The sequence below is a fragment of the Enterobacter sp. Ap-1006 genome, from assembly GCF_011752835.1.
Classification (GTDB): domain Bacteria; phylum Pseudomonadota; class Gammaproteobacteria; order Enterobacterales; family Enterobacteriaceae; genus Cedecea.
This window is the reverse complement of sequence record NZ_VWWU01000001.1, coordinates 1-114,725: the sequence shown is the minus strand read 5'-3', so window position 1 is coordinate 114,725 and position 114,725 is coordinate 1. Positions and strand designations below refer to the sequence as shown.

The 114,725-nt window shown below is 55.3% G+C and carries 109 protein-coding genes and 2 rRNA genes (1 of these 111 running past the window's edge); 28 read left to right on the top strand and 83 right to left on the bottom strand.

Annotated elements, in window-relative coordinates; genetic code table 11:
* Positions 1–656, bottom strand: partial view of an MFS transporter gene (locus tag F3J28_RS00550; RefSeq protein ID WP_166871708.1) — the beginning only. Its footprint begins 700 nt before the window's first position; only the first 656 of its 1,356 coding nucleotides appear in the window; its start codon is at positions 654–656; its stop codon lies beyond the left edge, outside the window.
* 230 nt (positions 657–886) lie between these two features.
* Between F3J28_RS00550 and F3J28_RS00545 the strand changes: the two genes are divergently transcribed.
* Positions 887–1,813 (top strand): AraC family transcriptional regulator, encoded by a 927-nt coding sequence (locus tag F3J28_RS00545; RefSeq protein ID WP_205247056.1) that lies wholly within the window; start codon positions 887–889, stop codon positions 1,811–1,813.
* Between the two features lie 337 nt (positions 1,814–2,150).
* Here F3J28_RS00545 and F3J28_RS00540 read toward each other — a convergent pair whose 3' ends face one another.
* Positions 2,151–3,098: a GlxA family transcriptional regulator gene (locus F3J28_RS00540; RefSeq protein ID WP_166871703.1), complete on the bottom strand. Its 948-nt coding sequence runs from the start codon at positions 3,096–3,098 to the stop codon at positions 2,151–2,153.
* A 145-nt stretch (positions 3,099–3,243) separates the two neighbouring features.
* Between F3J28_RS00540 and F3J28_RS00535 the strand changes: the two genes are divergently transcribed.
* Positions 3,244–4,044 carry an SDR family NAD(P)-dependent oxidoreductase gene (locus tag F3J28_RS00535; RefSeq protein ID WP_205247055.1) on the top strand — a complete coding sequence of 267 codons (801 nt, stop codon included), beginning with the start codon at positions 3,244–3,246 and terminating at the stop codon, positions 4,042–4,044.
* 24 nt (positions 4,045–4,068) lie between these two features.
* Here the strand turns inward: F3J28_RS00535 and F3J28_RS00530 are convergent, their stop codons facing one another.
* The 3 genes from F3J28_RS00530 to guaB form a co-directional block, all read right to left on the bottom strand.
* A complete protein-coding gene (locus F3J28_RS00530) occupies positions 4,069–4,281 on the bottom strand; it encodes a hypothetical protein (protein WP_166871700.1) in 213 nt (70 codons plus the stop codon).
* Positions 4,282–4,697: 416 nt separating this feature from the next.
* A complete protein-coding gene (guaA, locus tag F3J28_RS00525) occupies positions 4,698–6,275 on the bottom strand; it encodes a glutamine-hydrolyzing GMP synthase (RefSeq protein WP_008459400.1) in 1,578 nt (525 codons plus the stop codon).
* 66 nt (positions 6,276–6,341) lie between these two features.
* The gene (guaB, locus tag F3J28_RS00520) at positions 6,342–7,808 is read right to left on the bottom strand and encodes an IMP dehydrogenase (protein WP_166871697.1); all 1,467 of its coding nucleotides are present in this window, start codon (positions 7,806–7,808) and stop codon (positions 6,342–6,344) included.
* A gap of 170 nt (positions 7,809–7,978) precedes the next feature.
* On the opposite strand from guaB, the gene xseA reads away from it, so the two are divergent.
* Complete coding sequence (gene xseA, locus F3J28_RS00515; RefSeq protein ID WP_166871694.1) at positions 7,979–9,364, top strand: exodeoxyribonuclease VII large subunit; 1,386 nt, start codon at positions 7,979–7,981, stop codon at positions 9,362–9,364.
* A 5-nt stretch (positions 9,365–9,369) separates the two neighbouring features.
* On the opposite strand, the gene F3J28_RS00510 is transcribed toward xseA, so the two are convergent.
* The 11 genes from F3J28_RS00510 to F3J28_RS00460 all read right to left on the bottom strand — a co-directional run bounded on the left by F3J28_RS00510 (position 9,370) and on the right by F3J28_RS00460 (position 26,327).
* Positions 9,370–9,591, bottom strand: coding sequence for a zinc ribbon domain-containing protein (locus F3J28_RS00510; protein WP_166871691.1), 222 nt, complete (start codon positions 9,589–9,591; stop codon positions 9,370–9,372).
* Between the two features lie 47 nt (positions 9,592–9,638).
* A complete protein-coding gene (gene der / locus F3J28_RS00505) occupies positions 9,639–11,144 on the bottom strand; it encodes a ribosome biogenesis GTPase Der (RefSeq protein ID WP_039305677.1) in 1,506 nt (501 codons plus the stop codon).
* Positions 11,145–11,267: 123 nt separating this feature from the next.
* Complete coding sequence (gene bamB / locus F3J28_RS00500) at positions 11,268–12,449, bottom strand: outer membrane protein assembly factor BamB (protein ID WP_166871687.1); 1,182 nt, start codon at positions 12,447–12,449, stop codon at positions 11,268–11,270.
* Positions 12,450–12,459: 10 nt separating this feature from the next.
* Positions 12,460–13,080, bottom strand: coding sequence for a YfgM family protein (locus tag F3J28_RS00495; RefSeq protein WP_166871684.1), 621 nt, complete (start codon positions 13,078–13,080; stop codon positions 12,460–12,462).
* 35 nt (positions 13,081–13,115) lie between these two features.
* Positions 13,116–14,390, bottom strand: a complete 1,275-nt coding sequence (gene hisS / locus F3J28_RS00490) for a histidine--tRNA ligase (RefSeq protein ID WP_008459407.1) — start codon at positions 14,388–14,390, stop codon at positions 13,116–13,118.
* Between the two features lie 115 nt (positions 14,391–14,505).
* Entirely contained in the window at positions 14,506–15,627 is a 1,122-nt protein-coding gene (gene ispG, locus F3J28_RS00485) for a flavodoxin-dependent (E)-4-hydroxy-3-methylbut-2-enyl-diphosphate synthase (protein ID WP_008459408.1), read from the bottom strand.
* Positions 15,628–15,665: 38 nt separating this feature from the next.
* Entirely contained in the window at positions 15,666–16,655 is a 990-nt protein-coding gene (gene rodZ / locus F3J28_RS00480) for a cytoskeleton protein RodZ (protein WP_166871681.1), read from the bottom strand.
* Between the two features lie 422 nt (positions 16,656–17,077).
* Positions 17,078–18,241, bottom strand: coding sequence for a dual-specificity RNA methyltransferase RlmN (rlmN, locus tag F3J28_RS00475; RefSeq protein WP_008459410.1), 1,164 nt, complete (start codon positions 18,239–18,241; stop codon positions 17,078–17,080).
* Positions 18,242–18,419: 178 nt separating this feature from the next.
* On the bottom strand, positions 18,420–18,851 hold the full coding sequence (gene ndk / locus F3J28_RS00470; RefSeq protein ID WP_039296136.1) for a nucleoside-diphosphate kinase: 432 nt from the start codon (positions 18,849–18,851) through the stop codon (positions 18,420–18,422).
* A gap of 169 nt (positions 18,852–19,020) precedes the next feature.
* On the bottom strand, positions 19,021–21,348 hold the full coding sequence (gene pbpC, locus F3J28_RS00465) for a peptidoglycan glycosyltransferase PbpC (RefSeq protein WP_166871678.1): 2,328 nt from the start codon (positions 21,346–21,348) through the stop codon (positions 19,021–19,023).
* An 11-nt stretch (positions 21,349–21,359) separates the two neighbouring features.
* On the bottom strand, positions 21,360–26,327 hold the full coding sequence (locus F3J28_RS00460; protein ID WP_166871675.1) for an alpha-2-macroglobulin family protein: 4,968 nt from the start codon (positions 26,325–26,327) through the stop codon (positions 21,360–21,362).
* 239 nt (positions 26,328–26,566) lie between these two features.
* On the opposite strand from F3J28_RS00460, the gene sseA reads away from it, so the two are divergent.
* Complete coding sequence (gene sseA, locus F3J28_RS00455) at positions 26,567–27,415, top strand: 3-mercaptopyruvate sulfurtransferase (protein ID WP_166871672.1); 849 nt, start codon at positions 26,567–26,569, stop codon at positions 27,413–27,415.
* Between the two features lie 50 nt (positions 27,416–27,465).
* On the opposite strand, the gene sseB is transcribed toward sseA, so the two are convergent.
* The 11 genes from sseB to trmJ form a co-directional block, all read right to left on the bottom strand.
* Positions 27,466–28,242: an enhanced serine sensitivity protein SseB gene (sseB, locus tag F3J28_RS00450; protein WP_039296146.1), complete on the bottom strand. Its 777-nt coding sequence runs from the start codon at positions 28,240–28,242 to the stop codon at positions 27,466–27,468.
* Positions 28,243–28,628: 386 nt separating this feature from the next.
* Positions 28,629–29,915 (bottom strand): aminopeptidase PepB, encoded by a 1,287-nt coding sequence (gene pepB / locus F3J28_RS00445; RefSeq protein ID WP_008459420.1) that lies wholly within the window; start codon positions 29,913–29,915, stop codon positions 28,629–28,631.
* Between the two features lie 66 nt (positions 29,916–29,981).
* A complete protein-coding gene (iscX, locus tag F3J28_RS00440) occupies positions 29,982–30,182 on the bottom strand; it encodes a Fe-S cluster assembly protein IscX (RefSeq protein ID WP_016537752.1) in 201 nt (66 codons plus the stop codon).
* Positions 30,183–30,193: 11 nt separating this feature from the next.
* Positions 30,194–30,529 carry an ISC system 2Fe-2S type ferredoxin gene (fdx, locus tag F3J28_RS00435; RefSeq protein ID WP_008459424.1) on the bottom strand — a complete coding sequence of 112 codons (336 nt, stop codon included), beginning with the start codon at positions 30,527–30,529 and terminating at the stop codon, positions 30,194–30,196.
* A 1-nt stretch (position 30,530) separates the two neighbouring features.
* Entirely contained in the window at positions 30,531–32,381 is a 1,851-nt protein-coding gene (gene hscA, locus F3J28_RS00430) for a Fe-S protein assembly chaperone HscA (protein WP_166871670.1), read from the bottom strand.
* A 35-nt stretch (positions 32,382–32,416) separates the two neighbouring features.
* Entirely contained in the window at positions 32,417–32,932 is a 516-nt protein-coding gene (gene hscB / locus F3J28_RS00425) for a co-chaperone HscB (RefSeq protein WP_166871667.1), read from the bottom strand.
* A gap of 84 nt (positions 32,933–33,016) precedes the next feature.
* Entirely contained in the window at positions 33,017–33,340 is a 324-nt protein-coding gene (iscA, locus tag F3J28_RS00420) for an iron-sulfur cluster assembly protein IscA (protein ID WP_008459427.1), read from the bottom strand.
* A gap of 75 nt (positions 33,341–33,415) precedes the next feature.
* Positions 33,416–33,802, bottom strand: coding sequence for a Fe-S cluster assembly scaffold IscU (gene iscU, locus F3J28_RS00415; protein WP_008459428.1), 387 nt, complete (start codon positions 33,800–33,802; stop codon positions 33,416–33,418).
* Positions 33,803–33,844: 42 nt separating this feature from the next.
* Complete coding sequence (iscS, locus tag F3J28_RS00410) at positions 33,845–35,059, bottom strand: cysteine desulfurase (protein ID WP_039296161.1); 1,215 nt, start codon at positions 35,057–35,059, stop codon at positions 33,845–33,847.
* 115 nt (positions 35,060–35,174) lie between these two features.
* The gene (iscR, locus tag F3J28_RS00405; protein ID WP_008459430.1) at positions 35,175–35,663 is read right to left on the bottom strand and encodes a Fe-S cluster assembly transcriptional regulator IscR; all 489 of its coding nucleotides are present in this window, start codon (positions 35,661–35,663) and stop codon (positions 35,175–35,177) included.
* A gap of 129 nt (positions 35,664–35,792) precedes the next feature.
* Entirely contained in the window at positions 35,793–36,530 is a 738-nt protein-coding gene (gene trmJ / locus F3J28_RS00400; RefSeq protein ID WP_166874340.1) for a tRNA (cytosine(32)/uridine(32)-2'-O)-methyltransferase TrmJ, read from the bottom strand.
* Between the two features lie 119 nt (positions 36,531–36,649).
* Here trmJ and suhB point away from each other — a divergent pair, with 119 nt between their 5' ends.
* Positions 36,650–37,456, top strand: a complete 807-nt coding sequence (gene suhB / locus F3J28_RS00395; protein ID WP_085938908.1) for an inositol-1-monophosphatase — start codon at positions 36,650–36,652, stop codon at positions 37,454–37,456.
* A gap of 98 nt (positions 37,457–37,554) precedes the next feature.
* Here the strand turns inward: suhB and F3J28_RS00390 are convergent, their stop codons facing one another.
* Both F3J28_RS00390 and F3J28_RS00385 read right to left on the bottom strand, forming a co-directional pair.
* Positions 37,555–38,535, bottom strand: a complete 981-nt coding sequence (locus F3J28_RS00390; RefSeq protein ID WP_166871665.1) for a nickel/cobalt transporter — start codon at positions 38,533–38,535, stop codon at positions 37,555–37,557.
* The gene (locus F3J28_RS00385) at positions 38,526–39,173 is read right to left on the bottom strand and encodes a DUF1007 family protein (protein WP_166871662.1); all 648 of its coding nucleotides are present in this window, start codon (positions 39,171–39,173) and stop codon (positions 38,526–38,528) included. Before F3J28_RS00385 ends, F3J28_RS00390 begins: the two co-directional genes overlap by 10 nt.
* A 124-nt stretch (positions 39,174–39,297) precedes the next feature.
* Here F3J28_RS00385 and csiE point away from each other — a divergent pair, with 124 nt between their 5' ends.
* Positions 39,298–40,578 (top strand): stationary phase inducible protein CsiE, encoded by a 1,281-nt coding sequence (csiE, locus tag F3J28_RS00380; protein WP_166871659.1) that lies wholly within the window; start codon positions 39,298–39,300, stop codon positions 40,576–40,578.
* On the opposite strand, the gene F3J28_RS00375 is transcribed toward csiE, so the two are convergent.
* The 4 genes from F3J28_RS00375 to F3J28_RS00360 all read right to left on the bottom strand — a co-directional run bounded on the left by F3J28_RS00375 (position 40,575) and on the right by F3J28_RS00360 (position 47,432).
* A complete protein-coding gene (locus F3J28_RS00375; protein ID WP_166871656.1) occupies positions 40,575–41,729 on the bottom strand; it encodes a 3-phenylpropionate MFS transporter in 1,155 nt (384 codons plus the stop codon). The two genes, csiE and F3J28_RS00375, sit on opposite strands and share 4 nt — an antisense overlap.
* Before the next feature lie 103 nt (positions 41,730–41,832).
* Complete coding sequence (locus F3J28_RS00370; RefSeq protein WP_166871653.1) at positions 41,833–42,654, bottom strand: aldose 1-epimerase; 822 nt, start codon at positions 42,652–42,654, stop codon at positions 41,833–41,835.
* Positions 42,654–44,093, bottom strand: a complete 1,440-nt coding sequence (locus F3J28_RS00365) for a sugar porter family MFS transporter (RefSeq protein WP_166871650.1) — start codon at positions 44,091–44,093, stop codon at positions 42,654–42,656. The genes F3J28_RS00370 and F3J28_RS00365 overlap by 1 nt, the downstream gene beginning before the upstream one ends.
* A 66-nt stretch (positions 44,094–44,159) precedes the next feature.
* Complete coding sequence (locus F3J28_RS00360) at positions 44,160–47,432, bottom strand: DUF5107 domain-containing protein (protein ID WP_166871647.1); 3,273 nt, start codon at positions 47,430–47,432, stop codon at positions 44,160–44,162.
* Positions 47,433–47,548: 116 nt separating this feature from the next.
* On the opposite strand from F3J28_RS00360, the gene F3J28_RS00355 reads away from it, so the two are divergent.
* Positions 47,549–48,742 (top strand): ROK family transcriptional regulator, encoded by a 1,194-nt coding sequence (locus F3J28_RS00355; RefSeq protein WP_166871645.1) that lies wholly within the window; start codon positions 47,549–47,551, stop codon positions 48,740–48,742.
* A gap of 60 nt (positions 48,743–48,802) precedes the next feature.
* Here F3J28_RS00355 and F3J28_RS00350 read toward each other — a convergent pair whose 3' ends face one another.
* A complete protein-coding gene (locus tag F3J28_RS00350; RefSeq protein ID WP_166871641.1) occupies positions 48,803–49,297 on the bottom strand; it encodes a DUF2569 family protein in 495 nt (164 codons plus the stop codon).
* Positions 49,298–49,474: 177 nt separating this feature from the next.
* Between F3J28_RS00350 and F3J28_RS00345 the strand changes: the two genes are divergently transcribed.
* The 7 genes from F3J28_RS00345 to F3J28_RS00315 all read left to right on the top strand — a co-directional run bounded on the left by F3J28_RS00345 (position 49,475) and on the right by F3J28_RS00315 (position 57,058).
* Positions 49,475–49,897, top strand: a complete 423-nt coding sequence (locus F3J28_RS00345; protein WP_008459445.1) for a DoxX family protein — start codon at positions 49,475–49,477, stop codon at positions 49,895–49,897.
* A 383-nt stretch (positions 49,898–50,280) separates the two neighbouring features.
* A complete protein-coding gene (locus tag F3J28_RS00340; protein ID WP_008459446.1) occupies positions 50,281–51,264 on the top strand; it encodes an autoinducer 2 ABC transporter substrate-binding protein in 984 nt (327 codons plus the stop codon).
* A 107-nt stretch (positions 51,265–51,371) separates the two neighbouring features.
* Positions 51,372–52,871 carry a sugar ABC transporter ATP-binding protein gene (locus tag F3J28_RS00335; RefSeq protein ID WP_166871638.1) on the top strand — a complete coding sequence of 500 codons (1,500 nt, stop codon included), beginning with the start codon at positions 51,372–51,374 and terminating at the stop codon, positions 52,869–52,871.
* On the top strand, positions 52,864–53,853 hold the full coding sequence (locus F3J28_RS00330; protein ID WP_039305740.1) for an ABC transporter permease: 990 nt from the start codon (positions 52,864–52,866) through the stop codon (positions 53,851–53,853). The genes F3J28_RS00335 and F3J28_RS00330 overlap by 8 nt, the downstream gene beginning before the upstream one ends.
* 1 nt (position 53,854) lies before the next feature.
* A complete protein-coding gene (locus F3J28_RS00325) occupies positions 53,855–54,808 on the top strand; it encodes an ABC transporter permease (RefSeq protein WP_166871635.1) in 954 nt (317 codons plus the stop codon).
* 16 nt (positions 54,809–54,824) lie between these two features.
* Entirely contained in the window at positions 54,825–56,462 is a 1,638-nt protein-coding gene (locus tag F3J28_RS00320; RefSeq protein WP_166871632.1) for an FGGY-family carbohydrate kinase, read from the top strand.
* Positions 56,459–57,058 carry a KpsF/GutQ family sugar-phosphate isomerase gene (locus F3J28_RS00315; RefSeq protein WP_166871629.1) on the top strand — a complete coding sequence of 200 codons (600 nt, stop codon included), beginning with the start codon at positions 56,459–56,461 and terminating at the stop codon, positions 57,056–57,058. Before F3J28_RS00320 ends, F3J28_RS00315 begins: the two co-directional genes overlap by 4 nt.
* Positions 57,059–57,103: 45 nt before the next feature.
* Here the strand turns inward: F3J28_RS00315 and glyA are convergent, their stop codons facing one another.
* Positions 57,104–58,357 (bottom strand): serine hydroxymethyltransferase, encoded by a 1,254-nt coding sequence (gene glyA / locus F3J28_RS00310; RefSeq protein ID WP_166871626.1) that lies wholly within the window; start codon positions 58,355–58,357, stop codon positions 57,104–57,106.
* Positions 58,358–58,685: 328 nt separating this feature from the next.
* Between glyA and hmpA the strand changes: the two genes are divergently transcribed.
* Positions 58,686–59,876, top strand: a complete 1,191-nt coding sequence (gene hmpA, locus F3J28_RS00305; RefSeq protein ID WP_166871623.1) for an NO-inducible flavohemoprotein — start codon at positions 58,686–58,688, stop codon at positions 59,874–59,876.
* A gap of 127 nt (positions 59,877–60,003) precedes the next feature.
* On the opposite strand, the gene glnB is transcribed toward hmpA, so the two are convergent.
* The 5 genes from glnB to purL form a co-directional block, all read right to left on the bottom strand.
* The gene (gene glnB, locus F3J28_RS00300; protein WP_002438074.1) at positions 60,004–60,342 is read right to left on the bottom strand and encodes a nitrogen regulatory protein P-II; all 339 of its coding nucleotides are present in this window, start codon (positions 60,340–60,342) and stop codon (positions 60,004–60,006) included.
* A gap of 66 nt (positions 60,343–60,408) precedes the next feature.
* Entirely contained in the window at positions 60,409–61,746 is a 1,338-nt protein-coding gene (gene glrR / locus F3J28_RS00295; protein ID WP_008459460.1) for a two-component system response regulator GlrR, read from the bottom strand.
* A complete protein-coding gene (gene qseG / locus F3J28_RS00290) occupies positions 61,743–62,504 on the bottom strand; it encodes a two-component system QseEF-associated lipoprotein QseG (RefSeq protein ID WP_166871621.1) in 762 nt (253 codons plus the stop codon). Before qseG ends, glrR begins: the two co-directional genes overlap by 4 nt.
* Positions 62,497–63,933 (bottom strand): sensor histidine kinase, encoded by a 1,437-nt coding sequence (locus F3J28_RS00285; protein ID WP_166871619.1) that lies wholly within the window; start codon positions 63,931–63,933, stop codon positions 62,497–62,499. The genes qseG and F3J28_RS00285 overlap by 8 nt, the downstream gene beginning before the upstream one ends.
* A 797-nt stretch (positions 63,934–64,730) precedes the next feature.
* Positions 64,731–68,618: a phosphoribosylformylglycinamidine synthase gene (gene purL / locus F3J28_RS00280; protein WP_166871617.1), complete on the bottom strand. Its 3,888-nt coding sequence runs from the start codon at positions 68,616–68,618 to the stop codon at positions 64,731–64,733.
* 248 nt (positions 68,619–68,866) lie between these two features.
* Between purL and mltF the strand changes: the two genes are divergently transcribed.
* On the top strand, positions 68,867–70,417 hold the full coding sequence (gene mltF, locus F3J28_RS00275) for a membrane-bound lytic murein transglycosylase MltF (protein WP_166871615.1): 1,551 nt from the start codon (positions 68,867–68,869) through the stop codon (positions 70,415–70,417).
* On the opposite strand, the gene tadA is transcribed toward mltF, so the two are convergent.
* The gene (gene tadA, locus F3J28_RS00270; protein ID WP_286175196.1) at positions 70,308–70,778 is read right to left on the bottom strand and encodes a tRNA adenosine(34) deaminase TadA; all 471 of its coding nucleotides are present in this window, start codon (positions 70,776–70,778) and stop codon (positions 70,308–70,310) included. The genes mltF and tadA overlap by 110 nt on opposite strands.
* Before the next feature lie 96 nt (positions 70,779–70,874).
* Entirely contained in the window at positions 70,875–71,513 is a 639-nt protein-coding gene (gene yfhb, locus F3J28_RS00265) for a phosphatidylglycerophosphatase C (RefSeq protein ID WP_166871613.1), read from the bottom strand.
* A 207-nt stretch (positions 71,514–71,720) separates the two neighbouring features.
* On the opposite strand from yfhb, the gene F3J28_RS00260 reads away from it, so the two are divergent.
* On the top strand, positions 71,721–72,569 hold the full coding sequence (locus F3J28_RS00260; protein ID WP_166871611.1) for a MurR/RpiR family transcriptional regulator: 849 nt from the start codon (positions 71,721–71,723) through the stop codon (positions 72,567–72,569).
* 4 nt (positions 72,570–72,573) lie between these two features.
* Here the strand turns inward: F3J28_RS00260 and F3J28_RS00255 are convergent, their stop codons facing one another.
* Positions 72,574–73,134 (bottom strand): recombinase family protein, encoded by a 561-nt coding sequence (locus F3J28_RS00255; protein WP_166871609.1) that lies wholly within the window; start codon positions 73,132–73,134, stop codon positions 72,574–72,576.
* A gap of 29 nt (positions 73,135–73,163) precedes the next feature.
* Between F3J28_RS00255 and F3J28_RS00250 the strand changes: the two genes are divergently transcribed.
* Together F3J28_RS00250 and F3J28_RS00245 are read left to right on the top strand one after the other, a co-directional pair.
* On the top strand, positions 73,164–73,517 hold the full coding sequence (locus F3J28_RS00250; protein WP_205247053.1) for a gp53-like domain-containing protein: 354 nt from the start codon (positions 73,164–73,166) through the stop codon (positions 73,515–73,517).
* Position 73,518: 1 nt separating this feature from the next.
* A complete protein-coding gene (locus tag F3J28_RS00245; RefSeq protein ID WP_166871606.1) occupies positions 73,519–73,959 on the top strand; it encodes a tail fiber assembly protein in 441 nt (146 codons plus the stop codon).
* On the opposite strand, the gene F3J28_RS00240 is transcribed toward F3J28_RS00245, so the two are convergent.
* The 21 genes from F3J28_RS00240 to F3J28_RS00145 all read right to left on the bottom strand — a co-directional run bounded on the left by F3J28_RS00240 (position 73,931) and on the right by F3J28_RS00145 (position 88,719).
* Positions 73,931–74,530, bottom strand: coding sequence for a tail fiber assembly protein (locus F3J28_RS00240; protein WP_166871604.1), 600 nt, complete (start codon positions 74,528–74,530; stop codon positions 73,931–73,933). The genes F3J28_RS00245 and F3J28_RS00240 overlap by 29 nt on opposite strands.
* Positions 74,530–75,369: a tail fiber protein gene (locus F3J28_RS00235; RefSeq protein WP_166871601.1), complete on the bottom strand. Its 840-nt coding sequence runs from the start codon at positions 75,367–75,369 to the stop codon at positions 74,530–74,532. Before F3J28_RS00235 ends, F3J28_RS00240 begins: the two co-directional genes overlap by 1 nt.
* A complete protein-coding gene (locus F3J28_RS00230) occupies positions 75,369–76,049 on the bottom strand; it encodes a DUF2612 domain-containing protein (protein ID WP_166871598.1) in 681 nt (226 codons plus the stop codon). Before F3J28_RS00230 ends, F3J28_RS00235 begins: the two co-directional genes overlap by 1 nt.
* Positions 76,046–77,245, bottom strand: a complete 1,200-nt coding sequence (locus F3J28_RS00225) for a baseplate J/gp47 family protein (RefSeq protein WP_166871595.1) — start codon at positions 77,243–77,245, stop codon at positions 76,046–76,048. Before F3J28_RS00225 ends, F3J28_RS00230 begins: the two co-directional genes overlap by 4 nt.
* The gene (locus tag F3J28_RS00220; RefSeq protein WP_085541543.1) at positions 77,246–77,596 is read right to left on the bottom strand and encodes a contractile injection system sheath initiator; all 351 of its coding nucleotides are present in this window, start codon (positions 77,594–77,596) and stop codon (positions 77,246–77,248) included.
* Positions 77,593–78,276 carry a Gp138 family membrane-puncturing spike protein gene (locus F3J28_RS00215; RefSeq protein WP_166871592.1) on the bottom strand — a complete coding sequence of 228 codons (684 nt, stop codon included), beginning with the start codon at positions 78,274–78,276 and terminating at the stop codon, positions 77,593–77,595. Before F3J28_RS00215 ends, F3J28_RS00220 begins: the two co-directional genes overlap by 4 nt.
* A 204-nt stretch (positions 78,277–78,480) precedes the next feature.
* Positions 78,481–79,482 (bottom strand): hypothetical protein, encoded by a 1,002-nt coding sequence (locus tag F3J28_RS00210; protein WP_166871589.1) that lies wholly within the window; start codon positions 79,480–79,482, stop codon positions 78,481–78,483.
* 10 nt (positions 79,483–79,492) lie between these two features.
* A complete protein-coding gene (locus tag F3J28_RS00205; protein WP_166871585.1) occupies positions 79,493–79,801 on the bottom strand; it encodes a phage baseplate plug family protein in 309 nt (102 codons plus the stop codon).
* A 9-nt stretch (positions 79,802–79,810) separates the two neighbouring features.
* Entirely contained in the window at positions 79,811–80,389 is a 579-nt protein-coding gene (locus F3J28_RS00200) for a phage baseplate protein (RefSeq protein WP_166871582.1), read from the bottom strand.
* A complete protein-coding gene (locus F3J28_RS00195; protein WP_166871579.1) occupies positions 80,389–82,140 on the bottom strand; it encodes a phage tail tape measure protein in 1,752 nt (583 codons plus the stop codon). The genes F3J28_RS00200 and F3J28_RS00195 overlap by 1 nt, the downstream gene beginning before the upstream one ends.
* The gene (locus F3J28_RS22570; RefSeq protein WP_441302654.1) at positions 82,130–82,204 is read right to left on the bottom strand and encodes a DUF6889 family protein; all 75 of its coding nucleotides are present in this window, start codon (positions 82,202–82,204) and stop codon (positions 82,130–82,132) included. Before F3J28_RS22570 ends, F3J28_RS00195 begins: the two co-directional genes overlap by 11 nt.
* A gap of 113 nt (positions 82,205–82,317) precedes the next feature.
* The gene (locus F3J28_RS00190; RefSeq protein ID WP_166871576.1) at positions 82,318–82,731 is read right to left on the bottom strand and encodes a phage tail assembly chaperone; all 414 of its coding nucleotides are present in this window, start codon (positions 82,729–82,731) and stop codon (positions 82,318–82,320) included.
* A 3-nt stretch (positions 82,732–82,734) separates the two neighbouring features.
* Positions 82,735–83,175 (bottom strand): phage structural protein, encoded by a 441-nt coding sequence (locus F3J28_RS00185; RefSeq protein WP_085541535.1) that lies wholly within the window; start codon positions 83,173–83,175, stop codon positions 82,735–82,737.
* A gap of 10 nt (positions 83,176–83,185) precedes the next feature.
* Positions 83,186–84,325 (bottom strand): DUF3383 domain-containing protein, encoded by a 1,140-nt coding sequence (locus F3J28_RS00180; protein WP_166871573.1) that lies wholly within the window; start codon positions 84,323–84,325, stop codon positions 83,186–83,188.
* Positions 84,326–84,328: 3 nt separating this feature from the next.
* Complete coding sequence (locus F3J28_RS00175; protein ID WP_166871570.1) at positions 84,329–84,868, bottom strand: phage neck terminator protein; 540 nt, start codon at positions 84,866–84,868, stop codon at positions 84,329–84,331.
* Positions 84,869–85,068: 200 nt separating this feature from the next.
* A complete protein-coding gene (locus tag F3J28_RS00170; protein ID WP_045783583.1) occupies positions 85,069–85,947 on the bottom strand; it encodes an esterase/lipase family protein in 879 nt (292 codons plus the stop codon).
* A gap of 50 nt (positions 85,948–85,997) precedes the next feature.
* Positions 85,998–86,450 (bottom strand): lysis protein, encoded by a 453-nt coding sequence (locus tag F3J28_RS00165; protein ID WP_166871567.1) that lies wholly within the window; start codon positions 86,448–86,450, stop codon positions 85,998–86,000.
* Positions 86,447–86,938, bottom strand: a complete 492-nt coding sequence (locus tag F3J28_RS00160; RefSeq protein ID WP_034809540.1) for a lysozyme — start codon at positions 86,936–86,938, stop codon at positions 86,447–86,449. The genes F3J28_RS00165 and F3J28_RS00160 overlap by 4 nt, the downstream gene beginning before the upstream one ends.
* On the bottom strand, positions 86,938–87,237 hold the full coding sequence (locus F3J28_RS00155; protein ID WP_008459490.1) for a hypothetical protein: 300 nt from the start codon (positions 87,235–87,237) through the stop codon (positions 86,938–86,940). The genes F3J28_RS00160 and F3J28_RS00155 overlap by 1 nt, the downstream gene beginning before the upstream one ends.
* Before the next feature lie 57 nt (positions 87,238–87,294).
* Positions 87,295–87,630, bottom strand: coding sequence for an antitermination protein N (locus F3J28_RS00150; RefSeq protein ID WP_166871564.1), 336 nt, complete (start codon positions 87,628–87,630; stop codon positions 87,295–87,297).
* 342 nt (positions 87,631–87,972) lie between these two features.
* The gene (locus F3J28_RS00145) at positions 87,973–88,719 is read right to left on the bottom strand and encodes a LexA family transcriptional regulator (protein WP_166871561.1); all 747 of its coding nucleotides are present in this window, start codon (positions 88,717–88,719) and stop codon (positions 87,973–87,975) included.
* A 261-nt stretch (positions 88,720–88,980) separates the two neighbouring features.
* On the opposite strand from F3J28_RS00145, the gene F3J28_RS00140 reads away from it, so the two are divergent.
* Positions 88,981–89,241 (top strand): YfhL family 4Fe-4S dicluster ferredoxin, encoded by a 261-nt coding sequence (locus F3J28_RS00140; RefSeq protein ID WP_008459497.1) that lies wholly within the window; start codon positions 88,981–88,983, stop codon positions 89,239–89,241.
* Here the strand turns inward: F3J28_RS00140 and acpS are convergent.
* The 12 genes from acpS to rseD form a co-directional block, all read right to left on the bottom strand.
* Positions 89,238–89,618, bottom strand: coding sequence for a holo-ACP synthase (gene acpS, locus F3J28_RS00135; RefSeq protein ID WP_166871559.1), 381 nt, complete (start codon positions 89,616–89,618; stop codon positions 89,238–89,240). The two genes, F3J28_RS00140 and acpS, sit on opposite strands and share 4 nt — an antisense overlap.
* A complete protein-coding gene (gene pdxJ, locus F3J28_RS00130) occupies positions 89,618–90,349 on the bottom strand; it encodes a pyridoxine 5'-phosphate synthase (protein ID WP_166871556.1) in 732 nt (243 codons plus the stop codon). The genes acpS and pdxJ overlap by 1 nt, the downstream gene beginning before the upstream one ends.
* A 74-nt stretch (positions 90,350–90,423) precedes the next feature.
* Positions 90,424–91,161: a DNA repair protein RecO gene (gene recO / locus F3J28_RS00125; protein WP_166871553.1), complete on the bottom strand. Its 738-nt coding sequence runs from the start codon at positions 91,159–91,161 to the stop codon at positions 90,424–90,426.
* A gap of 5 nt (positions 91,162–91,166) precedes the next feature.
* On the bottom strand, positions 91,167–92,075 hold the full coding sequence (gene era, locus F3J28_RS00120; protein ID WP_008459503.1) for a GTPase Era: 909 nt from the start codon (positions 92,073–92,075) through the stop codon (positions 91,167–91,169).
* Positions 92,072–92,752 carry a ribonuclease III gene (gene rnc, locus F3J28_RS00115; RefSeq protein WP_008459505.1) on the bottom strand — a complete coding sequence of 227 codons (681 nt, stop codon included), beginning with the start codon at positions 92,750–92,752 and terminating at the stop codon, positions 92,072–92,074. Before rnc ends, era begins: the two co-directional genes overlap by 4 nt.
* 172 nt (positions 92,753–92,924) lie before the next feature.
* Positions 92,925–93,899: a signal peptidase I gene (lepB, locus tag F3J28_RS00110; RefSeq protein WP_008459507.1), complete on the bottom strand. Its 975-nt coding sequence runs from the start codon at positions 93,897–93,899 to the stop codon at positions 92,925–92,927.
* Between the two features lie 14 nt (positions 93,900–93,913).
* Entirely contained in the window at positions 93,914–95,713 is a 1,800-nt protein-coding gene (gene lepA / locus F3J28_RS00105; protein WP_008459509.1) for a translation elongation factor 4, read from the bottom strand.
* Positions 95,714–95,907: 194 nt separating this feature from the next.
* Positions 95,908–96,390: a SoxR-reducing system protein RseC gene (gene rseC, locus F3J28_RS00100; protein ID WP_166871551.1), complete on the bottom strand. Its 483-nt coding sequence runs from the start codon at positions 96,388–96,390 to the stop codon at positions 95,908–95,910.
* On the bottom strand, positions 96,387–97,352 hold the full coding sequence (rseB, locus tag F3J28_RS00095; RefSeq protein ID WP_166871548.1) for a sigma-E factor regulatory protein RseB: 966 nt from the start codon (positions 97,350–97,352) through the stop codon (positions 96,387–96,389). Before rseB ends, rseC begins: the two co-directional genes overlap by 4 nt.
* The gene (gene rseA / locus F3J28_RS00090) at positions 97,352–97,999 is read right to left on the bottom strand and encodes an anti-sigma-E factor RseA (RefSeq protein ID WP_008459515.1); all 648 of its coding nucleotides are present in this window, start codon (positions 97,997–97,999) and stop codon (positions 97,352–97,354) included. Before rseA ends, rseB begins: the two co-directional genes overlap by 1 nt.
* A 31-nt stretch (positions 98,000–98,030) precedes the next feature.
* On the bottom strand, positions 98,031–98,606 hold the full coding sequence (gene rpoE, locus F3J28_RS00085) for an RNA polymerase sigma factor RpoE (RefSeq protein WP_008459517.1): 576 nt from the start codon (positions 98,604–98,606) through the stop codon (positions 98,031–98,033).
* Positions 98,603–98,740 (bottom strand): rpoE leader peptide RseD, encoded by a 138-nt coding sequence (rseD, locus tag F3J28_RS22530; RefSeq protein ID WP_166990376.1) that lies wholly within the window; start codon positions 98,738–98,740, stop codon positions 98,603–98,605. Before rseD ends, rpoE begins: the two co-directional genes overlap by 4 nt.
* Positions 98,741–99,037: 297 nt before the next feature.
* Here rseD and nadB point away from each other — a divergent pair, with 297 nt between their 5' ends.
* Positions 99,038–100,654 (top strand): L-aspartate oxidase, encoded by a 1,617-nt coding sequence (gene nadB, locus F3J28_RS00075; protein WP_166871542.1) that lies wholly within the window; start codon positions 99,038–99,040, stop codon positions 100,652–100,654.
* Here nadB and trmN read toward each other — a convergent pair.
* Complete coding sequence (trmN, locus tag F3J28_RS00070) at positions 100,639–101,376, bottom strand: tRNA(1)(Val) (adenine(37)-N(6))-methyltransferase TrmN (RefSeq protein ID WP_008459522.1); 738 nt, start codon at positions 101,374–101,376, stop codon at positions 100,639–100,641. The two genes, nadB and trmN, sit on opposite strands and share 16 nt — an antisense overlap.
* A gap of 121 nt (positions 101,377–101,497) precedes the next feature.
* On the opposite strand from trmN, the gene srmB reads away from it, so the two are divergent.
* Positions 101,498–102,835 (top strand): ATP-dependent RNA helicase SrmB, encoded by a 1,338-nt coding sequence (gene srmB, locus F3J28_RS00065; protein WP_008459524.1) that lies wholly within the window; start codon positions 101,498–101,500, stop codon positions 102,833–102,835.
* A 30-nt stretch (positions 102,836–102,865) separates the two neighbouring features.
* Here srmB and F3J28_RS00060 read toward each other — a convergent pair whose 3' ends face one another.
* A complete protein-coding gene (locus tag F3J28_RS00060; protein ID WP_166871539.1) occupies positions 102,866–103,750 on the bottom strand; it encodes a LysR family transcriptional regulator in 885 nt (294 codons plus the stop codon).
* 104 nt (positions 103,751–103,854) lie between these two features.
* Between F3J28_RS00060 and eamB the strand changes: the two genes are divergently transcribed.
* Positions 103,855–104,442 (top strand): cysteine/O-acetylserine transporter, encoded by a 588-nt coding sequence (gene eamB / locus F3J28_RS00055; protein WP_353620566.1) that lies wholly within the window; start codon positions 103,855–103,857, stop codon positions 104,440–104,442.
* 50 nt (positions 104,443–104,492) lie between these two features.
* Here eamB and grcA read toward each other — a convergent pair whose 3' ends face one another.
* Complete coding sequence (gene grcA, locus F3J28_RS00050; protein WP_008459527.1) at positions 104,493–104,876, bottom strand: autonomous glycyl radical cofactor GrcA; 384 nt, start codon at positions 104,874–104,876, stop codon at positions 104,493–104,495.
* Between the two features lie 319 nt (positions 104,877–105,195).
* On the opposite strand from grcA, the gene ung reads away from it, so the two are divergent.
* Positions 105,196–105,885 carry a uracil-DNA glycosylase gene (gene ung / locus F3J28_RS00045; protein WP_166871536.1) on the top strand — a complete coding sequence of 230 codons (690 nt, stop codon included), beginning with the start codon at positions 105,196–105,198 and terminating at the stop codon, positions 105,883–105,885.
* 56 nt (positions 105,886–105,941) lie between these two features.
* Here the strand turns inward: ung and F3J28_RS00040 are convergent, their stop codons facing one another.
* Positions 105,942–107,012 (bottom strand): tRNA/rRNA methyltransferase, encoded by a 1,071-nt coding sequence (locus F3J28_RS00040; RefSeq protein ID WP_166871533.1) that lies wholly within the window; start codon positions 107,010–107,012, stop codon positions 105,942–105,944.
* 206 nt (positions 107,013–107,218) lie between these two features.
* Between F3J28_RS00040 and trxC the strand changes: the two genes are divergently transcribed.
* From trxC to pssA, 4 genes are all read left to right on the top strand, one after another.
* Complete coding sequence (trxC, locus tag F3J28_RS00035) at positions 107,219–107,638, top strand: thioredoxin TrxC (RefSeq protein WP_166871530.1); 420 nt, start codon at positions 107,219–107,221, stop codon at positions 107,636–107,638.
* 76 nt (positions 107,639–107,714) lie between these two features.
* Entirely contained in the window at positions 107,715–108,416 is a 702-nt protein-coding gene (locus F3J28_RS00030; RefSeq protein ID WP_008459533.1) for a tRNA-uridine aminocarboxypropyltransferase, read from the top strand.
* Between the two features lie 32 nt (positions 108,417–108,448).
* Positions 108,449–111,109, top strand: coding sequence for a bifunctional acetate--CoA ligase family protein/GNAT family N-acetyltransferase (locus tag F3J28_RS00025; RefSeq protein WP_166871527.1), 2,661 nt, complete (start codon positions 108,449–108,451; stop codon positions 111,107–111,109).
* A gap of 114 nt (positions 111,110–111,223) precedes the next feature.
* A complete protein-coding gene (gene pssA / locus F3J28_RS00020; protein WP_166874334.1) occupies positions 111,224–112,579 on the top strand; it encodes a CDP-diacylglycerol--serine O-phosphatidyltransferase in 1,356 nt (451 codons plus the stop codon).
* Positions 112,580–112,613: 34 nt separating this feature from the next.
* Here pssA and F3J28_RS00015 read toward each other — a convergent pair whose 3' ends face one another.
* The 3 genes from F3J28_RS00015 to F3J28_RS00005 form a co-directional block, all read right to left on the bottom strand.
* Positions 112,614–113,912, bottom strand: coding sequence for an MFS transporter (locus tag F3J28_RS00015; protein ID WP_166871513.1), 1,299 nt, complete (start codon positions 113,910–113,912; stop codon positions 112,614–112,616).
* Positions 113,913–114,281: 369 nt separating this feature from the next.
* Positions 114,282–114,397, bottom strand: a 5S ribosomal RNA gene (gene rrf, locus F3J28_RS00010).
* A 95-nt stretch (positions 114,398–114,492) separates the two neighbouring features.
* Positions 114,493–114,725: ribosomal RNA gene (locus F3J28_RS00005) — 23S ribosomal RNA — on the bottom strand; the annotation flags it as partial.

Genomic DNA, 114,725 nt, shown 5'->3' with positions numbered 1-114,725 from the left:
GAAGTTGAGTTTTTGGGGATGAAAAGCGTAAAAATCGAAGCAACAACGCCCAGCAATCCCGTGAGTAAAAACACTTTCTGCCAGGGTTCAATATTCGGCATCAGCGAAAATACCGCGCCCCCTTCAGAGGCATAGGCAATAAAAAATCCTCCCAGCAGAAAAGAACTGGCGACACCGATTTGCGTCCCTGAAGCCAAAATGCCCAGTACCAGCGACAACCTGTGCGGGGGGAACATCTTGCTCAGAATACTCCAGCCAACCGGCTGCAGCGTCGCCTGGCCAATCGCCAGGCAGGCACGCGCCACCAGTAGCCCGGTAAAGCTGCTGACCAGGCCAAACGCCAGCGTGGCCGCAGACCAAATCACAATGCCCACAAAAAGAATAACGCGTTTCTGATAACGGTCAGCCAGCCACCCAATCGGCAGGCTGCCCAGCAAAAAGAAGGCGGCAAAAATCGGCCCCTGGAGCAAGCCGATCGCAATATCATCCAGCAGCAGCGTGCTTTTTATCGGATCGACAACTAACCCGGGCAAAAAGCGGGACATACTGGCCAGCGCGGACAAAATGACCAGAAATCCCAGTACTCCCCAGGCGCGAGCGTTTTTGCCTGACTTAGCCATGACAAAACGAAGACGTTCACCTATCCCACCACGCATCAGCTCTCCTTGTTTCCCCTAAAACCCGGCGGCAGAAAGAATGTTTTTTCTTTCCGGGGCCGGATGAAGAAAACGTTAAGAGAAAGGGGCGAGTTCTGGCATATGAGTTCGTTCGTAAAACAGTATCAAGCGTTCAAAAATTTGCGCCACAGGCAGATTGGGAAGTGATTTTTCAATGCAGGTGAGGATAATCAATTTCATGAAGATAACGCAGGCCCAAGAGGATGCCCGTGAACTCAGATCCGCTCTCTGATATTCTGTCTCTGACCAAAGTGATCCCCACCGTCGCCGGGGGCTTCACCGCCGGAGGTAGCTGGGCCATACGCTTCCCGGCCCCGTGCAAACTCAAGTTTTTCGCTTTGCTGAAGGGGAAATGCTGGCTGATTCTGGAGTCAGGCGAAGCCCCGATTTACGTACAGGAAGGCGATATCTTACTCCTGTCGCTCACTACGCCATTTACCCTGGCCGCCACGCTGGATGCGCAGCCCATAGATGCCAGAACACTTTTCGCAGGCAAAAAGACACAAACTATTGGCCACACCGAGGATTGCGTGCAGATTGGTGGGCATGTCCTGCTTGATGCCGCCACCGGGTATTTGCTCTCCAGCGTCCTGCCGACCCTGATACACATCCGCGCCTCTCAGCCGCAGGCGGAAAGCCTTAAATGGCTGCTCACGCAGTACGTTAAGGAGAGCGCCCGCCCCGAAGCTGCAGGTCAACAAATTGCCACCTCCCATCTGGTAAACCTTATGTTCGTGCAAATTTTGCGGATATTTATTGAGGATGGTGCCCCTATGTCAGCGGGCTGGTTACGCGGCATCGGGGATCGCCGTCTTGCCCCCGCTTTACGCCGTATTCACGGCGCCCCCGAATACGCATGGACGGTGGAAGAACTGGCTAAAACCTGCGCCATGTCTCGCACTTCCTTTGCCATCTACTTCCGTGACGTTGTCGGCAGTACACCACTCAACTACCTGACCCGCTGGCGCATGCAGTTGGCAGAAAAAGCCCTGCGGGATGACGATGTGCCGCTGAACGTGCTGGCAGAAAGACTGGGCTACGCCTCGGAAAATGCCTTCAGCACCGCCTTTCGGCGGGTAACGGGAAAAACCCCACGCAGCCTGCGCGAACCTACACTGCCGGGCGTGGCACAGTAGCTCAGTCGGAGGATGTCAGCCCGGAATCCCTGGATAACGCCTCCGGCGATGATAGCCGCCGGAGGCCAGTCCTGTGTTTTCATACGCCCTCCTCCGTGTTCGATATTTCAACACGGATAGCATCACCTTAGTTTACTGTGCATGCCACGAACCATGAGTCAGATGCGTTAGTTTTTGACGGTACTGGATAGGCTTAGGGGAAATCATTCCGTAGGGAATCTGGTATACGTGAAAAAAGAAAAACACCAAATAATAATTTGATTTTACAGTAAATACCATTCTGCCCATACCTGCTTTGCTCTCTGGCGATCTCGTTAGGTGATAACCTACCTTACCCCTATACACCAGGCTGCTTCCTGGCAGATGACCGCTGGATAGTTTGCGGTGGTTGGCCAAAGGCACGGATGAAGGATTGACGCATCCGCTCACGATCGCCAAATCCGGCCTCTCTCGCTACCACTTCCACCGGATGATTGGTCGTTTCCAGCATGATGCGCGCGGCCTCGACGCGAAGGCGCTCAATGGCCTTCGCCGGAGACTGTCCTGTCTCTACGCGAAACACCCGGCTGAATTGGCGCGCACTCATGCCTGCGACATCCGCCAGTGCTTCCACCGATAGATTGGCCCTCAGATTCGCACGCACGTATGTCAGCACCTTCTGGATGCGGTCGGACTTTGCGTTCATGTCCACAAGAGTGGAGAACTGAGACTGCCCGCCGCCGCGACGATGATAGAGGACCAGCTTTTTCGCGATGAGCTTTACGATTTCCGGTCCGAGATCCTTCTCCACAAGGGCGAGAGCGAGGTCGATCCCGGCACTCATCCCGGCGGAGGTCCAGATGTGCCCGTCAGTGATGAAAATACGATCCTCCTCGACTCTGGTCGTAGGGTAGGATCGCTTCATGCGCTCTGCATAATGCCAATGGGTCGTTGCGGCCTTGCCGTTGAGCAATCCTGCTTCTGCCAAAACAAACGCGCCCGTGCAGATGGATGCGATGCGCCTGACCCTGCCGGAGACGTCACGCAGGTAGGTTAGCAGGGTCGGGCCAGGCGGCGATATGTCGTTGTCGCCGACTATGATAAGTGTGTCGAATGGCCGCTCCCCAAGCGCGCATGTTTCCACGACGAACCCTTGCGACGAGCGCACAAGGCCACCGGCCTCCGAAGCCAGAACAACCTCGTAGGTCGGTCCATCACCGTAGAGGTTCGCGTATTCAAACACGGAGCCTACCGCCAACCCAAGCGCCTGAAAGCCGGGATAGACTACCAGCCCTATCGTCAACATGTTTCTTCCTCGACCGTCTTAAATAACGTGATATTACGCTTTTATGCCATCCTTGCTCAATGGCATAAATCTTGGCATCTATGTCATTGCAGACATTATATTGAGAAAGCTACGCTCTCTATCAGACAACATTCTATGGAGAAAAATGATGGCAAACGAAATCAAAGCTGGTCTGGCTGTAGTAACCGGAGCATCAGCGGGTATCGGTGCGCTCTATGCCGAGGGCCTTGCAGCGCGAGGATATGATTTACTGCTCGTTGCGCGCCGCGCCAACCGTCTGGAGCAACAGGCTGAGCGTATCCGCAAAGCTTCCGGCCGTAAGGTCGAGGCATTGGCGCTTGACCTTGCCCAACCGGGCGACCTCAAGGTGTTGGAAGATCGCATCGGCGGCGATGAAACGGTCAGCGTTCTGGTGAACAATGCTGGCGTCGGCGGCCTTGGTCTGCTGGCGCAGTCAGCAGCGGAGGATGCTGGAAACCTGCTCGCACTCAATATCGTCGCGCTAACCCGCCTGACCCACGCCGTACTGCCGGGGATGCTCAGCCGGGCGAATGGGGCTATCGTTAACGTCGCCTCCATTCAGGCTTGGTTGCCTCGGCCCAACAACGCGGCCTATGGCGGCAGCAAGGTCTACGTCCTGCAATTCACGGAAAGCCTGCAACAGGAGGTCGAGGGTCGCGGCGTTTTCGTTCAGGCGCTCATGCCGGGAGCAACGGCAACGGATTTCTGGTCGTCCACGGGGATCGACATCAAGACTCTGCCCACTCACGTGGTCATGTCAGGCGAGGATTTTGTCGGGGCGGCTCTGATCGGGTTCGACAAGCAAGAGCCTATCTGCATTCCAGGCCTGCCCGATCTGACTTCGTGGGAGGCTTTCACCACGGCGCGGCGTAACCTCGGGCAAGCTTGCCTGACCAACAGCCCTGCGCTCCGCTACTCCGCTTAATATTGGCCATTCCACTTAGCGTCCTTAGGCGGCAGCGACAAACCGCTGGCGACCCAAGGACCAGGTGAAGCCTGCTCGCTCGGCATCGGCGATCATTTGCGCACGCACCTCACCGGGATATCTCGGAGAGAATATATGCCCGATGAGGTTCCTCCGTATCAGCATATTGGTGGCAACAGGATCGTGGTTCAGAGGATAGAAGCGCGCATCCGGTTCGTTGTGACGATTGTCCATCATCAAAACTCGGGTGGGACTCAATGGGAATGTAACCATAGCATCTGGGTCTTCAGTCCTTGATGCCGCCCAGCATTACCACCCGCTAACACAGGATTGTCCGATGTAATGAGTGCGGGCTTTTCGCTGAAAAGGACCGCCCGGCGCATCTCAAAAAACATCTCGGCAATACCGGCGGATGGCCTCAACAGTCGTTCCATGCTTTCTTCATATCTTCTTCGGTGGCATGGCGACAGGCGAGCCACGATGAATGATCCAGCCCCATACGTTATCGGCTATCAGTGCCATGCCCTATGCCATAAAAAAGTGGTGCCTGCCGATGCCCCAAATTGCCAGACCAGGATGTGAAAAAGCCCGCATTTACGCGGGCTTAGAGATGTTTTACTGCTTATACGTGCAGGCTGTTGCCAGACGTTAAATCATTCCCACTCAATCGTCGCCGGTGGCTTACCAGAAATATCGTAAACCACGCGGGAGATGCCGTTCACTTCGTTGATGATGCGGTTGGACACGCGGCCAAGGAAATCGTACGGCAGGTGCGCCCAGTGCGCGGTCATGAAGTCGATGGTTTCTACCGCACGCAGGGAAACAACCCAGTCGTACTTACGGCCATCGCCCATTACGCCCACGGAACGGACCGGCAGGAACACGGTAAACGCCTGGCTCACTTTGTTGTACAGGTCGGCTTTGTGCAGCTCTTCGATGAAGATAGCGTCGGCGCGGCGCAGCAGGTCACAGTACTCTTTCTTCACTTCGCCCAGCACGCGAACGCCGAGGCCTGGGCCTGGGAACGGGTGGCGGTAAAGCATATCGTACGGCAGGCCCAGCTCGAGGCCGATTTTACGCACTTCATCTTTGAACAGCTCGCGCAGTGGCTCAACCAGGCCCATCTTCATCTCTTTCGGCAGGCCGCCCACGTTGTGGTGAGATTTGATGACGTGTGCTTTCCCGGTCGCGGAGGCCGCAGATTCGATAACGTCAGGGTAGATAGTGCCCTGCGCCAGCCATTTAACGTCTTCCAGCTTCAGCGCTTCTTCATCGAACACTTCCACGAACACGCGGCCGATGATCTTACGCTTGGCTTCCGGGTCGTTTTCGCCCGCCAGCGCGGTCAGGAAGCGGTTTTCGCCTTCAACGTGAACGATGTTCAGGCCGAAGTGATCGCCGAACATGTCCATTACCTGCTGAGCTTCGTTCAGGCGCAGCAGGCCGTTGTCCACGAACACGCAGGTCAGGTTTTTGCCGATGGCGCGGTGCAGCAGCATCGCGGTGACGGAAGAGTCAACGCCGCCGGACAGGCCGAGGATAACTTTGTCGTCACCGACCTGCTCGCGGATACGGACGATAGCATCTTCGATGATTTTTGCCGGGGTCCACAGCGCTTCACAGCCGCAGATTTCCAGTACAAAACGCTCCAGCAGACGCTGGCCCTGACGGGTGTGGGTCACTTCCGGGTGGAACTGCACGCCGTAGAAGCGTTTTTCTTCGTTGGCCATAATGGCAAACGGACAGGTTTCGGTGCTGGCAACGGTCACGAAGTCAGACGGGATAGCGGTGACTTTGTCGCCGTGGCTCATCCAGACGTCCAGCAGCGGTTGACCGGCTGCGCTCAGGGAGTCTTCGATACCGCGAACCAGCGCGCTGTCGGTTTTCACTTCAACCTGCGCGTAGCCGAATTCACGCTCGGTAGAGCTTTCAACGTGGCCGCCCAGCTGCATGGCCATGGTCTGCATGCCGTAGCAAACGCCGAACACCGGCACACCGGCTTCGAACACGTACTCAGGTGCACGCGGGCTGTTTGCTTCGGTGGTGCTTTCCGGGCCGCCGGAAAGGATGATGCCGCTTGGGTTGAACTCACGAATTTGAGCTTCGGTAACATCCCAGGCCCACAGTTCGCAGTAAACGCCCAGCTCACGGACGCGGCGCGCCACCAGCTGAGTGTACTGAGAGCCGAAGTCGAGGATCAGAATGCGATGTTTATGAATGTTTTCCGTCATTGACGTTAATTCCGAGGCAAGTGATACAAAACAAAAACACCCGGCATAAAGCCGGGTGCATAAAGATTAAGAACCCATACGGTAGTTCGGGGACTCTTTGGTGATCGTCACGTCGTGAACGTGGCTTTCCTGGATGCCCGCGCCGCTGATACGTACGAATTCTGCTTTGGTGCGCAGCAGGTCGATAGTACCACAGCCGGTCAGGCCCATGCAGGAACGCAGGCCGCCCATCTGCTGGTGAACGATCTCTTTCAGACGGCCTTTGTACGCTACGCGACCTTCGATACCTTCCGGCACCAGTTTGTCTGCAGCGTTGTCGGTCTGGAAGTAACGGTCAGAAGAGCCTTTGGACATCGCGCCCAGAGAACCCATGCCGCGGTAAGATTTGAACGCACGGCCCTGGTACAGTTCGATTTCGCCCGGAGACTCTTCGGTACCTGCCAGCATACCGCCAACCATTACGGCAGCTGCGCCAGCGGCGATGGCTTTCGCGATGTCGCCTGAGAAGCGGATGCCGCCGTCAGCGATAACCGGAATACCGGTGCCTTCCAGCGCTTCAACTGCGTCAGCCACGGCGGTGATCTGCGGTACACCTACGCCGGTAACAATACGAGTAGTACAGATGGAGCCAGGACCGATCCCGACCTTCACCGCGCTACAGCCAGCTTCGGCCAGGGCGCGAGCACCAGCGGCGGTTGCTACGTTACCGCCGATGATTTGCAGGTCAGGATATTTAGCACGGGTTTCACGAATACGTTGCAGAACGCCTTCGGAGTGGCCGTGAGAGGAGTCAATCAGCAGAATATCAACGCCAGCAGCGACCAGCGCGTCAACGCGCTCTTCGTTGCCTGCGCCTGCGCCAACCGCAGCCCCAACGCGCAGACGGCCCTGCTCATCTTTACAGGCGTTAGGTTTACGCTCTGCTTTCTGGAAGTCTTTCACGGTGATCATGCCGCGCAGGTGGAAGCCCGCGTCCACAACCAGCGCCTTTTCAACGCGTTTTTCGTGCATTTTAGACAGCACGACGTCGCGCGCTTCGCCTTCTTTCACGGTAACCAGACGCTCTTTCGGGGTCATGTACACGCTAACTGGCTGGGTCAGGTCGGTCACAAAGCGCACGTCACGACCGGTGATGATACCCACCAGCTCGTTATCTTCGGTGACGACCGGGTAGCCGGCAAAGCCGTTACGCTCGGTCAATTCTTTCACTTCACGCAGGGTGGTAGTTGGCAGCACGGTTTGCGGGTCAGTAACCACGCCACTTTCGTGTTTCTTCACGCGCTTAACTTCTTCAGCCTGGCGCTCAATGGACATGTTTTTGTGAATGAAACCAAGGCCACCTTCCTGCGCCAGAGCGATAGCCAGACGCGCTTCCGTCACGGTATCCATCGCTGCGGACAGCATAGGGATATTCAGACGAATAGTTTTGGTCAGCTGAGTGCTGAGGTCGGCCGTGTTCGGCAGAACGGTGGAATGAGCGGGAACGAGGAGAACGTCGTCAAACGTCAGTGCTTCTTTAGCGATACGTAGCATGGCAATATCTCAACCTGGGGGTGAATGAGAACAGATAAAATATTGCCGCGGCATTATACAGAGCGTAAGCGATTGCATCCACACTTTTTTCGCAAAACTCCTTGCTAATAGCGAAACGGAAGGTACTATCGACCTAATAACCTGCTGATTTAGAATTTGATCCAGCTCACATGTCGACACAAAATTCCCCCTCAATTTTTACCGTTTCTCGCCTGAATCAGACGGTGCGTTTGCTGCTTGAGCAGGAAATGGGGCAGGTCTGGATCAGCGGTGAAATCTCTAACTTCAGCCAGCCTTCATCGGGCCACTGGTACTTCACGCTAAAAGACGATACCGCCCAGGTGCGCTGCGCGATGTTCCGCAACAGCAACCGCCGCGTGACCTTCCGCCCGCAGCACGGGCAGCAAGTGTTAGTACGCGCTAACATCACGCTTTACGAACCGCGCGGCGACTACCAGATCATTGTCGAAAGCATGCAGCCCGCCGGTGAAGGGCTGTTGCAGCAGCAGTACGAGCAGTTGAAACAGAAGCTGAGCGCCGAAGGGCTTTTCGACCCGTTGCACAAGCAGCCCCTGCCCGCTCCGGCTCGCCAGGTCGGCGTGATTACCTCTAAAACCGGTGCGGCCCTGCATGACGTGCTGCATATATTACAGCGCCGCGATCCGTCGCTGCCGGTCATCATCTACCCGACCGCCGTTCAGGGCGCAGACGCTCCTCTGCAAATTGTGCGCGCCATCGAACTGGCCAACCTGCGCAACGAATGTGACGTGCTGATTGTCGGGCGCGGCGGCGGCTCGCTGGAAGACCTGTGGAGCTTTAACGATGAGCGGGTTGCGCGGGCAATTTTCGCAAGCAAGATCCCCGTAGTTAGCGCCGTAGGGCATGAAACTGACGTCACGATCGCCGATTTTGTCGCTGATTTACGTGCGCCGACGCCGTCCGCCGCAGCAGAAATCGTCAGCCGTAATCAGACGGAGTTACTGCGCCAAATCCAGTCCCAGCAGCAGCGTATGGAAATGGCGATGGACTATTACCTCGCCCAGCGCTCGCGGCGGTTTACCCATCTACATCACCGCCTGCAGCAGCAGCATCCTCAGCTACGTTTAGCCCGCCAGCAAACCACGCTTGAGCGACTGCGCCAACGTCTGGCCGTGGCAATGGACGGAAAAATGCGCCGGGCTAGTCAGCAGCAGCTGCGCCTTAGCCAGCGCCTGAACCAGCAGCAACCTCAGCCACGCATTCACCGCGCCCAGTCCCGCTTACAGCAGCTGGAATACCGCCTCTCGCAGTTAGTAAGCGCTCAGCTTAGCCAGACGAAACAACGCTTTGGCACCGCGCTGGCTCAGCTGGAAGCCGTTAGTCCTCTGGCGACGCTCGCCCGCGGCTACAGCGTGACCACCGCCGAAGACGGTAAAGTGCTGAAGAAAACCAAACAGGTGAAGTCCGGGGACACGCTAACCACGCGTCTGGATGATGGCTGGGTCGAGAGTCAGGTGACGGGCATTAAACCGGTGAAAGCACCGCGGAAGCGCAAGCCCGCGGCGAAAAATGAATAAGCCACTCAGAGCGCGGCGGGAATAAATTCCACGCGCTTTTTAGAAATCAGCCCATGGCCGTTCTGGCAGAAATAATCCACCGCCCCACACGCTTTCAATACCTGCAGCGGCTTATGGCAGTCCGGGCAAAGCGCTTCGAGGCGGAAGTCCTTCCCGCAGGCATCGCAGTGTGCCCCATCGTCCGTTTGTTTCAGTTCGTTTTTACACGCAGGGCAATTCAGTTCCATACGTTATCTCCATATAGTAAAACGGGAGCTTAATGCTCCCGTCCGAATTACTTACTTTTCTTGATGTGCTTGATGAGACGCTTACGCTTACGCATCTGGTTCGGCGTCAGGGTGTTACGTTTCCCGGCGAACGGGTTCTCCCCTTCCTTGAACTGAATGCGGATTGGCGTCCCCATAACGTCCAGCGATTTGCGGAAGTAGTTCATCAGATAACGCTTGTAGGAGTCCGGCAGATCTTTCACCTGGTTGCCGTGAATCACCACAATTGGCGGGTTATAGCCACCGGCGTGCGCGTATTTCAGCTTAACGCGACGACCACGCACCAGCGGTGGCTGATGGTCTTCTGCCGCCATGTTCATGATGCGGGTCAGCAGCGCGGTGCTTACGCGACGCGTGGAGCTGTCGTAGGCTTCACGCACGGATTCGAACAGGTTACCTACGCCGCTGCCGTGCAGAGCGGAGATGAAGTGCACGCGGGCGAAGTCGATAAAGCCCAGACGGTAGTCCAGCGTCTCTTTCACCTGCTCGCGAACTTCGTTGCTCAGACCATCCCACTTGTTAACCACGATAACCAGTGAGCGCCCACTATTCAGGATGAAGCCCAGAAGCGAGAGATCCTGATCGGAAATGCCTTCGCGGGCGTCAATAACCAGCAGCACAACGTTCGCATCTTCGATCGCCTGCAGGGTTTTGATTACCGAGAATTTTTCTACCGTGTCGGTAATTTTCCCGCGTTTACGCACGCCCGCGGTATCAATCAGCACGAATTCACGCTCGTCGCGCTCCATCGGGATATAGATACTGTCGCGGGTGGTGCCCGGCATGTCATAAACGACCACGCGTTCTTCGCCGAGGATACGGTTAGTTAGCGTGGACTTACCTACGTTAGGACGGCCAACGATAGCGAGCTTAATCGGCAGATCCTGAGGATTGAAGGCTTCTTCTTCCTCTTCTTCCTCAAACTCTTCGTCATCGGACACAATGCCGTTTTTGGCGTTAAACGCGGCCCAGTAGGCTTCGTCTTCGTCCATCTCTTCCGGCTGTTCGCGCGGGTCGATATCGTCCATCCACGGCACCAGAACGTGTTCCAGCAGGCTGGTCACGCCGCGGCCATGGGAAGCCGCAATCGGGTGGATTTCGCCGAGGCCCAGAGAATAGAAGTCAATCACCGCCTGGTCCGGGTCAAGACCGTCGGTCTTGTTCGCTACCAGGAAAGTTGGTTTCTGGCGGGAGCGCAGGTGCTGAGCGATGGCTTCATCGGCAGGCATCAGGCCCGCACGTGCATCCACCATGAACAGCACAACATCCGCCTCTTCAATCGCCAGCAGCGACTGCTCGGCCATGCGCGTTTCCACACCGTCTTCCGTGCCATCGATACCGCCGGTATCAATACAGATAAACTCGCGGCCTTCGACTTCCGCACGACCGTACTTGCGATCGCGAGTCAGCCCCGGAAAATCCGCAACCAGCGCATCGCGGGTACGCGTTAAGCGGTTAAACAGGGTCGATTTACCGACGTTAGGGCGCCCAACAAGCGCGACCACAGGTACCATTATAAAAGCCTCATTACTCAAAATTTATTAATAAAACAGCGTCAATTTTCGGCTGTTTTTAAAAAGCCAAAACGGCTCCCGAACTACGGGAACCGTTTCAAACGTGACGATTATCCGACAAGTTTAGCGTTTGATGGCGTACAGCGTGCCGTCTTTTGCCTGGATAAGCAGTTTGTCGCTGGCAACCACTGGCGTCGTCTGGAAGCCGGAGCTATCCACTTTCTGCTGGGCAACAAAGCGCCCATCATCGTTGTTGATCCAGTGCATGTAGCCTTCGCTGTCGCCAACGACCAGGTAGCCATTGTACAGCACTGGCGCGGTCAGGTTGCGGTGCAGCAGATCGCTTTGCGTCCACAGCGTTACGCCGCCGTCTACGTTCAGCGCAACAACGCGGTCATTCTGATCCACCAGGTAAATGCGGTTCCCGTCCACGATGAAGTCGTTCACCGAGCCCATCTCACGTTTCCACATGATCTGGCCGGAACGCAGATCCAGCGCCGTCAGGTTGCCGTTGTAAGCCAGAGCATAAACCACGCCATTCACGATAACCGGCGTGGTATCCACGTCGCTCAGGCGGTCAATTTCTGTCGCGCCGGTCGCCTGGGAGATACGCTGCTGCCAGATAAGCTGGCCCTGCTGCATCAGCACGGCGCTTACGCGGCCGTTATCTCCGCCGACAATAGCGGCACCAAAGGCGGTGGCCGGAGCCGATTCACCGCGCAGGGAGAGCGCAGGCATATCGAGGTTAACGCTCCATTTTACCGCGCCGTCAGCTTCGTTCAGCGCCTGCAGCATACCGTTGCTGGTATGAATCAGCACCACGCCGTCGCTCACAACCGGGCGAGACAGCGCTTCGCCAGCCACTTTTGCCTGCCAGGCGATGCTGCCGTCGGAGGTGTTCAGGGCGAAGACTTTCGCTTTTTCGGTGCCGACATAAACGTGGCCGCCGTCAACGGTCAGGCCGCCGGACAGCAGAGCAGGAATATTGCTGGAGAAGAAGCCGGTTTTCTCAGAGAGATCGACCTTCCACTCTTCTTTGCCGTCATCCGCATTCAGCGCTTTCACGGTACCGCGACGGTCAGCAGCATAAATGGTGCTGCCCTGCCACGCCGGATGCAGGTTAGAGTAGAAATCACCGATTCCATCACCCACGGACGTGCTCCACGCTTTTGCCGGAGTGAACTGATTTTCTACCGTTGGCAGCGGGGACATTTTAACCACATCTTCTTCGCCGCTGAACAGGGAGCAGCCGCTGAGCAGCGTCAAGGAGAGCAGCCCAGGCACAAATAGTTTACGCAATTGCATCGGGTCCCTCTTAGCTGGACAAATTATTGATTTTCATCTGCATCATTTCACGCAGGGCCGGAGAAGCATTGGTCTGTGAACCTTTGCTCCACGCATCACGAGCGCCCTGCTTATCCCCTTTACTGAGCAGCGCTTCGCCGCGCAGGTCGGCAACCATCGCTACCCAGCCTTCGCCTTTTACGCTATCCAGGGTTTTCAGCGCGGCATCAGCCTGTTTCTGCTGAATCTGAACGCGAGCCAGACGCAGATTGATCAGCGCCTGCATGTTCGCATCTTTGGTGCTGCTAAGGCCGTTTTGCAGCTGCGTTGCCGCTTTATCCAGCTCGTTTTTATCCACGAACTGCTGCGCCAGCTCTAACGCCGCCAGCGCGCCGTAGGTGTTTTTGTTGTTAGCGGCAAATTTCTCGACCGCTTCCAGCGTTTGCGGCTGGTCTGCTTTCACCGCGCTGGTCACATTCTGGTAAGCCAGGGAGGCTTCACGCATGGAGTCGTCCTGGTGGCCGTTCCAGTAACGCCAGCCCACCAGAGCGCCGATACCCAGCACAACCCCGACTACCAGCGCTTTGCCGTTTTCCGCAAAGAAGCGTTTAACCGCTTCCATCTGATCGTTTTCGTTCTCGTAAACTTCCACGCAGTCCTTCTCCTTAACGAATAATCACCGGGTAATTAACCCAGTAACGCCTGCAGATGGGCGGCAGCGTCGGCTTGCGCGACGTTTTGTTGCTCACCTGTGCGTAAATCCTTAACCACGACTTCGCCTTTAGCGACTTCATCTTCGCCCAGCACCAGTGCAACGCGAGCGCCCCACTTGTCGGCACGAACGAACTGCTTCTTGAAGTTACCGCCGCCGTAGTTAGTCATCAACTTCAGGGCCGGCACCTGGTCACGTAGCTTTTCAGCCAGCAGCATTGCCGCACCCTGCGTTCCCTGACCTGAAGATATCAGGTACATATCGACAACGGATTCTGCTTTAAATTCAGGATTAATCGCCTGAACCAGTAAAACAAGGCGTTCGAGGCCCATGGCAAAGCCAACCGCTGGCGCCGCGCGCCCGCCAAGCTGCTCCACCAGACCATCGTAGCGGCCACCGGCACACACGGTACCCTGAGAGCCCAGGCTATTGGTCACCCACTCAAACACGGTGCGGTTGTAGTAATCCAGGCCGCGAACCAGACGCTGGTTAACGGTGTAAGCAATGCCTGCCGCATCCAGGAACTGGCACAGACCGGCGAAATGCTCGCGGGACTCTTCATCCAGGTAATCGCCCAGCTGAGGCGCGTCGTTCAGCAGAGCCTGAACGTCCTGATTTTTGGAGTCCAGCACGCGCAGCGGGTTGCTGTACATGCGGCGTTTGCAGTCTTCGTCCAGCTTCTCTTTATGCTGTTCCAGGAAAGCTACCAGCGCATCACGGTAGTTAGCGCGCGCTTCCAGAGAACCGATGGAGTTCAGCTCCAGGCTGACGTGCTGGTCAATACCCAGCGCGCGCCACCAGCGAGCGGTCAGCATGATAAGCTCGGCGTCGATATCCGGACCGTTCAGGCCAAACACTTCCACACCCAGCTGATTAAACTGGCGGTAACGCCCTTTCTGAGGACGTTCGTGGCGGAACATCGGCCCGATGTACCACAAACGCTGTTCCTGATTGTACAGAAGACCATGTTCGATACCGGCACGCACGCAGCCCGCGGTGCCCTCAGGACGCAGGGTCAGGCTGTCGCCGTTGCGATCCTCAAAGGTATACATCTCTTTTTCAACCACGTCGGTGACTTCACCGATAGCGCGTTTGAATAACGGGGTCTGCTCTACAATCGGCAAACGGATTTCGCTGTAACCGTAGCTCGCGAGCACCTGCTTAAGAATGCCTTCAATACGCTGCCAGATGGCGGTTTCGCCCGGCAGATAATCGTTCATGCCGCGAATGGCTTGAATATTTTTTGCCACGTTTGTTCTCTGCTTTATATACAAAAAATGAACCCGAAATCAGGCCACTTACTCAGGTAAACGGCCGTGCGGGCTCAATCATACACGGGAAGCCCTGTGCTTCCCATGCTTCGCATTATTTTTCCAGCTGTTGGATATCAATACGCTGTTTTTCATCCAGCATGCTGGCTTTGGCACGAATACGCGCTTCAAGCTGCGCAATCATGTCGTCGTTGTCCATACGATCTCGCTGGCGGACGCCATCTTCGTAGAAACCACTTTTTTTATTGCCGCCGGTCACCCCAAGCGTGGAAACCAGCGCTTCACCCGGGCCATTCACCACGCAGCCGATAATGGAAACGTCCATCGGGGTGATAATGTCTTCCAGGCGCTGCTCCAGGGCATTTACCGTCCCGATAACGTCAAACTCCTGACGTGAGCAAGTTGGACAGGCGATAAAGTTGATCCCACGGGAGCGAATGCGCAGCGACTTAAGGATGTCGAAGCCCACTTTGATCTCTTCCACCGGATCTGCCGCCAGGGAAATGCGCAGCGTGTCACCGATCCCTTCAGAAAGCAGCAGCCCGAGGCCGATAGCGGATTTGACAGAACCCGCGCGCGCGCCGCCCGCTTCGGTGATCCCGAGGTGCAGCGGCTGATCGATCTGTTTTGCCAGCAGGCGATAAGACTCAACGGCCAGGAATACGTCTGACGCTTTTACGCTCACCTTAAACTGATCGAAGTTGAGACGATCCAGATGATCGACGTGGCGCATTGCGGATTCGAGCAGCGCCTGAGGTGTCGGCTCGCCGTATTTTTCCTGCAGATCTTTTTCCAGAGAACCGGCATTCACGCCGATACGGATAGGAATGTTTTTATCGCGTGCGCAGTCAACCACCGAGCGAATACGCTCTTCGTTGCCGATGTTGCCGGGGTTAATACGCAGGCAATCAACGCCGTACTCTGCGACTTTAAGCGCGATACGGTAATCGAAGTGGATATCGGCGACCAGCGGGACGCTGACCTGCTGCTTGATAAGCTTAAACGCCTCTGCGGCGTCCATTGTCGGCACGGATACGCGAACGATGTCGGCACCCACGCGTTCTAATGCTTTGATTTGATTAACCGTGGCTTCCACATCGGTGGTGCGCGTATTGGTCATCGACTGAACGGCGATAGGGGCACCATCGCCGATTGGCACATTACCGACGTAGATCCGCTTGGATTTGCGACGTTGGATGGGTGCGGCATTATGCATGGTAAATCTCCACAATTACGCGTCTGAACTGGCGCTGATTATTCAGCACCGACAGTGAGACGTGCAACCTGGTTAGTTCTGATAAAGCGACTCAGGTCCACAGGTTTGCCCTGATATTGAACCTGTACTGCTGACGGTGCGCCAATTTTCAGTTTATAAGGCGCTTTACCCGCTAAATCGAGCTTCGCATCTTTGCGCTGCAGGCCGCTAAACAGCTTTTTGCCGCTGGCGTCAGTCACTTCCAGCCAGCAGTCAGCGGTGAAGTGCATAGACAGCCCTTGAGAGGCGTCCGTCGTCTGATTCACGCCAGCCTGGTCGGTTGGCAGTTGGCCTGCGGTTGGCGCTGTCTGAGCGTTATCAACAGGTGCCTGGCTTGGCGCCACAACGGCAGATTGCTGAGCCGCATCTGCAGCAGCGGTTTGCTGAGCTGGCGCAGAAGAAGAAGCGGTGTTCTCCACTGGCGTAGGCAGTTCAACAGGTTGCGCAGGTGTTGATGTAGTAGATGTTGCATCGGCAGGCGTATCACTGCCGGTGTTCAGCGGCACAGACTGGCCGCCGCTGGTTGAAAGTTCGGTGGAAGATTGATCGGCCATGGTCGACAGCTCTTCCTGCTGCGCTTTGTGATTTTGCCACCACCATGCGCCGGTCAGGCCAATCACCACGAACAGAATCAGCCAGGTAAAGCTCATCAGCCAGCCGTCGCGCTTTTTACGACGCTTACCAAGAGAGAAGCTTTGCATCGGCTCAACTTTGGCTGCCTTAATCGGCGCCTGTTTCGCCATCATCGGCAACAGCTCTTCTTCAGGAATATGAACCAGTCGCGCATAAGAGCGGATATAGCCACGCAGGAAAGTCGACGCCAGCTCGGCAGGCGCCTTGTCGTCTTCGATATCCCTGACGGTGGAAACTTTCAGGCACAGGCGTTCAGCCACAGCCTGCTGGCTGAGCCCCATTTGCTCACGTGCATTACGTAAACGCTGGCCTGTGGTTTGTGCTGCATTTGATTCGTTAGTGGCTTCAGTATTCATTAGCTACAACTGCTGGTACTGTTCAAATTAAAGAATTTGGCACAAGTCCTGTACCGCAGCGTCTCCGCTACGTCAGATTGACTCGCACCGCGAAACAAATCTGATACCTGAAGGCTAGCCCTCAGTAAAAATTCCCGATTCCCGCCATGCTGTTAGCGCTAGCTGGCATTTTTACGGGCTACCGGACTCGCCGGTTAGTTAACCATAGTCAGCCTTTGGCAGGCTGTCCGTTAACTTTACGAAATGGGCACAACTAAACTGTTGTTGCGACGCTACATACTGCCTTAAAGCCGCCAGAAACGCACCGTAATTATTATGCTGAATGATGTATTAGGCCACGTTATTGACTGTTCATGCACTTTTGCCCGTTTTTTATACCGCGCCAGGCACCCTCGCCCAGCGCGGCAAATCGCCATTTACAATCAAACAGCTTTTACGGCAATAGGTTCGCCCTGCATACGTTTACGCATAGTGCGTTTGGTACGGTCGATCACTTCCCCCGCCAACTGACCACATGCCGCGTCGATATCGTCGCCGCGTGTCTTGCGAACAATGGTGGTGAAACCATAGCTCATCAGCACTTTTGAGAAACGATCGATACGGCTGTTGGAGCTGCGGCCGTATGGTGCGCCCGGGAACGGGTTCCATGGAATCAGGTTGATTTTGCATGGCGTATCTTTCAGGCATTCAGCCAGCTGATGCGCATGTTCGGTACCATCATTGACGTGATCCAGCAGAACGTATTCCACCGTGACGCGGCCCTGGTTGGCGTTGGATTTCTCCAGGTAACGACGAACTGCCGCCAGGAAGGTTTCGATGTTGTACTTCTTGTTGATCGGCATGATTTCATCGCGAATATCATCGGTCGGCGCGTGCAGCGAAATTGCCAGCGCGACATCAATCATATCCCCGAGCTTATCCAGTGCGGGTACCACACCAGAGGTAGAAAGCGTGACGCGACGTTTGGACAGGCCAAAACCAAAGTCGTCGAGCATGATTTCCATCGCCGGAACAACATTGTTCAGGTTCAGCAGCGGCTCGCCCATGCCCATCATCACCACGTTGGTGATAGGACGCACGCCCGTTTTCTTCTGGGCACCGATAATCTTCGCCGCGCGCCAGACCTGACCAATAATTTCAGACACACGCAGGTTACGGTTAAAGCCCTGCTGCGCGGTTGAACAGAATTTACATTCCAGCGCACAGCCAACCTGGGAAGAAACGCAGAGCGTGGCGCGGTCTTCTTCCGGGATATACACCGTTTCAACCAGCTGATCGGCAATCTTAATTGCCCACTTGATGGTGCCATCAGCAGAACGCTGCTCTTCAGCAACTTCAGGTGCACGAATCTCGGCGATCTCTTTCAGCTTATTGCGCAGCACCTTGTTGATGTCCGTCATTTCGTCGAAATCATCACTGCAGTAGTGATACATCCACTTCATGACCTGATCTGCACGGAAAGGTTTTTCACCCAGCTCGGCGAAAAACTCGCGCAGCTGCTGGCGATTGAGATCGAGCAGGTTAATTTTTTCGGCTTTATTGGAAACAACAACAGGTGTTGCTTCAGGCGTGTTCATTTCAGACATAATGTTTTCCGGCCTCGTTGTTACACGTTATGGCCCCTGGAGGGTTAGAAAAAGAAACGCCCCGGTGAGCAGGCTCTTCCGGGGGCGTTGCATTGTACAAATTCTATGGCATAGATGCCACGACTGAAAGCGAACAACTAAGATATTAAGTGTAAATTCGCTTACAGATTTAGAAATATCAACGTGTGCGTGGGCACACTTCGCCTTCGCCGAAGAAGTAGGCGATTTCACGGGCTGCGGATTCTACGGAGTCAGAACCATGGGTGCCGTTTTCGGTGAAGCTGTCCGCGTAGTCTGCACGCAGAGTACCAGCCAGTGCGTTAGCCGGGTTAGTTGCGCCCAGCAGGTCACGGTGACGCTGTACTGCGTTTTCGCTTTCCAGCACGGAAACAACGATTGGGCCAGAAGTCATGAACTCAACCAGACCGTCGAAGAACGGCTTACCGTCGTGCTCGGCGTAGAAACCACGAGCCTGCTCAACGGTCAGGTGCAGCATTTTTGCGCCAACGATTTTAAACCCTGCAGATTCAAAACGAGCATAAATGTTACCAATAACGTTTTTTGCCACCGCGTTTGGTTTGATGATGGAAAAAGTACGTTCAATAGCCATGATTACCTCTGTAGATGTTCTGTGTGTCCGGGGAAACCCGGTTATGAAATTGGCGCAGATTATAAAGAGCAAGTTTGTCGTTGCCTATGGATGGAGATAACATTTTTTTAAAATAAGATTAGTTTTGGCAACACTATTGCTGCAGCGGGTAGAATTTCACGTTTTGTCGTCACTGCAGGGTAAAGGTCGCGCTGGCAACCTGCCCGGACTCATCCATCACCACGACCTGATAGTCGCCCGGTTTATTGAGCATTAAGGCCAGCCCGTCGCCTTTACTCTCTTCGCTTTCTCCGTTAATGAACCACCACCGCTGGCCCTGCCCGCCCTGGCTGGAAAGCCGTAGCGGGAGCTGCATCTGCCCCGGTAAGCGTTTCAAAATAGTGCCGTCACGCACGCCAAGCAGCAGCAGCGGCGTTGCACTCTCTTTCTGTAGTGGTGGGCAACTGGCTGAAACAGCCGGCAAACGAGCAGCACGGCGTTCGGTCGGGGGTAGCCAGGGTTCAAGGGGCAATGGCCACAAAGCAACTGCCTGTTGAATAGCCCCAGGGCAATCGGCTGCCACTCGCTTACCCTGCGCATCCACCCAAATAAGCTGGCGCGTTCCCTGAGCGCCTTCTTGCCCCGGTGCAAGCAGCGTGGGCGGCTGAGCATCGTCCAGAAGCCATGTTGCCAGCCGTCGACGACAGTTCACATCCCCGGCAGGCAATGCCTGGCCGCCAGGCCAGCAGATCTCTGCGGCAGTAACGGAAGTGGGCCGGGGATCGGTCGGTAAATGGAGCTGCTGCACGCGCGAATTAGCCTGCAGCAAATTATTCACCTGATTAAGCAGCGGTACGGCACTCCCTAACCCAAACTGCCCCGCCACCGGCGTGCTATCAGGCCTGCCGGTCCAGATGCCAATCAGATAGCGCGAATTAATGCCTATGGCCCAGGCATCACGATACCCGTAACTGGTCCCGGTTTTCCACGCCAGAGGGACGACGGGAGGTAAAGAAGCATCCGGCTGAGGCTGGGCCTCCCCGGCAAGAATACGGCGAATCACCCACGCAGCTCCCGGCGACATCAGAGGGCGCTCTCGCAGGACATCACTTTCCAAAACCCGTAACTGAGCGGCCTTGCCATGACGGGCAAACGCGCTGTAGGCTGCCACTATCTGTTCCAGCCTGGCGCCACCGCCCCCAAGAATAAGCGACAGGTTGGGCTCACTGCCCTGAGGGAAGCGAAGGTTAAGCCCCACGTTACTCATCTGTCCGGCAAAACGCTTCGGCCCATAGGCCTCAAGCACCTGAACAGCAGGCAAATTCAACGAACGCACCAGGGCATCACTCATGCTTACCGGCCCGTGAAAACCGGTGTCGAAGTTCCCAGGGCGATAATCACCGAACCGACGCGGGACGTCCTGCAACAACGATGCCGGATGAATCAGCCCGTCATCCATTGCCATGCCGTAAACAAAAGGCTTTAACACGGACCCCGGCGAGCGAATCGCGGTGACCATATCGACATGCCCAAATCGGCTGTCATCGTTAATATCCGCCGATCCCACCCACGCGCGAACCTGCATTGTAGTGTGATCAACGACCAGCATGGCCAGCGAGGAACGAGGCGGCAGGCGCGATTTCCAGTTCAGCGCCAGCTCTTCCAGTTGGCGCTGTAAAGGAGCATTTATCGTGGTCGCAATCAACGTTGACTTGCTTTTCGATACCAGTGCCCGCGACAGCAGCGGAGCCAGCTGCGGCATCTGTCGCGGTGCCAGCCAGACAGGCTCCTGTAAAGCCTCATCAACCTGCTTTTGCGACCACACGCCCTGTTCCGCCATACGGCGTAAAACCTTATCCCGCGCCTGTTGCGCTCGTTCAGGCCAGCGATCGGGCCGCAGGCGGCTGGGAGCCTGAGGCAGCACGGCAAGCAAGGCCGCTTCTGAATAACTTAGCTGCTCAGGCGCTTTTCCAAGATACGCCCAGCTTGCCGCGCCGATCCCCTGTAGCGTGCCGCCAAAGGGGGCACGATTAAGGTAGAGCGTCAGGATCTCCGTTTTGGAAAGATGCCACTCGAGCTGAAAGGCCCGCCAGACCTGACGTATTTTGCCGCCAAGTGTACGAGGATGAGGATCCAATAAGCGGGCAACCTGCATTGTCAGCGTACTGCCACCAGAGATCACTTCCCCATAGCGCAGATCCTGCCAGGCCGCGCGCAAGATAGAGAACGGATTGACGCCAGGATGATCCCAAAACCAGCGATCCTCATAGCCGATTAGCGCTTCCAGGTAGCGGGGAGAAACCTGATTCAGTACGACGGGATAACGCCAGATCCCTTCGGCATCAGCAAAACGCCAAAGCGGCGTGCCGTCTGCCGCCACCACCACCCGGGCCGGATTGACCTCTTGCAGCGGCAACGGCCAAAGCTTATCCGCCAGCCAGATAAAAGTAGCAACCAGCAGCGGGACTATCAGCCAGAGATAGCCCCGCCGCCAGCGTAGCCTTGATCCGTTAAGCACCGACGTTCTGCTTACGGCACAACGGTCAACGTGCCGGTACTGCTACCGGTTCCCCGCCACTGCGGAACGTACATGGATTCCACCTGCGGTACGGGCACGGTGTAGCTTCCCGGCGTAACGGCTCGGGCCAGGTAAATAAGCGTCGCATGCTGGCCTTCATTAAGCGGCAATGCGGCCACAAAGCGGTCATCCCTGAACTCCATATGCTGTATGTCCTGCTGCTGCATTTGGTTCAACAATGCCTGCACTTCACTCGCGCTGTCGCTCAGGCTCGCACTGCTGTTCGCCAGATTCTGGTTTTCCAGTTCGAGCCCGGCCGGCAGTAAATCGACAACCAGCGCATCCGGCACGTTTTTGTCTGCCCAAACGTCCAGCCAGACCATCACCAGCTCACCGCTTTTCAGCGAAGACAGTGGCCGGGTGTTACCTTTCGCATCAAGGAAGTGACGTTCAATATGCAACACATTGCTATAGGCCGCCGGTGCCTGCTGCGGATATCCCGCGCTGTCGAGGCGCAAATAGAGGCTGCTCATCCCGGTGTTGGTCACCTGCAGATCAGAAAGCTGCTGCGCGCTCAGATTGCGCGTTACCGACTGACTGGATGCCAGTGGCTGTGCACCAAGCGATGTCTGCGCCTGCCAGTCGCCTTTCACGTTTTGCAGACCGTGACCGGCAATAAACAACGCATTGGTTTCCTGAGTGGATAACCAACGCTGGCTCCAGGCCATGTCAGACAGCTCAAGCAGCAGCTGATTCTGGGTGTCAGGAAGCAGCTTGTTCTCTTCCAGCAGGCTCAGCATCATCGCCTTATCCCGCAGCTCGCTGCCGTAATCCGCCATCCAGATCTGTTTATCGCTGCGCTGAGTTTTCAGCCCCAAAGCAATCGCCTGTTGGCTGCGAGGTTCATCCCCCATAAACTTCAGCGCGATGCCCAACTGCACGAGCGGCAGCCCGGCACGCGCCTGATCGTGGCGCTGCCAAAGCTCGCGCAATGCCCCAAGGGGCGCTTTTTGCTGACGAGCCAGCACCAACCCGGCATAAGCCTGTACCGCAAAGCGGCTGGCCGGAGCATCGTCGCTGTAGCGTAAGGCAATTAAACCAGGATCCTGCAGATAGCGCAGCAGGCGCTGATTGGCCTTGTTGAGTGCATCCCCATTGACGCTGTACCCCTGCTCACCGGCTCGCACCAGGAAGTCCGTGACATAGGCCGTCAGCCAGTATTCTTCCGGCCCTGCTTTATCCCACAGCCCAAAAGCGCCATTGTCACTTTGCATCTCAAGCAGGCGGGCAATCCCTACATCAATGGCAGTCCGGCGCTGCTGGTCGGTTATACCTTTAATACCCAACGCATTAAGTTCAGCTTCATTGGTATACAGAGACGGGAACAGACCGCTGGTCGTTTGCTCAAGGCAGCCATACGGATAGGCTTTTAGCTCACGAATGTAACGCGCCAGGTTCAGTGGCGGACGCCCACTCAGCAGCAGCTGCCCTTCCAGGGTAGATTCAGCAATGCCGGACAGATGCTTAGGCGGAAGCGTCCATGTCTCTCCCGGTTTAACCACGGCACCGCTGTTCACCGTCTGCGCAGGGAATGCAGGACGAACGCCGATTTTCCACTGTTTGATTGGGTCAGCCAGCGTTTCACCCGGCAGTGCGAGGCCGTTAATCACGGCTTTGATTTCACCGTCACCGAAACCTTCCAGCGCACGTACGGGAATGAACAGCGTGCCGCGAGCACCAGGCGCCAGCTTCACGTCCATCGTCGACGCGCCATTGAGCGCTAACAGCCCCTGAGCGCTCAGTACCACGCTAAGCTGCTGGGGCCTGTCCGTCAGGTTAGTGAGATCCAGCGCGAGGCGGCTGGTATCGCCACTCGTCATAAACCTCGGCGCGGCCAGTTCGCTCACCAGCGGCGCGGCAACCGTGACTTTTTCTTCGCTATTACCAAAGCGATCGTCGGTCCAGGCCTGCGCCATAACCCGCAACTCGCCGTTGAAATCACCAATCGGCAGCGTCACCGTTCCTTCGCCGTTTTCATCCAGCGCAACCGGTTGGGCTTGCTGAGCGATGATAGTGACATGATTCACCGGCTTTTTACCGCCGCGACTTAGCTCATCGCCTTCATCGCCGTCACCGCCGAAGCGCAAAGCAGCCAGTCGCCCTTCGCCTTCAATCACCTGACCGTAAATGTCATAGATATCTGCCCCATAGCGCTTGCGTCCAAAGAAGGCGTCCCACGGATCCGGCGTTTTGTAATCGGTGATATTAAGCACGCCGCTATCCACGGCGGACAGCAGCACGTTGATCTGCTTCGGCACTTCGCCATTTTTCACGCTGGCCTTCACCTTCACGGTCAGGTTTTGGTTAGGCCGCATTTTGGCTGGATTTTGCAACGTCAGATCGAGACGGCGGCTCTCGTCTCCTAGCGGCAGATGAAGGATCCCAACCGCGCGCTTAGGCGTGGCGGAACGCGCCTTGTCTCCGGGGCGAATAACAACGGTGCTTAAGTAAAGATCGTGCCGCTGCCAGCTCTTATCTACCGGAATGGCAAGATCCATGCCGCCTGCCGGAACATCTATTTCTTTCCACCACAGTGGGCCGTCACTGGATTCCACCAGCGCATAGCCTTTACCTGCGGCGGGCGCGGCAATATGCAGATTGATGGTATCGCCAGCTTTGTAAGACGGTTTATCTATTTTTAGCGTCACTCTGTCCGGACGCACTGCCCCCGTGCCATCGCTGTTATCCTGCCAGCTGTAACCGGCCCAGAAGCGCAGGCTACTGACAAGGTTGCTCTCTGGATCTCGAACTTCCAGGCGGTACGAGCCCCACTCTACCGGGAAGGCAACTTTGCCCGTTTCTCCGGCAGCCAGCGTCAACTTCTGCTCGGCTTCCACCAGATCTTTTTGATCGTACTGAGACCGCCAGCCTTCACTTTCTTCCCAGCTCCAGTAGTAGTCCCGGCGCTCACGAATCAGGCGCACGTCCAGATCGCTTACCGCCAGCTTTTCCCCCTGCGCATCGGCATACACAATGTCGAATCCTGCGCTGCTGTCTTCATCGACGATGGGCTGAGTGCGGGTAGTGTCGGTCCGGTAGTCATAAACCTCTTTGCTGGCAAATTGAGGGCGGATCCCAGGCATTGCCTGAGCTGGCCAGATAGCCTGTTCAACGCGTCGTGTCACCGGACGACCGCCGGACTCCAGCAGGCTTGCCTGCAAAATAAGGCGCAGAGGAGAATGCACGTCCCCCCACTGGCTTTCCGCGCTGACGGTCGTGTGCCCTTGTTCATCCAGCGTTAGCTCAACGGCATCCAGGCTACGGGAAAGGTTTTGCTCATTGATATCGCCGAACTGGAACCCAGGCAGCTTTGCAACGGCATCACGTAAAGGGCGCAGGAATAGCTGCCCCTGAAGGCTGTTACCCGCGGCTGGCGCACCGTAGAGATAGCGCCCGGTAACGTCGAAATTGACGGTATCTTCAGGCGCTATCGGCGCGCTCTGCGCCGTGAGATTCAGCGCCATACGCTCCGGCATGAAGTCTTCAACTTTAAATGTCCAGATACGCGGCTGGTTATCCCCGGTGTTGACCCGCATTTGCCAGTTACCGGTTGCCGCGCTTTCACTCAGAGGCCAGGTAAATTGATAAAGTCCGTTGGCAGACTGCCACACTTCGGTGCGGGTAACCTGGCCGTCCGGTTTTACGACCTCAAGCTTCACCGGCTGCGGCGGGAGCGGTTTGCCATCCCCATCCCTGAGCAGAGCATTCACGATGACAGACTCTCCGGGGCGATAGAGATCTCTTGGGCCAAACATGAAGAACTGTTTGCTGTAGCCTTGCTCACCGGCAATATCAAACTCTGCCAGATCCAGAGCCGGGCGGCTGAGATCGAGCAGCGTGGTTTGCTCACCATTGCGCGCCAGCAGCAGCGTGCCTTTGTTCAGCTTCTCAAGCGTGGCATGCCCGTCACTATCACTTTTCGTTTGCCCTACCGTTTGGCCTTTTTCGTTCAACAGCGCAATCTCCACACCCGACTGCGCGGCACCGTTCTCCAGGCTTTGAGTAAAGACGTCAATTCTGTCGTGGTAGCGATGCACCGAAACACCAACATCACTCAGCGTGAACAGGGTTGCAGCGTTGCTGTAGGCGTAATGCCCGGCCTGGCTCATGATGGCGAGATAGACGCCGGGCTGCTGGAGAGGTTTGATATCACCCAGCGGCAGCATTAGCTTCTCACGGGTATTTCGCGCAGGATTTAGGTCAAAACGCCCGGTGTAAACCAAGTCGGCCAGTTTCAGCAGGTTGTCAGATTCCCAGTTTGAAACCGAGTTACGGTACTGCCACTGGCTGACAAACGCGCTTAGGGAGCTGTCTTTAATGCGATAAAAGTTAACGTCAACGTTATCGACGTTAAGCGCCATCACCGGCAATCCCGCAATCACTTTAGTCGGCAGCAAGGAGCCCCGGCTGGCAAAGCCAACACTCGGCTGAATATCACGCGTGGCAATTTGCTTTTCAAAGCCATCTTCGAGCGTCGCTTTATTGAGCGCAAGCAGCCCGCTGTCTACGGTCACAATCAGCGTGCGTTTGGGCTCCAGATGCCGCAGACGAAGTTCTTTTAGGTCACTGGAAAGCTCCCAGGCACCGTCCACTTTGCCGCTGGTTTTATCCACCAGATGGGCAACTTTATTGAAGTCCTGATTGGGGTCGAGCGGAATCGAGAAGGTCAGCACTAACGTACTGGCACCGTCCAGCTGAACTTCAGAGGCATCGAGCAGCTTCAGCGGCTTCCCCGCAGACTGCTGAGCCAGTTTTTCCAGTTGAGCTGCATCCGGCTTAGTTTCAGCCTTACTGTTTTGTTCCGCTGCTGCAGAGGCGGTGGGCTGAACGGTTTGCTGATTGTTTTTATCGTCACAGCCGGAAAGCGCAAGCAGGCCGCAAACCAGTACGGCAAGGCTCGTCAAACGTAGTGCATTCATTCTTTCATCCCTGGCCAATAAGGGCCGCCAAACATTACGTAGAGCAAGTATTATGCGGATTAGCCAGAAAAGCGAAAGTCGGAATACTCTGCCTTGCGCGAAGCCACGCAGGCGGCAGTAAATTTGCGGGAGTATTCATTAAGTTTTACGAAGTATCTCGCGGTGTCGGGCAAGGCCGCTTGCCGGGTTATAGAAAAACACCGACAATCCATTTTTCTTTGATGAACCGGAGGCTCATTGTGTCCACCTCTTTCTTCGTCGCGAGCGACTGGCTCGCAGAACATATTAACGATGACGATATCCAGATTTTAGATACCCGCATGGCACCAGCAGGCCAGGAAGCACTTCGAGATATGCCTGCGGAGTACCGTGCCGGGCATCTGCCAGGTGCGGCCTATTTCGACATCGAAGCGCTCTCCGATCACACCAGCCCTCTTCCTCATATGATGCCACGTGCAGAAGCGTTTGCCGTGGCTATGCGCGAGCTTGGCGTTAGCAGTGACAAGCATCTGGTGGTTTACGACGAAGGCAACCTGTTCTCTGCGCCTCGCGCCTGGTGGATGCTGCGCACCTTCGGCGTCGAGAGAGTGTCCATTCTGGCCGGTGGGTTGGCGGAGTGGCAGCGTGAAGCATTGCCGCTGGAACAAGGGGACGTGGATCTACCGGAAGGTGAGTTCGAAGTTAACTTCGACCCACTGGTTATCAAGCGCCTGACGGACGTGCTGCTGGTCAGTCACGAAGGCACTGCGCAGATTGTGGATGCCCGCCCTGCTCCACGTTTCAACGCGTTGGCCGATGAACCGCGCCCGGGCCTGAAACGCGGCCATATTCCTGGGGCGCTTAACGTGCCGTGGGTGGACCTGGTAGAAAACGGTCAGCTGAAGACTACGGACAAACTGAGCGAGATCTTCGAACGCCAGGGCGTGAGCTTTGAGCGGCCAATTATTGCCAGCTGTGGTTCAGGGGTTACCGCCGCCGTTGTGGTGCTGGCGCTGACCACGCTGGGCGTGAACGGCGTGTCGCTTTACGATGGTTCGTGGAGTGAATGGGGTGCTCGCCCAGACCTGCCCGTTGAGCCTGCACAATAAATACAAAAAGGGAGGCACTGCGCCTCCCTTAGAATATGTATAACCGGCCGTTAAATAATGCGGTTTTGCTTGAAGTCGCGCAGGAAGCTGCCCCAGCGGCGTTCATAGAACGGCGTGATGTGGGCAATCATAAAGTGGCTGATACCCTTCTCGCCTTCAACAACCTGGCAGATATCAACCGGCTCATCGCCCGGCAACGTATCGGTGGCTACGCTTCCGGCCTGACGAATAATCGCCTCGATGTCGCCGTCGGCCTCAATGCCAATCAGCAGGTTTGGCTCTTCGTCCGCCTGTTCTTTGATAGAGCAGATAAACGCACGTTTGACCGTTTTCAGGTTTTTAAACAACGTGGTCAGAGAGTCAACCATCTGCGCTGGCGGTTCAGCGACTTCGGAAAGCAGCAGTGAAGTACCGCCCTCCAGCACTTCCTGCTGGCTCAGTGGATCGCTTTCCGCGCTGACCAGATGGCTGATTTCATTTGGCGTAAATTCTTTGCCTGTCGGCAGTTTGGCGTTGAGGAACAGCGCTTCACCCAGCGTCATTTCAAATAAAGTGCGCACGGGCATTACCACAAACGCCTGCTCGTGACTGACCGCTTCCTGCAAAGCTTCCAGGGAGGTGAAGAAAGGGATCACCGAAGTGCCGTCTTCTTTTTCCCAGTGCTGCAGTTCAACCGCGCTATCGGCGTCAATCGCTTCACCTTCTGCCGCATTGCCCGGCACCCAAACGGTGGATTCCAGCAGGGTGCGGAAAAATGCCGGGCGATGCGCCGGCTCGGTTGCCGCCTGCTCAAGCAGGGTTTCTAATTCGTTTTTTGTTTCTGACATTGTGATTCCGGGATAAAGCTTAAGAGGTTTACCCTCACCCTAACCCTCTCCCTGAAAGGGAGAGGGAACAGTTCAGAGTCTCTTTCCTGAAAGAGAGAGGAAACAGTTCTGAGTCTCTCTTCCTGACAGAGAAAGGCGACAGTTTCGAGTCTCTTTCCTGAAAGGGAGAGGAAACAGTTCAGAGTCTCTTTTCTGAAAGAGAGAGGAAACAGTTCTGAGTCTCTCTTCCTGGAAGGGAGAGGAAACAGTTCTGAGTCTCTCTTCCTGAAAGGGAGAGGAGAACCACTCAAAGTGTCTCCCCTTCCAGAGAGACTGTCGGTGTTAACTTCCCCCGAACATTTTTCTCCCTCTCCCCTATGGGGAGAGGGCCGGGGTGAGGGGCAATATTACTTCGCTAACAGCAGATTGGCGATCGCACGCACGCCGAGACCGGTCGCACCAGCAGACCACTGCTCAACGGCACCTTTACGGTAAGTCGCAGAACAGTCAACGTGCAGCCAGCCTTCGTGGTAGTTTTCCACAAAGTGAGACAGGAAACCTGCCGCCGTGCTCGCACCCGCAGGGTAAGAGGCGTTCGCGGTATTGTTCAGCTCGGCGAAGTTAGACGGCAGCTGGCTGCGGTGGAATTCAGCCAGCGGCAGGCGCCAGAACGGCTCGTTTTCTTCCGCCGCGCTTGCCAGCAGGCGGGCAGCCAGTTTGTCATCAAAACTGAACAGCGCATGGTAGTCGTTACCCAGGGCCGTTTTTGCTGCCCCGGTCAGGGTCGCGCAGTCGATGATCAGCTCTGGTTTCTGTGCTGCGGCGTCAATCAGGCCATCAGCCAGCACCAGTCGCCCTTCGGCATCGGTGTTCATCACTTCAACGGTTTTGCCGTTGCGGTAGGTGATGATGTCACCCAGCTTCATGGCGTTGCCGCTGATCATGTTATCCGCACAGCACAGGAACAGCTTAACGCGCTTGTTCAGGCCACGAGTGATGGCCAGAGCCAGTGCGCCAGTGATAGTCGCGGCCCCCCCCATATCGGATTTCATGGAATCCATAAACGCTGTCTGCTTGATGCTGTAGCCGCCGGAGTCAAAGGTAATGCCCTTCCCGACCAGGCTTGCATAAACCGGTGCATCCGGATTGCCGGTTGGGTTGTAGTCCAGCGCCAGCAGCACAGGGGCACGGTCTGAGCCACGGCCAACGGTGTGGATACCGGCATAGTTCTGCTCACGCAGGTCTTCACCCTTGGTGATGCGGTAAGAAACGTGGTCGCAGGCGACATCGCACAGCAGATCTACCGCGCGGGAAGCAAGCTGCTCAGGGCCAAGCTCTTCGGCCGGGGTGTTGATGGTATGGCGAACCCAGTCGATCACTTTCAGGCGGTTATCCAGCTCTTTCTGCTCGGTTTCACTCAGCACCGCCCAGTCAATTTTGCGGGTGCCTTTTGGGGCACGATAGCCCTGCCAGAAAGCCCAGCTTTTCTCAACGTCCCAGCCTTCACCAGCCAGCTGGACGTGCTTCAGCCCCTGGCCGTCAATTTTGCGCGCCGCGCGCTGGATCAGACCGAGATCGTCTTTGCCGGTCAGGTGTAGGGTAATGCCGTCATTGTTAATGCTATACGTCGCCTTTTCGCCCCAGCGTGCGTCCGCTGGCTGCGTGGAAAGGGTGATTTTCATGGCTTCAGTCATTTTCCAATCCTTCATTATTCAGCACAGGCAAAATGCAAAAACGGGCCGCCCAAGGCAGCCCGTGTATCATTCAGCTTCATCTAACCAGACAAGTAAAATCGCTTCCAGTACTTTCTCGTTAGAAGCGTTCGGATCGTCATCAAACTCTTCCAGCTCGCAGATCCACTGGTGCATATCGGTGAAACGCACCGTCTTAGGATCGAGATCCGGACGGCTGTCGTACAGCGCCTCGCCGATTTCGCGGCTGTCGGTCCACTTCAGTCCCATGGCGGCTCCCGTTAGTGTTCGCGTGCGTGGTTAATGGTGTAACGCGGCATCTCAACCACCAGATCTTCGTCGCTGACGCGAGCCTGGCAGCTCAGACGGCTTTCCGGCTCCAGACCCCATGCTTTATCCAGCATGTCGTCTTCGTCTTCGGTGCTTTCCGCGAGGGAATCAAAACCTTCACGCACTACGCAGTGGCAGGTGGTGCAGGCGCAGGACTTCTCACAGGCGTGTTCAATCTCAATGCCGTTGCGCAGCGCAACGTCGAGAATGGTTTCACCTTGCTTCGCTTCCAGAACTGCGCCATCCGGACACAGGTCCTGATGAGGCAGAAAAACAATCTTTGGCATATTAAACCTCGTCCACAGAATGGCCGGTCAGCGCTTTACGGATCGATTGATCCATACGACGTGCGGCGAATTCCTGGGTTTGCTTGTCTACGTTTTTGATTTCATTTTGAATAGCGTCGGCATTTTCGCCTGCGGCAGCAGCGCTTAACGCGGCCATCGCGGCATCAATGTCGGCACGCTCTGCGGCGCTTAGCAGCGCGGCATCCGCCGTCAACGCGCTGGTCAAACTTTCCAGCACGCGGGCAGCTTCGACTTTTTGCTCGGCCAGCATGCGTGCCTGCACGTCATGCTCGGCGTAACTCATGGAATCCTGAATCATACTGGCAATTTCACCATCGCTCAGGCCATAAGAAGGTTTCACCTGGATTGAAGATTCAACGCCGGTGGATTTTTCCATCGCCGTCACGCTCAGCAGGCCATCGGCATCGACCTGGAAGGTGACGCGAATGTGGGCTCCGCCCGCGGACATTGCCGGGATGCCGCGCAGCGTAAAGCGCGCCAGAGAACGACAGTCCTGAACGAGTTCACGCTCGCCCTGCAGCACGTGGATAGCCATCGCTGTCTGGCCGTCTTTGAAGGTGGTAAATTCCTGCGCGCGGGCCACCGGGATGGTGGTGTTACGCGGGATAACCTTCTCGACCAGGCCGCCCATCGTTTCCAGGCCAAGGGACAACGGAATCACATCCAGCAGCAGCATTTCACTGTCCGGCTTGTTGCCCACCAGAATATCGGCCTGAATGGCCGCGCCGATGGCAACAACTTTATCCGGGTCGATAGAGGTTAACGGCGTGCGGCCAAAGAACTCGCCTACGCGCTCACGCACCAACGGTACGCGGGTTGAGCCGCCGACCATCACCACTTCCAGTACGTCTTCTGCTTCCACGCCCGCGTCTTTTAACGCGCGACGGCAGGACAGCAGCGTCCGTTTAACCAGAGAAGAGATAAGCTCGTTGAACTGCTCGCGGGTGACTTCGCCCTGCCAGCCAGCCACTTCTACACTAGCGGTGGCGGCATCGCTAAGCGCGATTTTGGCGGCGATGGCGGCGTCGAGAAGCTGGCGCTGCACGCGGTCGTCGCTACGGTCGGCAATCCCGGCCTGCTCACGCAGCCAGTCGGCCAGAAGATGGTCGAAGTCATCGCCGCCCAGCGCGGAATCACCGCCGGTAGCCAGCACTTCAAACACACCGCGGCTCAGGCGCAGGATGGAGATATCAAACGTCCCACCGCCCAGATCGTAAACGGCAATAACGCCTTCTTTACCGGAATCCAGGCCGTAGGCAATCGCCGCGGCGGTAGGTTCGTTCAGCAAACGAAGAACGTGCAGCCCGGCAAGGCGAGCAGCGTCTTTGGTGCCCTGGCGCTGCGCATCGTCAAAATAGGCTGGCACCGTGATCACCACGCCATCCAGTTCCCCTTCCAGGGTTTCACTGGCTCGCGCGGAGAGCGATTTCAGGATGTCGGCAGAGATACGTACCGGGTTCAGCAGGCCGGCAGGCGTTTCAATCATCGGCAGGCCGTTTTCACTGGCCTGCAGGCGATACGGAAGATGAGGATAACGCGTCTGGATGTCCGCCAGAGAGCGGCCCATCATACGTTTTACCGAGCTAATGGTATTCGCGGGATCCTGCGCGGCAAGCGCGCGAGCGTCAAAACCAACGATATGCACTTGCTGCTGATAATGCACCACGGAAGGCAGCAGGTGGCGGCCTTCATGGTCGGCAAGGGTTTCGGCCTGGCCGCTGCGAACGGTAGCCACCAGCGAGTTGGTGGTGCCGAGGTCGATGCCCGCGGCCAGCCTGCGCTGGTGCGGCGCTGCCATCATGCCAGGCTCACTAATTTGTAATAAGGCCATGTATCGCTTCCAAAAATCGGGCCTGAGTTCAGGCGTTAAAAGTCGAGCAGCTTTTCTTCTAGTTGTTCAATTTGGCTCTGCAATTTATCGAGGAAACGCAGCTTGCGCACGGTGTCCGCCGCCTGTTCCCACTGCTGGTCATCCAGCTGCTGCACCATCTGCGCGCTGCGGTTTTTCACCATCGTTTTTACGCGCGAGGCAAAGCTTTCAAGCTTGTCGCTGTCTTTCGCCTGCTCGATATCGTCCAGTTCTTCACGCAGCTCCAGCTGTTCCATCAGGAACGCGGTGTCGCGCACGGTGTGCTGTTCATTCGCGAGGTCGAAACCGTTCAGGGACAGGATGTATTCGGCGCGGGCAAGCGGGTGACGCAGCGTCTGCCAGGCCTGGTTGATAGTGGCGGACTGGCTCACGGCCAGAAGCTGTTCTGCCTGAGGGCGGCTGGCGTATCTGTCCGGGTGGAACTGACGCTGCAGCTCCTGGTAACGGCTGGCCAGTTGCTCGGTGTTCAGGGTGTAGCCTGGCGTCAGCCCAAACAGGGTAAAATAATCCATAACAGACTCGGGTTCAGGTCAGGTAAGTGCTGTGTGGTAAAGCAAAATCCCCACGGGCCAGAGCCAGTGGGGAATTGCGCGGGATCAGACGTGGAAGCTTTCGCCGCAGCCACACTCATCCTTCACGTTCGGGTTAGTGAACTTAAACCCTTCGTTAAGGCCTTCTTTGACGAAGTCGAGCTCGGTCCCGTTTAAGAATTGCAGGCTTTTACCATCGACAACCACCTTCACGCCTTTGTCCTCGAACACGGTGTCATCCGCCATCGGTGCATCAACAAATTCGAGAACATAAGCCATCCCAGAGCAGCCTGATGTGCGCACACCCAGACGCAAACCAAACCCTTTACCGCGGTTGGTCAGGAAGGCACTTACACGGGCAGCGGCGCTGTCGCTAAGGGTAATCGACATACAACAACCTCAATAAAAATTTTAACTCGTCATACTTCGAGCCGCTGCCGGGCAGCAAGCTCGAATGCGTTAGAGTTATTTTGTTTCACGTTTGCTTTTGTAATCCGCGATAGCCGCTTTGATAGCGTCTTCAGCCAGGATTGAGCAGTGAATTTTCACCGGCGGCAGTTCGAGTTCGTCTGCGATGTCGGTGTTTTTGATCGCCTGCGCTTCGTCCAGGGACTTGCCCTTCACCCACTCGGTCACCAGCGAGCTGGACGCAATCGCCGAACCGCAGCCGTAGGTTTTGAAACGCGCGTCTTCAATGATACCGTCATTGTTGACTTTGATCTGCAACTTCATCACGTCGCCACAGGCCGGTGCACCCACCATGCCAGAACCTACGCTGTCGTCGCTGTTGTCAAAAGAGCCAACGTTGCGTGGGTTTTCGTAGTGATCAATTACTTTTTCGCTGTAAGCCATTTTTACTTCTCCAGAATCTGAAATCGACGTCCTGACGAACGATCAGTGATGAGCCCATTCGATGGAATTAAGATCCACGCCCTGTTTGAACATTTCCCACAGCGGGGAAAGGTCGCGCAGACGGCCAATGGATTTACGTACCAGCTCGATGGTGTAATCGATCTCTTCTTCAGTGGTAAAACGACCCAGAGAGAAACGGATAGAGCTGTGTGCCAGTTCATCGCTCATCCCCAGCGCGCGCAGCACGTAGGATGGCTCGAGGCTAGCGGAAGTACAGGCTGAGCCCGAAGAGACCGCGAGGTCTTTCAGCGCCATGATCAGCGACTCGCCTTCAACGTAGTTAAAGCTGACGTTGAGGATGTTTGGCGCGCCATGCTCCAGGTCACCGTTCAGGTAAACTTCTTCCATATCTTTCACGCCGTTCCACAGACGGTTACGCAGCGTGCGCAGACGGGCCATTTCGGTCTCCATCTCTTCTTTTGCGATACGGTAAGCTTCACCCATGCCGACGATCTGGTGCACAGGCAGTGTACCGGAGCGCATGCCGCGCTCGTGACCACCGCCGTGAACCTGAGCTTCGATACGAATACGCGGTTTGCGACGCACGTACAGCGCACCGATCCCTTTCGGCCCGTAAATTTTGTGGCCAGAGAAGGACATCAGGTCAACTTTCAGCTGGCTCAGGTCGATAGGCAGTTTGCCCACGCTCTGGGTAGCATCAACGTGGAAGATAATGCCACGGGAACGGCACATTTCGCCGATAGCCGCGATATCCTGCACCACGCCGATTTCGTTGTTAACGTGCATGATGGACACCAGAATAGTGTCTTCACGCATAGCGGCTTCCAGCTGCTTCAGGTCAACGATACCGTTGCTCTGCGGCGCCAGATAAGTCACTTCAAACCCTTCACGCTCAAGCTGGCGACAGGTGTCCAGCACGGCTTTGTGTTCGGTTTTGGCGGTGATGATGTGCTTGCCTTTCTTCTGATAGAAGTTAGCCGCACCTTTGATGGCCAGGTTGTCTGACTCGGTCGCGCCGGAGGTGAATACGATTTCACGCGGGTCTGCGCCAACCAGTTCAGCGATTTGGTTACGGGCAATATCAACGGCTTCTTCAGCCTGCCAGCCAAAACGGTGGGAACGAGAGGCCGGGTTACCGAAGGTGCCGTCCATCGTTAAAAACTGCATCATCTTCTCAGCAACACGCGGGTCTACCGGCGTGGTTGCGGAGTAGTCGAGGTAAATCGGTAATTTCATTGCTCTTAAGCTCCGTACATCACTTCAATGCGAAGAATCAGGCTTAAAATATGTTGCCGTTATAGACAGGGAGCACCGCTCCCTCAACCTGATTCTAAAATTCTTGTTCTTCTGCTTATGCGCGCAGTTTGACGTCAATAGCGTCTTGAGAACGGGTGCTGCGATGATTTTCACTATGTTGACGATCGGACACGTCCAGCACTTCCTGGTTGTTAACCAGTTCACCCAGGGTGATGTTATTCAGGAAGCCGGTCAGGCGATCGCTCAGGTCGCGCCACAGCGCGTGAGTCAGGCACTTATCGCCGCCCTGGCAGCCGCCTTTACCCTGGCAACGGGTGGCGTCTACGGACTCATCAACGGCGCTGATCACTTCACCTACGGCGATGCTGCTCGCGTCTTTACCTAACAGATAACCACCGCCAGGACCGCGCACGCTGGCCACCAGGCCATTTTTACGCAGGCGGGAGAACAGCTGCTCCAGGTAGGAGAGTGAAATACCCTGACGTTCAGAAATATCAGCCAACGGAACCGGGCCCGATTCAGAGTTCAGCGCAACGTCAAGCATCGCGGTTACGGCGTAGCGCCCTTTTGATGTCAGTCTCATGTCTTACTTAACCTCAAATAGCCCCTCGAGCCGGGGGTTTTTAAAAGTGTGATTGTCACATAGCAGGACGCAAGTCTGACATTCCTGAGTAAAATGGTCAACTATTTAACCTACCATTTTACTCAAGTATTATTGGCCCGATTTTTTCGGGTTTTCCAGCGACGCCAGCATGCCGCGCAGGATGTTTAATTCCTGACTTTCCGGGCGTGCACGGGTAAACAGACGGCGCAGTCGGCTCATCACCTGGCCCGGATGGGTTGGGCGAATGAAACCGCTTTCCTGCAGCGCTTTTTCGAGATGCACGTAGAAACGCTCTAAGTCATCCACCAGCGGATAAGGGGCGTCTTCCTCTTCTTTAACCGCTTCCGGCTGCTCTTGCGTGGCGAGCCAGGCAATGCGCACTTCATAGGCGAGAATCTGTACCGCCATCGCGAGGTTAAGGGAGCTGTATTCCGGGTTCGCCTGAATGGCAACGTGATAATGGCATTTTTGCAGCTCTTCGTTGGTCAGGCCCACGCGTTCACGGCCAAACACAATTGCCACCGGCGCATGCTGTGCTTCGCTAATGCTTTTTAAACCGCATTCACGCGGATCAAGCATCGGCCACGGCAAAGTGCGGGAACGCGCGCTGGTGCCGACCACCAGGCTGCATCCTGCCAGCGCTTCATCAAGCGTATCGACGATCTGAGCATCGCCAATAACATCACTGGCGCCAGCGGCCAGGGCGATGGCCTGGGAGTCCGGTTTGACCAGCGGATTGACCAGCCACAGGTTAGTTAAGCCCATGGTTTTCATAGCACGAGCCACGGAGCCCATGTTGCCGGTATGCGAGGTTTCGACCAGCACGATTCGTACGTTTTGCAGCATTGTCATTCATAGCCTGGGAAGAATATCGCAATATCTTATCATAACCCTGGGACATATTCCGAACGCTCTGCTATACTCCGCCGCGATTTCCGTTCTTTAACATCCAGCGAGAGAGACCGATGCAACATCCAATGTTGACCATCGCCGTGCGTGCTGCGCGCAAGGCGGGTAATGTAATTGCCAAACACTACGAAACACCAGACTCCGTAGAAAGCAGTCAGAAAGGCAGCAATGACTTTGTGACTAACGTCGATAAAGCTGCAGAAGCGATTATTATCGACACAATCCGCAAATCTTACCCGCAGCACACCATCATCACCGAAGAAAGCGGTGAACATGCAGGCGAAGATCAGGACGTGCAATGGGTTATCGATCCGCTGGATGGCACCACCAACTTCATCAAACGTCTGCCACATTTCTCCGTTTCTATCGCTGTTCGTATCAAAGGCCGCACTGAAGTTGCCGTTGTTTACGATCCAATGCGTAACGAACTGTTCACCGCGACCCGTGGCCAGGGCGCCCAGCTTAACGGCTACCGCCTGCGCGGCAGCAACGCACGCGACCTGGACGGCACCGTTCTGGCGACCGGCTTCCCGTTCAAAGTGAAGCAGCACGCGACTCCTTACATCAACATCGTTGGCAAACTGTTCACCCAGTGTGCAGACTTCCGCCGCACCGGTTCCGCTGCGCTGGACCTGGCCTACGTTGCCGCTGGCCGCGTGGACGGTTTCTTCGAGATTGGCCTGAAGCCATGGGATTTCGCCGCAGGTGAACTGCTGGCTCGTGAATCCGGCAGCATCGTGTGTGATTTCACCGGCGGCCATAACTACCTGACGACCGGGAACATCGTCGCCGGTAACCCGCGCGTCGTGAAAGCCATGCTGGCTACCATGCGTGAAGAACTGAGCGAAGCGCTGAAGCGCTAAGCTTTTTTGCCTGATCTTCAATAAAGAAGAGGCAAAAACAAAAATCCCCTCTGCTTTACGGCGAGGGGATTTTTTTATGCCCGCATTTAGCTACCCGTTCAGAAAGGCCGAATACCTCGCGCCATCGGCTGGGCGCTCAGCCACATAATCAGCGCGGCCACGACCAGGACAATTCCTCCCGCCAGTGCAAGCGTTGACCAGCCTACCTGCCGCCACAGCACCGGGGCCCGGTTCCCGCTTAAGCGAACCGCCAGCGCACGGAAGCTGTGGACCAGCAGCGCCAGGCCGGAAATGGTGATCGAGGTACCTGCCGCCATCGCCAGCGCAGACAGCACTCCCCAGCTAAAGACCCCGATCACCTTGCTGAACAGCAGCACCATAATCGCGCCAGAACAGGGGCGCATACCCATCGACAGGACAATCATCAGCCTGGCCCGCCAGTCGCTTCCCGCCGTCAGCTGTTTTTCGTCCGGGACGTGCTGATGCCCGCAGCCGCAGCTGGCGTCATGCACATGGTGCGGCGTAAACGAGGTAAATTTGGGTTTGCGGCGTAACTGAACCTGTAAACGCCGCAGCGCCCGCCAGCTCAGCAAAAGGCCCAGGAACCCGACAAGCAGATAGCTGCCCTTCTCCAGCCAGAAGCTGCTGAGATGAAGCTGCCGGGAAGGCAAAGCGAGAACGCCCAGCACCACGACCACCAGCGCAATAGCCACCAACCCCTGCAACAAAGACGCGGCAAAGGTCAAACCGAGGCTGCTTTTGATTTTTGAGGGATGGGTAGCAAGCCAGGTGCTGATGACGATTTTGCCGTGCCCCGGCCCCAAAGCATGGAGCACGCCGTAGACAAAACTGAAAGAAAGCAGCGATAAGCCTGCGCGAGCGGGGTTGTCCGCCACCTGGCGCAGCAGCCCGCTTAATTCCTGATTGATTGAACGCTGCCAGACGGCCGAACTAAGCAAGATTTGCGGCCAGTAGAGCCACAGGGCATAAAGCCCGGCGGCGGCAAGCAGCATAAACAGCGCCAGCGGCCACAGATGGCCCCAGCGGCGGACGGGAGAAGAAGCGGTGATTATTGACATGCCAGCGTCACCTCCTGAGCAAACTGTTTCCCTAAGTCCATGTCCTCCGGCGGGGCGTCAGCTTTATCCAGCGACTGCGCGAACAGCAGAGTTTCTTCGTCAGGCTTTGGCGTGTGCACGGCAACTTTACAGCTTGAGGCCAGCTCCTGCGGCAGATGCACGTCCCCATCGTGGTCATAACTCATGTCGACAAAATAGGTCGGGTCGAAGGTTGAGAAACGGTATGTCTGCCCTTTGAGCTGCTGCGGATGCGCCAGCGGCAGAACAAACGTCAGCACCGCCTGATGATTGCTACGGCTCAGGCCATATTCCGGCGGCAAATTGCCAAACTTCACCTTCTCTTTGTTATGCCAGAACTCGGTAAAGTAGTGCTGGCCCAGCACATTAGCCATCACTTCTGCCGCCAGCTTCTTCCACACCGGCGACCCCGGCTTGGCGTCGCCGGCGTCATACAACAGATCTGCTGAAGTAATGTCGTCCATCGTCCACTGCATTTTTAGCCCCGTCAGCTGCCCCTGATCAACCACAGGCGTGGTGACGATGGAGATAAAACTGTGGGGATGCGCCTGCACGCTTGCCGCCGAAAACCCTGCTAGTAGCAAGGTTACTCCTTTCAGGCTGATTCTTTTGTCGCTCATGCTTCCCTCAAGATTTAAATTCTGTGAGCCAGCCGTAATTCCGTGATGAAAAACTAAAAAGGGCAATATATTGGCCGAAACCTTTAGCTATTCTTAACATCTGACACCACATTGGGACAGCCAGATGATGACTTTACTGACGCCGCCACCGTCTGTGCTCTCCAGTTCGCAGCGCCGCTGCCACCTGCTTCTGATGCTTTATCTCCCGGAGCAGATCGTCACGCCGGAGGTCATTGCCAGCCTTAACGGCGTGGACCAAAGGCAAACCCTGCAAGATATAGCCGACACGGGCCACGAGATCCAGAGTTATCACCGTCTCTCCCTGACGCAGCAGCAGGACGGCAGCTACCGGATTGAAGGCACAGTCCTTGACCGCCGCCTCTGCCTGCTGCACTGGCTGCGACGCTCGCTGCGCCTTTGCCCGCAGTTTGTGCAAAACCACTTTAGTCCGGCGCTAAAGTCCCAGCTAAAGCATCTGGGGCTTATCAAGGCGCTGTATGACGAAACTAATTTACGTGCGCTGGTGAATCTGTGTGGTCGCCGTTTAAAAAGGCAGTACGACAGCCGGGACAGCCAGTTCCTGACGCTGTTTTTGCAGTATTGCCTGCATCAGCATCACTCCGGCAATGCGCCAGTCCTGACGCCTCAGCAGCGCGAATGGAGCCAGATGCGGCCTGAATTTGTTGTCGCCCAGGAAATAGCCCGCCACTGGAAGCGCCGCGTCATGCAGCCCGCAGACGTTGATGAACAGCATTTCCTGGCCCTGCTGTTTCAACTGCTCAGAATTCCCGATCCGATTAATGACGAACATGAACAGGATGCCCGGTTACACAATGAAATCGCACGGATGATTGAACGTTTCCGCCGTCAGGCCGGGCTTTCTTTTAGCGATGAACAAGGGCTGAGCGATCAGCTTTATATTCACCTCACCCAGGCGCTGAACCGCTGCCACTTTAATATCGGCATCGACCACAGCCTGCCCGAAGAGATCACGCGTCTTTATCCGAGGCTAATGCGAACCTCGCGAGAAGTGCTTGCGGATTTTGAACAACATTATGGGATTCAGTTTTCGGATGCGGAAAGGGGCCTGGTCGCGGTGATCTTTGGTGCCTGGCTGATGCAGGAAAGTGACATTCAGGAAAAACAGGTGTTGCTGCTGACGGCCGACGATCGCGAGCTGGAACAGAAAATTGAGCAGCAGCTGCGTGAGCTGACCCTGCTGCCGCTCAACATCAAATATCTGGCGGTGCGGCAGTTTCAAAGCCAGGGCGCCCCGCGTGAAGTGGTGCTGGTCATTACGCCCTACGCGACCTCGCTGCCGCTGTTTTCTCCCCCGCTCATTCACGCCACGCTGCCGCTGGGAGAACACCAGCAGCAGCGTATCAAAGCGCTGTTAGAGGCTTAGCTTTCCGCAACCGGGCTGACTGCGGCGACTTTGGGCCGCAGGAACAGCGCCGGGGCCGCCACCAGCGCCATGACCCAGAACATCCCGCCCTGCAAATGCTGATAGAGGAAGCCCGAGAAAATCGTCATCACGGCGATACCGCCGCCCATCGCCACGGCGGAGTAAACGGCCTGCAGGCGGATCACCTCCCCGCCTTTGCGGGCAGAGATATAGCGCATCGCCGCCAGGTGGCAAATCGTGAAGCTGCCGCAGTGCAGGATCTGCGCCACAATCAGCCACGGAAGTTCGGTGGTGCTTGCCATCAGGCTCCAGCGAATAATGCCGGTCACGGTGGACAACAGCAGCAAATCTCTGGCGCTCCAGCGGCGGAACAGTTTGTTGCTGAGGGCAAAGATAACGATTTCCGCCACCACGCCCAGCGACCACAAATAGCCCACAACGGAAGCGGAATAGCCTGCCCCCTGCCAGTAAATCGCGCTAAAACCGTAGTAGGCCGCATGCGCGCCCTGCAGCAGAGAAACACAGGCCAGAAAACGCCAGGCGCTGATAATCAGCCCTTTCCACGCGGGCCAGCCAGCTGAAGCCTGATGCCGGGTTTCGCCCTGAGGCATAATGGAAGGCCGCAGCATCATGCCAATCAGCATCGACGCCGCGCCAAGGGTCAGCAGGACCAGAATAGCCTGAGAGCTGAACTCGCTCACCAGCTTGCCGGTAATGGCCGAGCCGATGACAAACGCCAGCGATCCCCAGAGCCGCACCCGGCCATAATCCAGCGGCATTTGCCGCTGCCAGGTCCCCGCCAGCGCATCGGTCAGCGGCACCAGCGGCGAGAAGAACAGGTTAAAGCCCACCATCGTCAGCAGCAGCCAGAGCGCGGCATGGCCCAGCCAGAAACCGGTGGCAAAAACTAGTGTGGCAAGGGCTAACAGACGAAGGGCGAAAACAAGGCGGGAAGGATCGGTCACGCGGGGGGCTAATAATAAACTGCCGAGGAAACGGGCAATCAGCCCTGAGCCTAACAGCAATCCGATAGTTTCCGGGGGAAGCCCGACGCCTTTGAGCCAGACGCTCCAGAACGGTAAAAACACGCCATAGCTAAAGAAGTAGGTAAAGTAACTGAGCGCCAGCCAGCGCGTGGAATGCAAAACCATGATCCCTCCCGTTTTGGAGGCGATAGTGTCGGGGATAGCTGGCTGGCATGCAAGCAAACATTAACAGCGCAATAACACACATCAAAACAATGGCTATTGCGCGTTAGCTCACCTCAATCTCCATCTCCAGATGCGTGGTCTGGCCTGTCTCCAGCATGACTAAACCCGGCATCCCCGCCTGGTTGTGCGCGTTGACCGGATGCGTTTGCGGTTCAAGACAGATAAACGGCTGGTTCTCCATGAGAAACACCATCAAACAGGCCGCCGGGCTACGCAGACAAATGCTCATCTCCGAGTGGGTAATAACCGCCCTGCCACTCCAGCCGGAATACCCCACGTTAAGCCACTTGTTCTCCGGCGTTTTTGCACGGGAAAAATCTGCCTGCGGAGTGAACGTCCCTTCCCAGGCCAAAGGCAGGTGCTGCTCGCCTTCGGGCCAGTAGCCGCTGGCGGAAAACTGCACCTGGCTGGCTGGCTCCAGCGCAAAATAAGGATGCAAACCCAGCCCGTATATCATCGGCTTCTCGCCGGTATGCGCCAGCTCAAGCCGGGTTAACAGCCTGTTGCCTGCCAGGCGGTAAGTCAAATTTGCCAGATAGTGAAAACCGCAGGGATGCTGGCTGCACAGGCTCAAGGTGACAGACTCAGCTTCGTGCTGCTCAACGTGCCAAAGCTTTTGCCAACCATCTCCGTGCAGGAAAAAGTGCTCATCGACGAGGCTGTCTGGCAGCTGGATTCGCTCGCCGTGCAGATGGAAAGCGTTCCCGGCCACCCGATTAGCCAGCGGCAGCATTGGAAACAGCGCCGGGTTCGCCGGATGAAAAATCGGTTTCCCGTGCCGGAGAGATTCAAAGCTGAGAACTGAGGCCCCCTGCGGGGCAACAGTCAAACTAAGAAAATCATTTTGCAGGTGCAGAGTGTCCATTAGCGTAGCGCCTTTGCGGCCCGCGCGGGAGAAGCATTCACGCGGCCTTCAGCCAGCTGCTGCTCCAGCGCTTCGAGGCTCACGCCTTTGGTTTCCGGCACGAAGCGGCGCACGTAGATAAAGCCAGCGGCACAGATAACGCCGTACAGCAGGAAGCTGCCGGATGCGCCCAGGCCTGCATTCAGCAGAGGGAAAGTGTAAGTCAGCAGGAAGCAGGCGACCCACAGCGCTAATGTCCCCAGCGACATCGCGAGGCCGCGAACGCGGTTCGGGAAGATTTCCGCCAACAGCACCCAGGTTACCGGGGCCAGCGTCAGCGCATAGGTGGCGATGGCGGCCAGCACCAGAATCAGGACCGGCAGCCCCAGAATACCCAGGCCGTAGGCGGCACCAATCAGCGCATAGATAATTGTCAGCCCAGCGGCCCCAAACAGCATCAATTTGCGGCGGCCAATTTTGTCCACCAGCGGCAGCGCGGCGATGGTGAACACCAGGTTAATCAGGCCGGTCGCAACAATCGATTTCAACGTGCTGTTAATGTCGAACCCGGCGGAGGCAAAAATCTCCTGCGCATAGTTGAAGATAACGTTAATCCCGCACCACTGCTGGAACACCGCCAGAACCATACCAATCACGATGATCGGGCGAACCTTCGGTGTCCAAAGCGCGGACCACGACACTTTTTGTGTGTCCTTGCTTAACGTTTCCTGAATATCTTTCAGCGTTGCATCGGCATAGCTTTTACTGCCGATGCGGCTCAGCATCTGATGAGCCCGGTCGCTTTTCCCGGCACGTACCAGCCAGCGCGGCGACTCCGGCACAAAGAACATCAGGATCAAAAACGCCGCGGCAGGAACGGCGCCCGAGCCAAACATCCAGCGCCAGCCCGCCTGTCCATTCCAGCTCGCACTGATTTCCTGCATTGTCGCGTGGCTGGCGACCGGTTCGGCAATCATCAGGTTGATAAGCTGTGCCGCCAGCACGCCAATAACAATAGTGAGCTGGTTGACCGCGACAAAGCGTCCGCGCTGTGCCGCCGGGCTGATTTCCGCGATATACATCGGGCTAAGCGCCGAAGCGAGGCCGATCCCTACCCCACCGACAATACGCCAGACAACAAACAGGTCGAAGTTGCTTGCCATCGCCGTGCCCCATGCCGATACGGTAAACAGCAGTGCCGCAATAGTAAGGGGAATTTTGCGGCCAAACTTATCGGCACACCAGCCGGAGAGCAGCGCCCCGATGATACAGCCCACCAGGGCAGAACTCATCGCCCAGCCGGAAACCGCCGGGTCGGTAATAGAAAAATAGGCTTCGTAGAACGGTTTTGCCCCGCCGATAACCACCCAGTCATAACCAAACAACAGCCCGCCACAGGCGGCCACCAGACAGATGGTCCAGACGTAACCCATGCGTAGTTGCGATGGCATACTTTCCATGGTCGATCCTCATCTTGTATTTGTAGGGTAAGGGAGCGGGCGCTCATCGTCGCCCGCCAGTTATTGTTAAAGTACGCCGGTGCTAAGGGCCTGACGCAGCAGATGCGCCTTGTCATGGGCCGGGTTAAGGGTCAGCAGGGCTTCAAGGCGCTGGTTGAAGGCGGCGATATCCCCCAGGCCGAGCCATCCAAGCGCCTCCACAAACAGGCAATGCTGCTGATGTTGTTTCCGCGGGTCGCCGTTGAGCGCAACCAGGTCCGGCAGGGAAACGGCGAAGAAATCGGCCTCAACCCCGTCGGCACGGTGCGCCTGCGCCCAGTCAACAAAGGCTTTGAATTGCTGATGGGCCGCCTCAAGCTCACCCAGCTGTTTGAGGGCCATAGCCTGATAGAAGAGGTAGTCCACGGGCTGGTCGTTGTAGTAGCGCCCGGCTGCCAGAGAACTCCCGCCCTTCAACGCCTGCTGGAAGTAGGATTTCGCCTGTTCGTGACGCTGCAGGAGCTGCGCACAGCACCCAAGCAGATACCAGATATCGTTATCGGTTTGCCCGACCAGACGGCCTTCGCCAAGGTTTTCCGGGTAGCTCAGCGCCTGTTGCAGCAGTTCCTCCGCATGGCCGTATTGGCCGGCAGACATACTGGCCAGGGCGAGCCGCTGTTGGCTGATAATGTACTGCCCCGTCACTTTGCCTTCGCCGCCTTCCCACGGGTGGAACTTGCGTTCAGCCAGCACCTTCGCGGCAGCTTCCTGCTTGCCATGCTGGTTCCACAGGCTCAGCAGCTCGGCAGTGAGATCGTCACGTTTTAGCGCAACGTCACGCTTCGCCTCCAGACGGGTAAGACGCTCCTCTGGTGCGCGCCCATTCAGCTTCAGCAGGAAATCGAGTTCAAACAGGAAGCGCGCATTATCAGGTTCGAGATCAACGGCACGCTGCAGCAGCGTTTCAGCTCGCTGAACGTCCTGCTCTTTGTTCCAGGCATGAATCGCCAGCACGCGCTGCACGGAGGCAAACTCCGGCATCTGTTCAACGCAGAATGCCCAGCAGGTTAGCGCTTCTGCATAGCGACGTTTGCTGTACCAGAAGCAGCCCAGCAGATACTGCGCAAAACCATCCTGCGGGAGGCGCATCAGCATTTGCACTTCATCCAGCGTGTTAGGGAAACGAACCCGGGCGGTAAACTGCTCCCGAGCCTGCACGAGATAGTTTTGCTGGCGCTGTGGATCGGATTCCAGCGAGGCCTGCCACAGCAGCGGCATCGTTTCCTGGGCATTCAGCACGGCGAGCACTTCACGCGCGGCATGCTCTGCCCCAAAGCTCATCAGCCAGCCGGCCAAAACGCTGGCGTTAGTGCCGCGCTGGCCGGTCACCTGCCGCAGCTTTTGCTTGTCACCTTCACTCTGGGTTATCGCCCAGCGGGCATAATGCAGGGCATAACTCAGCGGCCAGACGGCAAGCTGCTGCTCAATCCACGCCAGCGCCGCCGCTTTTTCTCCTTGCTGAGACAGCGCCAGCGCTTTCAGCCCCATTGCGAGGTTATTCGAGGCGTTGAACTGCAGGCTTTGGGACACCAGCGCTAATGCGCGAGCCGTTTCCCCTTTGCGCATTGCCAGACGGGCCAGGGCATAAAATGCCGCATCCCGGCAGTTGCCGCTCCAGCTAGCCTTGTAGTAATCATCGAAGGCGCCGTCGTAGTCGCCCAGGCGCTCTTTCACCGAGCCGAGAAGCTGGCTGGCATCGCCGTTTTGCGGGTTTTTGTTCAGGCGATGGGCGCGCTGCAGCGCCGCATCGGCGTGCTCTTTCGCTTTTTGCCAGTTGCCCCGGTTGAATTCGAGCGTGCCAAGGGCGACGTTACAGCGGAAGTCGAGCGGATCAATGTCCAGCGCTCGCCGGTAGTAGTCGAAGGCTGACCGGCTGGCGTGCAGATACTGCTCCAGATGTTGGCCTATAAAATAAAGTTCGTCGCAGTTAGCGATCTGTTCAGGCTTAGCCGGAGCCTGCGCCGCCTGCGGCAGAGGCAAGGCTTCCGCGATGTGTTCCAGGTAGCTGAGCACCACTTCGCCTTGCGCGCTGAGTAAGCTCAGCGTCAGTCTCTGCGGCCAGTCATCCGTCAGTTGATGCAGCCAGGCTTCCGCCGGTTTCAGGCTGAGCGGCGTTTGCCACAGGACTACGCCGTCGCTTTCCAGACGCAGCGTCACCGTTTCCAGCGGGGAAATAGCGTAGACGCCGAGCTCCAGCCTGCCCTGCGCGCGCTCAAGCTTAATGGCCGCGTCGGTGCTGGCGTTTTGCAGCGTCCCCAGCTTGCTGTACGGCAGGAAGTTTTGCACAAACACTTTTTCTTCAAACGGTGCCAGCCAGGTAAAGTCCGGCTGGTTGTCGGTGAACACGCCGGTCATCAGCTCGATGTACGGGCCGTTGGTGTCGGTCAGGTTGCGATCCCAGGCCAGGCCAAAGTCGCAGTTGCCCCAGGTCCACTGTTTTTTGCCCGGTGACACATGGTGATCGGCTATGTGCAGCAGCCCACCCTGTTCGCCGTGGTGATAAGCCCCAACAAAATCGTAATCTGACTTATCGGCCATGTAGGACGTTGGCACCGGGATATTTTTGTAGCGCGAGATATCCACGCCCGCGGAGTAATCCACCTTGTAGTAGGTGCCGTGGGCTATCGGGAAAGCGGAAACATCACGTTTGCCGTGGTCAAACACCGCGGTCACGTCCGGCGGGAATACGCTCTGATGGTCGTCGCCCCCCTTCACCGCCGGGTTTGCCCACCAGAGGAAATGACGCGGCGTGGCGTTGCCGTTAAAGACTCTGCCGGTAATTTCAATCAGCGCTTTTTCCGGATAAAGCGTAAAGCCGGTCATCACCTGCAGGCCACGCATCGGCTCCACTTCACCCAGCCAGACGGTTTGCGCCCCGCTTTCATGCTGCTGAAAGGTCATGTCCACCGGCTGAAAGGTGGTCGGACGGTGGTGCTGCGGCCAGTTAAATTCAATCCCACCGGAGATCCACGGCCCGATCAGGCCCACCAGCGCGGGTTTGACCACTTCGTTGTAGTAAACGAAGTCGCGCTCCATCACTTTATCCCAGGCGCGGTGAATCCGGCCGCCCAGCTCCGGCAGCAGCATAACGCGGATGAAATCGTTCTCCAGCCAAACCGCCCGGTACTCACGCATCTCACGTTTACCGGTCAGGGTATCGATCACGCCGTAGGGATAAACCGCGCCGGAAGATCCCTGATAGACACGGTTTTCCAGGAACATCGGGTTTGGATCTTCTGCTCCGGTGGTCCAGGTCGGGAGCGAGATCGTTTCCTGCCAGACTTTAACGGCTCCGTACATAGCAACTCTCCAGTAAACAAATAACAGTGAATGGGCGATTGCCGACAGTTTGAAGCAGCCGTTCATGTTTTAATCGCTCAATGCTCACGCAATACAGTTAATGAGGTTTAGTAAAAATGCAGGAGTCAGGTCTCAACAATCAGCGGGTGCGTCAGTTCAACCGGCAAACGCTGATGGCGCTGGTATGGCGGCACAAGCAGCTGAGTAAATCGCAGTTTGCCCGCTACACCGGGCTGTCCATTCCCGCCGTGAGCAACATCCTTGAGGAGCTGGTCGATGAAGGCAAACTTAGCCATTCCAGCGAAAATCTCAGCAGCCGGGGATTAAACAGCGGCAGCTATCAGATTCCGCCGGAAGGGGATTACATCCTCTGCATGAACGTCACCCCCACCAGCATCGAGAGCCAGCTGTGCAACGCCCAGCTTTCGCCGATAGACGACTTTGAGCGCCGCGCTATTGTGGCCCCTTCTCCCCAGATGCTGCTGTCGGCCATCGAAGCAATCTGGCAGCAGCAGCGAAAAAACTGGCCGAAAAAAACGATTAATCTCGCGCTGGGCATACACGGACAGGTCGATCCCGTCACCGGCGTGTCGCAAACCATGCCCCAGGCGCCCTGGCGGGAAGCAGTGGAAATTAAATACCTGCTGGAAGAGAAGCTGGAGGTCAAAGTCCGGCTGGATAACGACTGCGTGATGCTGGCTCTGGCAGAAAAATGGCAAAACAACGGCAACCGGGAAGATTTCTGTGTGCTTAACATAGATTACGGCATCGGCTCTTCGTTTGTGATCAACGGGCAAATCTATCGCGGCAATCTGTACGGCAGCGGGCAAATTGGCCACACCATCGTTAACCCGGACGGCATGGCCTGCGACTGCGGGCGCTATGGCTGCCTGGAGACCGTGGCTTCGCTCAGCGCGCTGAAAAAACAGGCCCGCATCTGGCTCAAAACGCACCCCGGGGCGCAGCTGCAGGATCCGGAAAAGCTCACTTCCCGGCAGCTGGTTCAGGCGCTGCATGCCGGGGATGAAAGGGTCGCCCGCTGGGTAGAAGATTCGGCCAATGCGATTGGGCTTAGCCTGTATAACTTCCTTAATATTCTCAATATTAACCAGATCTGGTTCTATGGCCGCAGCTGCGAGTTTGGCGAAAACTGGCTGAACGCCATTAAACAGCGCATCGGTTTTAATCCGTTCGACCACGGTGATGGCCTGAAGAGTCACGCCACGCAAATAAACTTCGGGCAGCTCACCCGCGCCCAGCAGGTGATGGGGATTGGTTATTTATATGCCGAGACTGCGCTAATGGAGTAAGGAGATAAAGCGAGGGGCTTCATGCCATGTCTTTGAAAGCCCTCTTTTCGGCGGCAGTTCTTAACGGCAAAACACCACATTAATGCGTTTTGAGAAGAGGAAATAGGGAATTCCGAGAATAATACCGGCCACCGCGTAACCAATATCCACAATCGCGCGAGCGGGAATGTCGATACCGAATAGCCCGGCAGGGATCCACAGCAGGCAAAACAGATAAACCACGTTGTAGATAAATTGGGGGATGATAATTTCCCGAATACCTTTTCTGCGGGTGAAGAAACACCAGCTTGTCGCCAGCGTTAGCATCAAACCGATGACCAGGACCACGATCCCCATCAGCAGGTAGAAATGATAAATTCCGTCGAGGCGTGAATTTCTCAGTTCCGTGGCGACAAAAAGATAGAGCGCATAAGGCACACAGACCAGGTTCACCACCAGCCAGAGCGCGGCGACATACAGCCAGCCGTCAATTTTTCCGCCCTGTACCGTTCCACAAGTTATGCCGGACCCGGAGCGATTATCCGCTTCCCGCAGCTGGCTTTGTTCATACTTCATGGTTGCCCCAGATGTGTCCTTAAACAGCAATTTTACACCGCCCGCCTCAAACAAGTAGAGCGGCGTAAAATAAAAAACATTCATTAACACAAACAACGCGGTAGAGGCGCAGCGGCAATGGCAGGCTCGGATGTTGTGTATTAACTTTAAATTGAGTCCACTACAGGCGAGCCCGCTATGAACACACTCCGCTATTTCGATTTTGGTCAATCCCGTGCCCTGATCCTGCTTATTGCCCGTATTGCGTTGATTCTGCTGTTCATTATTTTCGGCTTGCCGAAGCTCAGCGGATTCAGCGGCACCGTGGCGTATATGGAGCATCTTGGCACCCCACTCCCGACGCTAGCCGCCGCGATTGCGGTGTTTATGGAGGTTGTTGCCGCTATCCTGGTCATCATCGGGTTCTTTACCCGCCCGCTGGCCATTTTGTTTGTGTTTTATACCCTCGGCACGGCGCTTATCGGTCACCATTACTGGAATATGACCGGGGATGCAGTGATGCCTAATATGATTAACTTCTATAAAAACATCAGCATAGCTGGTGGGTTCCTGCTGCTGGCGGTCACCGGCCCTGGCGCGATTTCCGTCGATAAGCGCTAAATTTCTGCCTCACTTAAAGGCCGCTAATGCGGCCTTTTTCATTTGTTTCCCGCTCATTTTGCTTGATACGCTTCAGCTCACAATTTCGTAACATTCTTTTGCTGGCTTGTGGCCTCTTTGGTGCCAAAAACGTCCCCTTAACGGCAAATTGTTTATTAATTGTTGCTTATATGTTTCATTATTGACTGTTAATTAACACCACCATGTCCGTCCAGTTTAAAAAAACATCATATATTTAACCATTTTTTAACTAAATTAGATCTAAAAACAAACAATAATGGGCATGCATCACATTTAGAAAAACTGCGATTCATTCCCTCTTCCCTTCGTTGCTAGTCTCCTCTCCGTGACATGCCTCAGTCCCTAATAAAAAAGGTACACCTATGAAATTCAAACTCGCATTACTCAGTGCAACCCTGATTTCTGCATGCATGTTGTCCGGTACGGCCGTTGCGGCGGATAAGTATGAAATCGCAGTGGTGGCGAAAGTCACCGGGATCCCATGGTTTAACCGGATGGAAACCGGCGTCAACGAAGCGGCAAAAAAACTCAACGTTAACGCTTACCAGACCGGGGCCTCAACGCCCGATCCGGCTCAGCAGGTGAAGGTGATTGAGGATCTGATCGCCAAGAAAGTGAACGCCATTATTGTGGTGCCTAACGATGCCAAAGTACTGGAGCCAGTACTGAAAAAAGCGCGCGATCAGGGCATCGTGGTGCTGACGCATGAATCCCCTGACCAGCAGATCGGCCAGTGGGATATCGAAACCATCGACAGCGAAAAATATGCTCAGGCCAACATGGACGAATTGGCGAAAGACATGGGTGGCAAAGGCGGCTATGCGATTTACGTCGGGTCGCTGACCGTGCCGCTGCACAACGCCTGGGCGGATTCCGCCATTAAATACCAGAAAGAAAAATACCCGGATATGTTCGAAGTAACTTCGCGCCTGCCGGTGGCGGAGAGCATCGACAAATCCTATTCCACCACGCTCGATCTGATGAAAACGTATCCGCAGATGAAAGGCGTGATCGGCTTTGGCTCCCTCGGCCCAATCGGCGCGGGCCAGGCGGTACAGAAGAAACGTGCGAAGGACAAACTGGCGGTTGTCGGCATTGCCATGCCGGGCCAGGCGGCACCTTATCTGATGCGCGGCGACATTAAAAAAGCGCTGCTGTGGGATCCTAAAGATGCCGGTTACGCACTGGTTACCGTGGCCGATCAGCTGCTGCAGGGCAAAGCCGTGACCAAAGACCTGACCATTGACGGTCTGGGCAAGGCCGATGTCGACATGGATAAGAAAGTGATCCGTTTTAACAAGATCCTCGAAGTCACCAAAGATAACGCTCAGTCACTCGGTTTCTAAGGCACTCCGCCAACACCAGGGAAACCGGAATGCCGGTCAGCCGACCGGCATTCTCCAACAAGATTATTTTGTGGCGCCCACGTCGGGCGCCGGCAGGGGCATTACCCATGACCGACACATCCGCATTTATCACTCTTGAGAATATCAGCAAGCAATTCCCGGGCGTGCGGGCGCTGGATAACGTCAATCTGACGCTCAGAAAAGGCGAAGTTCATTGCCTGGCCGGGCAAAACGGCTGCGGTAAAAGCACGATCATCAAAGTGATTTCCGGCGTCTATCACCCGGAAAAAGGGGCGCAGATTGCCCTCGACGGCAAACTGTTTCACAGCCTGACGCCCACGCTTTCCGCGCATTACGGCATCCAGGTGATCTACCAGGATCTGTCGCTGTTCCCCAATTTCAGCGTGGCCGAGAATATCGCCGTGCACCGCTATCAGCCCGGCGGCAGCCTGTGGGTTAACCGCAGCGCGATGAAAGCCCAGGCGCTGGCGGCCATGCAGCGCATTGGCGTCACGCTCGACCCGGACAAAAAAGTCGAAAAACTCTCGATAGCCGATCGCCAACTGGTGGCGATTTGCCGCGCCATTGCCGCTGACGCCCGGCTGGTTATTATGGACGAACCCACAGCGTCGCTTACCCGCCAGGAGGTTAACGGCCTGCTGCGGGTGGTGAATGAACTCAAAGCGGACGGGATTTGCGTGGTGTTTGTCAGCCACCGTCTGGACGAAGTGATGGAAGTCGCCGACCGCATTAGCGTGATGCGCGACGGGAAGCTGGTCGGCACCTGGCAGGCCAGCGAGCTGGACAGCAACGAGCTTGCGTTCCTGATGACCGGGCAACGCTTCCACTACAGCCCACTGCCGGAAAAACCACCGGTAGAAAAACAGCCGATGCTGGAGCTGCGCGGCCTCAGCCGCAAGGGCAAATACCACAACATCAATCTGTCGCTGCGCAGCGGCGAGATTGTTTCCATCGTCGGCCTGCTCGGGTCGGGCCGCACCGAACTGTGCATGAGCCTGTTCGGCATGACGCAGCCGCAAAGCGGTGAAATGCTGATCGACGGCGTGCCGGTGACGTTTCGCAATAACCACGATGCGATCAAACACGGCATCGGCTACGTGTCAGAAGATCGCCTGACTCAAGGCTTGATCATGGAGCAGTCGATCTACGACAACACGATTGTCACGGTCTTCGACAGGCTTCATACCCGCAGCGGCCTGCTCGATCATGAAAAAGCCCGTAATCTGGTGGCCGATCTTATTCGTGAGCTAAACATCAAAGTATCCGATGCCGGGCTGCCGGTAAAAACCCTTTCTGGCGGCAACGCCCAAAGGATTGCCATCGCCAAATGGGTGGCAACTAATCCGCAAATATTGATTCTCGACTCGCCCACGGTGGGCGTGGATATCGCCAATAAAGAAGGTATTTACCAAATCGCCCGTTCCCTGGCGGAACAGGGGCTGGCGGTACTGATGATTTGCGATGAAATCCCTGAAGCGTATTACAACAGCCACCGCGTGCTAGTGATGCGCCGGGGCGAGCTGGTCGCAGAGTTTAATCCTCATCGCAGTAGCGAGCAGGACATTGCTGAGGTGGTCAATGAATAACCCTCGTTTTTCCCGCCTGGCCGGGCAACATGAGTTCTGGCTGGGTCTTCTGGTGGTGGCTCTGGCCGTTGGCCTGAGTATCAGCACCGATGAGTTTTTGTCCCTCGGTAACCTGACGGACGTCGCCACCAGCTACGCCATTCTCGGCATTCTGGCCTGCGGGCTGTTTGTGGTGCTGATTTCCGGGGGGATTGATATTTCTTTCCCGGCGATGACCGCCATTGCCCAATACGTGATGGCAAGCTGGGTGATCGCTCACGGCGGTAATTTTGCGCTGGCGTTGGTGATTTCCATTGCCGTGGGGCTGCTGCTCGGGCTTATCAACGGCTTCCTGGTTTACTGGCTGCGGGTCCCGGCGATCATCATCACCATTGCCACCCTCAACGTTTACTACGGCCTGCTGGTTTACCTCACCAAAGGCACCTGGCTGTACGGCTTCCCGGACTGGTTTATGAACGGCATTAACTGGTTCTCTTTCACCGCCAAAGACGGTTATCAGTACGGGTTGACCCTGCCGCTGCTGTGCCTGGCGGCAGTGATTATCTTTACCGCAGTGCTGATGAACTACACGCGCCTTGGCCGCCAGATTTATGCCATGGGCGGCAACCGCGAGGCGGCGTCCCGGCTGGGGATGAACCTGCTTAAGCTGCACTTCTACGTCTACGGCTATATGGGGATTCTGGCCGGTATTGCCGCCGTTGTTCAGGCGCAGATCACCCAGTCCGTTGCCCCTAACTCGCTGTTAGGCTTTGAGCTAACGGTTCTGGCAGCGGTGGTACTCGGCGGGACAAGCATGAGCGGCGGGCGCGGGACGCTCACCGGCACCCTGCTCGGGGTTATCCTGCTGGCATTCTTACAAAACGGCCTGACGCTGCTGAGCGTGTCCTCTTACTGGCACGCCGTGTTCAGCGGCGTGATTATCCTGGTCAGCATCAGCGCCACGGCCTGGAATGAAAAACGCAAACTCGCAAGGGAGCTTTGAGATGAAAACCTTCGCCAGATTTTTACCCGGTGACGCCATCATCCGGCTGCAGTGCGTGATTATTGTGGTGGTCGTCGTGGCGTTTTCGCTGCTGCTGGGCGGGCGCTTCTTTAGCCTCGCCAACTTCCAGTCCATCGGCTCTCAGTTACCTATTCTTGGCATGCTGGCGCTGGGTATGGGAATGACAATGCTGACCGGCGGGATCAACCTGTCGATTATTGCCGGGGCGAACGCCTGTTCGCTGGTGATGGCGGCCATTATCGTCAGCCACCCGGATAACCCGCTGTTCTTCGCGCTGGCGCTGCTGGCGGGTATTGCCGTGGCGGTGGCTATCGGCACGCTAAACGGCGCGCTGGTCGCCTGGGTCGGTGTTTCGCCTATTCTGGCTACGCTCGGCACCATGACACTGATTTCCGGCCTCAATATTTTGCTGTCTAACGGCACGGTGATTTCCGGCTTCCCGGCGGCAATTCAGTACCTGGGCAACGCCACGCTGCTCGGTATTCCGGTCGCGCTGCTGCTGTTCCTGCTGGTTGCCGTCCTACTCTGGGTATTGCTGGAGCACACCACGCTGGGGCGCAGCCTTTATCTGGTCGGCTCCAACGAACAGGCCACGCGCTACAGCGGCGTTAACACCGTGCGAGTGCAGATATCGGTGTACGTGATTTCCGCGCTGCTCGGCTGGGTGGCCGCCATTCTGATGATGGCCAAGTTCAACTCCGCTAAAGCCGGGTACGGTGAGTCTTACCTGCTGGTCACCATCCTTGCTTCTGTGCTGGGCGGCATAAACCCGGACGGCGGCTTTGGCCGCATTATCGGCCTGGTGCTGGCGCTCATCGTGCTGCAAATGCTGGAAAGCGGCTTTAATTTGCTGGGGATCAGCAGCTATTTGACCATGGCGCTCTGGGGCGCGGTGCTGATCCTCTTTATCGCATTACAGAATCGTAAAGCCTGAGTTCAGGAGAATCATTATGGCGAGTTACTTCATTGGGGTGGATGTAGGGACGGGAAGCGCCCGCGCGGGCGTCTTTGACCTGAATGGCAGAATGGTTGGCGAGGCAAGCCGGGCGATTGAGATTTACCGCCCACAGGCGGACTTCGTTGAGCAATCCTCGGACAATATCTGGCAGGCGGTTTGCAACGCGGTGCGGGATGCGGTTAACCAGGCCGACATTAATCCGATTCAGGTAAAAGGGCTGGGATTCGACGCCACCTGTTCCCTGGTGGTGCTGGATAAAGAAGGCAAGCCGCTGACCATCAGCCCTTCAGGGCGCAGCGAACAGAACATCATTGTGTGGATGGATCACCGCGCCATTACCCAGGCCGACAGAATTAATGCCCTGCACCATCGCGTACTGGACTACGTGGGCGGGATTATTTCCCCGGAAATGCAAACGCCAAAATTGCTGTGGCTTAAACAGCACATGCCAAATACCTGGTCTAATGCCGGTTACTATTTTGACTTACCAGACTTCCTGACCTGGCGCGCCACCGGAGATGATACCCGCTCGCTCTGCTCCACCGTTTGTAAATGGACCTACATGGGCCACGAAGACAAATGGGACAGCAGCTACTTCCGCCAGATTGGGCTGGAAGATCTGCTGGAGCACGATGCGGAAAAAATTGGCCGCTATGTAAAAACCATGGGGGAGCCACTGGGCCACGGCCTGACGCAGCGCGCCGCAAGCGAGATGGGGCTGATTGCCGGCACCGCCGTCAGCGTCTCGATTATTGATGCCCATGCCGGTACGCTCGGTACGCTCGGTGCCTGCGGCGTTTCGGGCGAAGTGGCAGACTTTGACCGCCGCGTGGCGCTCATCGGCGGCACCTCTACCGGGCATATGGCCATTTCAAAAGAAGCACGTTTTATTAATGGCGTTTGGGGGCCTTACTACTCCGCCGTGCTGCCGGGCTACTGGCTCAACGAAGGCGGCCAGTCGGCCACCGGAGCGCTGATCGACCATATTATTCAGTCTCATCCGTGCCATGAGACGCTGCTTGCCCAGGCGAAGACTCAGGGGCGAACCATTTACGAACTGCTGAACGCTCTGCTGCGTAAAATGGCCGGGGAGCCGGAAAACATCGCCTTCTTAACGAAGGATATGCACATCCTGCCCTACTTCCACGGCAACCGTTCGCCGCGAGCCAACCCGACGCTAACCGGCGTTATCAGCGGACTGAAGCTTTCCCGCACGCCGGAAGATATGGCGCTGCAGTACCTGGCGACGATTCAGGCCATCGCGCTCGGTACCCGCCATATTATCGAAACCATGAACCACAGCGGCTACACCATCGACACCATCATGGCGAGCGGTGGCGGCACTAAAAACCCTATCTTCGTTCAGGAGCACGCCAACGCCACCGGCTGCGCGATGTTGTTACCGGAAGAGAGCGAGGCGATGCTGCTGGGCAGCGCGATGATGGGCACTGTGGCGGCGGGCGTGTTTGATTCCTTCCCGGAAGCGATGTCGGTCATGAGCCGCATTGGCAAAACGGTCACCCCGCAGACCAACCGCATCAAGCAGTACTACGACCGCAAATACAAAGTGTTCCATGAGATGTATCTCGACCACATGAAATACCGCCAGCTGATGCAGGAGGAAGCATGAGTCATTCATGGCAGCAGGCCGTCAGCGCGTGGGCAACCTGCAGCCGCGAGCTTGCCGCGCTGGAACAGCATTTGAGCGAGCCGCAGTGGCTCGCCTTGCTGACCGAACTGAGAAACTGTAAAGGCAAAATTGTGGTCACCGGCGTCGGTACTTCAGGCATCGCCGCGAGGAAAATTGCCCATATGCTGGCCTGCGTCGAACACCCGGCTATTTATCTCAGCGCGACGGATGCGGCGCATGGCGATCTGGGTTTTTTACGTGCGGACGATCTGATGATCATGCTTTCCCGGGGCGGGAATTCCGACGAGCTGACGCGGCTGCTGCCGGGCCTGGCGGCCAGAAGCGTCCCACTGATTAGCGTCACTGAGAACCCGGATTCGGCCATCGCCCAGGCAGCAAGGCTGGTAATTTCTACCGGCGTGAAGCAGGAAATGGATCCGCTGAATATGCTGGCGACCACGTCGATAATCCTGGCGCTGGCGATTTTTGATGCCGCCTGCGCCTGCCTGATGAGCGAGAGCGGGTATTCGAAGGAGACGCTGCTCGCCGTTCATCCCGGCGGAGATGTCGGGTTAACGCTAAGCCAGAAGCAATAAAAAAAGGCTCCCGATTGGGAGCCTTCCAACTTTTCAGCTTAACGGTTATGCGTAAACCGGGAAGCGAGCACAGATATCCAGCACTTTACCTTTCACGCGCTCGATAACCGCTTCGTCATTGATGTTGTCCAGAACGTCACACATCCAGCCCGCCAGCTCTTTCACTTCCGCTTCTTTAAAGCCGCGGCGAGTGACAGCCGGAGAACCGATACGGATACCGGAGGTCACGAACGGGCTCTTCGGATCGTTTGGTACGCTGTTTTTGTTCACGGTGATGTTGGCGCGACCCAGGGCAGCGTCAGCTTCTTTACCGGTCAGGTTTTTATTAACCAGATCCAGCAGGAACAGGTGGTTTTCAGTTCCGCCGGAAACCACTTTGTAACCATGGTTCAGGAACACTTCCACCATCGCTTTGGCGTTTTTCGCTACCTGCTGCTGGTAAACCTTGAACTCAGGCTCCATCGCTTCTTTCAGCGCCACAGCCTTGGCCGCGATAACGTGCATCAGCGGGCCGCCCTGCGCGCTTGGGAATACGGCAGAGTTCAGTTTCTTGTAGAGATCTTCGTCGCCGCCCTTCGCCAGGATCAGGCCACCGCGTGGGCCCGCCAGGGTTTTGTGGGTGGTGGTGGTCACCACGTGAGCGTGTGGCACCGGGTTCGGGTAAACGTCTGCGGCAATCAGGCCCGCAACGTGCGCCATATCAACGAACAGGTAAGCACCGATGCTGTCTGCGATTTCGCGCATCTTAGCCCAGTCAACCACGCCGGAGTATGCAGAGAAGCCACCGATGATCATCTTCGGTTTGTGCTCTTTAGCCTGCTTCGCCATGTCTTCGTAGTCAATTTTACCTGATTCATCAATACCGTAAGGAATGATGTTGTACAGCTTGCCGGAGAAGTTAACCGGGGAGCCGTGAGTCAGGTGGCCGCCCTGCGCCAGATTCATGCCCAGCACGGTATCGCCCGGCTGCAGCAGCGCGGTGTATACCGCGAAGTTAGCCTGGGAACCGGAGTGTGGCTGCACGTTCGCATAGTCTGCGCCAAACAGCTCTTTTGCACGGTCGATAGCCAGCTGCTCGACGATGTCCACGTACTCGCAACCGCCGTAGTAGCGCTTGCCTGGGTAACCTTCAGCATATTTGTTTGTCAGCTGAGAACCCTGAGCCTGCATCACGCGCGGGCTGGTGTAGTTTTCGGAGGCGATCAGTTCAATGTGCTCTTCCTGACGTACTTTCTCTTGCTCCATGGCCTGCCACAGTTCGGCATCATAATCGGCAATGTTCATTTCACGCTTTAACATTCGCATCTCCTGACTCAGCTAACGGTAAAAATTTTACTGCAATGAGGGGGCCCATTTGGGCGACGGGCAACAGTGTAAACCGAAACCCTTTCGGGTGATAGGGCTTGACAGAGGTTTTTACGCAAACGATTACCCAGGCATGGAATAAGGCTTCAACGCAATAAACCCTGCATCTCTTTGCCGGATATTTCTTCATCAATACTATGCGTATTTTTCACGTTCTGTGAGCTCAGTCGTTAACAACGATAACCCATTTACAACATAAGGCCATTTCTATAAGATGCATTTAAAATGCAATTTATACACTACGCTGTTTATGGAGACCGCCATGCTAGACGCACAAACCATCGCCGTTGTTAAGTCGACCATCCCTCTGCTGGCCGCGACCGGGCCTAAACTTACCGCCCACTTTTATGAGCGCATGTTCAGCCACAACCCTGAGCTGAAAGAGATCTTTAACATGAGCAACCAGCGCAACGGTGACCAGCGTGAAGCGCTGTTCAACGCCATTTGCGCCTATGCTTCCAACATCGAAAATCTGGCCGCCCTGCTGCCAGCGGTAGAGAAAATCGCCCAGAAACACACTACCTTCCAGATCAAACCGGAGCAGTACAACATTGTGGGCGGCCATCTGCTGGCCACGTTAGACGAGCTGTTCAGCCCGGGGCAGGAAGTGCTGGACGCATGGGGAAAAGCCTACGGCGTTCTGGCGCAGGTCTTTATTAACCGTGAATCAGAAATTTACCAGGATAACGCCGCTAAGCAGGGTGGCTGGGAAGGCACGCGTCCCTTCACTATCGTAGAGAAAAAAGAGCAAAGTTCACTGATCACCAGCTTCGAACTTGCCCCGTTAGACGGCGGCCCGGTGGCAGATTATCAGCCAGGGCAATACCTCGGCGTCTGGCTGAAACCTGTTGGTTTCCCGCATCAGGAAATTCGTCAGTACTCTTTGACCCGCCAGCCGAACGGGAAAAGTTACCGCATTGCCGTGAAGCGTGAAGAGAAAGGTATGGTCTCAAACTGGCTGCACAATCATGCTCAGGCGGGGGATCGGGTGCATCTGGCTTCACCGGCTGGCGACTTCTTTATGGACGTAAAACCCGATGCGCCGGTGACGCTGATTTCCGCAGGCGTCGGCCAGACGCCGATGCTCTCGATGCTGGACACGCTGGCGAACGGCGGCCATCAGGCACAGGTCAACTGGCTGCACGCCGCCGAGCACGGGGATGTGCACGCGTTTAGCGAAGAAGTGGCAGGGCTTGGCGCTCAGTTGCCGAAATTTGAAAGCCACGTCTGGTACCGTGAACCCTCCGCAGGGGATCGTGCTCAGGCGCGCTTTGACCGCGAAGGACTGATGAACCTGCTGGAAATCGAAGGGAAGTTAAGCGATCCGGCGATGCAGTTCTATCTCTGCGGCCCGATCAACTTTATGCGTTTTGCGGCGGAACAGCTGGTGAAGATTGGCGTGAATAAAGACAGCATTCACTATGAGTGCTTTGGCCCGCACAAGGTGATGTAGTTTAGTAAGACTGCCCCTCACCCCAGCCCTCTCCCCAAAGGAGCGAGGGAGTAAACACCCCGTTTACACCAAAGGGACAAGTCAGTGTTTTCCCCTCGCCCTTCCAGGGTGAGGGGAAAAATCTAAATCAAATCGCCGCGTCGTCTTCTTCGCCGGTACGAATACGCACCACGCGCGCCACATCAAACACGAAAATCTTACCGTCACCGATCTTGCCGGTCTGGGCCGTGCGGATAATGGTGTCCACGCAGGTATCAACGATATCGTCGGTCACCACAATTTCAATTTTTACTTTTGGCAGAAAGTCCACCATATACTCGGCACCGCGGTACAGCTCGGTATGCCCTTTCTGACGGCCAAAACCTTTGACTTCCGTCACCGTCATGCCGGTAATGCCCACTTCAGCCAGCGCTTCGCGCACATCATCCAGTTTGAAAGGTTTAATAATCGCATCAATTTTTTTCATGGTATTACCGGTGTCCCCGCGCGGCGTTTTGTACTGTTAGTAATCGGTTGCTCACACTACCACAGCCTACTCTTTAAAGTCATTGGCCTCGAGTTCATGCCTGGCCAGTAATTTGTAGAATTCGGTTCGGTTACGCCCCGCCATGCGTGCGGCATGGGTGACATTTCCTTTGGTAATTTGCAGCAGCTTACGCAGATAGTTTAGTTCGAACTGGTTACGGGCTTCGACAAATGTCGGCAAGGCGGTGTTTTCGCCTTCCAGCGCCTGCTCCACCAGCGCTTCGCCAATCACCGGGGCTGAGGTCAGCGCCACGCACTGCTCAATCACGTTCACTAGCTGACGTACGTTGCCCGGCCAGCTTGCGGTCATCAACCGCTTCATGGCGTCGGTGGAGAAACTCCGAACGAAAGGTTTGTGCCTGTCGGCGGACTGGCGTAACAAATGATTCGCCAGCAGCGGAATATCTTCGGCACGTTCATGCAATGCAGGAATTTTCAGGTTCACAACGTTGAGGCGGTAGAAGAGGTCTTCGCGAAACTCCCCTCGCTCCATGGCCTTCGGCAAGTCCCGGTGCGTGGCGGAGATAATCCGCACGTCAATGTCCAGATCGCGGTTGCTGCCCAGCGGGCGAACTTTTCGCTCCTGCAAAACGCGCAGCAGCTTAACCTGCAGCGGGATAGGCATATCGCCGATCTCATCCAGAAATAGCGTTCCACCTTCTGCCGCCTGGAACAGGCCTTCGCGGCTGCTCACCGCGCCGGTAAAGGCCCCGCGAGCATGGCCGAACAGCTCTGACTCAAGTAACTGTTCAGGCAGCGCGCCACAGTTGATAGCGATAAACGCTTTTTTGCTGCGCGGGCTGGCGTTGTGTATCGCCTGGGCCAGAATCTCTTTCCCGGTGCCGCTTTGGCCGTTAATCAACACGCTGACGTCCGACTGCGCCACCATGCGCGCCTGCTCGAGCAAACGCTGCATAATCGGGCTGCGGGTCACAATGGTGTCGCGCCACATGTCATCGCCAGCGATGACGGTATGCTCAAGCGCGTTGTCGATGGCCTGATAAAGTGCGTCTCTGTCCACCGGTTTGGTGAGGAAACTGAATACACCCTGCTGGGTCGCCGCCACCGCGTCAGGAATAGAACCGTGCGCAGTCAGGATGATCACCGGCATCCCCGGCTGGCCTTTTTGGATCTCCGCGAACAGCGCCATGCCGTCCATTTCGTCCATCCTGAGATCGCTTATCACCAGGTCGATTTTTTCCCGTGCCAGGACTTTCAGCCCCTCAGCCCCGCTTTCAGCCGTGGTGACCGTATAGCCCTCGCTCGACAGGCGCATTCCCAGCAGCTTTAACAGGCCGGGATCATCATCCACTAATAGTAAGCGCGCGGGTTTCCTTTGCGTCATGGTTTTGCCTCCGGCTGCGATTTGTTTGAAGCGCCGCTATCGTCGTCGTCATTGTCATCCGTGCTGTGCGTGCCGGGCACCAGATTGCTTCCCGGCTTGCGGCTGGAAAGCTGACGCTCAATGTCGGTCAGATTTTCCAGCTTGCGCGTAGTGAGATCGAGCTGGCTGCGAAGGCGCTGCTGCTGCTCCCGCAGCGTATCCAGCTCGCCGTCGGTTGACTGCTGCAGCTTGCTGTAGCGCGTGCGCTCATCCGAGAGTTTAAGCTGAGACTGTTGCCCGTCGCGCCAAATCTCAAACAGAGAACGTACCTGCACAGGCACTTCGCTGGTCATGGTCTCGAGCTGGGTCATGTAGCGGCGGCGCTCGGTCGGGGTAATTTTAGCCGTAGACAGCAAAATGCCGCGCTTAAACGTGTCCTGCCAGGTTTCTGCTGGCCACTGGCGAGCTTCCGCGCGGGCTTCTGCCGGTGACAGGCGCTGGGCGCAATCCATACTGCGAAGCCAGTAAAGCGGGTTACTGCTGACGTCATGCCCCGTGAGATCCCATATTTCGGTGCAGTCCGTGGACAGGTAATCAGGGATTTGTTGTTCTGGAATATGCGGTTTGTGGGCCTCATCCAGGCTGCTGGACACGCTTGCGGGGGCGCATCCTGTCAACAGCGTCGCGCCAACCAGCGTCCCAGATACCCAGCAAATCAGACGAGTCAAAGACCCGCGGCGCGGTTCACGCAATAAAAGTACTTTCATCGTTTTAATCATTCTCAGGGAAAACCGGTAATTCGATACGGAAGCACACTTCCGCGCTGTTAGCGTTGATCAGGCTAAGTTTTCCGTGCATACGTCGAATGCAATCCCTGGCGATACTTAACCCCAGCCCACTTCCCTTTACGGAGCCCTTCCGCTGGTGGCTACCCTGGAAGAAAGGCTCAAAAATCATCTCTTGTTCCGTGGCCGGAATCGGCTCGCCGGTATTCGCGACCTCAATGTACAGTATCGCGCCCACCTGCAAACTCCGGAGATAAATGGTACCGGATTCACTGCCATAGTGCACCGCATTGGAGTAGAGATTATCCAGTACGCTCATCAGCAGCGTCCCCTCTGCGAGGCAGGCTTTTGGGCTCAATTGAATGTCGGTATGCATCATTTTAGCCCTCGCCGGCAGACTGTGGGCAGATATAACCATCTCCACAATCGGGGCCAGTTCGACCCTTTCCAGCGTTACCGTTCCGTCCGCCAGCTTGCGGTTATAGTCCAGCAGTTGTTCAATCAGCTTTTGCAGGTGGCGGCTGCTGTTGTCCAGGATAGCGACGACCTCTTTTTGGTCGGCATTGAGCGGCCCGGCAACCTGGTCAGCAAGCAGTTCAGTCCCCTCTCTCATACTGGCGAGCGGCGTTTTTAATTCATGGGAAAGATGGCGGAGGAACTCGTGGCGCTGGGATTCAAGCCAGGACAGGCGTTCGCTTAACCAGACAATGCGCTGCCCAACGGAACGCAGCTCACGCGGCCCTTTAAAGACCTCGCTGTTGCCGAGCGAACGCCCTTCCCCCAGCCGGTTAATCATCCGTTCGATGCCTTTAACCGGGCCGATAATCATGCGGGTGAAGATGATGACCAGCCCCAGGCTGAGCAGAAACAGCACCAGGGCCTGCCAGCCGAAGAACTGGCCTCGCTCAGCAATTTCCTGCTGCAGCTGCTGTCCACGAGAGAACACCACCGCCCGCGTGGCCTGCACCATTTCTGCATTGGTTGAGGCGAATTGCTCCAGTTGGTTTGCCGCAGGCGCTTCCGGCCCGCTGTTTTTACATTTGAGTTCAGCCAGATCGCTCAAAGACTGGCTGAGCGATTGGTAGAGTTTCGGATCGGGTAATACGGAGGCGTGGGCTTCAAGCATTTGAGCATAGCGCTGACGCTGCCCCTGATACAGCTGGGCAAGACGTGAGTCATCGAGCACGCAATATTGACGGTAGCTCCGCTCCATTTCCAGCGCGACATTAGTCATCGCTTCACTGCGGCGGGCATCGGTCAACGTGGTGCGGTTGGTCAACGCGGCCTGAGCGCTCAGGGCGTTAAGGCTTTGCCACGCCTGCCACGCAAGCACCAGCAGCGGCACGAGCACCAATAAAAAGGCCATCATGACAAGCTGGCGCAAAGATCGAGGGAAAAAATGCCACTGGTTCAATAGCTTCATCTCACATTACCTGTATGACACGATGCTAGCCGCGATTGCGCGTGGTGGAAAGGTGCGATTCCCGGAAACAACAAAGGCAGGGTCAAAAACCCTGCCTTTGTTTAGGAATTAGGCGGCGCCTTACTCAACGTTTCGCCCGGAGCATGATAAGCCGAAAGGCATTTATCAAAAATCGGACGGCAGGCACCTTTTTGTGCGTCATTCGGCGGTTTATGTAGTCTGTCTGAAAAGACGCTGACATAAGAGATTGAATGAGCCACTGGGTGTTATTAAGCAGATATCATGCCAACTTTGCAAGTTTAAATATAACTCATTGTTTTAAATATAATTATAAAGCAAAACAGGAAGATATATTATGCGTGTTTTTTGTTCTCTATGTCGCCATTTCACAACACTCTTAAACCCACTCAATCGCACCATTAAAAATCAATGAGTTATATGTCTCTTTTTGGCGACATTTTAAAAGTGGAGGTGTCGGGGTTTAGTGACAAAAAAAGCCCCTCACCCTGGCCCTCTCCCCAAAGGGGAGAGGGAACTGGATCGGAGCCTGTTTGCTGTTTTCCCACCCTCTAAAAGCAAGGGGATTGGATCGGAGCCTGTCTGCTGTTTTCGCACCTTCTAAAAGCAAGGGAACTGGATCGGAGCCTGTCTGCTGTTTTCGCACCCTCTAAAAGCAAGGGAACTGGATCGGAGCCTGTCTGCTGTTTTCGCACCCTCTAAAAGCAAGGGAACTGGATCGGAGCCTGTCTGCTGTTTTCCCCCTCTCCCTTGTAGGGAGAGGGTCGGGGTGAGGGTAATCAGCCCAGTTGCTTACGCGCGTTGCGGAAAATACGCATCCACGGGCTGTCTTCGCCCCACTCTGCCGGGTGCCAGGAATTACTCACGGTACGGAACACGCGCTCAGGGTGCGGCATCATGATGGTCACGCGCCCGCTTTCGTTGCTCACCGCGGTGATGCCGTTCGGCGAACCGTTCGGGTTAGCCGGGTAGGTTTCGGTCACGTTCGCGAAGTTATCCACGAAGCGCAGCGCCACCAGCCCTTTGCTTTCAAGCGCGGCGAGATGAGCGGCATCACGCACTTCCACACGACCTTCGCCGTGAGAGACCGCGATAGGCATATGGGAACCGGCCATGCCCTGCAGCAGCAGCGACGGGCTGGAGGTCACCTCAACCAGGCTGAAGCGCGCTTCAAAGCGATCGGACTGGTTACGCACGAAGCGCGGCCACAAATCACTGCCTGGGATCAGCTCACGCAGATTAGACATCATCTGGCAGCCATTACAAACGCCAAGCGCCAACGTTTCCGGGCGATGGAAGAAGGTTTCAAACTCATCGCGCACGCGAGCGTTGAACAGGATGGACTTCGCCCAACCTTCACCCGCGCCCAGCACGTCACCATAAGAGAAGCCGCCGCACGCCACCAGCGTGTGGAAGCTTTCCAGCCCGGTACGGCCCGCCAGCAGGTCGCTCATATGCACGTCGATGGCGTCAAAGCCCGCGCGGTGGAAGGCGGCCGCCATCTCAACGTGGGAGTTAACGCCCTGCTCACGCAGGATGGCCACTTTAGGACGAGCGCCCGTCGCGATAAACGGCGCAGCAATATCTTCTTTGATATCGAAGCTCAGCTTCACGTTCAGGCCAGGATCGTTATCGTTCGCCTTGGCGTTGTGCTCTTCATCCGCGCAGTCTGGGTTGTCACGCAGACGCTGCATCTGCCAGGTGGTTTCTGCCCACCACATACGCAGCGTGGTGCGGCTTTCGCTGAACACGGCGTGCCCGTCAGCGCTAATAGTGAAGCGGTCGCCTTCGACAGCTTTACCGAGGTAATGCACGCAGTCAGCCAGGCCATGCTTAGCCAGCAGCGCCTCAACGGCTGCGCGATCCTCAGCGCGAACCTGGATCACGCCACCCAGCTCTTCGTTAAACAATGCGGCCAGGCGATCGTTACCGAGACCGGCGATATCAACCTCAACGCCACAGTGGCCGGTAAAGGCCATTTCCGCCAGCGTGACCAGCAGCCCACCGTCGGAACGGTCGTGCCAGGCCAGCAGTTTGCGATCCGCCACCAGTGTCTGCATTGCGTCCCAGAAACCTTTCAGTTGCTCAACGCTACGAACGTCCGCAGGCTTGTCGCCCAGTTGGCGGTAAACCTGGGACAGCGCGGTCGCGCCCAGCGCGTTATGGCCTTTGCCTAAATCGATCAGCAGCAGGGCGTTGTCTTCGGTGCTCAGCTGCGGCGTCACGGTGCCACGCACGTCTTCCACGCGGGCAAACGCGGTGATCACCAGCGACAACGGAGAGGTCATCTCGCGCTGCTCGTTACCTTCCTGCCAGCGGGTTTTCATCGACATGGAGTCTTTACCCACCGGGATGGTGATCCCGAGAGCCGGGCAAAGTTCTTCGCCAACGGCCTTCACCGCTTCATACAGGCCGGCATCTTCGCCAGGGTGACCGGCTGCGGCCATCCAGTTTGCGGAGAGTTTAATGCGCTTCAGGGAGCCAATTTGGGTCGCGGCGATGTTCGTTAAGGCTTCGCCCACGGCCAGGCGACCGGATGCCGCGAAGTCCAGCAGGGCCACCGGCGCACGTTCACCGATAGACATCGCTTCGCCGTAGTAGCTGTCCAGGCTGGCGGTAGTCACCGCGCAGTTGGCGACTGGGATCTGCCACGGACCAACCATCTGATCGCGGGACACCATGCCGGTTACCGTGCGGTCACCGATGGTCACGAGGAAGGTTTTTTCAGCCACGGTCGGCAAGTGCAGAACGCGTTTAACCGCATCGGCAATAGAAATTTCGCTGCTGTTGAAGGCATCGCCTTTGGCTTTCAGCGTCTCAACGTTACGCTCCATCTTCGGCGTTTTGCCCAGCAGCACGTCCAGCGGCATGTCGATAGGCTGGTTATCAAAGTGGCTGTCGTTGAGCGTCAGGTGCTGTTCGGTGGTGGCCTCACCAATCACCGCATACGGCGCGCGCTCGCGGCGGCAAAGTTCATCAAACAGCGGCAGCTGCTCTGGCGCAACGGCCAGCACATAGCGCTCCTGAGATTCGTTACACCAGACTTCGAGCGGGCTCATGCCCGGTTCGTCGTTAAGAATATCGCGCAGCTCGAAGCGGCCACCGCGTCCGCCATCGCTGACCAGCTCAGGCATGGCGTTAGACAGGCCACCCGCGCCAACGTCGTGGATAAACAGGATTGGGTTGTCGTCGCCCATCTGCCAGCAGCGGTCGATCACTTCCTGGCAGCGGCGTTCCATTTCAGGGTTGTCGCGCTGCACGGAAGCAAAATCTAAATCCGCATCGGACTGGCCGGAAGCCATTGACGAAGCCGCCCCGCCGCCCAGGCCGATGTTCATTGCCGGGCCGCCCAGCACAATCAGCTTCGCGCCAGGGGTGATTTCGCCCTTCTGGACGTGGTCGGCGCGGATGTTGCCGATCCCGCCCGCGAGCATGATAGGTTTGTGGTAACCGCGCAGCTCCACACCGTTGTGGCTGTTCACCTGCTCTTCATAGGTACGGAAGTAGCCGGTCAGCGCCGGACGGCCAAATTCGTTGTTAAACGCCGCCCCGCCCAGAGGGCCTTCGGTCATAATATCCAGCGCGGTAACGATACGGTCTGGCTTGCCGAAATCCTGCTCCCACGGCTGTTCAAAGCCCGGAATACGCAGGTTAGACACGGAGAAGCCCACCAGGCCTGCTTTTGGCTTCGCGCCACGCCCGGTCGCGCCTTCGTCGCGGATTTCACCGCCTGAGCCGGTTGCCGCGCCCGGCCACGGAGAGATAGCGGTCGGGTGGTTGTGGGTTTCAACCTTCATCAGGATATGCGCGTCTTCCTGGTGGAAGTCATAGCGCCCTGCTTCACGGTCGGCGAAGAAGCGGCCGACGGCGGAGCCTTCCATCACCGCCGCGTTGTCTTTATAGGCAGACAGCACGTAATCCGGCGTTTTCTCGAAGGTGTTTTTGATCATTTTGAACAGCGACTTCGGCTGCTTCTGCCCGTCAATAATCCAGTCGGCGTTAAAGATCTTATGGCGGCAGTGCTCGGAGTTCGCCTGAGCAAACATATACAGTTCAATGTCGTTCGGGTTGCGGCCAAGCTTGTTGAACGCATCCTGCAGGTAGTCGATTTCGTCTTCCGCCAGCGCCAGGCCAAGGCGAATGTTCGCTTCCACCAGCGCATCGCGCCCTTTCCCGAGCAGATCAACGCTCTGCACCGGAGCCGGCTGCTGCTGGGTAAACAGCTGCTGTGCATCGTTCAGAGAGGTAAACACGCTCTCCATCATGCGGTCGTGCAGCAGAGCGGCAACGTCCTGCAACTGCTCAGCAGTCAGCGTGCTGCCGGTAACATACCAGGCCACACCGCGCTCAAGGCGTTTAATCTGCGGCAGGTCACAGTTGTGGGCGATATCGGTAGCTTTTGAAGACCAGGGGGAGATGGTGCCAGGGCGCGGAGTCACCAGCAGCAGGGTGCCTTCCGGCGCATGCTCTGCGAGGGTTGGACCATATTTCAACAGCCGCTGCAGGCGGGCAAGCTCGTCGGCGCTTAGCGGCGCCTCGAGGTCGGCAAAATGAACATACTCGGCATAAATATCGCTTACCGGGAGGTTAGCATCGTTGAAACGGGCCAGGAGTTTGTTAATACGAAATGCCGAAAGAGCAGGCGAACCACGCAGAATTTCCATCATTAAAGATCTCTCGTCTTCAGGGCGAAGGGGGGAAAACGGGCGTCATTATAGAGAATCCTCCGCCGCGACGAAACCGTTTGCGTAGAAATAACAGCAGAAGTTTTTATTGCACGAAAAGTAAACGATATATTCTTAAAAGTTGCTTACTGGCGTTTTCTTACGCAAAATGCGCCTCATTCACTCACGGGGTTCAGACAAATCATGGTTATTGTTGGCTAAGGCTCATCCTGCTGCAGAATGTTATCTATTTGAAAAGAATAAAGATTAATTATCTGCTTATCGGTATCGTCACCTTGTTGCTGGCAGTGGCTTTATGGCCCTCCATTCCAGGTTTCAATCAGACCGAAAACCGTATCGCCGCGATCAAAGCGCGGGGGGTTTTGCGCGTCAGTACCATTTCATCGCCGCTGACCTGGACGATGATTAACGGCAAGGCAACGGGCCTCGATTACGAACTCGCAAAACAGTTTGCAGACTACCTGGGCGTGAAGCTGTTAGTGGTCGTGCGGCCAAACATTAACGCGCTGTTTGATGACCTGGACAACGACAACGCCGACCTGCTCGCCGCCGGCCTGGTGTATAACTCTCGCCGCAGCAGCGACTACCAGGCAGGGCCGACCTATTATTCCGTTTCGCAGCAGATGGTCTATCGAGTAGGCAGCCCGCGCCCTAAATCTCTCGGCGGCGTCAAGCCATCACAGTTGGTGCTCTCTTCTGGCCAGGCGGTGGTGAGCGATTTGCAAAAGCTAAAAGACGCTCAGTACCCCGACCTGAGCTGGAGCATTGACGCCAAACAAACCAGCAACCAGCTCTTGCAGCAGGTGATTGACGGCAATATCGCGTTTACCATCTCAGACTCCATCGCCATCAGTCTTTTCCAGCGCGTGCATCCTCAACTGGCCGTTGCTCTGGACGTCACGGATGAACAACCGGTCACCTGGTTCTCTAAACGCGATGGCGACGACAGCATGAGCGCCGCGCTGCTCGATTTCTATAATAAGATCAGCAGCGACGGCACGCTGGCAAGGGTTGAGGAGAAATACCTGGGCCATATTGGCGATTTTGATTACGTCGATACCCGAACCTTCCTGAACGCGGTGGATGCCGTTTTGCCGGAACTCCAGCCGCTGTTTAAAAAGTACTCCGATGACATTGACTGGCCGCTGCTGGCTGCAATTTCCTATCAGGAATCCCACTGGGACACCCACGCTACTTCTCCGACGGGCGTGCGCGGGTTAATGATGCTGACAAAAAATACGGCCCAAAGCCTCGGCATCACCGACAGGCTGGACGCCGAACAGAGCATCAGCGGCGGCAGCCGGTATCTGAAAGATATGATGAGCAAGGTCCCGGCCACGGTACCGGAGTATGAGCGTATCTGGTTCGCGCTGGCGGCCTATAACATGGGCTATGCGCACATGCTGGATGCCCGTCAGCTAACGGCCAAACAGAAAGGCAACCCGGACAGCTGGGCCGATGTGAAAACACGCCTGCCGTTGCTGAGCCTGAAGCCTTATTACAGCAAAACAACCTATGGATATGCTCGTGGACACGAGGCTTACGCGTATGTAGAAAACATCCGCAAGTATCAGCTAAGTCTGGAAGGGTATTTGCAGGAGAAACAGAAGAAGGCGATCCAGGCTGATAAATTTGCCGAGGCTTACCCTGCGGTTGCCCCGGTGGAGCTGACTAGTCCGTCTTACGGGCCTTTTCCTTTAGGGCCTTTTTCTCCAGGCGACGAGCGCGAAAAAAATCGCTCAGCATGGCTGAGCACTCTGTCGCGAGCACCCCTTCACTGACCTGCACCTGATGGTTCATTCCCGGATGGCCAAGCACATCCATCAGCGAGCCTATCGCTCCGGTTTTAGCGTCACGCGCCCCAAACACTAAATGGCCAATGCGGCTATGCACCATCGCCCCCGCGCACATGACGCAAGGTTCGAGCGTGACGTAGAGCGTGGTGTCCAGCAGACGGTAATTTTGCAGTACCAGTCCGCCCTGGCGCAGCGCCATGATCTCCGCATGAGCCGTAGGATCGTGGCGACCTATCGGACGATTCCAGCCTTCACCGATGACCTGATTATTGTGTACCAGCACCGCACCAACGGGTACTTCTCCTTCATCCCAGGCTCGCTGAGCGAGGGTCAGGGCGTGGCGCATCCAGTGTTCATGGGTAAATTCTGTGTCTGACACAATGCTCTCCGCGGCGAAAGTGGGCGGCGCATTATACACACCGCTTAACGGATTCAAAACGCCTCACTCAAGCTGCTGCAGTTCCCCCTGAGGCGTGACGCGCCAGCGGTGCTCGCAGAAATAGAGTAAGGGATTATCCTGATGGCTGTCGCTGTAGCCGCTGTAAAGCCGCAGCGGCGCGCCAAGATGCTGCTCCAGTTGCACAACTTTCTCATGGCCGAGACAGCGCAGGGTCAATATCCAGCCGCAGTGAGCCCGTGCAATCTGGCTGGCAATCACTTTGACCTCCGGCAGCCACGGTGTATCAAAATAGACTTTTTCCACCAGAGGCTGCGGTGAACCGGTAATCAACCAGACGTCGACATCCGGGCTGTGCAGATAATCCGTGAGGCGCTGCTGGACGACGGGAAATGCCCTCACCTTCTGCCGGAACCAGGCGACAAACTCACTTTGTAGCCGCTGAAGCCGGGCCTCGCTGCGCCCAAACGTGATGCCCCATAGCAGCAGGCTCATCGGCTGACGGGCCGCGCTGCCTTTGATCAGCATCATGCCGCCAATCAGCGGCAGCAAGATAATAACCAACGGCACGTTCAACGGCAGGCGGCGCAGGAGATAAAACAGGAAGCTGCCGAACATGTCCTGCTGATGCAGGGTGCCATCCAGGTCAAAAAAGACGACGCGGCGCGGGTGATGAGGTGTCAATTCAGGCTCCTTTTGGACTCGCGTTCACGAAACAACGCCAGCTAAAGCCTAACAGATAGCCCCGCGATTTTCCGCGCGCCTTCCTGGCTGGCAGGTTGAACACAACAGAATATTTAATTCGGCAACATTGCTCTATAATGGAATTTATAATTCGCTCAGATGCTTACCAGAGCAAGTCGTTATCAGAAGTGCCGCCCCGGAGGTGAAATGAACTGTTTACTGCGCATTCGAAGCCGTTACGCCATGCTGGCCCAGAGTGACCGCAAGCTGGCCGACTTTTTGCTCGCTGAGCCCGAACGCGCACGCCACCTCAGTTCACAGCAGCTGGCGGAAGAAGCCGGTGTCAGCCAGTCCAGCGTCGTAAAATTCGCGCAGAAACTGGGGTTCAAGGGCTTCCCGGCGATGAAACTGGCGATCAGCGAAGCGCTGGCGAGCGGTCAAAATCCTAACTCTGTCCCGGTTCATAACCAAATTTTAGGTGACGATCCGCTGAGGCTTGTTGGGGAAAAATTGATTAAAGAGAATATCGCGGCGATGCACGCCACGCTGGATATTAATGCGGAAGATAAATTGCTGGCGAGCGTTTCGCTGCTGCGGAATGCGCGGCGCGTGCTGCTCGTGGGAATAGGCGCCTCTGGACTGGTGGCGAAGAATTTCTCGTGGAAGCTGACGAAGATTGGTATTCACGCCGTCGCCGAGCAGGATATGCATGCCCTGCTGGCAACCGTGCAGGCGATGACGCCGGAAGACGTGCTGCTCGCTATTTCATACTCGGGCGAGCGCCGTGAGATCAATCTGGCCGCCGATGAAGCGCTGAACACCGGGGCGAAAATCCTCGCGATTACCGGCTTCACGCCTAACGCTCTACAGCAGCGCGCCAGCCTGTGCCTGTATACCATCGCGGAAGAACAGGCCACGCGCAGCGCCGCAATTTCCTCAACCAGCGCCCAGATGATGTTGACCGATCTGCTGTTTATGGCCCTGGTTCAACAGGACCTGGAAAACGCGCCGGAGCGGATCCGACAGAGTGAAGCGCTGGTGAAGAAGCTGGTTTAGGGGCTCAAGGCTGTTTAGCATTTGCCGGAAATTTTTTATACAGCGTAGAGACGCCGACATCGTAAATAATCGCCACCTGCTGCCTTGTTTCTCCGGCAGCAATTAACCTCCCGGCCTGCGCCCATTGCGTTGCCGAGAGTTTAGGCCGCCGCCCGCCAATTCGCCCTTCAGCTCTGGCCGCCGCCAGTCCAGCCCGGGTTCTTTCGACGATAAGCTCGCGTTCCATCTCGGCCAAAGCGCCCATCACGTGAAAGAAAAATCGCCCCATCGGCGTAGAGGTATCAATGCTGTCCGTCAGGCTGCGGAAGTTAATCCCCCGCGTACGCAGTTCCTCAATCAGCGAAACAAGGTGGCGCATGCTGCGCCCAAGCCGGTCCAGCTTCCAGACGACCAACGTGTCGCCTTCGCTGAGCGTTCTGAGCACCTTTTTTAACCCCGGCCTGTCCGCCGTTTTACCGCTGATTTTATCCTCAAAAATCAGCTCACATCCTGCACACTCCAGCGCATTTTTCTGCAGCGCAGTGTTTTGGTCATTTGTTGACACCCTGATATAGCCTACCAGCATGACGTTTTGCCTCATAAAAGGCTGAGAGCATGCCACGGCGCGGCAGGATGTGCATTTTCTTAAAGGTTGGTTTGGGGGAAGGGTCTGCAAGTTTGTCTACCAATGGATGGCAGAAGCTTTCTTCCGGACTTATTTTACAGTGGGGATACAATGTAGTTGCTAATGGTGTAGTCAGTGTAACTTTCCCTATTCCATTTCCAACTTCTTTCTTTTGTATATCAGGTAATCATGGTTTTCTAAATACGACAGCTGGCCCAGCGATTGTTGTAAAAACAAGCGCTGGGATGGACCGAAATAAAGTTACACTGTTAGTAACCAACAGTTTTGCAACAGTTAATACTGTTGATGGTTGGGGATGCTTCTGGATTGCACTGGGGTGCTAAAATGAAATATATATACAGTAAATCACAAAATGCATTTTATCCTTTCTCCCTCCGTGAATTATATGAATTAACAGATACCTGGCCCTCTGATGGTGTAGATGTCTCTATGGAGGTTTTCGAAACTTATACATCAACGCCTCCAGTTGGTAAGCATAGAGTCACTGGAGTTAATGGATTGCCTGTATGGGAGGATGTCCCATCACCAACCAAAGAGCAGGTAGTCAGCATGATGGATAATAAAAGGAAATCCAAAATTAATCACGCAAATGATTTCATCAATAATAAACAATGGCAAGGGAAAGCCGCTATTGGGCGTTTAAATAATGATGAGTTAGCGCAGTACAATATATGGTTAGATTACCTGGATGCACTGGAAGCTATTGATACTTCCAACGCACCAGATATCGAATGGCCTACGCCGCCGGTTTATCCGGCCAGCTAACATCAGGCGCGGTGGAGGTATCTATCGCTTTCACCGCTTTTATATATTCCATCCATGCAATAAGTTTATCTTTGTCAGTATCGTTGATAATACCGAGGGTGAGTTCAGTTCGCCAGTCAGCAGTGATATTGCTTGCATCACTTAGCAGGGTTTGCCGTTTTAGTTCTGCATCAGAAATATCGTCTTTTTTCTTTGCTTCAATGTCCGTCACCCATTTTTCGCCATCCCATTTATCATAGGCTGTTGCAGGGGCGATTGTCGTTGTATCCGATGGATAACCCCCCAGCTTTGAAATAGTGATTTTTTCACCATCAAGCGTACTATAAATCGTCCCCCCCCTGTTGTCGGGGATATATTCCCACGCCGTAAGATCATTTTTTCGGCAAATGGCAAACCCTTTTTTTCGTTCGCCTGGTGCATCAATGCAGGAATTGGCAGGTAAACCGACTCCAATAGCAAGATATTCAACCGTTAAAGAAAGATACTCTTTCGTATATCCATCATAGTTAAATACATTAATTTCTCCAGCCAGTGTCGCAATAAGATCGTTGTTTAATTTTGCGTCAGCCATTATGCGGCCCTCACTATAAAGTTAAATGCAATATTTCGAGGTCTATTTTCGTTTGAAGTTGGAACCACTAAAGAGGCATCAAACAAAACACCATAATTTGTCACAGGGTATGAGTTTTGGGGCACAGGGATTATCGAATTATTTACACCTGAATCATATATAGCAAGGGCACCATTAACACCCGTTGGGAGAACTACTGTATTATTTATCTGCCCTTGAGTATAAGCGACTATACTCCCTCGAATATTACGTATTGTATCACCCTGTAATGACAGTAATGCACGGCCAACATCCACCCCTCTCCCATCATCCCAACCACGAATAAACTCCCCACGTAAATCAGGAAGCACAAGCGCGGGATATACCTGTGCAAGTTTTGGATATTGAGCCGCTGAAAACGCTGCGCCATTGCATTTCAACCATCCTGCCGGTGCTACAGACAACGCCCACGGAACAGGCACACCAACCGGCAAAGCCGATCCTTCCCCCAAACCAAGGTTTGCGAGAGCCGTAGAAACCGCCCCGGCACCGTCGGCCTTGATATCCGCGAAGGGGTTTTGGCGGCTGATATATTGGTTACCAAAACCTGAAGTAAGCTTCGCCAGGAAGGCGGCGATGTCGCCGTCGTCCAGCACGTCCTGCCCGCTTTTATCGCTCACGAACTGGGCCAGCGCGGCGGCAATAAATGACGTCTGGCGCAGCGCTTTGTTCACCTGAGCGCTGCTGGCTTTACCGCCGGCAAAGCCGCTTAGCAGCGCGGGCAAATTTTCCCATTCATTTTGCGGCGTGACGTTGGCGTCAGGCCTGGTCGCAAAAGGTTTAAACTGATTTGTAGCCATTAAAGTTTCCTCTCCCATGCGCCGTCGTCAAAACCGGCGATATAGTGATTGTTGATATCAAACCCAAAGAATTTGCCGCCCTGCGACGGCGCTTCTACCGAAGGCGTCTGAATGTCTCCGGCCCAAACGCCCGCGGCTTTCACCGTCAGATAGCCCTGTTTGATGGCCGCGAGAAGCTCGAGGGACACGTCAGCAATGTCCGTTTTCGGCAGTACCCAGACAGAAATGGTCATGTCCTGGTTGTCGACGATTTGCATTCGCAGCCCCGCGCCTGCCGTGGCAGCGTCCAGAATCGCGGGCAGCGTGTCGTTCTGCCCGTCCCAGTTGTTCATCGCGATTTTTGCCTTGAGGATGATGCGGTAGGTTTCATCGCTCAGTGAGGTGTAGCCTGCATCGGGATCGTATGGTCCCTGCCACACGCCCTGGTCATAACCCAGCCCGTCGGTGTCCCAGCTAAAATAGACGCCGGAAATCGGCTGGCTAACGATGCGGCTTCGCCCAATCCACAGCCCCAGCGCATCAAGCTGAACCCCAACCGCAGTGTCGATATCAAAAGCGTTGATCAGACTTTCGGTGGTCATTGCGGTTTCAGTGAAAGGACGGGTACTCAGATCAACATGGGCAAAAAACAGGGGCTTGCTGGCGTGGTAGCTGGTGATGCGCCCGGTATATTTACTCATGAGCTCACCCTGATATTGATGTTGTCCACGCTGCAGGAGGCGGCTTCGCTGTAGCTAATATTGACGTTTGCCGCCGCGACCGCAGAGGCAGATTTACCGATCAGCAAATCGGTGATGTCGTAATAACGCGCTTTCCCGCCGCTGACTACGCCCAGGTTGGCCGGTGAGTAAATGCGACTCAGCAGCACGCTGTCGCCAATCCCCAGCCCGTTGATATAGTCGGTAATCGCCTGCTTCATCTGCTCGCCGATTTGCGACGTATAGCCGGTGAACACTTTCAGCACGATGTCGACGTAAATCGGCACATTGCCGGACCGAGAGAAAGCAATGCTGTGGGGATTGCCGTAGAGATCGGGCACCACAATGGACGTCGAGCCAAAGGTGGCGACGCCCTGGCCTTTTTTGCCCCTGATCGTCTGAGCAATTTCCGTCACATCCCCGCCGTCCACAATCGCAGCGATGGTATGCGGAGGCAGGCCATTGGCGTTGATAGCACCGGTATCATTTTCGTAGAGCTTATGCCGGGTAACGCCTGCAATGTTGGCAATAGCACCCTCGACCGCCTCGAACGGCGTGAGCGCAGGCAAGGCAACGCTTTGCGACTGCCGGATGCGTAATTCGGCATCGGTTTCTGCCGCCACGCCCGGCGTGGCGGCCTGAGGGTTCGTGGCCGCCGTCCAGCCACGTGTTGGTGTGCCCATGATGGTAATGGACCCTGCGGGTGCCGCCATTACGCCGCTGCTGGCGCAGGTTGCGGTGGCGATTACCGATCCATCGACACCAATTGATACCCCCTCAGGCAAAAACCATGTCACCCCGCTGTCATCTCTGACAGAGCCACGGGTTATGGTCGTACCGGGGATGCCCGTTAGCAGTAGATCGACCGTCGAGAAGGTCGCTGCCCGCCTGACAATACCGTTGATCTTAACGTTGCTCGATAACGCCCTCCCCATCGCCGTCGCAGGCGAAAAGCTGTTGTAGGCGGCAATCGCCGCATTGTTGGCGTCATGAATGGCCAGCGCCACCAGCGAGATGAGCTGCCCGTCTTTGCTGTCCGGCTCCAGGTACGCATCGGTGCCGTAGATTTGCCTGAACGCATCCCTCAAAGTCCCTAACAGGCTTTGATAATCAGGCGCGGTTATCCCCTGGGCCGTTACCGTTGCCGATAACCCCAGCGTTTCAGAATTGAGGGCCATTTATGCCTCGCTGTTTAAAGTGGTAGGACCGTAAACGGTGTCGATGGTGGCGTTGAAGGTTACGGTGCGTTTTTCAGTGCGCGCGGCGGTGACATCCAGCACGGACTTAACGCCCATGGTCTGGCTGACGCGGTCAATCAGCATTAATACCCAGGTGTCATCCTGCTGTTTGCCAAGAACGGACTGGCGGTAAGGTGTGCCGGTCCGGTTATCCAGAAACCACTCCCCCTGCCACAGCTTGAGCCGGGTACTCACCGCCTGAGCCACGCACTCCGGCGAGTTTTCCAGGAAGGTGTTTTCTCCCTGACCAAAGGTGTAATCTCCGTCGCTGCTCTCTCTGCGGTATTTCATACCGGACCTCCCGTGTTCGCACCGCCGGACTGCACGCCGCCGTGGCGGTGCTTCGTCAGGCTTATCCCGCTGGCAGTAACATCTCCGCTCACGGTCACGTTGCCTTTGATATTGACCTCACCGGTCAGGTCAATGCTGGCCGCCGTCGCGGTAAGTTTTCCCGGCGTAGCGAGCGTGATGCTGTGGCTGCTGGGATCCAGCTCAACAAAGGCTTTGCCGTCTTCGCTGCGTAGCTGAACCGCCGAAGTGCTGATGCCGCTGATTTTTTTCGCCTGTGACTGAGGGCCGGGCAACACGAAGGCATCCGACAACGAGTGCTGACGGGCATCGACCGGCTCCTGAATGCCTCCGCTTTGCCACCAAAAGTCGATGGCGCGATCGGCGAAAATAACCAGGCATTCGTCTCCCGCTTGAAGCGGAAACGTCAGCGAGCACCCTCCGCCATGTGGGAAAACAACCGGCACATCCACCAGCAGCGGATAGGCGACTGAAGCAATTGTGCCATCGCTGCTCGCCTTCGCGCCCCGGATAGCCGGTGCCACTTCACAGGTCACTGATAGCGGATCAAAAGACTGAATGATGCCGGGTAACGCGACCCGAAGATCGTTGCTTAATGCGGCCCGGCTGGCCGCAAGCGTATCGGCCAGCTCACCGCTGAGAGCCGAAGTCGTCAGAGCCATGATTCCTCCAGGGATAAAAAAACCCGCAAAGGCGGGTTTGGGGTTGCTGACAAAGAGGGAAAAAACGTGGTTTTTCCCTCTTTGTGGTTATCAGCCGAAAATCAATATATTGATTTTCCTGTTTTGTTTAACGAGCCATCTGGTATTTCTTCTCTCGCCAGAGGTTCGTCATCAGTCTGGAACCCGCAAAGGCGGGTCTGGCTTTTATTTATTAGAGGCGGAATGTTTTTTCCACGCCTCTTCCACATCATTAATTTGCTGGCCTGCCGGGAAGCACATCATGGTCATATACCATTGATCCCCACGGGTATCCCCGTTGTAGGTAATGCCATAAATATCGTACACGCCGTCCGGCGAGGGGCGAATATAGTCATCCTTAGCAAGCAGCTCAGGCTTATAGAGCGTGTTTTGATCTAACTGCACCTGACCGTGGAGCAGGATTGTGGGGTTAATCAGGCATTTCAGGGTTACGCCAGCATTGGTTGACGTTTGCGGCCGTCCAATCAGTCCACTCTGGCTGTTAAGACTCACCGGCGGGTGTGCTTTTTCAGTCGCGTTGAAATAGTCCAGCCTGTCATTCGACAGCTTCCAGGTGGCCTTGCACAGCTTTCCGATTTGATCGAGATAACTGCTGACCTTGCCGTGGAAGGTATACCCTCTGGGAAACTTAGTTTCGGGAAAAGGCGGCAGCCTGCCGGGCAGAATGCCAAAAGGTTTCAGTGCGCCAGCTGCAAGTTGATACATGTCATATACCGTGTAGCCTTTAGCAAGCGTGGCGCTAAGCACTGCGGACATCAGCGCCTCATGACCATCAACGGCCTGAATTAAAATCCAGTCGTCAGGGGTATCCTCTCGCCCCGTCATCCAGATGCGAATGTCACCGCTGAAGATCACCCCAAGGTTCATACCGTCTCGCGGCCCCCACTCGGCAGGCTCGACAACCCTGACTTTTCCCACTTCACTGCGGCTTACCACCGGTTCTAATCCGTTGTAGCCCGCAATCAGCCGGATTTTGCTGTACTCCTTTTGTGCAATACGATTCAGGCTATCCGGCGAGAGGTTGTAGATTTTTACCTCGGCCGTTTTGGGTGAACTGCCGGCATGCCAGTCGATTTTAAACGTCACTTTAAAATCAGAAAGTGCAATACCGCTGCCGTCTTGCCTGAGAAGCTGAAGCTCAAAGTGGCGGGACCAGTTATCACTCATCTCCCCCTCCTTAATCTGCCGTCACAAAGTAAAGGTGACTGCCGTTTCCAAGGTTAGTTTTACTTGGGTAGTCCTGAGTTTCATCATCACAGCCAACCCAGAGCCCTCCGCCAAAACCAAGCCAGGCGTACGGAGCCAACAAATCGGCGCCGCTCACCAGCGGGATCCCATTCACGATGGGCCGATCATCGGTATCGAGAATATCCAGGATCCAGCCAGCGGCATCCCGATAAAGCAGCCGCATGCGCAGGGTCAGCCCGGCTAGTTGGATCGTAAAGATTTGGTTATCCGCGCTGAGGGGAATTTCTGCAATTGACATTCTCTCTCCTCATTTTGATTTCGGCTGAAGCGGCGTGATTTTTGCCGATCCCATCGGGGAGGTAACCACTTTCTCGCCTTTGTTACCGACGGAAGACGTTGTTACCCCATCATCCATCGCCGTTTTAGGCGGTGCATCCCGAACATCCACAACGGTCATGAGCACCTCGCCCAGCGAAAGCTTGCAGCCAAGAATGTTTTCCGATTTAGCGCTGGTCGTCACCATTAGCGTTTTGATCAGCATATTGTCGTAAGAGCGGCGACGGGTGATGACCTTGAAGGGTTCAGCCTTTTTTTGCAGATCAAGCAACTGCTGGTAAATCTGTGCCGGACTGGCGCCCACGTTGAGTCTGGGGCTGATGTCGATCGTATTGGTAAAATCGACCATCGAACCACCGGCTTTAAAGAAGCAATCAATCGTTACATCGCCGGGCTCTGCCCAGGCATGGTCGCTGATATTCGGGCCAAACTCGACGGGATGAGAAGCAATTTTCAGCGTGTCCGTGTGGAGTTCGCTGACCACCACATCCGGCACCAGAAAACCGGAGAAGCTCGTGCGTGGCTGAAAGTAAGCACCAAAAATATCCATTAGCTCATCCTCCTGTCATACTGCTGCGCCAGCTGAGAATGAACGTTGAACAAGCGCTGAGATGTCTCGGTCGCCGCCAGACGAGGTTCAGAGACGCCATTCACGACGATATGGGTATTACTATTAATCGTGGGTGAATGCGTAGTGCTGTTGTTCGCCGTGGAGAAATCTCCCGAAGTCGCCAGGCGTTCATTGTTGGCCCCCCACGCCGGAAGCAACATTGAGACAGGATCGGGTTGACTGAGATTATTGACAGCATTGGATAACTTTCCGCCAGAGCCTTTTTCTTCATCTCCAGCAAGCCAGCCCTGGAATGTGTGCCATCCCTTAGAGAGCTTCTCTTTAATAATGCCTGCTGCGCCATCCGCAATTTTGGTCGCCGGCGTCTGGAACAGACCGTTTGCTACCAATGACTTTCCGATATTGGCTGCTTCTGCCCAGTTCCCCTCTTTTAGCGCATTGATCAGACTCCCAATCAGTCTTAGCGTGGCGCCTAACTGATTAAAGTTGTCCAGAAGCCCCTTAAAGATGGTGCTGATAGACCACTTGCTAAAATCGATGCCCAACAGGCTGCCAATATCAACAATAAGATCTTTTATGGTTTTCGCGAGGCTACCGATCGTGTCCGCAGCCATTTCAATAACCGGTCCCCACTCTCCCCAGTCAATAAAGCTCTCTTCCCCAGCTTTCCATTTCTGGTAGTCGTTATAAAGCAGGCCAATGGCCGCAGCCAGCGAGAGGATAATCCCGACAGGGGAAGCGAGAAATGCGCTGTTCAGAACCAGCCAGGCCGCGGTAAGCCCCGCTAAACCACCGATTAGCCCCTGAGAACCTTCGTCAAGGCGATCCCACCAGGCCATCACGTCGGTAACCCAGTCGATGGTGCCGCTCAGTGAATCAACGAAAATGTCAGCAAACTGTTCAACGACGGCGCCAATTTTGTCCAACACGCGTTCAATTTGTGGCGCTTTAACCAGCATTTTTTCGGCCAGTCTCTCAACGGGCTCAGCCAATTTTTCGGCCAGATCGCCGCCTGATTTTGCTACTAACAAATCAAACACGGAGTCCGCTTTACGCCAGGACTGCATAAATTTTTCGGACTGGTCGGCGCTTTGCTCTGCGCTTCCGCCTATGCGGAGGGACAAGTCCTGATACTCTTCGGCAAACTGGCCTAATCCGCGCTGCATCGCATGCAGCGTGTCGTCATCAATCCCCAGATTCAATGCATAGAAATCGGCGCTGTCTCTGTTCACTGTGCCCAAAGAACGGGCAACCTGCGTGAAAATATCGGCGTTATCCCGCTTTAAGCCAGCGTCATCATGCGTTTTTACGCCGAGACTTTTCAACAGGCTCTCGTGCAGAGAGTCACCGTTCACATACTCACTAACGTTTTTAATCGACTTTTGCAGCGCACCAATGTCCGCCCCTGACTGACTGGCACCGTATTGCAGTGCCTTGTAAGCCTCTAAATCGGCGTTCAGAGATTGAGCTGCCTGTGCATCCTTCTCGATGCCAGACAGCCGCTTTTCAAACCAGGATCCCGCTTTAGTTAGCGGAGACAGCACCTGATTACTGAAGTTTTCGAAACTTTTGGTCAGTTTTTCAAAATCAACTTTTGCCGCCTCTTCTTTTCCCTTTTTCAGCGTTTTATCCAGTTCCCCAAAAGCGGCGTTGATTCGCGAGCTAAGGTCTTCTTGATAAAAAAAATCTGGGATCGGGACGTAAGGAACAAGCTGTGTGCTAGCGCTCATTTTCCTCTCTCCAGCGTGTGATACAGGCCTTGTTATCGGCCTGCATCTCAAGGTAATCATTCATCAGCGCAATATCGTAGAGATCCACCGCGCCGCTTTTCAGATCCAGCCAGCTGAGGCCGAAGACCTCCGCCGGGCGAAGAATGTAATCTTCCCCGCCCGGTAGCGTCTCCAGCCTCAGGCCGCCGACGGAGCCGGTTTTTCGCTGCCGGGGAGTTCTTGCAAAAAATTTCCCAGCGAGTCGGCCACCACCCGGGCCACCAGCTGCAGCAGCGTCATCAGATCGATATCGTCAAAGGACAATGCGCCCTGACTAAAGACCGGCACCCAGCCCTTCATGTGTTCGCGCGTCACGACCGAGAGGCACGGATACAGAATGGTGTTGCAATCTTCATCGCTGAGGTCGGCAAGGGTGCGGGCAATTTTTGGCAGCACGGTTTCGAGGGCGTTTCCGCCCTCCTTACCCTGCAAGCTGCGAAAATCACCCACAACGCCTGCCAGAACCGGCAGCAGCTTCCGCGCAACGCTAAGCTGCTCGAAAACACCGAGCTTGCCAATGCGGTAGTTCACCGCTTTCAGGGTAATTTCCATGACTTAGAACTCCCCGAGCAGCTGATCAATTTTGCCGCAGTCAAACTTCCAGTCCATGGTGCCCGCCTCTTTGCCATTGGCATTGGCCGGTAGCTGTGAAAACGCTACGTCACGAGCGGTAACCAGATCGCCGGAGGACGTATTGCGCACGACAATCGTGTTTTTACCCCACAATGCCGAGGAGAGCGTTTGGGCGTTGTAAGCCAGCATCAGCTTTTTGTTTACCGGGGAGGTCTTCATCAACGTCACGGTGATCGAGCCGTTTTTCGCCGGAGAGAGGTTATGCATCACCTCACCGTCAATGCCGACGGTCATCGTATTTTTTGTGCCAGCCATTTCCACTTTGATCCCGGCATCACCGTTCGCGCTGCCCGCGCCCAAATCAATCACGCCAGTTGGCCCCACAAGAGAAGCCGTCACATCCATAAAAGAATAAGTACCCATTTAAATCTCCTTAACGAACAACATTGATTTCGACGTCAGCGAAGTGCACAGCACCCGCCAGTTTGCAGGCCACCTGAATCACTGGCGCCTTACGCGCCTCGCGGTCTGACTGCGCCTGAGTCGCTACAGCTGGGGCGTAAACGTAGTAGCCTTTGGTCAGCGTGTCGCCGGAGGCCAGTTGGCCAATATTGGAGCCATTCCAGACACCCGGTGCGACCAGGCCATTGGTGACCGCCTGCGTCATGGAGTGCTCAACGTTGCTCAGCAGACGGGTAACACCGGCATCGGTTTGCGGGATTTTGGTGGTGCTGGTGTAAAGCAGGTTATAGAGGTTGGTCTGCACATAGTTTTGCAGCCAGTCCAGGCCGTGGCGCTCATCGATGAAGCTGCCGTTGCTCATCACGCCTTCCTGAATAATGGCTGTGTCGTTGTTGTAATTCACAAAGACGTTGGCGTTTTTCGCGGAAAGAGCATTGATTTGCGTTTGGGTCAGCGTTTCTGCGGTAATCCCCGGTTCCTGCTTGAATTTCAGGGTAATGGTGGTGTTATTGCCGTTGAAGTTAACGGTGAACGCACGGCCAAACAGGGAGGCTGCCGCAAACGGCGTGGCGCTGGAGTACTGACCAAAAGTGCGGGCGAACTTAGCCGCTTTCAGCTTGCTGAAGACATCGGTGCTGTCGTTCGCATCCAACACTTTAGCGCTGGCGGAAGTATGACCAAAGATACGGGAAACGCCGTCGCCTTCAATAACCGCCGCCACGGCCAGCACGCCTTCATCGGTAAGGGTATCGTCGGCAATCACCAGACCATACCAGTCGGTCGAGTGCGCACTCAGCGCGGAGACGCATTCGGCGATGGTTTCTCCGACTTTGCCCTCGCCGCCTTCTTTAACCCAGCGCCCGATATACAGGTCGGCAGGCTGCGGGGACTGCTGGTAGTAGAGGCTGGCGGCTTTGTATTCCGGCGCTTCCAGACCAAAATCGGCGGCTACGCCGCTCAGGCTGGAATAAGCACGCATACGCTCTTTGGCGTCAATAACGTTGCTCGCGCCTACGACCAGCAGCGCACCATAGTTACGGGACTGCGCCGCACGCGGCGCCATATTCACTGTCACGCTGACAATGTTAGATACAGGTAAACCCTGTGACATAGCTTACTCTCCAATGATTTTTACTGCGGATGAAAGGATGGAACGAATACCGTAGCGCCGGGCAATACTGCGCTTTAGCGCCACGGTGAGGGTGTAGCGGCGTAGCCACTGGTTATTGATAAATTCAGGGTCCGGCGTAATGTCGCCGCACTGCAAAAATGTCAGGCCCAGTCGGTTAAGCTCGGCGTTGTTTTGCGGCACGTTCAGGCCATCACGAAAAAGCGCGGCAACGGCCTGAGCGCCGGGGCCATAAAAGCCACAGGTCACGTCCACGGACTCGGTGCTCTGAAGTACGCTTTGATCGCTGTCCTGCGAGTGGAAGAAAGACGCTTCCGCCTGCTTCACGTTGGTAAAAAAATCACACCAGGTAATACCGGCCTCAGGCGTGGCAGGTGGCGGATCGCTCCACTTCGCCATCACCATTTCCGGCGGCAGGCCTGATACGCCGATAATCCAGCCGGTGAGATCGGCATCAAGTGCATCGTCATAGTGTGGCGATGCCCCCAGCGGCGTCAGAAAACCCGGACGCGTGGTGTCATTCATTGATTTCTCCAAAGAAAAACCGCCCAAAGGCGGTTGAGGTTGCTAACAAAGAGGGAAAAAGCGTGGTTTTTCCCTCTTTGTGGTTATCAGCCGAAAATCAATGAATTGATTTTCCAGTTTTTTCACGAGCCGTCCGGCGTCTCTTCTATTACCGGAGGTTTGTCAGCAGTCTGAACCGCCCGAAGGCGGTCAGATAAGGCTTACAGCCCTTTGGCCTGCAGACGAGCCACGTGGTCGACGTACAGCTTGACCGGGTCGCTGTTGCTGGCCACCACGCCGGCAAGCTGGTTGATGGCATCGACGTGATCCATCGAATAGTCGGAGCCAATCACTTTGCCCAGATGGCTGCTGTAACGGCCAACCAGGCCATCGTTCTGGAAACGTTCATTGGTGAACAGGATGGAAAACGCCAGCATGGCGACGTGCAGCGGATCCAGGTTGTTCGCGCCCTGATTCAGCGGGTTGTAGTCGATAATCCCGCTCCACGAGTAGTAGTACACGCCGTTATCCAGCTCTTTGCCCTGGCCGCCCCACTGCGCAGGCAGCCCCTGCGGATACTTCTTGTTAAAGGCGGCCACGCCTTCGCTGGTCAACGCATCCAGGGCATCCACACCGGATTGAGGCAGACGAGGTGCCCCCGCCAGGGCGGAAAGCAGTTGGCCGAAAGCCGACAGAGCTGCATTAGCGATAGACTCAGGCAGGCGGCCAGGCTTCAGCGCCAGTCGAACAAGGTCTGCCACTTCTGAGCCATGGTTAACGCCGTTCACGGAGGTTACCGAGGCGATAAGTTCAGGATGGGTCGCCGCAGCGTAACGACAGGCCAAAGGCCCCTGACTGTGGCCAATCAGGTTAACTTTTGCCGCACCCGTTTCGGCCAGGACTTTACGTACAAATTCCAGCAGCTGCTCGCCGCGCATTTCATTGCTGTTCAGTGCGGAAATCGTAGCGATGTAGACCTTCGCCCCGGCTTTCTCCAGCGCCTCTTTGATGCCGTAGAAATAGGGGTAGATCCCGCCAATTTTGTCGAAACCAAACAGACCGTGGACCAGAACAATCGGGTACTTCAGGGATGTAGACATAGGAATGACCTCTTTGACGTAGGAATAAAAAAGCCTCGAAAATTCGAGGCTTAGTTCAGGCACTGATTGCGGATGTACTCCTGCAGCCCCGCCAGCTGCTTGTTGCTCGTTTCTATTCGCTCCCGGAGACGGAAATAATCCCGTTGAGCGGCGTCAGTAAGTCCGGGGGCGGCTGCATCATCCAGCCTGGCGGGGGCGGTGGTGCCAGGCACTGCTTTGCAGGTGGCGCTGACGCGCAGCCGCTGAGTGCCAGCAGCCACATCACGCTGCAGGTTTTCAATGGTGAGCCGGGCATGGGTTAACTCCTCGCTATAGTGGACATCCAGGTCAGCTATTGCCTGCTGGCGCCGGACAAGGTTTTGCAGCTCATTTTTTTGCTGAGCCAGCTGCTCCAGGGCTGACTCTGCCCTTTGTTTTTGCACGGCATAGCGTTGGTGAAACCACCAGCTGCTGGCAATGAGCAGCGTAAAGGCCGCCAGCACAAGTGAGGTCAGCGGCTTCATTCCTCCGGCTCCGGCCAGGTACAAAGCTGGTACTCCACCTCGCGACGATTGATAAGCCCCTGCCACTGCTTCCCACCCGCCCAGATCCATTTTTTCAGCCCAGCGCAGGCCTGTTTGTACTCGCCAGCGTTTAACATCCTGAGCACGGAAGAGCGCAGAAAAGCGGCTGTGCCGACGTTGTAGGTAAAGCTAATCAAAGCTGCTCGTTGGTACTCACTAACCGGGACGGTGACGGCCCTAGAGACCGCCTGAGCCGCCGGGCCGAGATCCTGGTCAAGCCAGCGCCTGCACTCAGACAGGGTGTATGTTTTGTCGGGAATAATGTCTTTACCGGTATGGCCGTAACAGACGGTCAGCACCCCGGCGACGTCGTAATATGGCGTGTAGCTCACGCCTTCCAGCTCGGGCAGAAGCGTGCCTGCAATCGTCAGAGCACCCGCCCCTGACAATCCGAGTAATGTTTTTCTGAGTCCGGGAGAAAGAGCCATTAGTTACCTGCCTTTTTCAGTACCTCGCTGACTGCCCTGATAATCTCAATCTGCTCGGCTCGGTTTAAGGTTTGCAAGTCATCCACCAGCGTCTGGAGGATGCGGGTGCGCTTTTGATCTTCGAGATGCTGTCGGTGGGCATCCAGCCTGCCGCCCAGCCACGAAGCCAGTGAAATCAGTACGCTAAGCAGTCCGAATATCATGTAGACCATATCCTGTGTCGTGATACCCAGACCGGCGGCAAGCGCCGCCAGCCACGCAAAAGACTGCGTGACCAGATTTGCGGGTTGGTCGTTCATGGAAGAACCTTCGGTTGAGGTGTCGAACTGCCGTTGGGGTGAAGAAGCGGTATGGCGTTAAATCAGCGGAACAGGTTTTCCGCGTCGGGTTTGCTTCCCGGTCGCTGCCGGTAAGCCGGATTCGCTGCGAGGCGCGGCCTGATAAACGCTTTTTTGCCTGGCGTCTAACTTCTGGCGCAGTCGTTGATAATGTTCTGCCTGCTGAATGATTTGCAGACCATAGATGTTAATCACCTCCAGCGCCTTGTCTGGGCGAGACCTGGGCTTGCGGGCTAGCGAGAGAATAATCCGTGCGTCAGGTTTCGCTCTTACCCCGACTAACAGCGGGTTGGCAGCTTTCCAGACGGCCTGTTTAGCTTCGCGTCGCTGGCGGCGACGTGCCTGTGCGTCCATACAACCTCCTGTCAATCAACTTTGGTGATATCTCTCTGATATCCCAAAGCTTCTTGCTTTGGTGTATGTGCCCTTTTTCAGGGCCTGATGTTAAGGAGCGTTCACTTGCCTTGTGAGTCGGTGCGTCCTGCCGATGAATTGATATTGAACCAATAGTACAATAACGTCAAGAACCAAAAGTACGAATTATTTAAAAAAAGATCACATTGATAATTAACTATTGATTAATAACATTATTTTTAGATGGGTTAGCATTCGAGTTGCGGCAAGGCGGCAAGGGGTCCAGCCTCAGGCGCTTACCTGGGTAAGTGACTGAGGCTGGAGCTTGAAGGATGAGCTATCTCAGGCGTGGCGGCGAATTGAATGGCTGTACATCACTCGGCCAATAATTTTGAGGTGCTGTTCGTTCTCTTCGCTAATGCGCCAGTCAGCATATTTGGGGTTGTCCGAGCGCACCAGCAGGCAGTCATGGGTCATCTGCAGGCGCTTCACCAGCAGTTGTCCCTTATAGAGGAACACGTAGATGCCATCGCCATCGAAGTAGTCTTTGCCAATATCCACAAAGATATAGTCACCCAGTTCAATGGTGCCGGACATGCTGTCACCGGTGACAGTGATGATTTTTATCGTTGAAGCCGGCCGGTGGCCGAACAGCTCCAGCGCTTCCTGGCTGTCGTAAACGATGTGGTTGATGGTTTCGGTGACTTCGCTGGAGACCAGTCGCCCCGGTCCCGCACTGGCCTCAATGTCCAGCACGTCGATGCGAAAGCCCTGCTCTTCGCGCGGCTGGAAAGGATAAATGGCCGCCTCTTCATGACTGGCCGCATTCTCGCGCCCTTCGCTTTGATAGCCCGTTTCACTGCCGTGCTGAAGCCAGAGCGCATCGGCCCGAAGAAACGTCGCCAGCTCGTACATTTTATCCTGTCGGGGGATGGCTTCGGCGTTAAGCCACTTACTGACGGCCTTGGAGGATACGCCCAGCGCGCGCGCTATCGCCATACCGCGCCCGAACTCATCGAGGTTTGCTTCGCTGCAGGCCTGCGCCAGCCTGCGGGAAAAAGCTTCGCGCAGTTGTTCTCTCTGTACCATAAGTACGATCCCACCGTGTTTATCGTGACCAATAGTTCAATGATAACACGTACTGAAAGTACACAGAGCACAAAACTTAAAGGCGCAGTATCATTGGGGATGATCTGCTTTTGTGGTAAAGTGCGCGCCATCGAAACGTCCCTGCTTTATCCATTATCTTTAATCAAACTTAATACTGGTTAAATATACAGGTTTTTGCAATGTTTTGAGCGCGAAATGTGAATATATCTTTTAGTCCGGTAGGACTGGTAACAGGTTGAAATGGCGTTATTAATTACGAAGAAGTGCATCAACTGCGATATGTGCGAGCCGGAGTGCCCGAATCAGGCCATCTCCATGGGCGATGCTATCTACCAGATCGATACCGACCGCTGCACGGAATGCGTTGGCCATTACGAAACCCCGACCTGCCAGAAAGTTTGCCCGATCCCCAGCACGATAATTCACGACCCGGCGCACATAGAGAATGAAGAGCAGCTGTGGGATAAGTTCGTGCTGCTCCACCATGCGGATAAACTTTAGCTTTCGATGATCACCGTCGCGCAGGCGTAATGGCGCTCATCCGCCAGGGTAACGTGAACTGAACGCACTCCCATTTTTTCAGCCAGCCGCTCCGCCTCTTCCCAAAACCGCAGTTGAGGTTTGCCCAGCGCGTCGTTAAACACTTCAAACTGGTTGAACGCTAGCCCGTTGCGAATTCCGGTACCAAAAGCTTTCGCTGCCGCTTCTTTCACCGCAAAACGCTTCGCCAGAAAACGCACCGGCTGCTGATGCGCCTGGTACAAGACCCATTCATTTGGGCTCAGTACGCGCTTTGCCAGTCGGTCGCCGGAACGGGAAATGACGCTCTCAATGCGCGCAATTTCCACAATGTCCGTGCCGAGGCCGAGAATGGCCATTAGCGACGCGCTTCCTGCATCAGGCGTTTCATTTCAGCCACGGCTTCTTTAAGACCGCTGATTACCGCACGTCCGATAATCGCGTGGCCGATGTTCAGCTCATGCATTTCAGGGATCCGCGCGATGGCCTGAACATTGTGATACGTCAGCCCGTGACCAGCATTTACCTTCAGCCCTTTAGCGGCGGCATAGCTCGCGGCTTCAGCAATGCGAGCCAGCTCTTTGGCCTGGGTCGCTTCGTTTTCAGCGTCCGCATAGCAGCCGGTGTGGATTTCAATGTAAGGCGCGCCCACGGCCACCGCCGCGTCAATCTGCGCGTGGTCGGCATCAATAAACAGAGAAACCAGAATACCGGCGTCAGCCAGGCGCTGGCAGGCATCGCGCATTTTATCCAGCTGACCGGCAACATCCAGGCCGCCTTCGGTGGTTACTTCCTGACGCTTTTCCGGCACCAGGCAGCAGAAATGCGGTTTCGTCTGGCAGGCAATAGCGATCATCTCTTCGGTGACGGCCATTTCCAGGTTCATGCGGGTATCGAGGGTTTCACGCAAAACGCGAACGTCACGGTCGGTGATGTGGCGGCGATCTTCGCGCAGATGCACGGTAATGCCATCGGCACCCGCCTGCTCCGCGATAAACGCGGCCTGAACCGGATCCGGGTATGCCGTACCGCGCGCGTTACGCAGGGTAGCGATGTGATCGATGTTGACGCCTAACAGTAATTCAGCCATGACAATCCTCAGAGTTCGCAGACAGATGCCGGGCAGTGTACACCTGCCGGGGAAAGCCTGGCTACGGTCTGTGATTACTGTGAGCTATCAGATGGCTCAGGTGGCGTTTTTTTAGGCACAAACTGGCGGAACAGTTCGCGGCTTTTGAGGGGCTTCCCTTGTAGATACGGTTTGAGCGCCATACGCGTGAAACGCTTGGCGGCACGGAGCGTGTCGGCATCGGGAAATTCGCGTTCGGCTAGCGCTCTGAGCTGGCGGCCGGTAAAGCTGCTGTGGCCGATCACCACGCTGGCAATAAAACCTTTCTCTTCACGGTAGGTGTAAGTCATGGTGTCATCGACGCCTGCCCCGCTGCCGGCGCAGTGCAGAAAATCCACGCCGTAGCCAAGGTGCCCCAGCAGCGCCAGCTCAAAACGACGCAGCGCAGGCTCCGGTGTGCCCGTAGCACCAGCTAAGGCCTGAATGCAGTGGAGATAATCGAAGAACAGTTCGGAGAAGCGGGTTTCCTGCTCGAGGACGCGAGCCACCAGTTCATTGACGTACAGGCCGCTGTAGAGCGTGATACCACTTAAAGGAAGCGCCAGAGAAACCGCTTCGGCGCTGCGTAGCGTTTTGACTTCGCCACGGCCGCCCCACCGAACCAGCAGAGGGGTAAAAGGCTGCAGAGCGCCTTTCAGGTTTGAGCGTTTGGAACGCGCGCCTTTGGCAATCAGACGAACGCGCCCGGACTCTTCGGAAAACAGGTCGAGCAGAAGGCTGGTTTCGCTCCAGGGGCGACTATGCAGGACAAAAGCCCGTTGCCAGCCTTCCATACGTTTTAGCTCAGGTCGTCGGTATAACCGAGACTGCGCAGCGCACGCTCGTCATCGGCCCAGCCGGATTTCACCTTCACCCAAAGTTCGAGGTGAACTTTGGCTTCGAACATCTCTTCCATGTCTTTACGGGCTTCGATGCCGATGGTTTTGATTTTGGCCCCTTTGTTGCCAATCACCATCTTCTTCTGCCCTTCACGCTCAACGAGGATCAATCCGTTGATGTCGTAGCCACCGCGTTCGTTGGTCACAAACTGCTCGATTTCCACGGTTACGGAATACGGCAGTTCAGCGCCCAGGAAACGCATCAGCTTTTCACGAATGATTTCAGACGCCATAAAGCGCTGGGAGCGGTCGGTGATGTACTCTTCCGGGAAGTGATGGATAGCTTCCGGCAGGTGCTTACGGACGATTTCCGCGATGGTATCGACGTTCATCCCGGTTTCAGCCGAAATAGGCACGATATCGAGGAAGTTCATCTGGCTGCCGAGGAACTGCAGGTGAGGCAGCAGAACGGTTTTATCCTGAACGTTGTCAACTTTGTTGACGGCCAGGATGACCGGCGCACGGCTGTCGCGCAGCTTGTTCAGCACCATTTCATCATCCGGCGTCCAGCGGGTGCCTTCAACCACGAAGATAACCAGCTCAACGTCACCGATGGAGCTGCTTGCCGCGCGGTTCATCAGGCGGTTAATGGCGCGTTTTTCTTCCATGTGCAGCCCCGGGGTATCGACGTAAATCGCCTGATATGGCCCTTCGGTATGGATGCCCATGATGCGGTGGCGCGTGGTTTGCGCCTTACGCGAGGTAATGGAAACTTTTTGCCCAAGCAGCTGATTCAGCAGCGTGGATTTGCCGACGTTCGGGCGACCAACAATGGCCGCGAAGCCGCAATACGTTTTTTCTTCGCTCATTCCAGCTCCAGCTTTTTCAGCGCCTGCTCAGCCGCAGCCTGTTCCGCTTTACGGCGGCTTGACCCCGTCCCTACGACAGGCTCAGGCAGGCCACTCACCTGACAGTGAATGGTAAATTCTTGATCGTGCGCTTCACCACGCACCTGCACCACCAGATACGACGGCAGCGGCAGATGGCGACCCTGCAGGTACTCCTGCAGACGCGTTTTCGGATCTTTTTGCTTGTCGCCTGGACTGATTTCGTCGAGACGGGTCTGATACCACGAGAGAATCAGACGCTCAACGTTCTGAATGTCGCTGTCGAGGAAGACGCCACCGATCAACGCTTCCACGGTATCAGCAAGAATCGACTCGCGACGGAAACCGCCACTTTTCAGTTCACCCGGCCCAAGACGCAGACACTCACCCAGTTCGAACTCGCGGGCGATTTCCGCCAGCGTATTGCCGCGCACCAGCGTCGCGCGCATGCGGCTCATGTCGCCTTCATCTACGCGAGGAAAACGATGATACAGCGCATTCGCGATGACATAACTGAGAATGGAGTCACCCAAAAACTCAAGACGCTCGTTGTGTTTGCTGCTGGCACTCCGATGGGTTAATGCCTGTTGCAACAGATCCTGATGTTGAAAAGTGTAGCCCAGCTTACGCTGCAGCCTGTTTATTACGATGGGATTCATGCGATACCAAAATTAATGAATGCGTCAACTATTCAGCACACGGAACAGACCTGAAAAAAGGAAACCAACGCTGTTTCGTGTGCCGTGGCTCCCTTTCGGGAGCCAATCTTTAAAGGCGGGAATATTCTATACACAACGACAGGGGATGTCGTTAGTTTGTGGGATTAATTATTTAATGAATGCCGCCAATTCGGCTTAAACGAACACCCGTTGGCCATTCACCTTCTTGTTTCTCGAAACTCATCCAAATTGCTGTCGCTTTACCGACCAGATTTTGCTCCGGAACAAAGCCCCAATAGCGGCTGTCTGCGCTGTTGTCGCGGTTATCACCCATCATGAAATAGTGACCCGGCGGAACAATCCACGTCGCGAGCGGCAAGCCTGACTGCTGGTAGTACATCCCCACCTGATCCTGAGCGATAGGCACCGTCAGAATGTTATGAGTGACGTTACCCAGCGTTTCTTTACGCTCGCTCAGGCGAACACCGTCTTCACGGGTCTGGTCTTTTGGTAACTGGAAGAAACCGGAGGTGGCTTCACTGCCGTTGCGGCGGGCAAACGTCTGCACAAAATCACTGGCTTCCACGTTGGAATAAGTGATTGGCAGCGCATTATCGCAAGCCTGGCCGGAGCTGCAATTAGGCTGAACGGTGACTTCTTTCGACTGAGGATCGTAGCTTACCCGGTCGCCCGGCAACCCTACAACGCGCTTAATATAATCCAGGCGTGGATCTTCAGGGTATTTAAATACGGCAATATCACCGCGTTTAGGGTGCCCGGTTTCAATTAAAGTTTTCTGATAAATCGGATCTTTAATGCCGTAGGCAAACTTCTCTACCAGAATAAAGTCACCGATTAACAGCGTTGGCATCATCGAACCGGAAGGAATCTGGAAAGGCTCATAAATAAATGAGCGCACCACCAGCACAATCGCCAGCACCGGAAATACCGACGCGCCAGTTTCCAGCCAGCCCGGTTTAGGGCCGACTTTTTTCAGCGTCTTTTTGTCCAGTGCGTCACCGGTGGCAGCCTGCGCTGCCGCCTGTTTTTCACGACGTTTTGGTGCAAAGATAAACTTGTCCAGACACCACAAAATGCCCGTCACCAGCGTGGCTACCACGAGGATCAAAGCAAACATATTCGCCATGCCAACTCCTTAGATTATTTGCTGTCTTTGCCAACGTGCAGAATGGCCAGGAACGCTTCCTGAGGCAGCTCGACGTTGCCGACCTGCTTCATGCGTTTCTTACCGTCTTTCTGTTTCTGCAGCAGCTTTTTCTTACGGCTGACGTCGCCGCCGTAGCACTTAGCCAGAACGTTTTTACGCAGCTGTTTCACCGTCGAACGCGCAATAATGTGGTTGCCGATGGCTGCCTGAATCGCGATGTCGAACTGTTGGCGAGGGATCAGGTCCTTCATTTTTTCCACCAGCTCACGACCACGGTAAGGCGCGTTGTCGTTGTGCGTGATAAGCGCCAGCGCATCAACGCGATCGCCATTTATCAGTACATCAACGCGCACCATGTTGGAAGCCTGGAAACGTTTGAAATTGTAATCCAGCGACGCATAGCCGCGAGAAGTGGACTTCAGGCGGTCGAAGAAGTCGAGCACCACTTCCGCCATTGGGATTTCATAGGTCAGCGCAACCTGGTTGCCGTGATAAACCATGTTGGTTTGCACGCCGCGTTTTTCGATACACAGCGTAATCACGTTGCCGAGGAACTCCTGCGGCAGCAGCATGTGACATTCCGCAATCGGCTCGCGCAGCTCTTCGATGTTGTTGAGCGGCGGCAGCTTAGAGGGGCTATCAACGTAGACAATCTCTTTGCTGGTCGTTTGCACTTCGTAAACTACGGTTGGCGCGGTGGTGATCAGGTCGAGATCGTATTCACGCTCCAGACGCTCCTGAATGATCTCCATGTGCAGCAGGCCCAGGAAGCCACAGCGGAAGCCGAAGCCCAGCGCCGTTGAGCTTTCTGGCTCGTAGAACAGAGAGGCGTCGTTCAGGCTGAGCTTGCCGAGTGCATCGCGGAAGTTTTCGTAGTCGTCGGAGCTGACCGGGAACAGGCCGGCATAAACCTGCGGCTTCACTTTTTTGAAGCCCGGCAGCGCTTTGTCGGCAGGATTACGGGACAGCGTCAGGGTATCGCCCACCGGCGCGCCCAGGATGTCTTTGATGGCACAAACCAGCCAGCCTACTTCGCCGCATTTCAGTTCGGTACGGTCGATCTGCTTAGGCGTAAAGATGCCCAGACGATCGGCGTTGTACACCTGGCCGGTGCTCATCACTTTGACTTTGTCGCCTTTACGCAGAGTGCCGTTTTTCACGCGGATCAGGGAGACAACGCCCAGGTAGTTATCGAACCAGGAGTCGATGATCAGCGCCTGCAGCGGTGCATCTGGATCGCCTTCCGGTGCTGGGATATCACGCACCAGGCGTTCTAATACATCAGGTACGCCAACGCCGGTTTTCGCCGAGCAGCGAACCGCATCGGTGGCGTCGATGCCCACGATGTCTTCAATTTCTTCCGCCACACGCTCAGGATCGGCCGCCGGCAGGTCAATTTTGTTCAGAACCGGAACCACTTCCAGGTCCATTTCCATCGCCGTGTAGCAGTTCGCCAGGGTTTGAGCCTCAACGCCCTGCCCTGCATCCACCACCAGCAGCGCCCCTTCACAGGCCGCAAGCGAGCGGGACACTTCATAAGAGAAGTCAACGTGCCCTGGGGTATCGATGAAGTTCAACTGGTAAGTTTCACCGTCGCTGGCTTTGTAGTCGAGGGTGACGCTCTGCGCTTTGATGGTAATACCACGTTCGCGTTCCAGGTCCATTGAGTCAAGAACCTGCGCGGCCATTTCACGGTCGGACAAACCGCCGCAAATCTGGATGATACGGTCAGACAGCGTCGATTTACCGTGGTCGATGTGGGCAATAATAGAAAAGTTACGTATATTCTTCATAGTTAGAGGTTTTATGCCTTACAAATGGCCTGTGAGCTCGGCGCTTCGCGCTGTACGGAGCAGGATGTCAGAGACTGTCTTCTGCCTGAAACGCCGCATTCTACACTACAACCAGAAAGTGAGGAAACTGCTCATCCTGCAAGCTTAGGTAAGCCATAAGCAGGATGTGCAAAGAGATGTCATTTGAAGGGAATTTATTGATTTTCAGCCGGCGGCGCGGACGTATCGACGCGCAGTGCATCCGGGCTAAGCGCAACGCTTAGAATCACCGGCTGCCAGCTCTCACGACGGCTGAAATGCTGGGAAAAACCGCGAGCAAGCAGGAAGCCCCCTACGCCACCAAGCAAAGCTCCGCACATAGCGGCCAGGTTGGTACCAAACAGCGTCTGGAAAAGACCTGAACACAAAAATAGTCCGACCAACGGCGACATGTACACCAGCAGCGCGGACCCTAACAGGCTACCTTCCGCAATGCCCAGCTCCACTTTTTGCCCGGCCACCAGCGGCTGTTCGCTTGGCACAGACAGCAGATGGCTGGTTTGTGGCCCCAGTTTGTTTAGGACACGAGTACCACATCCAGAGCGCGAAGCGCAGCTGCTGCAAGAGGCTTTAACATCACAGTGCAGCAATGCTTCACCATTTTGCCAGGAGACGACCGTCGCCCATTCTTTAATCATTGCGTCGCTCCGTTAAACTTCACGCTATCGCCAATGCGTTTCGCCGTTTGTGGAGGCAACTCACCAACAACGGTAATTTCAGTTTTATCACGAATTTCAGTGCTAATAGTCCGGCGACCAGTCCGCACAAGCTGTTCGCCATTACTGGCCTGAGACGGGGCCTGGCTGATGTTCACCGAGAAACTAAATAACCCGTCAGAATAAAGTCGGGATTCGATAGGCACGCCCACGGTTGGCAGTGGCCGTCGGCTGCTCGACACTTCGCTAAAGCCTTGCGGCAGCCATGTCGGTGCCCATGTAAAACTGGCCTTTTCCGCACCCGGTACGGACAGCAGAGGTGGCAACGTCGCTTTTGCTAAATTCTGCAGAAGCCCGCTCGCCTGATTTTCAACAGAGAATGACACAACCCGGAACTGTTCGAGCGTTTCGCCGTCGCGATCCAGTAAATCAACGCGAAGCGGCAGCTTGGTTTCGGTATCGAGCCAAACAATGTAGTTATAGCGAGTGCCGTCCCGAGCAACGACGCGAATCACTTCGCATAATCTGTCGGCAATACGCGTGCGCCCGACAGAAATAAAGTCGTAATACGGCGTCAGGCGCTTAAAGTCGGTATAGACGATGGAAGGCAGAGAATCGACGATGTAGTCCCCGGTGAGCGTGAATGGCTCGAGCCCGGGTTCAAAGTAGCTGATTTCATTGCCGCGCTGAACGACTTCGCGGCGCGGGCCGTCCATTTGCAGGAATTGCGCAAGCGGGCGGTTATCAAGACGTGCATGGCGATAACTAAGGGACTCAATCCCTTGTTTGCTGATATTGATAAACGCCAGCTCATAATCGAGTGACTGACTAGCCTGGTTCATCTGCTGCAACAACGCCCCGGACGAAACAGTGTCCGCCGAGGCGCTGGAGGTGAACAACAGGCTGCCTGTCACGAGAGACAGGGCACACCAAAGTTGCTTCATTACTGCGATTGCGTTCCTAAAGTTTGGTTTCCTGGCACTTGCACAGCAGCCTGCTGGGTTTGCGCCTGTTCAAACTGGAGCTGCTCGGAGTGTAAACGACGCTGCAATTCGTAATCCTGCAGCATAGCGTTAATACGACGACGCTGTTCCTGTACTTGCTGACTGCTGTTGCTGGCGGTCGTGTCAGACGGTACGCCCAGACTTACCGGACTGGCTTTTCCCATCATCGGCAAAGTGTTAAACACCGGCGTTTCCGGCTGTGCGGTGCTGTCAGACTGGCCATTATAGTGCTGTACGCCCACGATAACCGCAAGCGATACGCACGCAGCAACGCCCATTTGGGTAAGCTGGCTTGCCCACGGACGCACCTTATGCCAGAACGGCATTTTCTGCCACTGCTGAGGCTGCGGCTGAGACTCGGTAATGAGCGGCGCGACGTTACGCACAGGCTCATTTGCGATAGCCGCCATCACGTTGGCAGAAATATCAAAGTGGAGCACTTCGCTGGTATCTCCGCGCATTGTGTCGCGGATAAGGTGGTAACTCTCCCAGCTTTGCTGCAATTCACTGTCGTTTGACAGGCGATTGAGCAACTCGCTGTCGAGAGATTCGCCATCCATTAAAGCGGAAAGTTGTTCTTTCTGCATGCCTAAATACCCTTCCAGTAATCCGCTATCGTCAACGCCTGATAAGCGGTTGAACTTTATTATCAATAGCTTCCCTTGCGCGGAAAATACGAGAACGCACAGTACCTACCGGGCAATCCATGATGTCGGCTATCTCTTCATAGCTCAGGCCATCCAACTCCCGCAACGTAATTGCCATGCGTAAATCTTCCGGGAGTGACTCAATAGTACGGAAAACTATTTGTCTCAGTTCTTCAGACAACATTAAGTTCTCAGGGTTCGAAATTTCTTTCAATGCGCTGCCACTTTCGTAGTTTTCAGCGTCAATGGCGTCCACATCACTTGATGGCGGACGCCGCCCCTGAGCAACCAGATAATTTTTAGCCGTGTTGACCGCTATACGGTACAACCACGTATAAAACGCACTATCGCCACGGAATGAATCCAGCGCGCGATAAGCTTTAATAAAAGATTCCTGCACCACATCGGGAACATCTCCCGAAGGTACATAGCGGGAAACCAGGCTCGCAACCTTATGCTGGTAGCGTATCACCAGTAGGTTAAATGATTTCTGATCTCCCTTTTGGACCCGTTCGACGAGGACCTGATCCGTTAACTGCTCGCTCATCCGAGGTAATGTCTCCCCAAACCCAATTTCCACGCGTAATCGAAATGCCACTCGAACCCTGCATTTTTGAGCAAGCTTTGAGTTTGAGTGCCCGAGGCCAGCAAAGTTCCGTTACGCCTTTGTTTTTCTGTCATGTTTAGCGGATTGCATCTTTTCATTATAAGTTCCGCTTCGCAAAACGGTAACGCCGATTCTTCTGAATCAATGCTCAAAAAGTTAGCGAGCAGAGTATCGCATGAATCCAGGTATTTCATCACCTAATCTGCCGTATATCCTTTCGGAGTGAGATTTATTTACGCAGTTTGCTCGGTTCCTCTCAACCACGTTACCGCCCGGCCTGTTTAGTCTGCACAACGCTAAAACAAAAAAGTGTGTTCAAAATCCCATCCGATGCTATGCTCCGGCAATCCTTGTTTAGTAAATTAAACACAATGAATATAAATAGCGATCTGGTTTGTGACGTATTAATTGTCGGTAGCGGCGCTGCCGGTCTTTCTCTCGCGCTGCGCCTGGCTCAAACCAGCAAGGTCATCGTGCTAAGTAAAGGCCCGGTTAACGAAGGCTCAACTTTTTATGCACAGGGAGGGATTGCCGCCGTTTTCGATGAAACCGACAGCATAGCTTCCCATATTGACGATACGCTGATAGCCGGGGCAGGAATTTGCGATCCTGACGCCGTAGAATTTGTGGCTAGCAATGCAAAGCACTGCGTCCAGTGGCTGATTGATCAGGGCGTCATGTTCGATACCCACACGCTGGCGAATGGTGAAGAGAGCTACCATTTGACGCGTGAAGGCGGCCACAGCCATCGCCGAATTCTTCATTCGGCGGATGCCACCGGGAAGGAAGTTGAAACCACGCTAGTCGGCAAAGCCCTCAATCACCCAAATATTCGTATCATCGAACGCAGCAACGCCGTCGACCTGATTATTTCTGACAAAATAGGCCTGCCGGGTACAAGGCGAGTCGTCGGTGCCTGGATATGGAACCGTAATCTTGAAAAAGTTGAAACCTGCCGTGCGAAATCAGTAGTTTTAGCCACTGGTGGCGCTTCAAAGGTCTATCAATATACAACAAACCCTGATATCGCATCCGGAGACGGTATCGCGATGGCATGGCGCGCAGGCTGCCGGGTCGCCAATCTTGAATTCAACCAGTTTCACCCTACGGCGCTGTTCCATCCTCAGGCCCGAAACTTCCTGCTTACCGAAGCATTGCGCGGCGAAGGTGCATACCTGAAGCGTCCGGATGGTTCACGCTTCATGCCGGAGTTTGATGAACGTGCCGAGCTTGCGCCACGTGATATCGTCGCCAGGGCTATCGATCACGAAATGAAACGCCTGGGCGCAGACTGCATGTATCTGGATATCAGCCATAAGCCAGAGGCGTTTGTTCGCCAGCACTTCCCCACTATTTATGAGAAGCTGCTTGGGCTAGGCATTGATTTAACCAAAGATCCGGTTCCCGTAGTCCCTGCCGCGCATTATACCTGCGGCGGCGTAATGGTAGATGAACACGGGCGCACCGACGTTGACGGGCTGTACGCCATTGGCGAAGTAACCTATACGGGCCTGCACGGCGCTAACCGAATGGCCTCAAACTCTCTGCTAGAATGCCTGGTTTATGGCTGGTCTGCTGCGGAAGATATTCTGAAGCGCCTGCCATATGCACGCGAAAGTAAAAATCTGCCCGACTGGGATGACAGCCGCGTCGACAACCCTGACGAACAGGTTGTTATCCAGCACAACTGGCATGAGCTGCGGCTCTTTATGTGGGACTATGTTGGGATCGTTCGTACCACTCGCCGACTGGAGAGAGCGCTGCGAAGAATTACCATGCTGCAGCAAGAGATTGATGAGTACTATGCTAATTTCCGCGTTTCAAACAATCTTCTTGAGCTGAGAAACCTGGTACAGGTTGCCGAACTCATCGTGCGCTGCGCTATGCAGCGTAAAGAGAGCCGGGGCCTGCACTACACGCTGGATTATCCTGAGCAGCTCGATGAATCCGGCCCAAGCGTACTTTCCCCGCTCTACATAAACAGGTAGAAGTCCTGGGTCAGGCTGCAATAGCCTTCAGAGTAGGTTTGGTCTGGCCCACGGATCACCAGGCGGTCGTTGTAGTATTCTCCGCCCGTTGGAGAAAGCGCGAGCATCACCCGATGCGGCAGGCGAGTTTCATTGTCGGCCACATCGGTACGGTAACGAACATGCCAACCCTGTGATTTCGCCAGCTCGCTGAATGCCGTCCCGGCAGTTTCCGGCATGATCACGCAGAAGAAACCGTCTTCGGTGATCAGCTGTTCAGCGCTGCTGAGCAAGGCCTGGTGATCCAGCGTCGTGGTATAACGTGCCTGAGCTCGCTCTGGCGATGCACAGTTGCTGCCCTGCTCAAAGAAAGGCGGATTACTGACAATTAAAGAGTAGCGCTGAGTTGCCTGCTGCGCCCACTCGCGGATGTCCGCGCAGTGAACATGAATACGCGAAGCCCAGCGGCAGCCTTTGGCGTTTTCTGCCGCCTGCTCTGCAGCAACCGGATCCAGCTCCACGGCTTCGATAGTGACATCATCAGCGGTTCTCTGGGCGAGCATCAACGCCAGCAAACCGCTGCCGGTACCAATATCCAGGACGCTTTTTACATTAACTACCGGCACCCATGCACCGAGCAGCGTCCCATCTGTTCCCACCTTCATGGCGCAGCGATCGTGCGCCACAAAGAACTGTTTGAAGGTGAAACCATCCCGACGTAATACCGCTTTTTGATCCGACATCTTATCTACCTTGCAAAGAAACCGCCGTAGCATAAGTGAAACGGACATCTACGGAAAGACACAAACAGATGAAGATCGCGGTCATTATGTCTATAATCGGCGTCCCAAACAGAGGTAGACCATGACTGTAAGCACTTTTTCCGAACTCGAACTTGATGAAAGCCTTTTGGACGCGCTCCAGGAGAAAGGCTTTACTCGCCCGACTGCCATCCAGGCTGCGGCCATTCCTCCTGCACTTGAAGGACGCGACGTGCTGGGTTCAGCACCGACGGGTACCGGTAAAACCGCAGCTTACCTGCTGCCAGCGCTACAGCATCTGGTCGACTTTCCTCGTAAGAAATCTGGCCCGCCGCGTATTCTGATCGTCACGCCAACCCGTGAACTCGCTATGCAGGTCGCCGACCACGCGCGTGAACTGGCAAAACATACCCATCTGGATATCGCCACTATCACCGGCGGCGTGGCGTATATGAACCACGCTGAAGTTTTCAGCGAGAATCAGGATATTGTCGTCGCCACCACCGGCCGACTGCTGCAATACATAAAGGAAGAGAACTTCGACTGCCGCGCGGTTGAAACGCTGATCCTTGATGAAGCAGATCGCATGCTGGACATGGGCTTCGCGCAAGATATTGAAACCATTGCCGCGGAAACCCGCTGGCGCAAGCAAACCATGCTGTTCTCCGCTACCCTGGAAGGCAACGCGGTTAAAGATTTTGCTGAACGCCTGCTGGAAGATCCGGTTGAAGTTTCCGCCACGCCATCCACGCGTGAGCGCAAGAAGATCCATCAGTGGTACTACCGCGCCGATGACGTTGAGCACAAAACGAAGTTACTCGTTCATTTGCTGAACCAGCCGGATACCACCCGCTCTATCGTCTTTGTGCGTAAGCGCGAGCGTGTGCATGAGCTGGTTGCCTGGCTGCGTGAAGCGGGCATCAACACCTGCTATCTCGAAGGCGAAATGGTACAGGCCAAGCGTAACGAGGCCATCAAGCGCCTGACTGATGGTCGCGTAAACGTTCTGGTTGCTACCGACGTTGCTGCCCGTGGGATCGATATCCCTGACGTTAGCCACGTATTCAACTTTGACCTGCCACGTACCGCGGATATCTATCTGCACCGTATTGGTCGTACCGGTCGCGCAGGCATGAAAGGAACCGCGATTTCGCTGGTTGAGGCGCACGATCATCTGCTGCTGGGTAAAATTACCCGCTACATGAAAGAGCCTCTGAAATCCCGCGTTATCGACGAACTGCGCCCAACGACACGTGCGCCAAGCGAAAAGCTGACCGGTAAGCCATCCAAGAAAGTGCTGGCTAAGCGCGAAGAGAAGAAGAAAGAGAAAGACAAAGAGAAGCCGCGCGTTAAAGTTCGCCATCGCGATCAGAAAAACATCGGTAAGCGCCGTAAACCAACGGCAGCTACCACAACAGAGTCGCCAAAAGTCGACGAATAACATGAACGCCGGGATTATCCCGGCGTTTTTTTATTGCCCAGATTCTCCGTTTTCCTGCAAACACTCCATAAAAATCTTCATCGCCGGGCTAACCACCTTCCCCGAGTGGTGTGCGCAAATCGCGTTAAGCATTAACGGTTGCTCGCTGAACGCCAGCTCCACTAGCTCACCAGATAACAGCTCCTTTTCAACGGTAAAACGAGGCAGGAAACTCACGCCCAGGTTTGCCGCAACGCACTGCTTAATGCTTTCTATACTCCAAAGCTCGATAGTATTTTCCAGCGTGATCCGGCGTTTTCTCAGCTGTGCTTCGAAGATCAGCCGGAACACACACTGCGGCTCATTGATCACAAAACTGACCGGGATATGCCTGTCCGGCTGCAGGAAATCGACATCTTTCATCGCCGGAGATGCCACCAGCACTAGCGAAGGCTCACCGATAGCCTGCAGATGTAGCGCCTCATCCTTTCCTACTCGATAAAACACGCCCAGATCGACACGGTCATCCAACAGCGCATCACGAATGGTGTAGCAGTTCAGGGACTGCAGGGAGAGTTTTACCCTCGGCGCCCTTTCCTTAAAACGCTGCAACACATGCGGCATTTTGTACGCCAGCAATGTTTCTCCGCTGGCAACCCTGAGTTCGCCTTCGGGTTCCGCATCCTGCCTTGCGGCCTGCCTGATGGTATCAATGACGCGCGTCAGCTCATAAACGTGTGGCATGAGTTTTTTACCACTCTCGGTCAGACGCATTCGGCGGCCAATTTTCTCAAATAGCCGCAGAGAGAGTTCCTGCTCAAGCTGCTGAATATGAAAAGTGACCGTCGACTGTGTGCAGCATAACTTTTGCGAGGCACGCAGAAATGAGCCCTCTTCAACCACCGTTTTTAACGTGACAAACCGACGTAAATCCATCCAGCCCCCAACACATCGAAACCATCGAACTCAGAATATAGAAACATTCATTTTTTTAACTCTTTCATTTTTCGTACTCTCTGCGAAAACAAAGGAGAACTCAAGTGATCGCCATTTTCTTTAGCGCTTTTTGGACCTATACCCTGATTACCGCCCTGACCCCTGGCCCCAACAACATTCTGGCGCTGAGTACTGCAACCAGTCACGGACTGCAGCAAAGCAGTCGCGTGCTGGCGGGTATGAGCCTTGGATTTCTGATAATCATGCTGATTTGCGCCGGCATTGCTTTCTCACTGGTCAGCCTCGACCCGAGATTTACTCGTGTTCTTGGCTGGGTGGGCGCAATTTACATTCTGTGGCTGGCACTGAAGATTGCCACCAGCCAGCCGGCAGACTCAGCGACCGACGTTCAACCAATTGGCTTCTGGGCCAGCTTTGGCCTGCAATTCTTGAACGTTAAAATCATTCTTTACGGCATCACCGCTCTATCAACTTTTGTCCTGCCGTATACAACGGAGACAAGCGACATTGTGGGAATGAGCGTAGTGCTGGCGGTGATAGGAAGTTTAGGAAATCTTTGCTGGGCGCTGGCTGGCCATGTATTCCAGAAAGTGTTTCAGCGTTTTGGACGCACGCTGAATATTCTTCTGGCACTGATGCTGGTTTACTGTGCGGTACGGATTTTCTATTAACGAAAAAGAGCGCCAGAAGGCGCTCTTTATTCATTATGACAGGAACTGAATTACAGGCTTTCTGTGAAAGTGCGGGTAATCACGTCGCGCTGCTGTTCCGGAGTCAGGGAGTTAAAGCGCACCGCGTAGCCGGAAACACGGATAGTCAGCTGCGGATATTTTTCCGGATGCTTAACCGCATCTTCCAGCGTTTCACGACGCAGAACGTTAACGTTCAGGTGCTGCCCACCTTCAACGCGAACTTCCGGTTTCACTTCCATTGGAATTTCACGGTATTCAAACTGGCCCAGTTTACTGACCGCAACCACTTCATCTTCCGCAAAACCTGCTTTCGCACACACGCAGCGAGCTTCTCCTTTTTCACTGTCGAGCAGCCAGAAAGAGTTCAGAAGTTCGTCGTTTGCCGCTTTTGTAATTTGGATACCAGTAATCATATTATTTCTCCCTCAGGGTAATGTGCTGATTCTTTGGGCCAGCGCTCTGGCTCATTGGTAAAACCTTTGTTGCTTTGTTGTTCTTATATCAGTCCACCAGGCGTGATTCTTTGACTTAAATCAATTAAATCCACACACTAAAAATGGCTTTAGCTGGTTTTATTTGTTTTACATCAACTTAGACGGTCAGCGCCATGCTAAAACTTTTGTAAATTTTCAACTTTATTTATCACTGTAGCTCATTGATGCCACGCACTATTTTGCTCAGAAGGAAGAAGCAGTTAAGCTATCGGGCAATACTGATTCGCGGGAGAACGAGATGACGACCCACCTCACCTGGCACGACGTGCTGGCAGAAGAGAAACAGCAGCCCTACTTTATCAATACGCTCATCGCCGTCGCGGCAGAGCGCGCAGCGGGCGTGACCGTTTACCCTCCGCAAAAGGATGTTTTCAACGCTTTTCGCTTTACCGAGCTGGGCGATGTCAAAGTCGTGATTCTGGGGCAGGATCCTTATCATGGACCAGGCCAGGCGCACGGACTCTCTTTCTCCGTCCGTCCAGGAATCGCTCCCCCGCCTTCGCTGGTCAATATGTATAAAGAGCTTGAGGCTTCTGTCCCAGGCTTTACCCGCCCTACGCACGGCTACCTTGAAAGCTGGGCCCGGCAGGGCGTGTTGCTGCTCAATACGGTACTTACCGTCGAAGCGAGCAAAGCGCATTCCCACGCCAATTTTGGTTGGGAGACGTTTACCGACAAGGTTATCGCCCTCATTAATGAACATCGTGAAGGCGTGGTGTTTTTGCTTTGGGGCGCTCATGCTCAACGCAAAGGCAGCATTATCGATCGCCAGCGTCACCATGTCCTGACTGCACCGCACCCTTCTCCGCTTTCTGCACATCGTGGTTTTCTGGGCTGCGGGCATTTTGTGAAGGCGAATGAGTATCTGGCCGGGCGCGGAGAACAGCCCATCGATTGGGTGCCGCAGTTGCCACAAGACAATGGCTAAAATCGGGACGAAAAAAAACCAGCAATTACGCTGGTTTTTTATAGCTGGAGAAGGCCTTAGGCCTTGTTCTGCCGCCACCATTCGCCCAGCAGCACGCCGGTCGCTACCGATACGTTGAGGCTTTCAACATTACCTGTACCTTCAATGGCTACGCTCATATCTGCGCTTTCAAAAGTCGTGTCGGAAACGCCATCGCGCTCCTGGCCCAGCACCAGCACCATTTTCTTAGGCAGCTCAGCTTTATACAGCGGGGTGCCCTGGTGGCTTGAGGTTGTCACAATGGTGTAGCCCGCTTTACGGAAAGCTTCCAGCCCATCGCCAAACGTCTCGCCGCTGATCGCCACCACGTGCTCGGCCCCGCCTTCTGCGGTACGAATCGCCGCACCGGATTCCAGCAGAGAAGCATCCTGAATCAGCAAACCTTTCACGCCGAAGTGTGCGCAGCTGCGCATGATCCCGCCCAGGTTATGTGGGTTGCCCACATCCTCCAGTGCCAGCACGCAGTCTTCTTCCCCGGCTTTGTTCAGCCAGGTCTGCACGCTGATGCCGCTGCGTTTTTTAATAATGAAGCAAACGCCGCCGTGGTGTTCCGTGCCTGAGGCTTTTGTCAGCTCAGCGTCATCCACCACGTGGTAAGCCTTGCGATTTGCCGCCATCCAGCGCAGCGCTTCTTTAAAACGAGGCGTAACGCTCTGGATAAACCAGGCACGCACGATGCTTTCCGGGCGGCTCTGGAACAGCGCCTGACAAGCATTCTCACCGTACACACGGGCTTCTTCGGCGCGCTGGCGACGAATCACTTCCGGGTCAACGATGTGCTTAGTTGTCCCTTCATTGTCTGATGCCGACAGCGAAGAGTCTACCGGAGCACGGGAAACCGTACGCCATGGCGAGGCCGCTTCACCGCGATCGCCTCTGTCACTACGTTCATTACGATCGCGCCCGCCGCGAGGTTTATCATCGTGACGAGCCTGACGGCGACCGCCGCCTTCACCACGTGACGCACCGGCAGGGCGCCCACCGCCTTTGCCCGTACGCGGATTTTGGCCGCGATTTTCGCTTTCGTCGTCACTGCGGACATACATCACTTTGACCTTGCCGCTTTTACCTTTAAATTCGTCGTTCATTTTTCCTCCACCGGGCTGAGCGCGAAGCGCGCAGATTACCTGATGTGCCATGGGTTAGCCATTAACTTTGCTTAAAAGCTAAAAACTATTGTACTCATCGAATAAATCACTTTGTTGGCCTCACCATCTTCGCTGATAATATGTAACATATTTGAAACATCCGCGGTGCAGGGCACCGATTTCAATCATTCTCTTTGAGGTTAGTTATGAATACCGTTTGTGCCGACTGCCAGGCCATTAACCGCATTCCTGACGACCGTATCGATGACGGCGCAAAGTGCGGTCGCTGCGGCCATGAACTGTTTGACGGTGAAGTCGTCAACGCCACGGCAGCAACGCTGGATAAACTTCTGAAAGATGAGCTGCCAGTTGTAGTTGATTTTTGGGCGCCGTGGTGCGGCCCGTGCGTGAACTTCGCCCCTATTTTTGAAGATGTTGCCGAAGAACGCAGCGGTAAAGTTCGCTTTGTGAAGGTGAACACCGAAGCGGAGCAGGAACTGAGCGCACGTTTTCGCATCAGAAGCATCCCGACCATTATGATTTTCAAAAATGGCCAGGTCGTCGATATGCTGAATGGCGCCATGCCTAAAGCCCCGTTTGATAGCTGGCTGGACGAAAATATCTGATTATACGGGGGCATTTTTTAAGCCCCCTTTCTCTATCTACGGTAGAATGGCGTTTTTAGCCAGACATCCTTCATTAATGACCGAAAACGCCGTTCTTCGCCTTCGTGCAGCCCGCCTTGCTCGCGCAACTCGCCCCTTTCTCGCTCGTGGTAATCGCGTTCGTCGCTGCCAGCGCTGCCTGCTGCCGTTGAAAAATTGCCTGTGTGAGACGCTTAAGCCACAACATGCCCGCAGTCGCTTTTGCCTGGTGATGTTTGACACCGAACCGATGAAGCCGAGTAACACCGGGCGGCTTATTGCCGATATTTTGCCGGAAACAGAGGCATTTCAATGGTCACGCACGGAGCCCCCTCAGGCGCTGCTGGATCTTGTCGCTAACCCGGATTACCAGCCAATGGTAGTTTTTCCCGCCTCTTATGCCGATGCAAGTCGCGAGGTACTGACCACGCCACCAACCACCGGTAAGCCACCGCTATTTATCATGCTTGATGGCACGTGGACTGAAGCACGTAAAATGTTCCGTAAAAGCCCTTATCTGGATGCGCTGCCGATAATTTCCGTAGATTTAAGTATTACCTCAGCTTATCGCCTGCGCGAGGCCCATGCGGACGGCCAGTATTGCACCGCGGAAGTCGCCGCAGCCCTGCTAGAACTGGCGGGGGATGTAGTAGCGTCCAAAGGATTAACGCAGCATTTCACTCTTTTCCGCGAGCGCTATCTGGCGGGGAAACCCCATCATCAGGGTAGCGTCACAGCAGAAGTGGAAGAAAACGTTTAGACTCTCCTGAACATCACTCAGGGGAGAGCGTCGTGAGTCAACGAGGCCTGGAAGCGCTGCTGCGTCCAAAATCCATTGCCGTTATCGGCGCTTCGGCAAAAGTCGACCGCGCCGGTTATTTAATGATGCGCAACTTGCTTGCTGGCGGCTTCAATGGCCCGGTAATGCCGGTGACGCCGACTCACAAAGCCGTGTGCGGGGTGCTTGCCTGGCCAGATATTGCCAGCCTGCCGCTGGCTCCTGACCTCGCTATTGTTTGTACGCATTCCCGGCGAAATCTTACGCTACTGGAAGCCCTGGGTAATAAAGGCTGCAAGGCCTGCATTATTTTATCTGCCCCACCTGAGCAATTACCCGAATTGCTGGCCTGTGCCGCTCGCTGGCAAATTCGCCTGCTTGGCCCGAACAGCCTTGGCCTACTGGCTCCGTGGCAAGGGTTAAACGCCAGCTTCTCCCCTGTTCCGATTCAAAAGGGCAAACTGGCGTTTATTTCTCAGTCTGCCGCAGTGTCCAACACCATTCTGGACTGGGCACAGCAGCGCGAGATGGGCTTTTCCTGGTTTATTGCGCTTGGCGATAGCCTGGATATCGACGTGGATGAACTGCTTGATTATCTGGCCAGGGATACGAAAACCAGCGCCATCCTGCTGTATCTTGAACATCTGAGCGATGCCCGCCGCTTTGTTTCCGCCGCAAGAAGCGCCTCACGTAACAAGCCGATTCTGGTCATCAAAAGCGGGCGCAGCAGCAAAGCACAAACGCTGCTGAAAACCCATCCGGGCCTGGATGCCGCCTGGGACGCGGCGATACAACGAGCAGGCTTACTTCGGGTTCAGGATACGCATGAGCTCTTTTCCGCCGTAGAAACCCTTAGCCACATGCGACCTCTGCGCGGTGAGCGACTGATGATTGTCAGCAACGGCGCGGCACCTGCGGCGCTGGCCCTTGATGAGCTTTGGATACGTAATGGCAAACTAGCGACGTTAAGTGAAGAAACTCTGCAGGCTCTTGCGGGCGTGCTTCCTCCTGGCGTTGAGGCAGGAAACCCGATAGATCTACGGGATGACGCGACGCCTGGCCGGTACCTGCTGGCCATAGAGAAATTGCTGGATAGCCATGATTTTGATGCCTTAATGGTTATCCATTCCCCCAGTGCCGCCGCCCCAGGAACCGCAAGCGCCCTTGCCCTGATCGATCTTCTGCAGCGGCATCCTCGTGGCAAATATCTCACCATTGTCACCAACTGGTGCGGGGAGTATTCCTCCCAGGAAGCGAGACGTCTGTTTAGCGATGCCGGTATTCCGACTTACAGAACGCCAGAGGGTGCGGTCACGGCGTTTATGCACATGGTCGAGTATCGCCGTAACCAGAAGCAATTGCGCGAAACGCCGGCCCTGCCGGCTAACCTGACGGCAAACACCAGCGACGCCCACCATCTGATTCAGCAGGCCTTGCATCAGGGAGCCACGACGCTGGATACCCATGAAGTCAGGCCGGTGCTTGAAGCTTATGGCTTAACGACCCTGTCGACATGGATTGCTGGAGACAGTGCAGAAGCGGTGCATATCGCAGAGCAAATTGGTTATCCCGTCGCATTAAAGCTTCGTTCTCCGGATATTCCCCACAAGTCGGAAGTTCAGGGCGTTATGCTCTATTTGAGAACGGCCAGTGAAGTACAACAGGCCGCCGAAGCCATCATCGACCGTGTAAAAATGGCCTGGCCCCAGGCTCGTATTCACGGCCTGCTGGTGCAAAGCATGGCAAACCGCGCAGGCGCGCAGGAACTAAGAGTCGTCGTTGAGCACGATCCGGTATTTGGTCCATTGATCATGCTGGGCGAAGGCGGCGTAGAGTGGCGACCTGAAAGGCAGGCGGCGGTAGCCCTCCCCCCGCTAAACATGAATCTGGCCCGATACCTTGTCATTCAGGCGATCAAAAGCGGCAAGATCCGTAGCCGGAGCGCATTACGCCCGCTGGATATCGCCGGGATCAGCGAAGTTCTGGTGCAAGTTTCTAACCTGATAGTTGATTGCCCCGAGATTGTCAGACTCGATATTCACCCTCTACTGGCATCCGGCAGTGAATTCACCCTGCTCGACGTCACTCTGGAATTGGCCGAATTTACGGGGGATGCGGATGCCAGGCTGGCCGTGCGTCCTTATCCTCATCAGCTTGAAGAGCTGGTGCAGCTTAAGAACGGTGACCGCTGCCTGTTCCGGCCGATCCTGCCCGAGGACGAACCTCAGCTGCAGCGTTTTATTGCCCAGGTAACAAAAGAGGATCTCTACTATCGCTATTTCAGCGAGATCAATGAATTTACCCACGAAGATTTAGCCAATATGACGCAGATCGACTACGATCGAGAAATGGCGTTCGTTGCAGTCAGAAGAATAAAAGACAACGATGAGATCCTCGGCGTCACACGCGCCATTTCAGACCCTGACAACGTTGATGCCGAGTTCGCCGTGCTGGTTCGCTCCGACTTAAAAGGCCTCGGACTCGGCCGACGCTTACTGACTAAGCTCATCGATTACACCAGAGAGCATGGCCTTCAGCGACTGAATGGCATAACGATGCCGAACAACCAGGGCATGATTACCCTGGCCCGCAAACTGGGTTTCAGCGTCGATATTCAGCTGGAAGACGGTATTGTAAGTCTGACGCTTCCATTGAGCAAAAGCGCAGATTCGTGAGTAAGGTACTGGAAAACATACTCACTTTGCACAGTAGTAGTGGTATTATCAGCAAGTTCTGACGTCTGGATTTTGCAGAAGGCCATCCAATGAAGAGAGAAGATAAGCACTGTGATGTTGTCTAAATTTAAGCGTAATAAACATCAACAACACCTTGCCCAGTTACCGAAGCTTTCTCAATCAGTTGATGATGTAGAAACCCTGTTCTCCCCTGCGGATTTCCGCGAAACGCTGTTGAAAAAAATCGCCAGCGCAACGCAGCGTATTTGTATTATTGCGTTGTATCTTGAACAGGATGACGGCGGCAAAGGAATTCTGTCCGCGCTTTATCAAGCCAAACAGCAGCGGCCAGATTTAGATGTTTCCGTGCTGGTTGACTGGCACCGTGCCCAGCGCGGACGCATTGGTGTTGCCGCGTCCAACACCAATGCGGACTGGTATCACCGCATGGCCGAGCAGTTCCCCGACGTGAATGTTCCTGTCTATGGCGTTCCCGTCAATACTCGCGAAGCCCTTGGCGTGCTGCATTTCAAAGGCTTTATTATTGATGACAGCGTCATCTATAGCGGCGCCAGCCTCAACGATGTTTACCTGCATCAGCATGATAAATATCGCTATGACCGCTATCAAATCATTCGCAACCGCGCCCTGGCAGATATCATGCATGGCTGGGTTAACCAGAATTTGATAAATGGCCGGGCGGTTCATCGCTTAGATGTCGCTGAGCGCGTAAAAAGCCCAGAAATCAAAAACGATATCCGTCTCTTCCGCCAGGAATTGCGTGACGCTAGCTTTATCTTCCACGGCGATGCAGATAACGATCAGCTCTCGGTTACGCCGCTGGTTGGGCTGGGAAAATCCAGCCTGCTGAATAAAACCATCTTCCATCTTATGCCTTGCGCAGAGCAGAAGCTGACTATCTGCACGCCATACTTCAACCTACCAGCTGTCCTGGTCCGCAATATCATACAGCTGCTACGGGACGGTAAACAGGTTGAGATTATCGTTGGCGATAAGACGGCGAATGATTTCTATATTCCGGAAGATCAGCCGTTCAAGATTATTGGTGCGCTGCCTTATCTCTATGAAATTAACCTGCGCCGCTTCCTCAGCCGCCTGCAATATTATGTCAATACCGGGCAGTTGATTGTGCGTTTGTGGAAAGATGGGGATAACAGTTACCACCTGAAAGGCATGTGGGTGGACAACGAGTGGATGCTGCTGACCGGGAATAACCTTAATCCGCGCGCGTGGCGCCTGGATCTGGAAAATGCTCTGCTGATTCACGATCCCAAAAGAGAGCTTGAAGGCATTCGCACCAGGGAGCTGGAGCTTATCCGCACCCATACGACGGCTGTTAAGCATTATCGCGATCTGCAAAGCATCGCCGAATATCCGGTGAAAGTTCGCAAGCTGATTCGCCGCCTGCGACGTATCCGTATCGACCGACTAATAAGCCGTATTCTCTAAACGTTTAAGCCCTGCACTGCAGGGCTTTTTCTTTCTAGAGCTTGATCCCTTTTCCTTTACGGTGCAGCAACAGAGAAACAGCAAATGCCAGCGCCCCCATCCCAGAGACATACCAGAAGAAGGTCGTTTCGCTGCCCATCGATTTCAGAGATAAGGCGACATATTCTGCCGAGCCACCAAACAAGGCATTTGCAACTGCATAAGACAGGCCTACACCTAGCGCACGGACTTCCGGTGGGAACATTTCTGCCTTAAGGATGCCGCTGATTGAAGTGTAAAAACTGACAATTAGCATCGCCGCCATCACCAGAGCAAAGGCCGCATAAGGTGAGCTAATATTCTGCAGTGCCGTCAAAATAGGCACAGTCAGCACCGCTGCCAGTCCGCCAAAGCAAAGCATAGAATTTCGACGACCAATTTTATCCGACAGTGCACCGAAAAACGGCTGAAGTACCATGAAGATAAACAGCGCACAGGTCATCAACACGCTGGCCGTGTTCGCATGCATCCCCGCAGTATTCACCAGATATTTCTGCATATAGGTAGTGAAGGTATAGAAAGCCAGGGAGCCGCCGGCGGTGAAACCCAGCACCATAATGAAGGCTTTTTTATTTTTCCATAGTCCGGACAGCGTACCGGCATCCTTGTGCGCGCGGCTTGCTTTATCCGATGTTTCATCCAGTGAGCGGCGAAGATAGAGCGCAACAATCGCCAGTACGGCCCCAATCGCGAAGGGAATTCTCCATCCCCAACTACGCAAATCTTCATCACTTAGCACTTGCTGGAGAACAACCACAACAAACAACGCGGCCAGCTGCCCGCCAATGAGCGTCACGTACTGGAATGAGGCATAGAACCCTTTACGACCTTCGACCGCCACCTCACTCATGTAAGTTGCGCTGGTGCCGTACTCCCCTCCAACAGATAACCCCTGGAACAGGCGTGCTAAAAGCAATAATGCAGGGGCCCATGTGCCAATGGTGGCGTATCCTGGCAGGCAGGCAATGACCATCGATCCAAAACACATCATACACACTGAGATAAGCATGGAGTTTTTACGTCCATGTTTATCGGCAATATACCCGAATAACCAGCCTCCAATGGGTCGCATCAAAAAACCTGCGGCAAAGACACCGGCGGTTTGCAGAAGCTGAGTCGTGGTGTTTCCCGCTGGGAAAAAGATATGCGCAAAATAGAGTGAGCAGAACGAATAAACATAAAAATCAAACCACTCAACCAGATTCCCTGATGAAGCACCCACGATGGCCCAGACGCGACGACGGGTATCAGCCGCCGACGGCACAATATTTGATTCACTTGTTGTTTCAATCATTTTATTTTCTTCTCCTGTCTTCCTGAATGGGTCTAATAACCCAGGATCCAGTAAAGCAGGAGAAAGAAATTTTGTGAGGTGAAGTATCTTGTTGCGGAGTTGTTACATTAACTTTTGTGAACAAACGGAGATTTTTGTGAAAAGGTACGCTTTAAAAAGCAAAAAAACCGGCCTTTCGGTCGGGCTTAATGCTGATTTGATGCCTGACAGTTGTATGCCGGGCTGTCCTGCCCGTCACCCTTCGGGCAGCCTCCGGCTGAATGGGTAGAACTGCAGTAATACGGAGAAAATATATGGCTTATGGTCTGTTTTAATCTTTAAAAAGCAAAAAACCCCGGCCTTTCGGTCGGGGTTAATGCTTAATTTGATGCCTGGCAGTTCCCTACTCTCGCATGGGGAGACCCCACACTACCATCGGCGCTACGGCGTTTCACTTCTGAGTTCGGCATGGGGTCAGGTGGGACCACCGCGCTACGGCCGCCAGGCAAATTCTGTTACTCACCGTCATTCTCATGACCATGAGCGTTAATCCTGAACTAAGCTGAAAATCTTTCGTCTCTCAAAACACCTTCGGTGTTGTAAGGTTAAGCCTCACGGATCATTAGTACTGGTTAGCTCAACGTATCGCTACGCTTACACACCCAGCCTATCAACGTCGTCGTCTTCAACGTTCCTTCAGGACCCTCAAAGGGTCAGGGAGAACTCATCTCGGGGCAAGTTTCGCGCTTAGATGCTTTCAGCGCTTATCTTTTCCGCATTTAGCTACCGGGCAATGCCATTGGCATGACAACCCGAACACCAGTGATGCGTCCA

Excerpts from the sequence above, each read along its gene's own strand:
- iscR (WP_008459430.1), bottom strand. The coding sequence starts at position 35,663 with ATGAGACTGACATCAAAAGGGCGCTACGCCGTAACCGCGATGCTTGAC.
- rlmN (WP_008459410.1), bottom strand. The coding sequence starts at position 18,241 with ATGTCTGAAATGAACACGCCTGAAGCAACACCTGTTGTTGTTTCCAAT.
- F3J28_RS00015 (WP_166871513.1), bottom strand. The coding sequence starts at position 113,912 with ATGATTGAAACAACAAGTGAATCAAATATTGTGCCGTCGGCGGCTGAT.
- F3J28_RS00510 (WP_166871691.1), bottom strand. The coding sequence starts at position 9,591 with ATGGAACTGAATTGCCCTGCGTGTAAAAACGAACTGAAACAAACGGAC.
- F3J28_RS00190 (WP_166871576.1), bottom strand. The coding sequence starts at position 82,731 with ATGGAAATTACCCTGAAAGCGGTGAACTACCGCATTGGCAAGCTCGGT.
- F3J28_RS00225 (WP_166871595.1), bottom strand. The coding sequence starts at position 77,245 with ATGGCCCTCAATTCTGAAACGCTGGGGTTATCGGCAACGGTAACGGCC.
- tadA (WP_286175196.1), bottom strand. The coding sequence starts at position 70,778 with ATGCGCCACGCCCTGACCCTCGCTCAGCGAGCCTGGGATGAAGGAGAA.
- pssA (WP_166874334.1), top strand. The coding sequence starts at position 111,224 with ATGTTGTCTAAATTTAAGCGTAATAAACATCAACAACACCTTGCCCAG.
- grcA (WP_008459527.1), bottom strand. The coding sequence starts at position 104,876 with ATGATTACTGGTATCCAAATTACAAAAGCGGCAAACGACGAACTTCTG.
- der (WP_039305677.1), bottom strand. The coding sequence starts at position 11,144 with ATGGTACCTGTGGTCGCGCTTGTTGGGCGCCCTAACGTCGGTAAATCG.
- F3J28_RS00205 (WP_166871585.1), bottom strand. The coding sequence starts at position 79,801 with ATGTCAATTGCAGAAATTCCCCTCAGCGCGGATAACCAAATCTTTACG.
- rseD (WP_166990376.1), bottom strand. The coding sequence starts at position 98,740 with ATGACAGAAAAACAAAGGCGTAACGGAACTTTGCTGGCCTCGGGCACT.
- rseB (WP_166871548.1), bottom strand. The coding sequence starts at position 97,352 with ATGAAGCAACTTTGGTGTGCCCTGTCTCTCGTGACAGGCAGCCTGTTG.
- rpoE (WP_008459517.1), bottom strand. The coding sequence starts at position 98,606 with ATGAGCGAGCAGTTAACGGATCAGGTCCTCGTCGAACGGGTCCAAAAG.
- pdxJ (WP_166871556.1), bottom strand. The coding sequence starts at position 90,349 with ATGGCTGAATTACTGTTAGGCGTCAACATCGATCACATCGCTACCCTG.
- F3J28_RS00540 (WP_166871703.1), bottom strand. The coding sequence starts at position 3,098 with ATGTTGACGATAGGGCTGGTAGTCTATCCCGGCTTTCAGGCGCTTGGG.
- F3J28_RS00250 (WP_205247053.1), top strand. The coding sequence starts at position 73,164 with ATGCCACGGCGCGGCAGGATGTGCATTTTCTTAAAGGTTGGTTTGGGG.
- F3J28_RS00260 (WP_166871611.1), top strand. The coding sequence starts at position 71,721 with ATGAACTGTTTACTGCGCATTCGAAGCCGTTACGCCATGCTGGCCCAG.
- rseA (WP_008459515.1), bottom strand. The coding sequence starts at position 97,999 with ATGCAGAAAGAACAACTTTCCGCTTTAATGGATGGCGAATCTCTCGAC.
- F3J28_RS00155 (WP_008459490.1), bottom strand. The coding sequence starts at position 87,237 with ATGAACGACCAACCCGCAAATCTGGTCACGCAGTCTTTTGCGTGGCTG.
- F3J28_RS00060 (WP_166871539.1), bottom strand. The coding sequence starts at position 103,750 with ATGGATTTACGTCGGTTTGTCACGTTAAAAACGGTGGTTGAAGAGGGC.
- nadB (WP_166871542.1), top strand. The coding sequence starts at position 99,038 with ATGAATATAAATAGCGATCTGGTTTGTGACGTATTAATTGTCGGTAGC.
- F3J28_RS00255 (WP_166871609.1), bottom strand. The coding sequence starts at position 73,134 with ATGCTGGTAGGCTATATCAGGGTGTCAACAAATGACCAAAACACTGCG.
- F3J28_RS00355 (WP_166871645.1), top strand. The coding sequence starts at position 47,549 with ATGCAGGAGTCAGGTCTCAACAATCAGCGGGTGCGTCAGTTCAACCGG.
- F3J28_RS00200 (WP_166871582.1), bottom strand. The coding sequence starts at position 80,389 with ATGGATATTTTTGGTGCTTACTTTCAGCCACGCACGAGCTTCTCCGGT.
- F3J28_RS00150 (WP_166871564.1), bottom strand. The coding sequence starts at position 87,630 with ATGGACGCACAGGCACGTCGCCGCCAGCGACGCGAAGCTAAACAGGCC.
- F3J28_RS00165 (WP_166871567.1), bottom strand. The coding sequence starts at position 86,450 with ATGAAGCCGCTGACCTCACTTGTGCTGGCGGCCTTTACGCTGCTCATT.
- F3J28_RS00175 (WP_166871570.1), bottom strand. The coding sequence starts at position 84,868 with ATGAATGACACCACGCGTCCGGGTTTTCTGACGCCGCTGGGGGCATCG.
- rseC (WP_166871551.1), bottom strand. The coding sequence starts at position 96,390 with ATGATTAAAGAATGGGCGACGGTCGTCTCCTGGCAAAATGGTGAAGCA.
- iscA (WP_008459427.1), bottom strand. The coding sequence starts at position 33,340 with ATGTCGATTACCCTTAGCGACAGCGCCGCTGCCCGTGTAAGTGCCTTC.
- xseA (WP_166871694.1), top strand. The coding sequence starts at position 7,979 with ATGTCGACACAAAATTCCCCCTCAATTTTTACCGTTTCTCGCCTGAAT.
- F3J28_RS00140 (WP_008459497.1), top strand. The coding sequence starts at position 88,981 with ATGGCGTTATTAATTACGAAGAAGTGCATCAACTGCGATATGTGCGAG.
- era (WP_008459503.1), bottom strand. The coding sequence starts at position 92,075 with ATGAGCGAAGAAAAAACGTATTGCGGCTTCGCGGCCATTGTTGGTCGC.
- F3J28_RS00530 (WP_166871700.1), bottom strand. The coding sequence starts at position 4,281 with ATGATGGACAATCGTCACAACGAACCGGATGCGCGCTTCTATCCTCTG.
- F3J28_RS00180 (WP_166871573.1), bottom strand. The coding sequence starts at position 84,325 with ATGTCACAGGGTTTACCTGTATCTAACATTGTCAGCGTGACAGTGAAT.
- iscS (WP_039296161.1), bottom strand. The coding sequence starts at position 35,059 with ATGAAATTACCGATTTACCTCGACTACTCCGCAACCACGCCGGTAGAC.
- F3J28_RS00235 (WP_166871601.1), bottom strand. The coding sequence starts at position 75,369 with ATGGCTACAAATCAGTTTAAACCTTTTGCGACCAGGCCTGACGCCAAC.
- F3J28_RS00230 (WP_166871598.1), bottom strand. The coding sequence starts at position 76,049 with ATGAGTAAATATACCGGGCGCATCACCAGCTACCACGCCAGCAAGCCC.
- ung (WP_166871536.1), top strand. The coding sequence starts at position 105,196 with ATGACGACCCACCTCACCTGGCACGACGTGCTGGCAGAAGAGAAACAG.
- hmpA (WP_166871623.1), top strand. The coding sequence starts at position 58,686 with ATGCTAGACGCACAAACCATCGCCGTTGTTAAGTCGACCATCCCTCTG.
- F3J28_RS00385 (WP_166871662.1), bottom strand. The coding sequence starts at position 39,173 with ATGAGCGACAAAAGAATCAGCCTGAAAGGAGTAACCTTGCTACTAGCA.
- iscU (WP_008459428.1), bottom strand. The coding sequence starts at position 33,802 with ATGGCTTACAGCGAAAAAGTAATTGATCACTACGAAAACCCACGCAAC.
- trmN (WP_008459522.1), bottom strand. The coding sequence starts at position 101,376 with ATGTCGGATCAAAAAGCGGTATTACGTCGGGATGGTTTCACCTTCAAA.
- F3J28_RS00340 (WP_008459446.1), top strand. The coding sequence starts at position 50,281 with ATGAAATTCAAACTCGCATTACTCAGTGCAACCCTGATTTCTGCATGC.
- guaA (WP_008459400.1), bottom strand. The coding sequence starts at position 6,275 with ATGACGGAAAACATTCATAAACATCGCATTCTGATCCTCGACTTCGGC.
- recO (WP_166871553.1), bottom strand. The coding sequence starts at position 91,161 with ATGGAAGGCTGGCAACGGGCTTTTGTCCTGCATAGTCGCCCCTGGAGC.
- F3J28_RS00220 (WP_085541543.1), bottom strand. The coding sequence starts at position 77,596 with ATGAAATACCGCAGAGAGAGCAGCGACGGAGATTACACCTTTGGTCAG.
- glyA (WP_166871626.1), bottom strand. The coding sequence starts at position 58,357 with ATGTTAAAGCGTGAAATGAACATTGCCGATTATGATGCCGAACTGTGG.
- F3J28_RS00345 (WP_008459445.1), top strand. The coding sequence starts at position 49,475 with ATGAACACACTCCGCTATTTCGATTTTGGTCAATCCCGTGCCCTGATC.
- F3J28_RS00460 (WP_166871675.1), bottom strand. The coding sequence starts at position 26,327 with ATGAATGCACTACGTTTGACGAGCCTTGCCGTACTGGTTTGCGGCCTG.
- lepA (WP_008459509.1), bottom strand. The coding sequence starts at position 95,713 with ATGAAGAATATACGTAACTTTTCTATTATTGCCCACATCGACCACGGT.
- F3J28_RS00320 (WP_166871632.1), top strand. The coding sequence starts at position 54,825 with ATGGCGAGTTACTTCATTGGGGTGGATGTAGGGACGGGAAGCGCCCGC.
- trxC (WP_166871530.1), top strand. The coding sequence starts at position 107,219 with ATGAATACCGTTTGTGCCGACTGCCAGGCCATTAACCGCATTCCTGAC.
- glnB (WP_002438074.1), bottom strand. The coding sequence starts at position 60,342 with ATGAAAAAAATTGATGCGATTATTAAACCTTTCAAACTGGATGATGTG.
- F3J28_RS00170 (WP_045783583.1), bottom strand. The coding sequence starts at position 85,947 with ATGTCTACATCCCTGAAGTACCCGATTGTTCTGGTCCACGGTCTGTTT.
- F3J28_RS00365 (WP_166871650.1), bottom strand. The coding sequence starts at position 44,093 with ATGGAAAGTATGCCATCGCAACTACGCATGGGTTACGTCTGGACCATC.
- ispG (WP_008459408.1), bottom strand. The coding sequence starts at position 15,627 with ATGCATAATGCCGCACCCATCCAACGTCGCAAATCCAAGCGGATCTAC.
- F3J28_RS00360 (WP_166871647.1), bottom strand. The coding sequence starts at position 47,432 with ATGTACGGAGCCGTTAAAGTCTGGCAGGAAACGATCTCGCTCCCGACC.
- glrR (WP_008459460.1), bottom strand. The coding sequence starts at position 61,746 with ATGACGCAAAGGAAACCCGCGCGCTTACTATTAGTGGATGATGATCCC.
- F3J28_RS00195 (WP_166871579.1), bottom strand. The coding sequence starts at position 82,140 with ATGAGCGCTAGCACACAGCTTGTTCCTTACGTCCCGATCCCAGATTTT.
- qseG (WP_166871621.1), bottom strand. The coding sequence starts at position 62,504 with ATGATTAAAACGATGAAAGTACTTTTATTGCGTGAACCGCGCCGCGGG.
- rnc (WP_008459505.1), bottom strand. The coding sequence starts at position 92,752 with ATGAATCCCATCGTAATAAACAGGCTGCAGCGTAAGCTGGGCTACACT.
- csiE (WP_166871659.1), top strand. The coding sequence starts at position 39,298 with ATGATGACTTTACTGACGCCGCCACCGTCTGTGCTCTCCAGTTCGCAG.
- hscB (WP_166871667.1), bottom strand. The coding sequence starts at position 32,932 with ATGGATTATTTTACCCTGTTTGGGCTGACGCCAGGCTACACCCTGAAC.
- F3J28_RS00215 (WP_166871592.1), bottom strand. The coding sequence starts at position 78,276 with ATGGCTCTGACGACTTCGGCTCTCAGCGGTGAGCTGGCCGATACGCTT.
- F3J28_RS00160 (WP_034809540.1), bottom strand. The coding sequence starts at position 86,938 with ATGGCTCTTTCTCCCGGACTCAGAAAAACATTACTCGGATTGTCAGGG.
- F3J28_RS00185 (WP_085541535.1), bottom strand. The coding sequence starts at position 83,175 with ATGGGTACTTATTCTTTTATGGATGTGACGGCTTCTCTTGTGGGGCCA.
- F3J28_RS00040 (WP_166871533.1), bottom strand. The coding sequence starts at position 107,012 with ATGAACGACGAATTTAAAGGTAAAAGCGGCAAGGTCAAAGTGATGTAT.
- F3J28_RS00315 (WP_166871629.1), top strand. The coding sequence starts at position 56,459 with ATGAGTCATTCATGGCAGCAGGCCGTCAGCGCGTGGGCAACCTGCAGC.
- F3J28_RS00350 (WP_166871641.1), bottom strand. The coding sequence starts at position 49,297 with ATGAAGTATGAACAAAGCCAGCTGCGGGAAGCGGATAATCGCTCCGGG.
- F3J28_RS00335 (WP_166871638.1), top strand. The coding sequence starts at position 51,372 with ATGACCGACACATCCGCATTTATCACTCTTGAGAATATCAGCAAGCAA.
- acpS (WP_166871559.1), bottom strand. The coding sequence starts at position 89,618 with ATGGCCATTCTCGGCCTCGGCACGGACATTGTGGAAATTGCGCGCATT.
- F3J28_RS00030 (WP_008459533.1), top strand. The coding sequence starts at position 107,715 with ATGACCGAAAACGCCGTTCTTCGCCTTCGTGCAGCCCGCCTTGCTCGC.
- F3J28_RS00535 (WP_205247055.1), top strand. The coding sequence starts at position 3,244 with ATGATGGCAAACGAAATCAAAGCTGGTCTGGCTGTAGTAACCGGAGCA.
- F3J28_RS00145 (WP_166871561.1), bottom strand. The coding sequence starts at position 88,719 with ATGGTACAGAGAGAACAACTGCGCGAAGCTTTTTCCCGCAGGCTGGCG.
- purL (WP_166871617.1), bottom strand. The coding sequence starts at position 68,618 with ATGATGGAAATTCTGCGTGGTTCGCCTGCTCTTTCGGCATTTCGTATT.
- trmJ (WP_166874340.1), bottom strand. The coding sequence starts at position 36,530 with ATGCTGCAAAACGTACGAATCGTGCTGGTCGAAACCTCGCATACCGGC.
- F3J28_RS00375 (WP_166871656.1), bottom strand. The coding sequence starts at position 41,729 with ATGGTTTTGCATTCCACGCGCTGGCTGGCGCTCAGTTACTTTACCTAC.
- F3J28_RS00390 (WP_166871665.1), bottom strand. The coding sequence starts at position 38,535 with ATGTCAATAATCACCGCTTCTTCTCCCGTCCGCCGCTGGGGCCATCTG.
- ndk (WP_039296136.1), bottom strand. The coding sequence starts at position 18,851 with ATGGCTATTGAACGTACTTTTTCCATCATCAAACCAAACGCGGTGGCA.
- pepB (WP_008459420.1), bottom strand. The coding sequence starts at position 29,915 with ATGACTGAAGCCATGAAAATCACCCTTTCCACGCAGCCAGCGGACGCA.
- F3J28_RS00330 (WP_039305740.1), top strand. The coding sequence starts at position 52,864 with ATGAATAACCCTCGTTTTTCCCGCCTGGCCGGGCAACATGAGTTCTGG.
- F3J28_RS00245 (WP_166871606.1), top strand. The coding sequence starts at position 73,519 with ATGAAATATATATACAGTAAATCACAAAATGCATTTTATCCTTTCTCC.
- iscX (WP_016537752.1), bottom strand. The coding sequence starts at position 30,182 with ATGGGACTGAAGTGGACCGACAGCCGCGAAATCGGCGAGGCGCTGTAC.
- lepB (WP_008459507.1), bottom strand. The coding sequence starts at position 93,899 with ATGGCGAATATGTTTGCTTTGATCCTCGTGGTAGCCACGCTGGTGACG.
- srmB (WP_008459524.1), top strand. The coding sequence starts at position 101,498 with ATGACTGTAAGCACTTTTTCCGAACTCGAACTTGATGAAAGCCTTTTG.
- F3J28_RS00325 (WP_166871635.1), top strand. The coding sequence starts at position 53,855 with ATGAAAACCTTCGCCAGATTTTTACCCGGTGACGCCATCATCCGGCTG.
- sseB (WP_039296146.1), bottom strand. The coding sequence starts at position 28,242 with ATGTCAGAAACAAAAAACGAATTAGAAACCCTGCTTGAGCAGGCGGCA.
- hscA (WP_166871670.1), bottom strand. The coding sequence starts at position 32,381 with ATGGCCTTATTACAAATTAGTGAGCCTGGCATGATGGCAGCGCCGCAC.
- F3J28_RS00285 (WP_166871619.1), bottom strand. The coding sequence starts at position 63,933 with ATGAAGCTATTGAACCAGTGGCATTTTTTCCCTCGATCTTTGCGCCAG.
- fdx (WP_008459424.1), bottom strand. The coding sequence starts at position 30,529 with ATGCCAAAGATTGTTTTTCTGCCTCATCAGGACCTGTGTCCGGATGGC.
- bamB (WP_166871687.1), bottom strand. The coding sequence starts at position 12,449 with ATGCAATTGCGTAAACTATTTGTGCCTGGGCTGCTCTCCTTGACGCTG.
- guaB (WP_166871697.1), bottom strand. The coding sequence starts at position 7,808 with ATGCTACGTATCGCTAAAGAAGCACTGACGTTTGACGACGTTCTCCTC.
- rodZ (WP_166871681.1), bottom strand. The coding sequence starts at position 16,655 with ATGAATACTGAAGCCACTAACGAATCAAATGCAGCACAAACCACAGGC.
- F3J28_RS00240 (WP_166871604.1), bottom strand. The coding sequence starts at position 74,530 with ATGGCTGACGCAAAATTAAACAACGATCTTATTGCGACACTGGCTGGA.
- F3J28_RS00210 (WP_166871589.1), bottom strand. The coding sequence starts at position 79,482 with ATGAGTGATAACTGGTCCCGCCACTTTGAGCTTCAGCTTCTCAGGCAA.
- suhB (WP_085938908.1), top strand. The coding sequence starts at position 36,650 with ATGCAACATCCAATGTTGACCATCGCCGTGCGTGCTGCGCGCAAGGCG.
- F3J28_RS00370 (WP_166871653.1), bottom strand. The coding sequence starts at position 42,654 with ATGGACACTCTGCACCTGCAAAATGATTTTCTTAGTTTGACTGTTGCC.